The following is an 82,089-nucleotide window of genomic DNA, read 5'->3' as shown; positions in this document are numbered from 1 at the left end:
TTCGCCGTGATGTCCGCCGTCGTGGTCGCAGTCAAAGTATAGTTACCCGCATCTGTCCCGTTTAAATCACCGCTAGTCACGGTGACCGTCTTCCCTGTCCCGGCATTCTTCGTGTCAAAGGTGCCGCTGGTGAGTGTCACCGTATCGCCGCTGATCACGCCGTCCAGCGTCCCGCTCACCGCTGCGGCCGTTGTCCCGTCGTATACCCGGCTGTCCGCCGTCAGTCCGCTGACCGTTATGGTTTTCGCCGTGACATCCGCCGTTGTGTTCGCCGTAGTCAAAGTATAATTACCCGCGTCCGCACCGCTTAAGTTACCGCTAGCCACGGTAACCGTCTTCCCGGTTCCCACATTCTTCGTGTCGAAGGTGCCGCTGCTGAGTGTCACCGTATCGCTGCTGATCACGCCGTCCAGCGTCCCGCTCACCGCTGCGGCTGTTGTCCCGTCGTATACCCGGCTGCCCGCCGTTAGTCCGCCGACCGTTATGATTTTCGCCGTGACATCCGCCGTTGTGTTCGCCGTCAAAGTGTAGTTCCCCGCGTCTGTCCCGCTTAACGTCAGCCCACTAACTGTTACCGTCTTATCTGTCCCGACGTTCTTATCGTCAAACGTCCCGGTCGCACCGATTATGCTCAAGCTCACGCTTTCTCCCGCTACTGTATTAACTAACGCCGCCGCGCTTGTATCCACGGTCGCCGCCATACCTCCGTCATAGATTTTATCCGCCGCCGTCAATCCGCTGACCGTTAAGGTTCGCGGAGTGATCGTCACCGTGCCGCTGCTATAACTGATATCATAACCCTGCTGACTGGAATACAGGCCGTCAGGCGTCACGGTGTAGGTACCCACGTTTTTCCCGGCAGTGGCGCCTGTCACGGTGCCGAGCAGGAGACTGCTGTCCGGCGTGATGGAATAGGCGAATCCCAAAGCATCGGTCGTGCCGTCATACTCGCGCGAACCGCTGTTGGCGCTCACTGTCAGTGACGTCAGGAAATTGCGTAGCAGCGGACAGGTGTAGCCCTCGTAGATCCGCCAGACACTGCTGCTGCCGCCGGTGGTGGCGATGTCCCAGCCGGAGAAACTGCCTTTTTGCATCATCTGGGCGAGGGTCAGCCCCAAGCCGTCGTTACTGAGGCTGGTATTATTGTCGGTACTCCAATAGCAGCCTGTAACCGAGCCACCAGACCCCGACACACCGCCAATATTTACATTACCGGCGGCACCATCCAGCGAGCCAATATTGTAACACTCCGTTATCGAACCATCATTAACGCCAACCAGCCCGCCGAAATAATAATATCCGCTTCCGGTTCCGGATATCGCACCGGTGTTATAGGAGTAACGGAGCATACCTGAGTTATAGCCAATCAGGCCCCCAACCCAGGCCAGCCCTTTCACAGCCGCGGTGTTATAGGAATATTCGACAACGGTGCCGGAGTCGGTAGATCCCACCAAACCCCCGACGCCTACATAACTTCCGGTTATCGCGCCGGTAGTGTGATAACACTGCGAAACGGTGCCGCTATCGAGCCAGCCGACCAAACCGCCGACTATCCGCCCGGTAGTGCTGGTTACTGTGCCGGTGCTGTAACAGCTGGTGATATTCCCGCTTGCGTTGTCACCCACCAGCCCGCCGGCGCAGGCATAAAGATTGCTGGCGCCATACTTGGTGGACCCGTTACGAGAAACCACATCGCCTGTGGCGTAACAGTCCGTGATATTGCCTGTGTTATAGCCAATCAGACCGCCAACGGACCAAGTGTCTGCCGTTGCCGTCCCGGCCGCCATCGTCACGTCGCCGGTGCTGTAACAGCCGCTGATCGTACTTATTTCATTGCGCCCCACCAGCCCGCCGACATAACCTGCGCCGGTGACATCTCCAGTACTGTAGCAGTTGCTGATTGACCCGCTGGTATTTTTTTTGCTGTATCCGACCAGGCCGCCGACATAATAACCGCTGCCGGTAACATTACCTGTGGCATAACAATCGGTGATTGTGCCGACTGTATTTCCCATATAACCCACCAGACCGCCGACGTTCGCGGTCCCGGTTACGTTGCCCGTGCTATGGGAATCTTCAATCAGTCCTTTATTGCAGCCTACCAGTCCCCCGGTGGTGGAACCGGTGGAAACCGCCGTCACATCGCTGTAGCAATTGGTAATCGTCCCGTAATTATCCCCGGTCAGGCCGCCGACGTCGCCCGCGCCGGTAACCGTGGAAGTCCCGGCCACATAACAATTAGTGATCGTCCCTCCACCGGTGTAACCGACCAGGGCGCCGACGTACTTATTGCCAATAATCGTGGCGTCAATCAACCCGAGGTTACGGATGGTGCCGGTGGAGTAGCCAAACAGGCCGATGTGGGTGGTGGCCGAACGGCTGATGTACAAATTGCTGATGGTGTGGCCGCCGCCGTTGAAACCGCCCGTGAAGTTGTTGGCGTCGACCGTGTCGTTGCCGATGGGCACGAAGCCCGCGCCGCTGTTCCAGTCTTGCGTGCCGCCGGCGTCGATATCGTTGGCCAGGGTATAGTAGTTGCCGATCATGCCACTGGAGCCGGCCCCCTGCAGGCCGTACACGTCGGCGATCTGGTATGGACTGGTACTCGCGCCGGTGCCGCTGAGGGCACGGATGAAGGTGCCGCCGCTGCTGCGGAAGTCCTTGGCGTAAAAAGCCGATATACTGCCGGTGATTTCCCGCCAAGTGCCGCTCTGCAGATTGAATGTGCCTACACTGATGCTGCTGCCGGAAGCAGGTACGATGATGCCGGTGGTGGTGCCATTTCCGCTGCCGGAGGTATTGGCCGCAAGCATCAGACCGCCATTGGCGGCGCTGATGGAGGAATTGAGGTTGATGTTATTGTAGGCCGACAGTGTCAGGGTGCCGGTGCCGGTCCAATTCAGCGCCGAATTGACATAAATATTGCCGTCGGTTCCCGAAGTGCCGTCGCTGGACCTTACCGTTACATCGGTATTGCTATCCAGCGAAGTCACAAGACTGGCCGCCGCTGCGCTGTTGATTGTATAATCATAAGGATCCAAAAGCCAGCAGCCGTTATTACCGTTTGTGGCCCCGGCCAAAACAGTGCCACTTACCGTTAAAATGTGGCCCGACGTCTCCACATTGCCGCCGTTGCCGGATATGCTGCCGCCTTTCGCAGTGATCTTCCCGGCAAAATTAGTGGTATCGTTGGCCCAGACAACCACCTGGCCGCCGTTCCCTGTCGTTATCGCGTCGGCATTTATCAATGTTCCCGTTTCAACCGTGGTGCTAGTTGCCGCATATTCGTGGCTTCCGCCCTGATAGGCCCCGCCGATGAGGGCGGTGCCGCCGCCGGCATCGCCGGACACGTCAATGGTTGAGCCACTCGCCAGCGTCACCGTGTCACCCAGCACTTTGACAGCGCCGCCGGTCTGTCCCGAAGTCTTGCCGGAGACGTCAAGAGTGCCTCTGTTAATCACATTCCCGCCTTCCAAACAGATGACGCCGTTGACGTTAGCTATGCTTTGCGCCCGGATGACGCCGCTGTTGTTGACCACGGTGTTTAATAGAGCGTCCTTGGTGCCGGCAGTCATGACCACCAGCCCGCCAGTCGAGGTTATCGTGCCACTGTTCTTCGCGCTGCCACCGGCAGCGCCGGTGTCGACGGCGACATTGAGCAGTTGGTCGCCGGAAAAGTCGAGCGAGACCTTGTCCCCCGCCCCCAGGCCGACCACCTTGGCGGTGATGACGCCCTCGTTGGTCACCGTGGGCCCGATGAGCACCGCCTCATTGGTGGCGGTGATGCTGCCCGCATTTGTCACGCTGCCACCGCTGCCGTTCTTCTCAAAGGTATATTTGCCGCTCGTGAAGTCGCTGTCGGAAATATTGAGCGTTGACGCCACCAGGCCGCCGACGTTGACCTGGGCGGAGGAGGAAAATAATATGCCGTTGGGGTTGACGAGATAAACCTTTCCGTTGGCGTTCAAGCTGCCGTAGATGCTTGACACATTATTACCGACGACCCGGTTTAACGCCACCGCTGTGCTTGATGGCTGAACGAAATTCACAATCTCGCCTTTACCGATGGAAAAGCTCTGCCAGTTGATAACAGCTTTATTCGTGGCTTGGTTTATGATCATGGTGCTACCGCTGGTCGCGATACTCGCGCTGCCGTTGGCCACCGTGCCGCCCGTAGGGTTGGCTAGGGCTGGGCTGTAGGCCGACAGGAGCAACATACCCGCCGCCACCGGCAAGATTGCTTTAGCGATGACCCGCTGCCAGCGCCGTTTCCATTTCCTCTGCACGACGACTCCTCCTTATAAATCCTAAAAATATTTTACGCCCTGCAGCCAGATACGGTTGCTCGCGTCGGCATCGGCCGTCGCCTGCTCCCTACCGATCTTCCAGGCGCAGTCGAGGCGCAGCGCGAAATCCGGGGTCCGCGTCCACAAAAGCCCCACACCGGCGCCCGTCAGGCTGCGGCGGTTGCTGTCGCCTGCCCCCGCCCACGGAGTGTGATTAATGATGACGCTGCCGTAATCATAAAAGCCGGTGAGATATACGTTGTCCTGGGGCGTGGACATCCCGGGCAGCCGCCAGCGCAGCTCGCCGGTCAGCTTGCAGCCTTCATCCCCGGCCGCCTCCCCCTGCGGGAAAGCCCGCACGCCGTCGGCGCCGCCGAGGAAGAGTTTTTCCGACGAATCAAGGTTTTTGTCGGCCAACTGGCCGCTGAAGGTAAAGTGGAAATTAAGATTCTCAGCCACATATTGCTGGCGCTGGTAGGTGAGAAGGGTTTTGAAAAAGTGGCCGGCGGTGGCGGCAGTGGCGTTATCGTTGGCTGCCGTGGCGGCGTCCAGGATTCTGAGCCGGCCGCGGCTGTGGGTAAGACTGAAGGCGTTACTGCCGCCGCCCAGCCAGTTGTCGGCGAAGCTGCCAGCGAGGCCCAGGTTGACTAGGCGGCTCTTTTTCGGCGAATAGCTGTCGGTGGCGGTAACATCGTCGCGCAGGCGCTTGTCGTCGTAGCCTAAGGTGCCGTACAGGCTGAAGACACGTCTGCGGATAAGCGGGTAGGTGAGGTCGTAGCTGGTTACCTTCGCCTGGCCGGCGGCCCCAAGGCTGGCGAAGGTATCGCCTAACGTATAGTTAACCCGTGAGTGTTTGACGCTGAAGCGGGCGCCATCGTCTCCCGCCAGGAGGCTGTAGCCCAGATTATAGTTATTCAGGCGATTGTGGCTCGAGATTAGGCCGCCGAGGGACAAATCGTTGCCGTCACCGCCGATGTTGCCGGCGGTCACCTGGAAGCCTACACGGTTACGGCTGGTGTAGCGGTTGCCCCAGTTGTCGGCGTAGACGGCGCCGCGCACTCTGTCCGCATCGCTCACATCGAGAATGAGGTCGGCGGTACCGTTTGTCTCGCCGGGGGAAAGAGTAGCCTTAATGCTGATGCCGTTCAGGTCGCTCAACAGGAGCAATGCCCGCTCCAGCGGCTCCCTGGTGATGACGCTGCCGGGGGCGGTGGTGTGGAGCATGGCGCGCAACCGGTCGTGGTTGAAGCGGCCGTTACCGGTTATTTTCATCTGGCCGTATTTGCCGGGGATGACGGCGATCTCGACGACGCCGTCCTTGATATCCTGAGCCGGTATGTAAGCGAAGGCCACGATGTAGCCTTGCAGGCGGAGATACTGCGTAAGCTTGCCGGCCAACGCGTTAAGCTCGCCGAGGGTTAGCTCGCGGCCGCTCTCGCCTTTAATAAGGTTTAACAGCTCGTCGGCTGGCAGCGGTGACTCGCCGCTGATACGGAAGCCCCGTACGGGTATTTTCTGCTGGTCGCCGGTCTGGGCTGGCGGCTGCCCGCCCTCGATGGTGATTTCCGGGCTTTTAACCAGCGGTGGTTGCACCGCCGCCGGCGGCTTGGCCCCTTCAAGGATGGCGCCGGCAGTAGGCGGCGCGGCGTGGGCGCTTAAGACCGCGCAGGCCGCTAGGGCTATGCTTACGGCAAAAGTAATATATTTTTTTTCACGATTCGCCAGCTTATCAATCATTGTTGCTCCTCACTTTCCGTTCATACATGTTTTCACCGGCCGATCCGCACTCGCTCACCCGTGTCAGTTCCTCCACAGACAGTACCGGCTGCCAGCTGGCGGAAAAAACAATGATGCCATCGCCTTCGGGATTGAAGCCGATCAGTTTCGTCTCGGGGAGTTTGCGCAGGTTGGCGGCAATAACGGTCGGCCACCGGAGGCTTTCCGCGATCTCCTCCCAAATCGGGCCTATGCCGCATATTCCTACCTCCAAGCCTTTTTTCATCTTGTTCACCCGACTTCCAAATTAGTGCAAGGTTATCCCATTGAATTCCATAATAGCAAATTCTCCTTTTTCCCATACCTCCTTTTGTGGTAGTCGAAAAAAAGAAAAAGTGGTAGTCGTCCACTACCACTTTCGTTAGTCTATACGCCCCAAGGACGGTTTATCGGCCGGTGTCTTCCTCGTCTGGCGTAAGCCGCGAGATGTTCGCGATCAGTTGCACCCGGTTAGCCAGCTGCGTCTTGGCCAATATTTCCTTGATGTGATACCTCACCGTATCCACCGCCAACCCCAATTGACCGGCAATTTCCTTGTAGGTTAACCCCTGCGCCAGAAGCTGTAGCAGTTCGGTTTGCCGCTTGGTCAGCTTACGCGCCTCCCCGCTGTCCCCTTCCCTTGGACGGTGGTCGCTCAGCTTTTTCAGCAGCCGCCTGGCCAGCCCCGGCGCGAACGGCATCTCGCCGGTGGTGATTGCGGCGAGATGGCCGATAAAGCTATCCGGCTCCATGTCTTTGAGCAGATACCCTTCCGCGCCGGCCTGAATGGCCGCGATCAGGTTCCGATCGGTCTCGATGGCGGTGAGCATCACTATTTTGGCGTCAGGGTAGTCTCTTTTGATTATCCTTGTGGCCTCAATTCCGTTACAGCCTTCCATCTGGATATCCATCAGCACAAGCTCGGGTCTGAGCATTTCGAATTTGACCAATGCCTCTGCCCCATTTCGCGCCGTGCCTACCACCTCATAACCTTTGGCCAACAGGAAACTCCGCAGTCCTTCCAGCACCAGGGCCTGGTCATCGACCAGCAGTATCTTCATCGCTTTCCACCTTGCTTTCCGAGTTTTCCAGATTGAACTGGACTGTCACTTTCGTTCCCGCGCCCGGCTTTGATTGGATCTCCAGGTGTCCGCCGACTTCCGCTGCCCGTTCGGCCATAATCTTCAGCCCAAAGGAGCACGGCCGACGTCAGGAGATAAAACCAGACGTTGTGTATCAGCTGATAAACCATGACCTGAAGTGTTGCAACGCTCATTGGCGCTGAATATGCATCCACGTAGCTTAACCTTTCAGTTATAATGAACATTATATCCGGCTGTCTTAGGCCATTTTCCAAGCATAATCTATTGATTTGCTGAATACCTCGCCCCCATTATTCAATTAATTCACCTTCTTTAAATACACGAGCAATTACTTTATTACGAATTTCCGACCGTCCACTTAAAATCTCATCAAAATTGCTTTCGTTAAAAATTATATCCACTGATTCTGTCATAGCGGTCTTGGAGAAAAGCCTGCTTTAGGAATAAAGTATCTAAAAACGCTATATATAAAAAAAGTTCAACCTTAAGATAAGAGTTTTTTAATAAATTATAATTGATATCTTAAAACTAATTATACAAAACAATTAAGCATAAGCCTACCACTTTGGCAAACTTATGCTTAAAATATTTTACATTTATTTACTCAAATTCCAATTGATAGAGGCGATCCGTGACCTTGCAAATCCGCCCTTTTCGTCCTTACCACTTTTAACACCTCAAGGTAACCATAACATTTTATTCATGTACAGCAAGACACTTCCGCTGTCCTTCTGTCTTCCCGCAGATTGGTACATTTCCTTATCTCCGTCCGATAATAGGTAATTTTATCATCCAGGTTGCTAAGATGTTCCTCCAGCTTTCCTATCTCTTCCTTGAGAACAGCCCGGTGCCTTGCCAGCATTTCCATGCGATCAGCCATTGTCGTAACGCCTTGAGCCCGGAGCTTAGCATATTTTTGAATTTCCCTGATTGGCATACCGGTATCTTTCAATCGTTTGATAAACTGTATCCACGCAATATCACTTTCCGCATAACTGCGTCTGCCGTTTTCTTTTCGCGCCGGAATAATCAGGCTCTCCTTTTCATAGTACCGCAGCGTATAAATACTAATCCCAGTAATGGCCGAAAAATCGCCAATGGAATAATTCATTTCACACACCTCCGCAAAAGACTTGACCTAGAGTTTACTCTAGATTGTACAGTATAAGCATACCAAAGAACAGGAGGTTTTACAAATGAATAACACCCAAAACTATACGGTTATTACGGGCGCCAGTTCCGGTATCGGTTATGCAGCCGCTAAAGCGTTCTCCCGGCGAACTAAAAATGTAATTGTAGTCGCCCGCCGCAAAACCCAGCTGGAAAAACTACAACAAGAAATTTGGGAACAGTATCCGGCCGTGGATGTCATAGTAAAAGTCTGTGATTTATCCATTCCCGCAAATGTGTATCAACTCTATCAGGAGGTAACAGAGTATCCGATTGAAACCTGGATTAATAATGCGGGCTTTGGTAATTATGACAGTGTGGCTCAGCAGGATTTGAGCAAAATGGAAACCATGCTGCGCCTCAATGTGGAAGCCCTGACCCTTTTATCCTCGCTCTATGTCCGGGATTACAAGGATGTTCCCGGATCTCAGCTCATTAATATTTCCTCTCGGGGCGGCTATTGTATAGTCCCCAACGCCGTTACCTATTGTGCGGCCAAATTCTACGTAAGCGCCTTTACCGAAGGGCTGGCCCATGAATTAAGGGCGGAGCAAGCCGAACTAAAGGCAAAAGTACTGGCCCCTGCCGCGACGCAAACAGAGTTTGGTAAAATCGCCAACGATGTAGCGGAGTATGATTATGACAAGAGTTTTGCCCACTACCATACCAGTGAACAAATGGCAGATTTACTGCTGGCGCTTTACGACAGCAATGAGACTGTGGGCGCTGTTGACGGGGAAACATTTGCCTTTAGTTTGGGGGCACCGGTATTCAGTTATGCCGGAGGTTCCCTGCATAATCAAAAAGCAGTCAAAGGAGGAAGATAAATGCAACGATTACTGCCCCTTGCTATTGTGGCTCTTTTATCTGTTACAGGCTGCTCTTTCGGCATAGCCGGACAAGAGCCGGCCTCGACACCTAAATCAATAGCCAACCTTAGCCCGACCACCCAGGAAGTACGAAATCAACCCACAGCCAAAGACGCAGTAATGACGCTGAGGAAAACCTATAAAGGCTTTCAAGCTCCTACAGGGCTTGCCATAGACCATAGCGGCAATCTTTATGTATCAAATTGGAGTGGAGGCTCTGTTACCAGGGTAGATATAGCAGGTAACTACAGCACGTTTGCTGATGGTATGGGTTCTCCGGCAGGCTTGGCTTTCGACCAGGCGGACAATTTATACGTTGCCGACTATTCGCGGGATGTTATTTATAAAATCACGCCAGCGGGAGAAAAAAGTATATTTGCCCAAGGACTGCATACACCTACCGGTATAGTCTTTAATCACGCCGGCGACCTGTTAGTGAGTAATAGAAGCAGTAACGAGATTGTAATAATAACCGCCTCTGGAAAAATTGAATTGCTAGCAAAAGATATGCGTACTCCTGTCGGCGTCGCCGAAGACAGGGAGGGAAATCTCTATGTCACCAATTATGGCGGAGGCATTATCAAAGTGACACCGGAAAGGGCAATTAGCATCTTTTCAACTCAGTTTGGGCGTCCCGGTGTTGGCATTGACATCAGCCGTCAAAATGAAATTTTTGCTGTTGATAATGGCGATGACTGCGTACGTCGGATTGCACCGGACGGTTCAACAGAAATCGTAGCAAATAACATTGGCGGATGCGTGGCTCTCCTCGTCCACGAAGACACTCTTTACGTGGGCGGCTGGAATGAGGGAGCCGTGTATGTGTACTCTATTCATTAGTTTTTTATGCTCATCCCAATAGCCTCCTTTTAAAGTAAATCATAACTCTCGGTCCTCTAACACCTAACCCCCTCACCGTAGCAAAAAACCCGCGATAAATTCGCGGGTTTTACTAATTTCCAAATTGTGGTGGAGGCGAACCAACACCAGCCAGGCGCAAAACTTTTGTTATCAAAAATTTTTGGCTGAACGTTTTAGCGGATCAGGTAAAATGCCCCCAAAGATCATTCCAAAAAGCACTGATCATTCTATAATCTTTATTTCAGTATAATCATGTTTTCGTCTTCTGGGTAACTCCTATTCCTTGAAGAGATTTCAAAGACAAAGAAAAGAACCTGCATGTTATAGCCAATTTATTTCCAACAAAGTTAACTTGCAAAAAACCATCGATTTAACGAAATTGGCATCTCTTCTATTTTGCTAGTGCGAATCAAAAAAAGTTCTGAGATCGCAAGAATCCCCCCCAGCTTTAACGAACCAACATATCACGTGTGACACTAATTAGGCGTAGTACTTGCTTCCTCATCTAGTTGCCGTGCAAGAATATCAAGTTTATTTGCGTCAGTTGCACTCTGTTGTACTGCTGCAGCTATTTGGGCGATAGCGCCAGCCAAGTCTGACACAACCGCTTCTATCTGACCAATTTGTCGACTGATCATACTACTATCGGATTGTATATCCAGAAGAATTTGTCTGATCTTTTGAACTGACTCCGCACTGCTTGTCGCCAATTTCCGGATTTCTTCAGCAACTACACCAAACCCCCGTCCCTGCTCGCCTACCCGCGCTGCTTCAATAGCAGCATTTAGCCCCAGTAAATTCGTTTGACTAGAAATTTCTTGAATATAACCTACTACTTTGTCCGTTGCTTTAGCTCTTGCCATAGAGCCTTCAATCTGCGATGATAGGCTTTGACAAGTTGCTGCAATTTCTTGGGACTGTGCGGATATCTCTTCAGTTGTACTGGCAAGTATCGTAATACTATCTGTAAGAGAACTTGCCATTTGTTGCAAGGCTTCTTGCCTTTCTACAGTTTCTTGCACTGAAATGGCTCCCACGACTTCACCATATTCGTCAGTAATCGGCACTGCCAACGCAATAAAGGGCATCCCCCAAAGCGAAGCATCCATTCGTTTAACAACACGGCATCGTTTTTTCATTGCCTGACTTGTAATCATATCTTCGCTTAAAGGAGAGCCTAACACTACCTTGAGGTCAAGGTTTTGGCCAGGTTGATAGTAAACAATTTTTTCCTTATCGGTAATGCTAATCCCGGTATCAGCCATAAATAGACTTCTGATGACCGGCACTAAGCTAACAAGTTGGTCAAGGACAATCATCACCTTGCCTCCCGAATTTATTGAACTCTTATTTTGTGCAGAGATAAGTACCTACAAAAGGAGCTCCATACTCTCTACTAACGATTCTGAAACCAGCCTTTTCCAGCAAGCCTTCCAGTATCCAATCTAAGGTCAGGTACTCGTCACGGAAGGTTTTCTCTGTATCCCTGGCTACTTTTGAACCGCCCCCGCCCTCAACCTGCCTAACTACTTCAGAAAAATACGATTCATAGTCATTCTTTACCGGTAACACAGCATCTTGCAGGCAAAATATCCCACCTGGCTTCAAGGCGGAATGTATTTGTTGTAAACCCACGAACTTCCAGAAATCAGGTAAATGATGCAGGGCAAATTGAGATATTATTCGATCTATCGAATGCAGAGGTTGCATAAATGTTAAAAATCCAGCCTGCGCAAAAGTGATATTATTACACTGGCGTTTTATCGCTTTTTGCTTTGCACATTCGATCATAACGGCAGAAATATCAAAAGCCAGTACATGCTTACAGTGAGCAGCCAACCCAATAGCCATTTCTCCAGTACCTGCCCCAATATCTAAAACAATGTCATTAGTGCCCAGTTGAAGCACATCTTTCATTTTCTTTACTTCGGGCGATATGTCTCTAAGTTTCTGCATGTAAGAATCATAAACTTGCACTTCATTACTGTCGGAAAAATCAACCCCGGAATGCACCATCTCGTTATACCGCCATTTTTCGCTAAGCACGTCTCCCATCACCTCATTAATGATTAGTGTAAGCAGCCCCGTCACCGGGGCTGCATTGTAGTTTAGGCGCTAATTTCATTTGAGCTAATTTGCTCTTCGGAATCCTTTGAACGCCAATAACCAGCAAGTAAGGATCCAGTGAAATTATGCCATACACTAAAAATAGCACCTGGAATCGCAGCTACTGGGTCAAGATGCGCTATTGCCAGCGCCACTGCCAGCCCTGAGTTCTCCATTCCAATTTCAAAAGCCAATGCTTTTGACTTTTTGTGAGTCATTCCCAGTGTTCTGGAAGCGCCATACCCAAGCCCTAAACCCAATCCATTATGCAGAGCGACAGCGATAAAGCCGATGGCAGCGACAGTCGCCAGTTTGGCGGCACTTAAGGCAACAACTATCGTAATAATAGCGATGATAGATAACACTGAAACAAGTGGAATAATTTTCATAACTCGCTCAACAAAATCAGCAGCAAATATCCGAATCAAAATACCAAGAGCCACAGGGAATAATACAATTTTGAGAATGTCTGCAAGTAATGCCTCAGCATTAATCGGAATCAGCGTGCCGGCCAGCAGCAAGAAGATATAAGGAGTTAGAAAAGGTGCCAAAACCGTGTTAATACTGGAAACAGTTACCGATAGCGCGGTATCTCCCTTGGCGATAAACGTCATGACATTAGAGGCTGTGCCACTGGGACAAGCACCTACAAGAATTAGGCCGGCCGCCAAAGAGGGCGGCAAACCCATTAATTTGGCAACAACAAATGCAACACCAGGCATAATAACAAAACGTAAGATTACCCCATAGATTACATCTTTCGGTCTGGTAAAGACCAGTTTAAAATCATCTAGGCTCATGGTTAGCCCCATACCTAGCATAATCAATCCGAGCAAATACGGAATAAAGGTGCCAAAAGGCTTAAACGGATTGGGCGATAAAAAGGCAATAGCAGCAAAAACGATAACCCATACCGGAAATAACTTCGTAATAAATTGCGACGCTTTTTCTAATTTTTCCACAATAATTCCTCCCTACTTCAATACAGCGCCGGTTTTGGCTGATGTAACAAGTTTGGCGTAACGTGCAAGATACCCGGTTGTGACCCTCGGTGCCGGCTTTACCCAAGTTGCCTTACGCGCGGCAAGTTCGGCATCACTTAATTCAACATTGAGCATCCGTCCCGGGATGTCAATTGCAATCGTATCGCCATCTTTTATTAGTCCAATAGGCCCTTCTGCCATTGCTTCAGGTGCAATATGACCAATACAGGCGCCCCGGGTCGCACCACTAAACCGTCCATCGGTTAGTAATGCTACTTTCAGTCCCATTCCAGTAATAATCGCTGTGGGGTTAAGCATCTCACGCATCCCCGGCCCTCCTTGGGGGCCTTCATACCGGATAACGATCACATCACCATCTTTGATCTTTCTAGCAAGAATGGATTCAATAGCTTCATCTTCAGAATTAAAAACACGAGCAGTACCTTTAAATACAAGCATATCCTCAGCAACTGCGCTTTCCTTGACCACAGCACCATCAGGAGCTAAATTCCCCTTGAGAATCGCAATTCCGCCAGTCCGGCGATAAGGTTGTTCAACAGTCTTAATAACATCTGTTCGTTCAATATCTGCAGACCTTATCCGTTCGCTCAATCTACCAGTTACCGTGATTACATCGGTATGAATAAGTCCAAGTTTGTCAAGTTCCTTCATAACAGCAGATATACCACCGGCTTCATTAAGATCCTGAATATGGTGGGTACCGCCAGGACTAAGTTTGGTAATATACGGGGTTTTACCGCTTATTGTATCAAACAGTTCGAGTGGTAATTCAATTCCAGCCTCATAAGCAATTGCCGGTAAATGTAAAACAGTATTGGATGAACCGCCTATCCCCATATCTACTGCAATGGCATTGGCAAATGCTTTTTTGGTCATAATATCACGGGGTTTTATATCTTTTTCTATCAAATCAACAATCGTTTGTCCCGCTGTTTTGGCCAGCATGCGGCGGGCACCAAATTGAGCGGCCGGTATTGTGCCATTACCTGGCAAACCCATACCTAATGCCTCAGTAAGGCAGTTCATAGTATTGGCAGTAAATAGACCGGCGCAAGAACCACAACCTGGGCAAGCGGATTTTTCCATACTATCAAGTTCTTCAGTTGTTATTTTTCCGGCTTCATAAAGCCCAGCCGCCTCGAACATGGTACTAACACTCACATCACGTCCCTTGTAACGGCCTGCCATCATAGGACCACCGCTAACTACAATCGCAGGAATATTTACCCGTGCAGCGGCCATCAGCATACCAGGAACAATTTTATCGCAGTTAGGGATAAGCACCAGACCGTCAAACCCATGCCCTGTTGCCATAGCTTCGATGGAGTCGGCAATTAATTCCCGGCTGGGCAAAGGATACTTCATCCCGTCATGGCCCATAGCAATTCCATCGCAAATACCAATTGCCGGGAATTCTACCGGAGTGCCACCGGCCGCAGCCACTCCTAGTTTTACTGCATCGGCAATGTCACGCAAATGAAAATGTCCGGGGATTATTTCGTTAAAAGCGTTAACAATACCAATTAGCGGCTTCTTCAAATCACCAGGAGTATAACCCATTGCGTAAAACAAAGAACGATGAGCAGCCCGTGTTGATCCTTTTTTTACAATATCACTGCGCATTTATAAATCCTCTCCCTTTAAATAGATTTAATTTTATGATAAATAGTTTTATTAAATTAATCATTTAGTAAGTTGTCTAAAGTATTTAATATCATGCGAACAAAAAAAACAATACAGCCATTGTATCTGTATTGTTCATTTTATTGCTATTTATTTTTAATTTCTTGTATTTTCCGGTACTGCATTGGTGTAGTACCTATTTTATTTTTAAAACAGGTTGCAAAGTAGGCTGCATCATTAAAGCCTACCCGGCCAGCTACTTCCGTTATTGAAAAATCAGTTGTGGTTAGCAGCTCACTCGCCTTTACTAATCGTTGCTCCTGGATATAATCCACTATGGATTGTCCTGTTAAGTATTTGAATGTTCGGCTAAGATGGCAAGGACTTACAAAGACAGCCCGTGCAATATCTCGCAATTGCAGTTGTCTGCTTACATTCTCTTCAACATAATCAATTACTGCCTTAACAAGAGTCGGTGTTTTGATAGAAAGCTGATTGGTATCATTCCCACAAACCATTTCACATTTTTCAGCAGTTTTTTTGATTACTTCCATTACTTCTTCAGGTCTTATCGGTTTCAGAATGTAATCGTCGACCCCAGCCTTAAAGGCTGCTCTGGCATACTCAAACTCATTGTACGCCGATACAATAACAACATTTGCCTTAGATTCATCAGCTAATAGAATCTCAGCCACCTGGATTCCATCTAAGCCAGGCATTCGTATATCGAGAAAAACCAAGTCTGGCTTAAAATCACGAGCAATTCTTACGGCATCCACCCCGTTTTCAGCTTCTGCAAAAGCAGACACAGGCATTTTTTCTTTATTGATGACAGTTTGGATGAATGTTCTGACTGTGGACTCATCGTCTGCCACTAATACTCTAATATCATGCATTTTCATTACCACCTATCGGAAAAACGAGCTCAACAACAGTGCCTTTCCCCGGCTGACTTGTAAGAACAAACTCATATTCATCATTATAGTAATACTTCAAACGATTCTTAACACTGTTTATGCCGATACCTTGCTTTTTTCTCCCTATGGCTTGAGGATCAAAGCCAGTGCCGTTATCCTCGATACGGCAGCATAGTTTATCCCCTCGGCGTTTTATAGTTACCTTAATCAGCCCCGGTTGTGTATTTAACTCAATTCCATGAATGATAGCATTTTCAAGCAGCGGTTGAAATAACATTCCAGGAACAAACACCTTATCAAGACCTTGTTCAATGTCCATAATGATATTGAGATGTTTACCAAACCGTGCTTGCTGAATATCCAGGAAACTATTAAGCATCCTCATTTCCTCATGAAACGGAATTAGCTGTTCCGGTTTATGCAAAGTAAATCGCAGTAAATCAGCCAAGCTCCAAACAAGTTTGGCTACCTTCTCAGTTCCGTCAATATATGCAAGATGGGCAATCGTATTAAGTGTGTTGAATAAGAAATGCGGGTTAATTTGAGATTGCAGCAATTTTAAATCAGACTCTTGCAGCGCCTTTTCTAGCTTTGCAGTTGCCATCTGTTCCTTAATCAGCGAAAGCTGGCTATTGTCTAATTCTTTTTGTCGTAATGCCGTGCTTGTCATCTCGGCAATGCAGTTGGCTATGGCGAAAGTAGCCTCAGCCGCCGCATACAGCCGGCTTTTGGGCTCAGTTCTGATTGCTAAGGCACTATTCAAAACAATGTCGGACGGCAATTGATACATAGCCGCTACCTCACGGAGTGAACATAGCATGCGCTCACTGTCTGGTTTTGTTAAAAATACTTCCCCACATTTGATATATCCGTTAACCGACTTTCCGCTTAGAATTGGTATTATAATACTGGCAATATCGTTACAACATAAGAATAAATGTGTTTTTCCGATGTCCTCAATTTCCGCAAATACTTTTTGAATGCGTTGGCGGCAGTGGCTACCAAAACTGGCCTCATGGAGTAAACAGCAAAATTCAGGGTAGTTGTCGGTTTTAATAATAAACTCACCAGCGGTATCAAGAATAGCCAGACTAAGTCCTAATGCCTCGGATAATCTATTTAGCAACCCCGCGATTATTTCAAAATCAAGAAAAGTTCTAATATCGCTGCTATCAATAAAACTGGCTGATTCGATTGGCTGAGACAATAACCTTTGAAATTTGGAGGGAGTATAGACGATGAGTAATTTCAGTTCTTCTGTTGAATCATTAAACACCTTGTGCCGTGTATAGGGAGACATATGCCTGATATCCCCCGTCTTTAGTGTACAAGAATTTCCGTCAATAATCTGCTTACCATTGCCGGAAACAACATATATGACTTGCTCATCCCCGAAATGAAGATGCTCCTCTTGTATCGTGTTAGGCTTAAAAGTTACAAGGCCAACGCTCATTCGCTCAACATCCAGATTGCCGGGTTCAACAAACCAGAGAATAGAGCCCCATTCAAACAATTGCTGTTTTCCAAGTTGACTAATTTCTGTCATCTCCGGATACCACCCCCTTCTTGCTGATGGTTACAAAATCTTCGCCTATGTTCATCCATGCTGAACAGCTTTCGCTTTTGAGATCGTATTATCTATTTTTCAATATAAATTTTCACATTCCTTCAAAATTCGTACATTAAAATAAGTATTTTACATATATGCTAACTTATCCCACCAAAGAGATCCAAAACATCCTGAAAGTAAGTAGGGCACCAGTATAAATACCGATGCCCTACTAAGTATTCAGCTTTAGTCTGTTATAGTACTATATGTACTCCCGACATTCTTCATCCCCCCGTAACACCCGGAGTGCTCCTTCGGCCAGTGCTTTAAGTTCATCTTCACCTGGAAAAATCTTAACGGGTGCAATGAAGGAAATATACTCAGTCAGTTCTTTTATAATATATTCTGAATGGGCCATACCACCAGTAATAGCAATGTAATCGACACAGCCACTGACGGGAACAGCTGCAGCTGCAATAAAGCGTGCGATCTGATAAATCATGGCATCATATATAAGCTTTACCTCATCGTCACCAGCTGTTATGCGATTTTCAACCTCCCGCACATCGTTAGTTCCCAAGTGAGCCACAAGCCCCCCCTGCCCAGCAAGCAGCTTTGTTACCCGCTCTCTATCTAGGTTGAGTGTGAATAATAACTCGGCAAATTGCGCAGCCTGCACCGTTCCTGCCCGCTCCGGCGAAAACGGCCCCTCGCCATCTAATGAGTTATTAACTTCAATAACACGCCCCTTATTATGGCACCCAACAGAAATACCCCCACCTAAATGAGCCACAATCAAAGTAAGCTCTTCATACGGACGGTTAACCTGGTTTGCTAACCTATGCGCAATTGCTTTTTGATTGAGCGCATGAAAAATGCTGCGTTTTTTTATCTCCGGTCGGCCTGTAATACGAGCGACAGGCTTCAATTCATCTACCACGACTGGATCCACGATAAAAGCTGGCTTATGCATTTCCATAGCTAAACTCTGTGCCAATAACGCTCCCAGATTAGAGGCATGGGTGCCATACCTTGACTCCCTCAAATCAGCCAACATGCCCTCATTAATTGCATAGGTTCCACCCATTACCGGTTTTAATAAACCACCCCTAGCAACAAAAGCATCAAATTCGCTTAGCCCCACACCACTGTGCCGGAGTTTTTCCTTAATTTTATCCAGACGATGCTGGTATTGTGCGTTTACTGAGGCAAATCTACTTAGTTCACCTGTATCATGAATGATTTTTTCACTCCAGAACTCAACTGCATCGTTATAAACGCCGATTTTAGTTGAAGTAGATCCGGGGTTTATCGTTAAAATCGTATACGCCATCGCCATATTCCCCTTCTCACTAACCTTGGCACTTACTCTTTCGATCATTCTTACTCTTCACCACAAACTCATAGCCCCTGCTAAAGGCCTCAACATTTACAGATACAAGCTTGGGTTTAGATATAAACTTTTTAGCAAACGCTTGAATTAGCGATTCATTTGCCACGATACCTGTAGCAGCCAACAATGCCCCCAAAGCAACCATATTGATCATCTTAATGCTCCCTAGTTCATTGGCAATATCGTTTATCGGTACACAATAGTCCTGAATATCTTTGCGCTCCGCTGCTTTATCAACAAGAGAACTATTAATAATCATAATTCCATTGGACTTTAGTATCGGTTCAAATTTGTCCAGTGACGGTGAGTTCATTATTATTGCAGCCGATGGTTCACTCACAGTAGGTTCACCAACTTTTTCATCGGAAATGATTACAGAGCAATTGGCCGTTCCGCCTCGCATCTCTGGACCATAGGATGGCATCCATGATACATTTTTGTTTTCCATCATCCCAGCCTGAGTCAGAAGCTGACCCATAACCATAACCCCTTGCCCGCCAAATCCGGACATAATTATTTCATGTCTCATTATTGTTCCACCCCACTATTTTTATAGACTCCAAGCGGGAATTGCGGAAGCATGTTTTCTTTTAGCCACTGTTTGGCATCGACAGGCGATACCCCCCAATTAGTCGGGCACGTAGCCAAGACTTCTACCATGGCAAAACCATCACCACGAATTTGCGTCTTGAAAGCAGCTCTAATTGCATCCTTGGCTTTATTCATATTGACAGGGTCATTTACCGAAACGCGGGCAATGTATTTTGCGCCATCCAGGGTGGCTAGCATTTCCGCAAGCCGGATAGGGTAACCAGCTGTTTCTAACTGGCGACCAGTTGGTGATGTAGCCGTAACTTGATTTACCAGCGTCGTAGGTGCCATTTGTCCACCTGTCATCCCATATATAGCGTTATTGACAAATATCGTCGTTATCTGCTCACCGCGTGCGGCAGCATGTACAATTTCTGCCATGCCGATAGCTGCAATGTCACCATCCCCTTGATACGAGAATACCACACAATCAGGGTGTACTCGTTTAATCCCGGTTGCTACTGCAGGTGCCCGTCCGTGTGCAGCTTGCTGAACATCAACATTAAAATATTGATCAGCCATTACAGAACAGCCAACAGGTACTACACCAATTGTCTTTTTTTTAATAGATAATTCATCAATTACTTCTGCTACCAAACGATGAACCAAACCATGCTGGCAACCAGGACAGTAATGTGTTGCTGCATCTGTCAGAGCTTGTGGTCTCGTAAACACTTTACCTTCCACTTTACTCACCTCTCCCAGCTACAAGTATGTCTACTATTTTTTCATAGATATCCCGAGAGCTCATCATCATGCCACCGGTGCGGCCATGGAAATATACGGGTTTCGAGCACTTGATTGCAAGATTTACATCTTCCACCATCTGTCCGGCACTAAGTTCTACTGTTAAGACAGCCGATGCTTTTGCCACTATATCGGCTAACGCTTGTTTAGGAAACGGCCAAAGGGTAATCGGGCGAAACAAACCCACTTTATGTCCGGCAGCCCTAGCCATTTCTACTGCTGAAGTTGCAATACGCGAAGTAATTCCGTAAGCAACAAGTATTAAATCAGCATCGTCAGTATAGCTGGTTTCCCAACGTACTTCTTGCTGCTCTATGACTTGGTACTTGTGCTGCAATTTTGTATTAACCTGTTCTAGTGTTTCAGGCTCAAGATATAGTGTATTAATACTGTTTGGCTTATTGCGTTCTCCCATCCCGGTTGTAGCCCACGACTTATCAGCCGTAAATTGCGGAATATCAAGAAATGTGACCGGTTCTATCATTTGACCGAGAGCACCATCACCTAAAATCATAACTGGATTACGATATTGATCAGCTAAGTTAAACGCGTGTATAGTTAAATCTGTCATTTCCTGTACACTGCTTGGCGCAACTACGATACAGTGATAATCACCGTGCCCGCCGCCTTTGGTGGCCTGAAAATAATCGGCTTGTCCCGGCTGGATGCCACCTAGTCCAGGTCCACCCCGCATGATGTTGACAATCACACAAGGCAATTCACCTGCCGCTATATAGGAAATTCCCTCTTGTTTTAAACTTACGCCAGGACTTGATGAAGAAGTCATAACCCTGGCTCCAGCACCAGCAGCGCCATAGACCATATTAATAGCAGCAATCTCACTTTCCGCTTGAAGAAACGTACCCCCGACTGCCGGAAGACGCCTGGCCATATATTCAATTAACTCAGATTGAGGTGTGATAGGATAACCAAAATAATACCTGCACCCGGCAATTACTGCAGCTTCACCAATTGCTTCATTACCTTTCATCAATTGCTTTTCTAACAAATGTTCCACTTCCCTTACTCCATAATTTCGATAACTATATCAGGACATGCCTTTGCACAAATCGCGCACCCTACACATTTTTCCGCGTCAGAACAAACTGCCGGATGGTACCCCTTTTCATTAAACCGCTCCGCCATAACAATAATACCTTTAGGACATGCATCCTTGCATAATTCACACCCCTTACACCTTTCCTCTTGAAAAACCAGTCTTGCCATACTTCATCCCCCCATAAATAAATAAGGCCATCATTCCATAATCTTTAGTAAATCGCCGTTGGCAATCATAGCTGCATTTGCCTCATCTGTATCAATATGCATTTCTAAGACAAAGCTATCATGTACTCGGACCAGTACTTTTTCTAAAATAATCGGCCTAATTTCACCACCACATTGTACGCGAACAAAGTCGCGGTCTTTGACACTTAATTCAGATGCATCGACCAAATTCATATGAATATGACGCCAAGCAGCAATTACCCCTTTCTCTATAACTACCAAACCATTAGGACCAATCAAAGTAATTCCCGGTGATCCCTTAATGTCACCAGAGTCCCGCACAGGCACGTTAAGGCCGAGCTTGATTGCATCGGTGATAGAAATCTCAACTTGCGTCTGCTCCCGTTCCGGTCCCAATACTCTCACATTATTAAAAGTGGCTTTAGGCGTTACCAAATCGACGGTTTCTTCTGCAGCGTATTGACCAGGCTGATAAACATACTTGTATGGATGGAGCTGATAGCCAGGACCAAATAAGATATCCAGATGTATCCGTGACAAATGAACATGCCGTGCCGAAATACCGACGCTAACTGTCTTACTTATTTTTTGTCCCTCCTTTACTTCTTTTATATGACATGATACTGCTTTCTAAATTATCCTTCATTCACTTCATTGCAATTTATTTAGGGAATTTTGCTAATAAAAAAGCCAAAGCTTTTCAACTTTGGTTTTTTTGTCAATTATTATTGTTTTTTTGTTATCTTAATATAAAATTCTGATTTTTTTAGCTGCCATTATCGTTGACGCGCCCGCGCCTTCTGCTAAATTATGAGTGTGGAACATTGCCAGATAAATGCCTTCCTTTATTTCATCTTCAGACAACAAGATGAAATCCGCTAATTTATCCTTATCTCAAATGGAATTTCATATGCCGAGCCTATTGCAAAGCCTCCAGCAAAAGCACTACAAACCGTGCTAAGACAAAGAGATAGATAATTTTTTAATTTCTTCCCCCTCTAAGCCATTTATAGAATAGGAATAACTTGTTGAATAGTTGTCAGAATAACCATTTTGACAACTCGAATCCTTATTACTTTCCATAGCCTAAATACCATCTAATTAGAATGTAACCTCAAAAAGAGTGCGAACTAAGGCTGAGCTTTAATTTTTTACATTCTATTTATCTATATCCTGAAACACGCTGGTACAAACTTTTTATCGCTAAAACAATCAATTACACTTTTGTGACGTTCCACTCATTATTAAAATCATTGCCATACTACATCAATAATTACTTTTTCAACTGCATAAATGCATATAGATAAACTTAGGATACCGCTACTCCGCAAAAATTCCCAATTTATCTATTTAAAGAATTAGTTATTATCAGACTTAACGCAACAAACTAACTGATTTTTATACACAACAGATATTTAAGCATAAGTTTGTCACACAAAAAATTAAGCATAAGTTTGCCGTTTCGGCAAGCTTATGCTTAAAGTTACATATATATGTGACTTTAAGCATATCTTTGCCGCTTTTTAACCATAAGTTTGCCACCAGAAATGTCTACAAATCCGCGCAAATACTTGAATTAGCAATAATATCCACTCTTTATAGTTTAAGCATATATTTGCCGTAAGTACCTTTAATAAGCATAAGGTTGCCAAGAATCCTTAGATTCTATAGGGTTCAATACAATTCAAACGACAGCCCGCCAAATCAGCGGGCTTGAACTGTAACTATTGTTTTGGTGGAGGCGATCCGCGGCCTTGCAAATCCACTTTTTGTGAAGCTGTTGAAATATATTAATTCTTTACTACACACTCAACGTACATCGAGTTAACATAAGGTATGAAAAGAAAACACTTCTTCGACTCTACGAAAATGATACCCAGACATGCGAGATCTTGTCAAAAGTCATCGCTACTTTCTCAGGATAGATAAGCGTTTTCTACTAAATTAATAATAGAATCATACATTTCATGTAGCTTATTGATCAATACATCATATATTTGGATATAGTCTCTACAATCTTTATTCAATCCTAATCTTTCACATGAAAATGCAAATAATTTTTCTTGCGTTTCTTCCGATTGTAAATGTGCGAAAGAAACTCTAAGATCGTAAAGTATAAATAGAGGAGCTACAATTTTAGATGCATCTCCATCTATTCTTTTTTCAATCCAATATTGGAGTAATTTTATACTCCCAACTTTATCTAATTTTAAATCCTCAAATTCTTTTAAGTCTTGTTTAATTTGCTTATTATTAATAGATTCTACAAAAATTTTGTTCATTGGAATAATAACACTTGTAAAAGCGGTATTACTTGATACTATAGGTCTAAATATACTTGCAGCGGTTTTAATTGTTTCTGGCTCTAATTGAGTTAAATTAAAAGAAAACTTTTTTAATATTATTTCATGTAAAGTTGTTCTTTTTTGGAACAAACTTTTTTCCTTCGACGGCTCAGCCCAATTTGTTTCTATCTGCCCCTCATAAAATTCAGATGCAATATCGTGATCCGAATGTATATTCTCTGAACATAAATAATGTTGCTCATTAATATCTAGTTTTGCTATATCCCCAAGCCACATAAGTACTTTCCCATTGCGATTTATTCCAAAAGAGATTAGATGATCCGAACCTTTATAAATATTCCCATATGTATCGGCTCCTAATTCTAATGAATAACTTGGATGGTAACAATATTTTAACAAAACTTCTATATTAAAAAAAACCGGTGTTAAAAAGCCAATGTTCCATTCTCTCCGTAAACCTGGAATAAAATAATAATCATTTCTATCATATATAAATTCAACATCGGTAGTAACAAACTTATCTTTAAATAACATGGCTATAAACCTTCCAAAATCAAATCCACGTGCGTTTTTTTCCATACTTATCAATTTTTCACAAGCAAGTTTGGAAATTTGAGGTAAATATTGTGTTTTACACTTTGGACATTCTAAAACTTGAGTATTTTTAAATATATATTTTTTATAGTTATAATCAATCTGCTTTAATACCATATATGTATTACATTTGCATAATAATGATTGCATATTTTATCCTCTTATTAATTATTGTGAAACTCGCAAATTTTCTTTTATATATTTTACTATATTATAATAATTGATGAGTTCGTTCGTTATTTTTTGCTATACTCTCCCATGTGTGTACGATATCAAAGATAACGCTTAGTGGATAGAAAAATAAAAGAGGCTAATGCCCGTATATTTCTTTCCGGCGTTTAAAGGCAATATCTCCGCCCTCCAAGATTCTCATTACCTCGTTTCGTGTTTCAGATCGATCAATTGATCCTCTGTCGGTTACAATCCCTTTGTCATTCATACGATTCATTGGTAAGATTAACTCGGCATCACCTAAAACAGCAATGTTGGCGTTATGAGTTACCACTATAACCTGTCGTCGTTCTTTAATAGCCCTCAGTGTAGTGACAACACTTGCCGAAATAAATGCATTATCCAGATCATCCTCGGGTTGATCAATAATCAGTGGCAATTTAGAATCCGCAAGCATAGCAATTGTTAATAGAATCGTATGTTTCTGCCCATCTGACAACTGATTTACATGAATTTCTTTCGGTATAGCCCCTTTTGTTTTTAAGTTGATTATCGGACAAGACGGCTTCCAAATTAATTCCAGCTCAAATAGATCAGTCAATGAGCACATCCGATTACATATCTCAGTGGCCCATTGCTCAGAAATATCTGCCAACTCTGCTATTTGTCTCGCATTTTTCTGCTTAATGAAAACAGCAAGCTCCTCTGGTAATAATTTTTGACATACTTTTATTGCTACTTCCTCCTGGAAGTATGATCCTTTCATTGCCTTTAAAAAAAACTCTTTAAATTCATCAATAATACCGCTATCTTCGTAACAGAGAAAAACTGTATAGTCAGTAATCGTCCTTCCTAGGCCTTTATTAATTACTTTAAGTTGACTTTTTCTTTTCTTTATAATCTCATTTCGTATTTGTTTAAGTTCGCTATGTAGTTCAGTACGTTGAATGTGCAAAGTTTCAAGCGTGCTTTTTTGCCCATTTATTTTGCCAATCTCCGTCATTACAATATTCTTTCGAGTAATAAGCTGCTGCAACTCTTGAATGCTGCCGGAAAGACCTTGTTCCTTTAGCGGGGCCATCTGGCCATTTATTATTTGTTGCCTATTTACAATCACTTCATCGACTTTTTTCAACGACTCGCTAATTTTCATAGAAACAGTTTTAAAGTAAGAATTAATCTCAGATTGCTTGTGATTCAAATACTGATTTGTTTCGTCAATACTTTTTTCCACATCTTTGAAATAAGGTTCAGTAGACTCGCCTTGATAGTTCGCCTTTAATCCATTTGCAATATCGTGATAGTTCCTCAAAAAGTTAGTAACAGACATGCCTCTATCATAAAATTCAGCTATTGCCATCAATTCATTACGTAGCCCCTTCTCCGCACCTAATTCTATTTGCTGGGCGGCTATCTCTCTGAGTTTCCCTGTCTCGGCAATCTGAAGTTTCTTGTCAATCTCGGCGATAATTTGCGCTTTCCCTGGAATCTGGAAAAATAAATTTTCAATAGGAATTAGCTGTGCACTATTTTGCCTCAAAAGCCTCAGAATTTCCTTCTGTCTTTCTAGAAGGTCTTTGATATGTAGATGTTGGTCTAAAAACTGTTGCAACAATATTGGGTTAGCTAATGGATCTTTGGCTACTTCGGCTAAATCACCTTGACCATAATATTCAACTGGAAAAACGTCAACAGGCACATTTTGTATCTGCCCATCCTCCCGTGCCCTCACATTGGGGACACTCCCCCTAATACGCTCGTAACGATAAATGATGCCATTAGCATCTTCACAATAGACAACTATTTCATCGGGACAGTTATCACATTCAGCGAATTCACCTTTCATTCCTAATCCATATACTAAACTACGAATAGCGGTAGATTTACCAGCTCCTCTTCCGCCTATAAAGCAATTAAGATTATCACTAAAGTGATAATTTTCTTGATCCAGAAAACCACCATTTATATAAATTCCCCGAACTCTTGGAACGGCAATAGGAAGTGACGCAGTTGCTCTAATACGGGCTTCTGCATCAACCAATGACGTCCTAAATGCATTAAAATCTAACTCGTTCATCTTAATTCTGGTTAAATTACGTTTAGCGCAGTTTTCACTAAATTGTTTTATTGAATGAGCATCTGAACCTTGCACATGCGCTAATAATGGTCTTCCCGTTAGTACAGATGCCCGGTTATCGGCGAGTTTTCGTCTTTCCGCTCCATTTGCAGATTTTTCATCTTCTGGCGAATACCAGCCTAAGTTCTCCGAATTATCTACTTCTAATCCATATAATCCTGGACTCATAATAATATCTTTCTTCCAACTAGGATAGCCTGAATCTAATATCTCAAAGCCAGTTTTTACCCTGTCAATATGAGCTGCAATACATACGCCATCCATCATTTCCGCCTGTCGAATTACATCGGTCATTGATTTCGTCGTATGACTATCCCTGCTTCCCAATTTTCCAACAATTTCAATTCTCGCCAAAAACGTTCGTACATTTTCCCAGTTTTCAGGCGAAAAGTACACTAATAGATGTCCATGTGCCGTGCTTACTTCGACACCAGGAATAACCAGAATCCGCCCCAAATAATGTTGAGCGCACTTCATTGCAGCCTCTAAATTTTTATCTGTATTATGATCGGTTATTGCAATTATTGAAATGTTATGTGTTAAAGCTTGTTCGATAATAGTTTCTACTGTCATCCCCACATCGCCAACGCATTCAGATGCACCATAGGAATGAATATGGAGGTCTGCAGTAAAAAAACGTGCACCATTATCAACCCTTATCAGATCTTCGAAAGTAATAGCCATTTCTTTCGCCTCCAAAACAACATTAACTCGATCCTTTCACCATAACATAGCATAAACTATCCCTATGTAATCCATCGCATTTTTTCATTACGTAATTATATAGAAAATAACCAAGATAAAGTATGAGCGTTGAGACTCTAACTTTTCGTAACAGCGATTGTCTCATATAGCATTTTTATCTAACACATATCAGTCACAGAAAAGAAAAAAATTCCCAGTTTATGCGACCTTACGAACTATTGGCAATAAAATCAGCATAATTTATCTTCCTTCCAAAAACGAATTTTCCAAATTACACTGCATTGGTATCAGGAACATATATAACTTCGCCTGGAGTCAAATCATATAGACGAACTTATTTACTAAGTATTGTGAATCCCTCTATGAAATAACTTTAACTTCATCCTTATAGAATTAGATGTTTTCTCATATATCCACTATGGGCCAATTCTTTATATTGTTCTTCCAGCATTGGATTTCCATTCTTAAGAACAACATTTAAGGCTGTATGAAGGTCCATACCCATATAAAGCATGTTAACACGTAAAGCATGTAATAGCTGTTCGTATCTCTCGAATGTTGGGTTAGTTTCAAGTTCTCGAAAAGTAGACTTTGATACCAATGGATGGGGTTCCATCTTTGTTATACACTCAATCAATTCATAACTATTAGTCCTAACATTATTAGTTCCATATCTTGATCCTCTTCTTTTATTCCACTTCGGCTTACGCCCGTGTCTTCTTCTATATGCCTCAATCATTGTTCCTTCAACTACTTTGATATCTTCCCTATCTTCAGCAGCGCGCATATTTACTAAATCATACGATATATCCTCGTCAGTAATCTCACCTCTATTTTTTCTTGTAATTGGTTGAGATAAAGACGACTGCACAAAAATGGTATATCCCAGCTTTTCTTTATGAGAGAAATACTCATCTATATAAAGCTTTTTACATGAATTATCTCTTGCTGGGATTATTCCATTATGTTGTTTAAATCGATCTGCCAAGTCAACAGCTAGGCCAATATATAATACTTCGTGCGTGTAGTAATCCCAAAAACTGTAGACACCTGCAGAAGACCATTCACAACAAGTAGTAGCATCACAAGATTTTGATAATATGGTCGCAATCTCTTTAGATTCAGATTTTTTGTATGCATCAATTATAAATGTAGCTAACATTGATTTGGCCCTTTCTTGATGTCATTCCAGTCCTGTGGCTAATTACCCGAGGAATTTAATCCAAAGCAGGCAAAACAGCCCATCTTGCAAACAATAACGGCTTGGCGCGCAGCTTGAACACGTACCGGCTTTATTTTCGCCTTTATAAACCGTCTATTTAGGTTATCGTCCATGGCATTTTTTGAATTTCTTGCCTGAACCGCATGGACATTGAGCGTTTCGCCCTATTTTCGCGTTCCCTATCGAATTAATTTCTGGCGTGCTCGGGATTCGCCACTTTGGAGGACCATTCTGACGCATCTCCTCAATTGCCTTGCGTTGATTCCGCAGCTCCAATTTCCCAAGTTCATTAAGACCAGCCTCATACGGCTTCAATCGAGCCATTTCAGCATCTGCCGCGTCGAAATCGTCACAATATGCAAGAACAACCGCATATTGGCTTCGAACAGGAATAATCCTTGCACTCATCTTTAACTGTAGAACATTGGGCAAAAGATTCGTCTCAAGAACTTCCCTTGCTCCAATGAAATCATTTCGACGAATAAACTCATCGACAACTTCCTGTCCTACCCGGATGAGGGAATCTGGTGCACCTGCCATGGCGTAGAACTTCATAGCATGGAGGCGCCCAAGGGGAGAAATCCTTCCGACGCAATTCATTGCTGTAGCATTAAGATCAAGGCAATCTGCCAAATGCTTTAGGTTATCTGTAATATCCTTATCTTTCTTGAGAAGCGGCCAAATCTTGTCAGGATTCAACCCAAAGATATCCTCTGGGGTGATTCCGAGAAGATCGTAATATTCCCGTATCAAACTATGCGTTTCTTTGATGGCCGCTTCGTAATGCCCAAGGTCATAGAGCGCATGAGCGGTATTGTATCTAAATATCCTTTGATGAACTGGGTTCTCTGGGAGTAACTCTAAAATATCTGACATAGCGGCTTCGATCTGCTTAGCTTTGCCCTCGCGGGCCAAGACGTTCATCCGTTTCATTGCTAGAGCTAGGCGTTCATCGACTCCAAGATTATGTTCCTTGAGCAGTTGTCTCATCTCTTCAAGCCGTTCTAAAGCTATTTGAGAATTTCCTTGCTTCATGTCCGCAAACACGAGAGCATCTAGCACCCAGAAGTGATCTTTGGGTCCTGTCTCTTTAGAAGAAGCAGCTTTTTCAAGAAACATCATGATCTCTGGATTAACACCAAGTTCGTGAAAAAACTCATCCGTTGCCAATTGGATAAGAGGCTTTATATCTCCAGTTGCCATAAGCATGCGGAGGTAAAATGAAAACTTTGGCATTTCCAAGTGTCGTCGCAATGAAGCAAAGACGAGCCCCTTGAGAACGTCTTGTGCTTTGCGAACAAATTCCTTGCCAAGTGTGTCGAGGTGTGACTGCCCTAAAAGACGCATCGCATCGTGAACCTTAAACCGATTGCCGCCAAAAGTCTCAATTGAGCCCGTTGATCTAAGCTGCCGAAAGAGCGCGGCGACAACTCTGTCCTCAAGACCGAATATTTTCGCCAGCATTTCTGATGCTTCATTTCGTTCTAAAGGAATATCCGAAAGGCTAAGAACACCAATCACATCACGGATTACATCTGAAAAGCCATCATAAACGCGAGCAAGGATGATTTCCTGTGCCGTTTCCACCGCATGTGTCTTTGCCTCCAGTTCGGAACAAAAACGTGTAAGAGAGCCTTCATATTCTCTTGCCGTAATGGCTATAGCGTTTTGAACGTAGAGCGGTAATCCAGCCGTTAGCTCCAATAGACGCTGGCATGCCGCGAAATCGCCTCGACACCCTTGGAAAGCAACCTCTGAAGCAATAGTATCAGTTGCCCATCCGTGCAAGGGTTCCGCCATGATTGACAGGATTGTCTCAAGTTCAAAGACATTACGGCCGGGCTGACAGATAAGTATGAACTTTAGCAAACTACTTTGTTGGATGACAGCCCGAATGTCTGCTGGTGGCAAGTGGTGAGCATTATCTAGAACAACGGTGACTGCTTCTCCACTAGTCATTAAACGTATGTCGATCGCATGAAGCGTTTCCAAGCCTGAAGCTCCAGGCAGAAGCACTTCGCCAAGATGGCCACCTTTATTGCCAAAGAGACGTGCGGCAAGTTCGCGGGCCAGTGCAGACGCTAGAGCCGGTCCCGGCGTATCTTTGACATCCATGTATGTGATGGTACTCGTCGTAAACGTTGCTGCCTGAGAAACCCACGATGTCTTCCCAGAACCTGAGTAGCCGGTAATAATTCTAATCCTATCCTCGGTTACAAGTGGCGGCTCATCGGCCTGAGTCCGGTATACCGCCGGCGGATCTGGGAAATCCTGCAACTGGACAACCATCTGCTCAAAAATCTGGGAAAGTTCATTTATTTGAAAAGAATGGTCTTCACGCGGCGAATTCCCTGCCGCCGCTAGCATTACTAGCCACGCTAGTTTCCCTACAAGTGTTTCTGGAGCAAGCATACCATATGGAATCGTTGCAGCTAATTCAGCACACTTCGCAAAGGCATCTGAAATGTTTTTCCATGGCATAGGCAACCTATCATCGAGACTGTCGGAGATGCTATCCGGCCAGACTATCTGTACATCACCCGGCCAGGCCGGTTGGCTTATGCGCTCTAGCAATGCTTCACCGGGTTCAATATTGGAAACAACAACAAATTTAGCCGAACCTGATCTTACTCCGTTCTGGTGTTCAATGCGTAGCAGTTCAAAGCGCTGAATAGCGCCGTCGATATCGCTATATTTCAAGGGGCTTGAACGCGTCTTAACTTGAATGTAAATTCGCTGGTTGCTGAAAACCACTTCAACATCCTCGTCTCTCTCGACAACGATGGACGTAACACCTGAATTTGGGGCCAATAGAAGGCAAGCGGCGGCATACAAATGCTGATACAAAAAGCCCTTATGGACGGCTTCAATTCGAGCAAGTTGATTTTTGTCTAATATCGGCGTTGCTAAGTACTGATTGCTCACTATTAACACTCACTCCCATTACATTTCGGGGCATAAGATTATATAGCCATCTTTTCTTATCCGTATCCCCAAATCATTTTTTAGTTCATTTATAAAATTCGTCAATAGTTGCATCATTATATTGTCTTAAATATTCTGAAATTAGAGGACTTAATGCTGGCACAAAAATTTTTGAAGTATTAAGCCTCGAAACTAGTGGTGGTATTACTCCAGCAATATTAAAATCATCCTCTTCATAAAAAAAATGGGTTGCATCCGGGAAAGCGTCATTATCGAGTGGGTTGATGGCATTTGGATTGTGAAAAATGAATATTCCATCTGACAATAATTCAGGACTTTCTTCACTAACAATTTGCAGCTGATATCGCGGACCATTATCGAAGAGATTTTCCCTAATTATATAAACTTGGTTTAATGATGACCGCCCCTCAGAAATTGCAAGAGAAGTCAACTTACCAATAGTTGTTGTGCATGAAAAAATGATAGCAGATACCTGGTTAAATTCTAGGTTGGCAAAAAGATTTAATGCAATATCTGCTGTTGTACCAGGTTTCTTTATTGTAGCTTTTGGAAAATAGCTCCTTTCCTCAGGATTATAGTACAACCCGTATAACAATGCCATCATAGGATAAATATATTCTCTACCATAGTTAATTTGATCATATGAAGCCATTGCTATAACAAATGGGCAAAAAGGTTTCACCCAATCACATTTAGAGTATTCTTTTTTGTATTTCAAATATTTACTGCTAATGGCATTTGAATAGCGAACAATTGCCTCATCCACCATTTTAGTAAAATCTTGCTGAAGCCATGGCGGACTAAGCATAGACAACAGATCTTCAAGATTCCGCTGACTTTCAGAAATACCATTTAGTTTAATATTCGCAACGACAGCTTCAATACAAATCATATAAGGCTTTGTAATCAAAAAATCCGGTTTAATGTGTGTCCAATCAAGAACGTAGTTATGTTGGCGAAAATAGGCATTCAAATAAAACTCCCAAAAGCTTGAATGGAATGTGGTCTGAAATTCATTAATTATTTTTCCATCGCGATCTATAAAATCTTTAGTCCATTTAAGTAAAATACTGCGTTCATTAAACATCATAAAGTTCTGATTAATCAAATTCAAAAGCTTCGAATTACAATCTTCTTCTTTTAAGCCTTTAGCTAAAGTAAATATATCTAATGACAATATCATAACCTCCAAAACCCTTAGAGTTCTAAGGAACGTCAGCACCACTATCTTTCTACTGGTTTATTTCCCTTTTCAATTTGTCGAGTCCGATAACCTCGCATATGTAAAAATAACCATAATTTACTCTAATAGTAAACTATGGTTATTTTTCTGTATCTTTTCGACTTTATCCTGCCATATAAACCAAAATATCTGCTTCTTAATTTTTTTAAAAAATAAGCAGTACAAGACTAAGACCCATTACCAACACCCCGTGTCACCACATGGATACTTATTTATCTCCATACGGCCTAAATTCCTCACAGTTTTCAGGTTTATATAACATGCAAGTGTGGCCTAATATCTCATTCTCCAGCATGTATTGATAAAGCTTCCAGCACTTACAATTATCACTTTTAGGACATTTCTCACCACTGCCGCAGGCCATAAAAATTTCTTCTCCATGGGCTTGGTGATTTATGATTTTTTCAGCTAATATCTTAAATTCTTTTTTTCTTTTATACTCTTTTTGCCATTCGAGTTCGTTCCAGTTCAGCCCCGCCAATGGGTAGGTTATATGTCTACCTTCTCTATCCCATCGATCAATTAGCGCTCCAACTTCCTCATATGTCGGCTGTTTTATATTCGGGTAGGCTACCTTAAATTTACTCCTATATTTTTCTATTTTCCAATCTCGCGGCTCCGGGTCTTTTGACATGATTACTTCTTCTTGCAATACCACTAATCTATTATTCAACACTGTAAACTTACCTATGGTTTTGTTTGTATGAAAATGACCGAAAAACCAGTGTTTAAACCTAATGCTTTTCATAAAGTAGTTTAGCATTTCACTGGTAGAATCATTGATTCTATCTCCAAAAAAGCTATCAAGCTGACCTATTATATCTTTAGGCGCAGTATGTGTTATTACATAGTCCACGGTCATATCATGTTTTTCGAGGTTTTTAATACCTTCTTCAAATTCGTGCTGGTTAGGTACTTCCTCTCTCCACCACGAAATGAATTCCTTTCGGAATTGTTTATCTACTGATTCAGCGCCGCCAAATGTGAATATTTTTTTCCCTTCAATTGTAAACACCTGTCCTCGCATTAAATGAAAGATGAACGGTCTTATTTGGTGTGTTTTACCACCGTTCCATTCCGTGATAGGGAATTGATTCAAAAGATCAAAGTTTTCGTGGTTGCCGTCTACAAAAAGTGTTGTGAAATTCTTGCTTTCCAGCCAATCCAAAAGCCATTCATCCTGTTTGCCGCCTGACCAAATACAGCCAAAGTCGCCAGCAATTATGACATAATCATTCTTCGTTAATTCCCTTTGCACCGGGAAATATTTCGTAGTTAATTTGGCCTTGTCAATATCTCCATGCAAATCCCCGGTTATATAAATCATTACAATTCTCCCATTCAGAGCAAGTATGAAAATTCGCTTATTTACTCACTCCATAAATTTTTATCGAATGTATAAGAAAACTGGCGTTTTGCTTCTACGCTCATATTTGAAAATTCCTTTTCGGTAAGTTTAAGAATGAAATCATAACTATGCTTTAAAAAAACTCCTTTTACTACTAAAAAAGCCATAGAAGCATTGCCATCATCATCCATAATCCAATATTCTTCGTCATCCGATCCAAAAAAAGAGTCCGGCATTGCAAAGAGCTTGTAAGCCGTGTACTTTTTCACCCGGGCCTTTGCATTATTTTCTTTAGACAGCCAATGAGTTGCTTCTTCAATCCGTTCTACTTTACTCATTTTATGTTCTACCATACAACCACTTCGCAATTCCCGTACTTAGGTAACGCTCTGAATCGGCCCATGAGATATGTTACATCCTGCTCTTGATTATCTTTTAAAAGCGTCATGGCGCGAATAAACTGCGCATGAGTAAACATGACGATAAATCTTTCGTCCAGACGCTGTAAGCGGTCAATAGTCATTCTGGCCCGCGATAGCAGCATGGCAAAACTTTCTGCATCTTGGCCGTCTATATAGTCAGGGTCAAGCCGTTGCCAATACGCATTTACCCTCTCGCTACGTTCAGCAGCGGTAGTCCCTACGCAGGAAGCCGGTGCAAGGTAGGTAAATTCTTGGATGTCCCAAACCGTAACCGGTACATCCGGATACAGTTTTATCGTGTAAGCTGCCGTTTCTTGCGTGCGTAAAAAAGGGGAAGTTATGATCAGATCCGGTACCCAGGGTATGCTTTGACTTATTTCCCTGGCTTGCTTATGACCGTTCTCGGATAATGGTATCGTTACATGATTATCCGTAGCAGCCCCGGCATTTGCCACACTCTCGCCGTGACGAATTAACCAGATTTTCTTCATAGCTCACTCCGTATACCTAATTTTTTTCAAACTAGTATCACTAAACAAGACCTTTCAGGTTTGGGTTCAGATCAGCTATAAAAGTTCCTGGAAGTACCCTTAAGCATAAAATTCCTGGTAACTTGGCAATTCTAAAGCCGCCAGCCGTCCACCAAAACAACCGCCGCAGTCAATGCCTATTTTGTCCCGGTACTCTTGGTCAAACCAGATCCGGGCATTTGTTTTTTTGAATTTCTTATCGTATCGATAAAGATGCCAGGTGGGCAGATGGCCAAAAACAAGCACCTTTCCTTTGTACGCCGGACAATAAGGAAAGCGATCCTCCATCCAAACCAATTCATCTTCGGTGTTTTTTTCGATAGGCTTTCTCGTATTAGCTCCCGCGTGGGTAAACAGGAAATTACCTGTTGAAAAATATAACGGCAAACTTTTTACAAACTGCAGAATCTCTGCTAGTTTACTGGGTGCTAAGTTTTCTATTTCCTCAAACATAGTTACACCACCGTTATATTTCACCCAATTATATAAGTTCTCTGATGGCTTTGTCCGCCATGAATCGGATTCAAGCATTTCGATTACACTCTGCTCCAAGAATTGTTCATGGTTCCCCTTTAAAAGCACCGCGCCCTGCTCCTGAAGCATTAGGCAAGTTTTCAGCACATCCAGGTTTTCTGTTCCGCGGTCTATCATATCGCCACAGATAACCAGTAAATCCCTTGCCGGATCATATTGAGTTTGTTTTAACAGAGACTGCAATCTTTGGTTTTCGCCATGAATATCGGAAATTGCCAATATCCGGTCAACAATTCGCATACCACTACCTCAGCTTTGTTACTTTAACAACTACCATTTTGATTCTACAAATCCTTTATGCTGAACTACTTTCACAACTTCTAGATAACCGTGTAAAGTCCTCTTGCGACGATGAACTTAATGATAAAAATTTGAATTACAAAGAATACTTTTAAGCAGACAAGTAGCTAGTTACGCCGGTCGCCCAACCTTATCCCTCGTAGGCTTTCGCTGGCCCGGTTTAGCATTTCTCTGTGCCCCATTTTTACGGCTTTCATTTTTACTGGATGGACGTGGGGACGGGATGGACGCAGACCAGCTAAGTGAAGTCAAGTCCTAAAACTAAAAAAACTTGTACTAAAAAAGGGTATAGCAAACAAACCTTCAAAAAATGTGAACATTATTTAATAAGGACATGCTAATATTCAGTTTTTAGCCGAGTTTACGCTGCCTTTTTTCTGCTGGCTTGATACAGCGCAACTTGCTGTTCGGGAGTAATTAAACAAAAAGGCTGTTTGTTTTTTAGGACAGAAAAAATAATTCGTAGAAGCTTATTCATAACTGCACCTAGTGCTTGCTTTTTAGGTTTTGACTCAATTTTCTTTTTGTAATATTCGTAGATGACTGAATTTACGAGCGACCCGTTAGGACTTTTGCGAATAGCAGTTGTTGCGGCAACATATAATGCTCGTCGTAAGAAAGGAGAACCTCTTTTTGTCACCTTGTTTCTGGTACCAACAAACTTCCCGGACTGGCGCACAGATGGATCAATTCCACAATAAGCTACAAGCTGTTTGGCATTGGTAAATCGCATGATATCGCCTACTTCTCCCACAATAAGCGGTGCCAATGTTTCACCTATACCAGGTATGCTTTTAAGCAATGCGATTTCAGGAAGTTGTTCTGCCCATTTATTAATTTCACCATCAATGGCTTTAATTTGGGCATCCATGAATCGTATATTGCTAGCATAAATTTGTATAACACTAAAATTGGCTGACATCTGAATACCAGTAAATTCGGCATCTTTGGCACAATCCAATAAGGCTTCATATTTTTTATGGGCATAGTCTTTGCCGCGTCGCGGCAGGGTTTCTAACATTTCTATTATCGCTTTATGGTTGGAAGTCTTTGACCATTCCGCAGGAGCTGGAAACTGAGTTAGTAGAGTGAGAGCTGTTAAAGATGATGGCTCGAAGACTTTGGGGAACAAAGGTGCAACTTGCTCAATTGCGGCAATGAGTTGATTCAAAATACCAGCACGTTGTTCTACTAATTGAAATCTAGTTCTCGATAATGTTTTTAAATTTGCTAATACCTCGCTTGGCATATAGGTGTTGTGTAAATCTTGGGTAAAGAACAATTTGGCTAAATCAACTGCGTCAACTTGGTCGGTCTTTACTTTTCTTACAGATGAATTTTTGATAGAATGTGAAATAAGGGGATTGATGAGGAAGACATCAAGCTCCTGTTTCAAAAAAAAGTGGACAATGCGTTGAGAGAAGTGACCTGTCGATTCTAGGACAATTGCCGGTTTACTACCAAACGCGTCTTCCACTTTTTTTATTTCTCCTAAAGCGAAAGAAAGCCCCTTTTTAGTGTTTAGGGCTTTAAATGGATTCAATAAAATTGTACCGTTAGGAGAAACAGCAGCATAAACACAAAAGTCTTTAGCAACATCAATACCGATAGCAGGACGACTAATCAACATAGAGACCTCCTAAGAATTAGTCCGAAGGATTATCCATTCCATCGTCAAAGATCACAGCCTTGCACGTGAAGCGGGAATAGACTCCCAACCAGCTAAAACGTAAATGCTTTGGAAATGGATGAATTGTCAGCGTGATGGGTATAGAAAAATCTTCCCTGGGACAGTTACATTCATATCCTTCCATCCCATTATACACAAAACTGATTGTTCGGAGATTTTGTACTCCCAGATGGATAACCCTTCTGTACTATATCTTACAGGTCGAGTAGAAGCGCACCTCACGGCACGCAACCCTCACAGAACCGGACTTGCCCTATTAAGGCATCCGGCTCTTCATATCAGCATTCGCATCTAACCATAGATATTTACATAGGTTCTCGCTTTAGCCAAAGGGAACCGGTTTTCCAGCTTTATAAAACCTTCCCAAGTTAGACTCTTCTTCTGGCTTCTGCGATTAAGGACTTCAAACAGCTTACGCCGTATGCGATATCTATATGTATTAATTCCTTTACTGTTATCCGTCACTCCATAGTAGCGGAAATGCCCGACCAACTTAGCATTTACCTGCTTGATTAATTCTCCTACCTCAGTATGCATGTTATTGTGTAGCCACTTAGTAAAGTCCTTTAGTTTTGCTTTCATTTTCTTCCTACTGGTTTTTCTTTTAACACGAAATTTGCCAGTTTTACTCTTACTGCAGTAGTGAGTAAATCCTAGAAAGTCGAATGTATTCGGTTTGCTTTCTTCTCGCCTTGCGCGATTATCTGCGGAAAATCGCCCAAATTCTATTACTTTCGTTTTCTCTTTGGCTATCTCCAGATTGAATTTCTTCAGTCTGTCTATCAGTTTCCCATAGAAGCTTTCTGCATCTGTTTGATATTGAAAGAAGCACACAAAATCATCAGCATATCTGACCAGATATGCTTCACCCCTGCTCTCCTTTTTAATCTTCACCGTGAACCATAAATCCAACACATAGTGCAGATACACATTTGCTAATGTGGGGGAGATGATTCCTCCCTGCGGCGTTCCTTTATCGGTCTCGTACTCAATTCCAGCCTCTATCACCCCGGCTTTTAGAAATCTTTGTATCAGCCGAAGTAGATTACGATCTTCAATTCGCTCTTGCAGGAACTTCATCATCCAGCTATGACTGACGTTATCGAAAAATCCTTTGATATCTGCGTCCACTACATAGTTGACCTTTTTGGTTATCACTATGTTGGCGAGTTCTTTCAGTGCATCGTGACAACTCTTCCCTGGTCTAAAACCATAGGAGCACTCTAGGAATTCCTCCTCGTAAATTGCTGTCAGTATTTCATTTAGAACTTTCTGCACCAACTTGTCTTCGTATGCCGGTATTCCCAGCGGTCGCTTCTTACCATCGGCTTTCGGTATGCAGACTCTTTTTACGGGTTGCGGCTTGTACCCCTGCCGCTTCATTCTGTCCAGTAGGTCTGTTAGGTTTTCCTCTAACTTTTCACCATATTCTTCTTTTGTTATAGCGTCAATACCTGTTGCTTTATTCATTTGCATACAGCTATGAGCAACCTTCAGGCTTTCTTCGTCAATAACATGTATCAAGGTTTGTAATTTGATTCTCGGTCGTTGTTTGGCTAGTTCGGCTATCCTTGTTAGTTTAGTTCTCAATGGTTTCTCTGCCTCCAGTGCAGCATTGTTTCCCTTTTCAAGGGCACTGCTATGTTACGCCCTTCCTTCTGCGAGCATTACCCCGACTCATCAGTACTATGACGTAATCCGACTCCCTACCGACTATTTGACTTCCTCGTCTTCAACTTGTCCGCCATACTCCTTTGGAGGGCGGCAGGGTCTCCCAAGTTCACACGGAGTAACAATGTGTAGCATGCCAAGACCTTCGACCCCGGGGCGCCGCGTCTAACTCGCCTTCTTCGCTAGACTCAGTGTTGTCTTCTGCTCGTCCCATACATCAACCTTTCCCATTATCAACCATTTCGGGGTTCTACATCTTCAGCTTGTGCTTTCGGCCTACTACCTTTCTTGCCTACGCTTAGACCTGGCGTTACCGCTTCAGTCCCAAGGCTGGATACTGAGTGACTGGCTAGGCCTTCTCAGGCGGGATTCTCACCCGCTATACTCCGTGCGCTTCTTGGCGCACGGGACGGTGGTTGTGTCTGCATAAAGACAGCACCACCGTCCCCACGTCTTCCACGTCTTCCACGTCTTCCGCGGAGCTGAGTGAGCCAACAGCATGTTAAGATTCTGAGGTCAATTCAGTAATGCGCTGGCGGCGTTTCATGTCGTCCTCGTAGTTGAGCAATTTGCCGTTCCAGTAATTAGCGTACTCTTTGTATCCTTTGAAGATGAAGCCAACGTGATGCTCCATGGGGAGTATGTATGCCGGGAGATGCTCCACGCCATGCCGGTACGCTTTCTCAATGCGATGATGACCGTCAATAAGGTTGTAGCCCCGTGCTTTCCAATCCGTAGGGGTGATGTCAGGATAATATTCAAGCTTGTCAGGGGCAATCTCAGCAAGGCCGTTTCAAATCCGCTAGTTCGACGTACTCATCATCAGGGCTGTCGTCTTTATGCCAATCAGATACGACAACCGAGACTTGCAAAAACTCATTCTTGTGCTCAGCCACATAGGCAAGAAGTTGTTCAACGTTAAAGTGGAAATATCCATTCAGGAACGTCTCATCATAGTCATTAGGCAGGCGCGGCTCAAAGTCCTCTGGAATTATCAGTTTCCTTGCATGTCTCAGTTTCGACATTCTCGACTTTTTCATACTCGCTTCCTTCCTTATGTTGTCGTCAGTATCTTACCATATTCGGACAGTGTCAGGGACAGGGTTATTGACACTTTTATATTTTTAAAATAATACCACAACTAACACCTGTAAGTCTTTCAAGCTGCCAAATTGATAAGTTATGTTTCGCTTTAAGCATTCTTAAATTGCCCACCGATCCGCGACCTTACAAATCCACCTTATAAATTAACTGACACCCACTCCATTATCGCGTGGTTTCTCATCTAGTACACATATAACTCCATATCTTCCTTAACCCCATTCTTATAGTTGCTTACAAATGTCTTGGTTCCGGCCTCATAGTTGCACCGGGCATGACTAAAAGCAATATTATCCATATCATAAAAGAGCTGCGCAGGATCATCGCCCAGCAACCAGGACTCTTTATGATCGATGGTAAAATCGGTAATGTCGTCAATTTTTTCGCCGCAGCGATAACAGCTATCCATATTGCACTTTTTTGCCAGTTCAAACATCAAGAGTTTGTTCAGTTTTGATTTAGCTGTGCTTAATTTTTCTCCGAGCAATTGTTGAATTTTCTTGGTTCTGCGTTGGTGGGGTTTCAGTCCATCTTCAGGTGTGTTATGCCTAATTTTATTGGCATAAATACCAGTGCAACTACGGCTACAAAAAAAATACTCCCGGCCTTCTTTTTGCTGTCTTCTCACTTCTTTATCCGGTTTTTCAAATTCATTGCCACATAGGTGACATATGATTTTCATATAAAACAAAACCTCCACCATTGATATAATATATCTATATTATATCAATGGTGGAGGGGATATTCAACTGGTGGAGGCGAGGAGAATCGAACTCCTGTCCAAAAGCATTACTGCATAGGCTTCTCCGAGCGCAGTCGGTGATTTAAATTTTGCGCTTTTGCCGCCCACAGACAGGCTGCTCAAGCACTATCTCGATAAAGTTTTCCAGTCGGCTCTCCGAGAATTGAGCCTCAGGTATCCCACTAAGTGACGTCCTATCCTAGGCCGCGGGAGTGCGTAGGTAGAACGTTAGCATTAAGCTGCTAAAGCGTATTCGTTGTTTGCTTTTACTTTAGGTCCACCGTGTTGACGGGCTGATGGAACCCCGGCTCGCTACCCATACCATAACTACCCCTGTCGAAACCAGTACGCCCCCGTATAATGGGGATGGCATGTCTTAATTACACTGCAAACACTATATACACTTCAATATTAATTTATTATATCATAAAGATTGATTTCAGCCAAATTAAAGTTTTACCATTTTTATACGCTGCACAGGAGATACTTAAGCCATCGCCGAATATATTGGGGCTAAGGGAGTGATTGAATTGAAACAACAACACACCGGGGCGCTGCTGGTCGCAGCATCGGCTGCCGGATTTGCCACTTTAGCCATTTTTATTAAATTTGCCTACGCCGCCGGGGCCAATATTATTACTATTCTGGCTGGGCGGTTTGTCATCGCAGCAATTTGCCTGGCATTAATTCTGAGAATGCGCGGTATTTCACTGGCTATTGATAGAAACCTCATGAAGCAGTTGTTTTTCATGGGCGGCATCGGTTATGGCGCTATGTCACTGCTATTTGCCTCATCCCTAAAACATCTGCCTGCATCGTTGGCCGCTATGCTGCTCTACACCTATCCAGCACTTGTCAGTGTGCTGTCTTTTGGGCTAGGTGATGAGCAATATACCTGGCAAAAAGGCTTGGCACTGGCGATCTGCTTTTCCGGCTTGTTTCTTGTTCTTGGCGTATCCTTCGACAATCTGAGTATGCTGGGCCTTGTTTTTGGTCTGGGTGCGGCTTTCGTCTATTCGGTTTACATTGTCGTAGGCAACAGGTTTTTGAAAAATGTTAATCCTATGGTTACTACCACCTATGTCTGTGCCTCAGCCGCTGCCATCTTTATCCTGGTTGGGACAGTGACAGGCACGCTGATTTTGAACCTGTCATTACAAGGCTGGTTAGCTATTATTGGCATTGCACTACTGCCAACTATTATTGGTATTATGGGCTTTTTTGCAGGTATGATTCATATTGGTGCCACAAATGCTTCTATTATCAGTACTCTGGAACCAGTCATGACAGTGCTGCTCTCAGTTGCCCTGCTTAATGAAAAGATAACGCCGCTGCAAGTGGGCGGCGGCGTTCTAATACTTGGCGGTATATTGATTTTACAGCTCTGGGCGGGGAAAAGCGAGGTCGCTGAAGGTTAGAGTTTACTCCTTTTGCCTGTCGCGTAATGCCCGCTCCATATCCCTTTTGGCATCCTTATCGGCAAGATCCTGGCGTTTATCATAAGTATGCTTACCAGTAGCTAGTCCTAGTTCAACCTTGACTTTGCCTTTAGTAAAGTATAGTTTTAGCGGCACCAGAGTATACCCTTTTTCTTTGGTCTTGCCAATTAACTTGTTTATTTCATACCGATGCATCAAGAGCTTGCGGGTACGCAGCGGTTCGTGGTTAAATCGGTTGCCTTGCTCATAGGGACTGATATGCATGTTGTGCAGCATGAGTTCGGCATTATCAATCCTGGCATAGGAATCTTTTAGGTTTGCCTTACCGGCCCGGAGTGATTTTACTTCAGTGCCGGTAAGCGCAATTCCGGCCTCATAGGTCTCATGTATATGATAATCGTGGCGGGCCTTCCGGTTTTCCGCCGCTATTTTTATGCCTGTTTCCTTGCTCACTGCTTCTCACCTCTTAGAATCCTGCTTGATATGCATAACTATTGTATATGATCTGCCGTCATACGTCAATTGGTTTGCTTCCAAACAGGCGAGGTTAGATTGGTACGTTATATCTTCGGCACTCTGGGCTTCTTGGGCCTGGCGACAGTAGAAGGTTTCTTTTTGGCCTTAACTGCTGCTTTACCAGCACTTCGCCCTACTCCAGACTTGCTGCGCCTGTTGTCATCTGCTTGATCTGTAACAGACTTTAAAGGTTTACCTTCAATTGAGAGCACATAGTCAATGGTTCGTTCAGCCGGATTAACTTTGGCGACGATAATCTTGACATTGTCGCCCAGCCGGTAAACCTTGCTGGTACGCTCCCCGATCAAGGAATATTGTTCTTCCACATACTGATAATAATCATCATCCATACTCGATACACGGACTAAACCTTCAATGCCATTACTGATCTCAACAAAAAATCCAAAGGCTGTGACTCCGCTGATGATGCCGTCAAATTCCTGACCAACAAATTGGGCCATATACTCAACCTTTTTCAGATCAACGGTTGCCCGTTCGGCTTCAGCAGCCGCCCGCTCCCGCTCAGAAGAATGCAAGGCAATTTCAGGCAACATGACAGATAGTTTTTGGCTGCGCTTGGCTGATATATCGCCAGCAGAGAAGGTTTCACGAATAATTCGATGGACAATCAAGTCCGGATAACGCCTGATTGGCGAGGTAAAGTGAGTATAATAGGTGGCTGCCAGGCCAAAATGTCCGAGATTTTCGGCATCATAGCGGGCCTGTTTTAGTGAACGCAGCATTACGGTGCTAATAATGCGTTCTTCTGGTTGTCCGGCAATCTTACTTAATACTCGTTGCAACGCCATTGGCTGAATTTCTTGGGTCTTGGGTATGTGCTGACCGAAATTACTAAGCAATACGTTAAGCCTAGCCATTTTCTCTTCGTCAGGTTCTTCATGTACTCTGAACATGGACGGAACACCCAGCCAGTGCATATGCTCAGCAACTGTCTCATTGGCGACAAGCATAAATTCTTCAATGATGGATTCGGCAATACTGCGAATCCTTTTTTCTATGGCGATCGGCCGGCCTTGGTCATCCAGCTTGACTTTAATTTCCGGGAAATCAAAATCAATAGCTCCCCGGCGCATACGGCGATCACGCAAAATCCTGCATAGCCGCTCCATCTCTTCTAACGGCGCGACCAAATCAGCATACTTGTCCCTCAAGGCCTCATCATGATCAGCGACAATTTGCCGCACAATATTGTATGTCAGTCGGGTTTTGACCCTGATGACACTTGGGAATATTTCATGGTTTACTACTTGGCCACGCCCGTCAATCTCCATCTGTGCTGACAGCGCCAACCGGTCTTCACCTGCATTCAGGCTGCAAATGCCGTTTGACAATCGGGGCGGCAGCATCGGCAGTACCCGATCAACTAGGTAAACGCTAGTACCTCTAGCTCTGGCCTCGTTGTCTAGTGGCGTGTTCTCCCGCACATAGTGGCTGACATCAGCAATGCTTACATTCAGCAGATAGCGCCCGTTTTTGAGGCGTTCTACATACACAGCATCATCTAAGTCTTTGGCATCGTCACCGTCAATTGTGACAAGGTTAAGTTCCCTGAGGTCGCGTCGTCCTAATAAATCCTCATCACTGATTGTTGTCTTAACACGATCAGCAGCCTGTTCAACTTCTGGCGGGAATTCTGTAGGCAAGTTATGTTTTTTGATAATAGATAGTATCTCAATCCCCGGGTCGCCCCGACTACCCAGCACCTCGATAATCCGGCCTTCTGCGCTTTTTTGCTTTTGGGGCCACTCGATAATTTCCACAACAACCTTTGAGCCTGTTTTAGCCCCGTTAAACTCTTCTTTGGATATGAAGATATCCCGGCCAATCCTGCGATCATCAGGCAGAACAAAACCAAAATTACGGCTTGCTTCAAACGTTCCCACAACCTTGGTATTAGCCCGGCTAACTACCCGGATGATCTCACCCTCAACAGCTTTCCCAGACATATGCTTCCGGTGCATACGGGCCACAACTCTGTCACCATGCATGGCGCCGCCAATCGCGTCAGGCGGGATGAAAACATCTTCAAGTTCTTGATTCTCCGGTAGAATAAAGCCAAAACCCTTGGTTGTTGCGGAAAACTTGCCCACAACCAAGTTCATAAGGCCAGGCACCCCGTATTTTCCATAGCGGGTTTTTATGATAGCAGCAGTGGCCTCAAGCTTGTCCAATATCTGCCAAAAATCTTCTAACTCTTTACCGCGAATATTTAGCCCATCAGCCAGATCCTCAGCAGTGAGCGGTTTATAGGCTTCTTCCCTCATGAACTCAAGTATTCTTTCAGCCAAGTCCATATTACTCATCTCCTTTTATGGCAACTGTCGCCTTTCCTTCAGCCGTTACCGTTCCGTCCGGCAAAGTAATTTTACCGGCTAGTTCATACATTTTTCCCCGTTGGCCGGTAATCCATCCGCTGACCGTCAATTCTTGTCCAATTGGGGTGGGATGGCGGAATCGTACTTCCAGCTTGGCAGTGACAGCACTTAGCCCTTTGGCATACAGGTAACGGGCCATGATCTCATCTAACAGCGTACTTACCAGGCCGCCATGCACTATACCGTCATAGCCCTGATGTTCAGGACCAGGAATAAAGGTTGTGATATATGTATTATCTTCCTCGATAAAGGTGAGTTTAAGTCCAATTGGATTATGTGGGCCACAGGCAAAACACCATTGGTTGCTCTCGTTCATCAATGCACCTCATTCAATTTTCTAAGCCAGGAATTGGCCGATCTTCTCGAAAACAGCTTCACGTTCTATGTCAAGAGTGACAATATGCCCTGACTTATTAAGCCACATAAGTTGTTTCTCCGAGCTTCCCAGCTTATCATAGATATACTGGGCGCTTTCCGGTTCGACAGTGTGTTCTTTTCTTGATTGAATAACAAGTGTGGGCACTGTGACTGACGGCAGGAGTGCATCAACATGCTTAATCAGGTTAATCAGGCTGGACAAGCTGCTGAGCGGTGTGACCTCATAAGTAATCGAGTAGTCTTCGCCTCGATCTGGCAGGCGTTTGCGCGTTTTAGGAACAAAGTTGGTAAATATCCGGTACAGTGGCAGCAATTTTATTCGCTTATTCGCAATGTAAATGGGGGCACTAATTACAGCCAGCCGTCTGATTGGATATTCACTGGCCAGCTTAAGTGTTAAGAGGCCACCCATAGACAAACCTACCGCCGAGACAGTACTGCATACTCCGGTTAACAGGTGATAGCCGTCTTCGACGTTGCCATACCAGTGCGGCCATGCAGTTTTCGCCATTTCTTCCGGTGTCGTTCCGTGCCCTGGTAGTCGTGGAGCAAATACAGTATAGCCCAGATTATTTAAGTATTCCCCCGCAAGGCGCATCTCAGACGGTGCGCCGGTAAAACCATGTACTAAGAGTACACCGTTTTGACCGCCAGGCAGAAAAAAAGGCTCAGCTCCCGGCATTACAGCCAAGTAAAATTCCCCCAATGTTTAAGTAATATAATTATTATACCATTATCTGCCACCAATAACAAAACGCCAAGCTAAAATAGCTTGGCGTTTACTAAACGTTAATGATTTAGAAGAAAAGAAGCGGAGCAATGATGAGCGAGATAGTACCGGCAACTTTAATCAGCGGGTTCATGGCCGGACCTGAAGTGTCCTTGAACGGGTCGCCGACAGTATCGCCGATAACAGCGGCAGCATGGGTCGGGGTGCCTTTGCCGCCATATTTTCCAGTCTCAATCCATTTTTTAGCATTGTCCCAAGCGCCACCAGCGTTAGACATGAACAAGGCTAAGAGTACGCCGGCGGCAGTAGCACCAGCCAGGAAACCAGCAAGAGCTTTCGCGCCAAGCACAAAACCTACAAGGATAGGTGCACCTACGGCAAAGATACCAGGCAGCATCATTTCGCGGATAGCCGCCTTAGTACTAATATCAACACAACTAGCATAGTCAGGACGACCAGTGCCTTCCATAATGCCAGGGATTTCGCGGAACTGACGGCGAACCTCAGCGATCATTTCAAACGCAGCTTTACCTACAGCTTCCATAGTGAATGCGCAGACCAGGAACGGCAGGGTTGCACCAAGGAAAATACCGATAATTACACCTGGTTCGGTCAGATTGATCACCAGATGACCGTTAACGACTAGACCAGACAGCTTAGGGTTTTTTGCAATCTCTTCTCCGAAAGCGGTGAACAGAGCCAGTGCAGTAAGCGCAGCCGAACCAATAGCAAAACCTTTAGCAATGGCAGCAGTAGTATTACCGACAGCATCCAGTTTGTCCGTGGTTTTACGAACCTCAGGACCAAGATCAGCCATTTCGGCAATCCCGCCAGCGTTGTCGGCAACAGGACCAAAAGAGTCAACAGCAACAACCATACCGGCAGTGCACAGCATACCCATTGCAGCCATGGCAATACCATAAATGCCCGCCTGGCCATAGGCAACCCAGATGGCAACAGCAAATACCAGCATTGGCAGACCGGTACTTCTTAGACCAAGAGCGATACCGGCAATAACATTGGTAGCCGGACCAGTTTGCGAGGCATCAGCAATATGCTGAGTAGGCGGCTTATTATTAGCAGTGTAATATTCTGTAATCATACCAACAAGTACGTTAACAGCTAGACCCGAAATAACTGCAATCGTAATGCCTACAGCTTTTCCTGGAAGCATTACACTGGCGATAGCATAGGTAGAAATAGCGACAAGAATATTGGTTCCCCAAATACCTCTATTTAGAGCAGCCAAAGGATCGCCATCTTCACTGGTTCTAACCAAGAAAGTGCTAATAATAGAGGCAAAAATACCAGCTGCACCAATTACAAGCGGGAATAGTACACCATTGATATTCCCCGGGAAAACAGTTTGTCCGATAAGCATAGCAGCAATAGCAGTAGCTGCATATGATTCGAATAGGTCAGCACCCATGCCTGCAGTATCACCAACGTTGTCGCCAACATTGTCAGCAATAACAGCCGGATTACGGGGATCATCCTCAGGGATGCCTGCTTCAACTTTACCTACAAGGTCAGCACCGACGTCAGCAGCCTTGGTAAAAATACCGCCGCCAACACGGGCAAAAAATGCAATGGCACTAGCGCCAAAAGCAAAACTATTAATAACAACAGGATCGCCGAAGACTATGTATAATCCAGATACACCCAAGAGACCAAGACCAGCAACCGACATACCCATTACCGCGCCAGCGCGGAAAGAAACGCCGAGAGCTTTGTTAAGGCTGGTTCGGGCAGCTTCGGTAGTACGGGCGTTAGATTTAGTAGTGGCAGTCATGCCCACATACCCGGCAATTGCTGAGCTTATAGCGCCTACCAGGAAAGACACGGCCAACTTGTAACCATCAACAAAGAATAAAACAAAAAAGATAACAATAGTAAACGGAATGAGCGTTTTGTACTGGCGATTGAGGAAGGCCATAGCACCTTCAAAAATTGCCTGAGAAATTTCCTGCATTTTGGCGTTGCCAGGGCTTTCCTTTAAAACGCTAGACATCAGATAACCGGCAAATGCCAGCGCCACAAGACCTGCAACTGGCGCAATGTACAATAAATCCATTATTTACTTTCCTCCTTTGAGCTAGAAAACCTGAAAAATACCCCAATATGCTGGAGAACATCCAGCTATTGAGGTTAGTGCCCTACTGCATCAATTTGGCCAAAGCCAATGTTACGGCTCCGAACAATGCTGCAATGATAATTGTTGCCTTTGCCAGAATTTCATCAAGTCCTTTACGCTTGCCGCCGAAAATAGATTCGGCCCCTCCGGCAATTGAACCTGACAAACCGGCACTCTTACCTGACTGCAGCACTACAGCTACAATTAATGCAATTGAAAGTACTGCCTCCAAAATCATCAGCCCTGTTATCACTTTCCTTACACCCCCCACGACTGATACCATTATCCCTTGCTACAATAGTGTTTGCCAAGGCCTTACAATATTCTAACATACTTAAATGACTCTTGACAATTATTTAGTCAATATTTTCACATATTTACTATACATATTTTTCCCTTTTAGTAAAAAAAATAAACAGCCGAATGAAATCCGGCTGTTTTAAGTTTTCTTTTTTTACGCCTTCGGGGAGGTTTGAACCGGTTTGGGATGGTCAACATAGGATGCGGTATTAACAACATGTGTATTTAGGCGACTGGTACAGCCAAATCTGCCTTCATCTTGCTGGATTACTTCCATATCAGAACTGCCGCAGTGTTCACAGACATTCTTATTTAAGCATTCTATCAACTCATGCTCACATTGGTACAAATAACCACAGTCACTGCATCTAAGCAAATATCCCTTCGGCATTTAGTTCACCTCCTTCCGGCGCGAACTCTATCTCAGGTTATAAAAAACTTTGCGACCGCGGTATTGAGCCAAATCACCGAGTTGCTCTTCAATGCGGAGCAATTGGTTGTATTTAGCAACACGATCAGTCCGGGCAGGAGCACCGGTTTTAATCTGGCCAGCATTAACGGCTACAGCAATATCGGCAATTGTAGCGTCCTCAGTTTCGCCTGAACGGTGAGAGATAACGCAGGTATAGCCGGCACGTTTAGCCATTTCGATGGTGTCAAAGGTTTCAGTCAGTGTACCGATTTGGTTTACTTTGACCAAAATGGAGTTAGCGGTTCTGGTATCAATGCCTCGGCTTAAACGCTCAACATTGGTAACAAACAAGTCGTCACCTACCAGCTGGATTTTGCTGCTCAAACGCTCTGTCAAAAGTTTCCAGCCATCCCAATCATCTTCTGACATACCATCTTCAATCGAAATGATCGGATATTTATCAACTAACTGACTATAGTATTCCACCATTTCAGCCGGAGTTTTCACAACACCCTCGCCTTCGAGATGGTAATTTCCGTCTTTAAATAATTCAGTGGCTGCAACATCAAGGCCAAGCATTACTTGTTCGCCAGGTTTGTAGCCGGCTTTTTCAATGGCTTCAATGATAACTTTAAGCGCCTCTTCGTTTGATGCCAGGTTAGGAGCAAAACCGCCTTCGTCGCCGACAGCAGTAGCCAGCTTGCGGCCAGTAAGCACCTTTTTAAGGCTGTGATAAATCTCTGAGCCCATTCTCAAAGCTTCGCTGAAGCTTTCTGCACCTACCGGCAATACCATAAATTCCTGTACATCCACATTATTATCCGCATGTTTGCCGCCGTTTAAGATGTTCATCATCGGCACAGGCAGTTCTTTGGCATTGGCGCCGCCCAGATACTGGTACAGGGTAAGCCCAGATGAGGCAGCAGCAGCTTTGGCTACAGCCATCGACACACCCAGGATGGCGTTAGCACCTAATTTAGCTTTGTTAGGGGTACCATCAAGATCAATCATGGCTTGGTCAACGCCGATTTGATCAAGGGCATCCATACCAATAATTTCCGGGGTAATAATCTCGTTTACATTCTCAACCGCCTTGAGCACACCCTTGCCAAGATAGCGGTTTTTGTCACCATCTCGAAGCTCAACTGCTTCATACGCACCGGTGGATGCACCTGAGGGAACAGCGGCCCGGCCCATTGTGCCGTCTTCTAATAATACATCAACTTCCACCGTGGGGTTTCCCCGGGAATCCATAATTTCTCTGGCTAAAATATCAACGATTGTTGTCGACATGTATATTCCTCCTATTTTTCAATTAAACTTTTTCCAGTCATTTCAGCAGGCTGGGTAATACCGGCTATATCCAAAATAGTTGGCGCAATATCCGCTAAAATACCGTTATTCAGTTTAGCACCTCGGTGCGCTTCTGATACCAATACGAACGGCACTAAATTAGTAGTATGAGCAGTAAACGGAGCCCCTGTCTCAGGGTCACGCATAACTTCTGCATTGCCGTGGTCGGCAGTTATCATTGTAATGCCACCTCGACTACGCATGGTTTCAACAACGCGGCCAACACAAAGATCAACTGTTTTCACAGCACTCATAGCCGCCTCCAGTAAGCCTGTGTGGCCGACCATGTCACAGTTTGCATAGTTGAGGATAATCAGGTCATATTTGCCGGATTTAATGGCCTCAACAACTTTATCGGTAACCTCGAGTGCGCTCATCTCAGGTTTTAGATCATAAGTGGCTACCTTTGGTGAAGGAATCAAGAGACGCTCTTCACCTGGAAAGGGGTGCTCTTCGCCGCCATTAAAAAAGTAAGTAACATGAGCGTATTTTTCAGTTTCAGCGATGCGTAGTTGGGTAAAACCAGCTTTACTAACTACCTCACCTAGTGTGTTAACAGGATGAGTCGGCGGAAAAGCGACCGGCACTTTCAAAGCCTCGTCATATTGAGTCATTGTTGCAAAATGGAGCGGGAAGCAACCGTCTTTACGTTCAAATCCGTCAAACCCGATGTCAGTAAGTGCCCTTGTAAGCTGGCGAGCACGGTCAGGACGGAAGTTAAAGAAAATAACACCGTCATTCGGTTTTATACCACAATAACCACAATTACCAACAATGGTAGGCTCAACAAATTCATCGGTTTTTCCTTCTTTATATGAAGCCTCCACAGCTTCTACTGCGCTGGACGCGAGAGGACACTGACAATGAACAAGCGCCTCATACTCCTTGCTGATCCGTTCCCAGCGTTTATCTCGGTCCATTGCGTAGTAGCGTCCAGCAACTGTAGCAATCTGCCCTACACCGATTTCAGCCATTTTTTCTTCAAGTTCTTTAATGTAGGAAGTAGCACTTGATGGCGGAACATCCCGTCCGTCTAAAAAGGCGTGTACATAGACTTTCTCTATGCCATGCTGTTTGGCTAATTCCAGTAGAGCATATACATGGGTAATATGACTGTGTACGCCACCGTCAGACAATAAGCCCATAAGATGGAGTGCACTACCTGACGCTTTAGTTTGTTCACAAACTTGGCACAGTACCGGATTAGTGAAAAAATCTCCATCTTTAATTGATTTGCTAATACGGGTAAGCTCTTGGTAAATAACGCGGCCTGCGCCCATGTTAAGGTGGCCAACCTCCGAGTTTCCCATTTGTCCTTCCGGCAGTCCAACCTCTTCACCAGAACAGGCGAGCTTAGCCGTAGGATATAATTCTGTCAAGAGCTTGATATGCGTTGTATCAGCTCTTGCAATTGAGTTGAACTCGTCCTCTGCACGACCTATTCCCCAGCCGTCAAGGATAACAAGTGCAATTGGCGATAATAGTTTAGGCACAGTTTTATCTCCTTGTGGTTATTTAAACATTACCAACTTGCTAAAGGAATCGGCTTCCAGGCTGGCTCCCCCTACTAACGCACCGTCGATATCAGGTTTGGCCATTAGCTCAACAACATTGTCAGGCTTGACACTGCCGCCATATTGGATACGGACCTGATCTGCGGCGGTTTGCCCGAACATATTGGCTACCGTACTGCGGATGAAAGCGCAAACAGCGTTCGCATCCTCAGCCGAAGCCGTGCGCCCTGTTCCAATCGCCCAAACCGGCTCATAGGCAATAACCAGGCTGGCTACTTGCTCGGCAGTAAGACCATCCATACCGCCTTTCACCTGCACCCCGACAACCTTTTCTGTTGCATTGGCTTCGCGTTCAGCTAGGGTTTCGCCCACACACATGATAGGAGCGAGACCGGCTTTGAAGGCGGCTTTGACTTTATTATTAACCGTTTGGTCAGTTTCAGCAAAGTATTGACGACGCTCAGAATGGCCAATAATGACATGAGTGCAGCCAATGTCTTTCAACATGCCTGGGGCAATCTCACCGGTAAAAGCACCTTTATCTTCCCAGTGCATGTTTTGAGCGCCCAAACCAATATTGGTCCCGGCTACTGCGCCAGCTGTGGCAGCTAAAGCTGTGAAAGGCGGGCAAATAACAATTTCCACGCCTTCTACAGCATTGGTTAGCGCGTTTATTTCTTGCACAAGTGTAACGCCTTCTTTAGCTGTTTTATGCATCTTCCAGTTACCGGCAATAATGGGCTTGCGCATATTCTCCACTCCTTACTTTTGTTTATTTATCAGCCAGCGCCATAATGCCTGGCAGTTCTTTTCCTTCTAAAAACTCCAGCGACGCACCGCCACCTGTCGAGATGTGCGTAATCTGGCCAGCAAGTTTGAGTTTCTCCAGTGCGGCCACCGAGTCGCCGCCGCCGACAATACTCTTAGCACCTGATGCGGCTACTGCTTTGGCAACCGCTTCAGTGCCAACAGCAAAAGCGTCAAACTCGAATACACCCATCGGGCCATTCCATACCACTGTTTTTGCGTCGTTTAATGCCTGTGCAAATTTCGCAGCACTGACCGGACCAATATCAAGGGCCATCCACTCAGCCGGGATTTCTTCAGCGGCAACTGTTTTCCGGTCTGCATCGGCAGCAAATTTGTCAGCCACAACCACATCTTCTGGTAACAGCAGGTTGACACCCTTGGTTTTAGCTGCTGCCATAAGTTCTTTTGCTAATTCTAATTTGTCAGCTTCCACCAACGATTTACCAGTTTGATAGCCTTGAGCAGCAAGGAAGGTATTGGCCATTCCGCCGCCAATGATGAGGGTATCCACTTTATTTAACAAGTTTTCAATAACTCCGATTTTGTCAGAAACTTTAGCGCCACCGATAATAGCAACAAACGGACGCGTTGGGTCGGTAACAGCCTGGCCTAAGAACAGCAGTTCTTTATCCATAAGGAAACCGGATACGGCCGGTATGTATTTGGTTATGCCATGCACTGAGGCATGGGCCCGGTGAGAGACACCAAAGGCGTCGTTAACCATAAGATCGGCCAGCCCAGCAAGCTGCTTGGCAAATTCAGGATCATTTTTTTCTTCTTCAGCATGAAAGCGCAGATTTTCCAGCATGAGAATCTGGCCAGCGCCAAGTACAGCCGCCATCTTCCTGGCTTCAGGCCCCACGCAGTCAGACGCAAACTGAATTTCACGCCCATACAGGAGTTGGGATAGTCTTTGGGCAACAGGCTTGAGCGAAAACTCAGGCGCTACTTTGCCCTTGGGACGACCCAGATGGCTGACCAAAATAACAGCAGCATTCTTGGCCAGTAAAAACTCCAGTGTAGGGATGGTAGCCCGGATCCGGGTATCATCGGTGATGTTGCCCTCTTTATCCATAGGTACGTTATAGTCTACCCGTACCAAAACCTTTTTGTTTGACACCCAGATATCATTTAAACTTTTTTTATTCACGCACAATACCTCCAGCTCTTAGAGATTAGAGAGAGGAAGCAACCTCAAACACTGTCTGAGATTGCTTCGCATGGTTAAGAATTACAGGCCTTTGCCGATAATGAAGCCGATAAGGTCAACAACGCGGTTAGAATAGCCCCACTCGTTGTCATACCAGGAGACAACCTTCACCAGATTGTCACCTACCATCATGGTCGACAGACCGTCAACGATGGAAGAGTGTGCATTGCCATTATAGTCTTTGGAAACAAGTTCCTCTTCAGAAAAAGCCATGATGCCTTTGAGTTCGCCATTAGCGGCTTCTTTGAGAGCAGCATTGACAGCTTCTGCAGTGGCTGGTTTTTCCAGTTGGGCTACCAGATCGGTAATCGACACATTAGGAGTAGGTACACGCAGGGCAAAACCGTTCAGTTTGCCTTTAAGTTCAGGCAGCACCAGGGCAACAGCCTTGGCAGCACCAGTGGTTGTCGGGATGATAGACATGCCAGCAGCACGGGCGCGGCGGAGATCCTTGTGCGGCAGGTCAAGAATGTTTTGATCATTGGTGTAGGCGTGAACTGTTGTCATTAAGCCGGATTTAATGCCGAATTTCTCGTGCAATACTTTGGCAAACGGCGCCAGGCAGTTAGTGGTGCAGGACGCGTTAGAAATGACATGATGATTGGCTGCATCGTATTTGTCCTGGTTTACGCCCATAACAATGGTGATGTCTTCGTTTTTAGCCGGAGCTGAGATAATAACTTTTTTAGCGCCTGCATTTATATGAGCAATGGCTTTGTTTTTATCAGTGAAAAGACCGGTCGACTCAACCACAATGTCAACACCCATGGCTTTCCAAGGGAGGTTAGCCGGATCTCTTTCAGCAAGTACTTTAACCAGTTTGCCGTTAACTTCGATGCCGCCCTCAACTGCTTTCACTTCTGCATTCATAGTGCCGTGAACTGAATCATATTTTAAAAGATGGGCCAGTGTTTTAGCATCTGTGAGGTCGTTTACAGCTACAATCTCGAAGCCAGGATTATTCACAGCTACCCGAAAAACATTCCGGCCGATGCGGCCAAAACCGTTAATACCAACTTTAATAGTCATAATGAAATTCCCCCTAAATATAATTTGTGTTTATAAGTAACTGAATGGCCTTGGCCGCTGCTTCATCAGTGACGAGCACATCCTGCCCACCAGTGCCGGCTACCGCCAAAATCGCCTTAGCTTTGGCGCTGCCGCCAGCTACGGCAATGACTGTGCCGATTCCGGCCAAGTCATCCAGTCGTAAACCAATACTACTAGTAACATACACAATTTCTCCAGGCAGCGCGCAATACTGTCCCAGCGCTTCGCCAACTGCTCCCCGGCGTTCAATTGCTGCGATAGTAGCAGGCGGCATACCACGCCGCTGTGCCATCTCAACCGCTTCACCAATGCCATGAACTAATATATTAGCCTGTTTAATAACGTCTGCCACAGCCCGCAGGTTGGCGTCACCGGCTAATATAGCCTCTAACGTTTCCTCACTTACTCCATCAGGAATATGTAACAGGCGATAGCGCCCGCCGAGCCTGCCAGCCATAACGGCTGCTATGGTATTAGCCTGATACTCTACGACCTCGCCAAGCCCGCCCCGGGCTGGTACGATAGCCGTCGATGGTACACTGAAGTTAATAGCTTCAGCCACTTTGGCCATGGTAGAACCACCACTTACAGCAACAACCATATTATCTCCCAGATGTTGACTAAGTACACCTGCTGCCGCCCGGCCAAGCTCACGCCGTACAGCACTGTCAGCCTCACTGTCGCCAGGGATGATGATTACTTTTTTCAGGTTTAACCGCTCGGCCAGCTCGGCTTCAAGCCCAACCAGATTATGCAAGAGACGGATATACTCAGCCAAATCGGCCAGCATAGCCTGACCTTCGACAGTTACACTCATTCCCACCTGGGAAAACTCAACCAGTCCGGCAGCCTTTAGCCAGTCTACCTGAGCCCGGACGACTCGCTCACCCATATCCAGCATAATTGCCACCGCACGGCGGCCAACTGGCTGAGCATGCTGAATATGCCGGAGGAGATTATATCTTGCTTCGATAATTTGTGTTAATTCAGGCGCAATTTTGCGCTGTAGCTGAATAATCTTTTCCACTGTAAATCCCCTTCGGGCTTTAATGTGTCCCACCTGAACATATTATGTCCCGTTATGGTAATAATAAACCTTTTTCATTTTATAGTGTTCGCTGGTCATCATGAAAATCCTGCCTGTTTAACAAATATCAACCAACTTTATTATCTCGCGTTTATCTCGCCGCTAAATATAATGCCTCGCGCTGCGTCGACCGTAACCACAGTCCCCTCTGTCAGGCGCTCGGTAGCGCCATCAGCGCCGACGATGACAGGGATACCGGAACAGATGCCGACAATGGCTGCCTGGGAAGTAAGCCCGCCTTCTTCAGCCACAATGGCTGCCGCCTTGGCCGCATAAACTGCCGTTTCCTCATCAACCGCTTTTACTACTAAAACATCACCAGGTTGAAATTTTGTTGTTACATCTTTTAACGACTTGGCTACGCAGACTTTACCAGTTGCCGCCGTCTGACCAATGCCTGATCCCCGCAGCAGAATATCGCCCACAACATGAACCCTGATTAAGTTAGTCGTTCCTGACGCGCCCAAAGGAACGCCAGCGGTAATAACAACCAGATCGCCTTCCTTGACTATACCTGTAGATAGGGCACCGCCTACGGCGTTAGCAACCATTTCATCAGTATTTTGCGAATATGGGCCAAGCACAGGATAAACACCCCAATACAGCAGCGAGCGACGCAGTGTTTTTTCACTGGGGGTAACTGCCAGTATCGTTGATTTTGGCCGATACTTAGAAACCATTCTGGCAGAATAACCTGTCTGGGTAGAGGTAAGAATGGCAGACGCGCCTAACACATGAGCTACCTGAGCGCTGGCATGACAAATGGCCTCAGTAGTTGTTTTATTCTGCCCAACCCCTTTGGCTAGCAGTAATTGATCATACTGCAGCGACTGCTCGGTACGCAGGGCCAGCCTTGCCATAGTCTGCACAGCCTCAAGCGGATACTGACCTGAAGCCGTTTCGCCGCTCAACATAATCGCGTCAGAACCATCCAGAATCGCATTGGCAATGTCACTGGCCTCAGCGCGGGTAGGACGTGGATTTGTCAGCATGGACTCTAGCATTTGGGTTGCCGTTATTACTGGTTTACCTGCCTTGTTACATTTCTCAATCATCTGCTTTTGTACCAAGGGGACATCCTCTACCGGAATTTCCACACCGAGATCGCCTCTGGCTACCATAACACCGTCTGTCACCTTGATTATCTCATCAAGACGCATAACCCCTTCGGCATTTTCAATCTTGGCGATAATCTCTATATCACCCTGCACCCCGGCGTCTTCCAGCAGCTTGCGAATCGATAGTATATCACTGGCCCGCTGAACAAAGGAAGCGGCGATAAAATCGATTCCCTGCGTGATCCCAAACCGAATGTCTGCCACATCCTGCTCTGATAATAAAGGCAGTTTCACATACACACCAGGTACAGCCACCCGTTTCCGGTCAGAAATGGGGCCGCTGTTTTGAACAGTTGTTACAATATCTTGGCCGGAAACAGTTTCAACAACCAAACTAATTAGCCCGTCAGAGAGCAAAATAACATCACCGGGAGATATTTCGGTGTGCAGTAGTTTATGATTTACCGAAGCTAAATGAGCATTTCCTAATATCTCCCGGGTCGTCAGCGTGAAGGCTTGGCCTTTTGCTAAAAACACCTTACCCTCTTCAAATAGCCCTAGCCGCATTTCCGGTCCTTTATTATCCAGCATGATAGCCACTGGTATGCCTACTGCCCGGGAAGCCTCCCGCACCATGGCAATACGCCTGGCATGTTCCTCATGTGAACCGTGAGAAAAGTTAAATCTGGCGACATTCATGCCAGCCTGAATCATTTGTTCCAATACACCTGGTTTATCGGTACTTGGGCCAACAGTGCAAATAATTTTAGTCTTTTTTTGCATATAATTCCTCCGTTCCTAATTGCGAGCTACTTTTCGGACGACCTCGTAAGCTTCGTCATGCGCGATTGTGAACCCGTTAATATTTGTTCTGGCAAGCAGCGTTCTATATTGTATGTTTTTATCTGTAATAGTTATGAATGACTGCATTAACTTTTCCGGTAGTCCGGGTGCCAGCCCAGGTCGACCGGCGATAGCATCTTTGGGGATAGGTTCTGTTTGTGCCAGTATCGTCAATCGTTCAACCTGAAGACCTCTGCTTCTGCCTATCTCAAGGGCTTCAGAGTAAGTTGCACCACCGTCAGCAATACCATCCAGAACACCCTCGATGACCCGGTTATGACTACCTAAAAATACCGTTTCTTGGAAAAACTTCTCCGGTGTCTTGCCGTTTTGGACAAGAAGTGCGCGAGGGTATACATATCCGGATGCTGACTGCCGGTCAACAAAGGCAAATTTTTTCCCCTTTAGCGCATCAATACTTGTATATCCTCTGTCTTTTGACGCAACGATCAACCCAGTATAGGATGAACTGTTATTGACAATAGGAGTGACTATTGGAATCAAGTTGCCTGCTTTCTTGGCAGAAACGTAAGCAAATGGTGAAAACCAGCCAACATCTACCGTGCCATTAAGCATAGCCCGGCCAAGGGCATCATAGTCAGACACAATGATAACCCGCGCCTTCAGGCCTATATTTTGCGCCACATGTTCGAGAATCGGCACATACGTATCCCGAATGATTTGCGGTACAGTAAACGGATTTACACCAAATACTATTTCCTGCGATGACTTAAATAAAACAGCCACTTCTTGGAGTTTATCAGACATTATCGTCATGGCTCTGGCGTGGCCGAAAACCTGTTCCAGGTTTTCCTGCTGCGCATTCACGCTGGTCTGCATTGACTGGGCATTTGCCGCAATTTCTACAGTAGCCGCACCAATTACGTCAACTGCAGTCGCTATTTGCTCGGTTGTTTGGTTTTGGCTTTCGGATAATTGGCACAATCGTTCTACTGTTTTTCTAATACCGGTAATATTTTCTACAATGGCCTGCATCGATTGAGTAGAATTTCGGGCCATCCCCTCAATTCCTGCCAGTTTATCCCGCCCTGCCAACATTGTTAAGGTTACCTGTTTAGTCTGACTGGTAATATCAACAATAACTGAATCTACTTCCTGTGTGATTTGCGCGCTTTCACTGGCAAGCTTTCCTACCTCCTGCGCCACAACTGCGAAACCTCGCCCATGTTCACCAGCCCGTGCAGCCTCGATTGTCGCATTGAGCGCAAGGAGATTGGTCTGGCTGGCAATTCCCTGAATCTTACCTGTAAACTCACTAATCCGCAGTGAGGCGGCGTTCAGGTCTTCCACAGAACGCGCCGCCCCCTCAACGGCTTGAGCAACTTCCATCATACTATTGGTGACCTTAAGAAATTCTTCTTGGCTTTTGACAGCTAGCTTCAGAGAATCCATACATTGAATAAGAACATCTCGCGACGAATTGGATACAACCCCAGCAGCAGCTGCGACTTCCTCTATCCCTGCAGCCGTTTCTTGAGTATTACTAGCATTGCTCTCGGTTTCTCTGGTTACTGCCCCAGACAACTCTCCCAGTTTTTTTAATGCCGCTCTACTTTGTTCCATCTCCCATACCAACTGCTGTGATATGAAGGCTAGATCGCCTGCCATCCCAAACATATCAATGGAATCAGCGCCTACACATGCTTCAGGCTTTAGTTTAGGCGGGATTACTCCGCCCTCTCGGCTTCGTTCTGCCGAGTTCCCTGATTGAGGAAAAATACCAGCTGCAAGCCGGGCAATCCAATTTCGCCGCTTCTCCATACGTTCTCTCCCATTCACTTACACATGTATTTTATTAAATTCCATATGCTTTACGCACTATCGTAATAGGGTGAGCAGTCTTGACCTTGGCCCCATGTGCGATTTGCAGCCGGCAGGTACCGCATTCTGATAACACCGAAGTCACACCGCTGGCTTTAATGGTTTCAAAAAGATTACTGCCAACCGACATAGCAATATCATATTTGTCATCTTTAAAGCCATAGTTACCTGAAATGCCGCAGCATCCGGCGTCAGCGTCTGTTACCTCAATACCAGGAAGCATCTTAACAAGCTCCAGACCGGGTCTGCCAATCCCCTGAACCCTGAGGTGACAAGGCGCATGATACAAGTAACGGCCTGCTTGCTTGACAAAATTGGTATTCAGCCGTCCTTCGTCATAGAGTTCCAGCAAAAATTCCGAGATATCATAAATCCGGGCAGCAACACGCTCTTGCTCGTTGATCTCGAATAATTCCTGATATTCTTGCTTAAGCATCAGTCCACAGCTGGTACAGGCTGTAATCACGGAATATCCCAGTTCAACATATTTCTTTAAAATAGCCACATTCTTACGGGCATTGGCTTCTGCCTCATCCATAAAACCGTTGACTACCAGCGGCGAACCACAGCACACGGCCTCCTCCGGAACAATGACCTCAAACTGATTGGCCTGAAGGACAGCTACAACATCAAGTCCAACCTCAGGTTGATTAAAGCTAATAAAACAGCCTGGATAAAAAACCACTTTATTGGCAAACGACTGCTGCTTGATTTTTTTGAACTGCTTTATGAAGGGTTCAGAAGCATAGGCAGGCAGCGGTGCTTTGTCTGAAATTCCAACTCTTTTCATGATTGCCCGGCTCAGAAAATTGTTCATACCCATATTGGCTAGGCCTGGTGTCATACTGGCCATCTTGGCCATTTGTTCGCCATGGGACAAAATCCAGTCCCGGAGCGACTGTTTATGTGTTTTATAATACTTAGCTTTCGCCTTCATATTGAGCGTAGAGATCGGCACCCTTGATGGACAGCTAATGTCGCAGTTTTTACAGTTGGAGCAGTATTCCAGCGCAGCATCATAGTCATCTTCTGATAGCCGGAAACGTTCACCAGCCGGACCGGCAAGCTTAGGGCCCCTGAACTCCCGTACGGCTTGAGTAACTGGACAATGCACAACACAGGCAGTGCAAGTCGTGCAACTATCTGGGTTATAATGATGTTTTTTCATATGTTTTCTCTCCATATATAATTAAAGTAAGACTGTTTACTAACAGGTTAAACCAGCTTTGTAACCTGTCACCAACGCAACCCCATTGCCTGACTTTTCCAGGCAATAGTCGTACCCTGCCAGGTTTCGGCCAGCAATATATACATTCTCTAACAGCACCTTGCCTTGCGCGTCTACTGGCCGCAGGCTGGAATCTACTTTAATACCAATTTTAGCAAAGGGTTGGGCGGCGCCACTAAACAACTTAAGCGTGCCCCACTCTTCCCTGTCAGTTGGAGCCTCTACCGGCAGCTGCAAAACAGCCTCATGTACAGTGTCAGGATCTGCTACAATACCGCCGCCGAAAAAACCGCCTGTGGCCAAAATTACCGCCTGCGTACTGTAGGCACGTTCACGGTCGATATTGCTTGTGACAACAGACATGACACGGCTGCCGTCCTTTACAGCCCAGGCAGCATGTGCCTGCTCCATAATCTTAACGCCTAATTTCTTGGCCCGGTTTAAGAGCATGGCGCGCAGTCTGAGACCGGTAATAGCGGTCGGCATAATGACGGTTTCAACAAACTTACAGCTAAGCGCTTGTTCCAGCTTATTCCTCACATCATAATTGGGACGAGAGCCCAAGACAGGTGGAATAATTACAACACTTCCAGGTTTAATATGTTTACCCAGTTGCTCATAGCATGCCTGCTGGCCTGCTGCCGTATCTAACCATCTGGCAATGTCAAGGGTTGTTACATCCCGCCCACCGGTAAAACCAGTCTCAATTACGACTTTTTCATACTCTTTCTGATAGCCGGGAAGCTTGCTTAACCCCTTGATAACAAGCTCAGGAAAGTAGTCTTTAAGCCTGGAGAAACCAGCTACTACCACATGGTTGGCCGCTTTGAGCAGACTAATATCCATGGTCAGCGGCACCAGGCAGCTAGGTTTTAAGGTCCCTACCGCCGTAGGCAGCCATTGGGTGCTGTCCATGCTGCCGGTATAAGCAAAACCTTCTTCTTTACACATCGTAAGAAAAAACTGCACTGCGTCTTCCATTACCTGACTGCCGACCTTGCTATAGGGGTGATCTTCAGCCAATCGGCCAAGGCCGTCACGGGGGCTGTACACGGTTGTATTGTCCTCAAGATATCCCAGCATATCAATTGTACCGCCGCCAATGGCCAGTGTGCCAGCGCCGGAGGTCATAAGCGTTACCTCTTTACCCCGCCCGGCAGCGACAATCGCCGCTGTCAAACCGGCCAGGCCACCACCAATAACAATAACATCACTTGTTCTCATGATTAACCGCTCCATCTATATTTAATGCGGCTGCGTAGATACCGCGCATGAGCTCGGCCTCTCGCAGCTGATTGCCCCAAAGCACCGGACGAATACCGTTCCAGCGTGCTTCTAGAAAATCTTCCACAAGCTTAGGCGCATCCTTGCCTGTAATCAAATCATTGGCTGCCACCACGCCTACCGTGCGGAAGCCACAGAAGGCACCCTGGCAGGTTCCCATCCCCATGCGCGTTTTGCGTCGTACATCCTCAAGGCTGTAGCTTGTATCGTCTGCTGCCATGGCTTCGACCTCAGCCAGTGTAACCATTTCACACTCACAGAGTAGCTGACGTTTAGCCGGATTGGCTTCCATTGATTTAACAACTTCAGCCAGCTTGGGACCAAGCCGTGAAGCAGCCCGGTTGACAGTATAGGCTGGAAAAAACTGCTTTGCCGCTTGGATATCTGCTGCCGGTGCATCGTCAATCATAGGCTCAATTGCAGTCCGGCATTCAGCTTTGACGTCAAGCTTGGCACAGACTTTATCTGCCATCTTTTCGGCCATGAGACGATAGGTTGTCAGTTTGCCGCCGACAATTGTCGCCATGCCCTTCAGTCCGTCTTTTTCGTGGTCAATAATAGTAAAGTTACGGGATGCCGCTCTGCCGGCCGCACCAGGATCAGCACTATAGAGTGGACGCGTTCCGGCAAAGGTCCGAAGAATACGGTAGTTATAGATATCCTCAAATAACGGCTGGCCGATTTTTAAGAGTTCTGCTACCTCAGCCGTACGGGGGATGGTATCATCTGGTCGGGATGCAGGCGATGAAGTTGTGCCCAAAATGGTAATTGAGCCATGTGGCACAAAGATATCGCCATCTGACGGTGGCCGCAGACGATTGACTATCCGGCTGGTAAACCGGTGATTAAAGGCAATCAGCACACCCCTGTCAGGTTTAACATTAACCTCAATCCCAGCTAAATGAGCCACTTGACCCACCCACGAGCCTGCAGCATTTACAATATAATCGCAGGCAATTGAGTCGGTCTGACCTGTTAACGTGTTTTTGACCTTAACTCCTACTACCTGATTATTTACATGGTCAATAGCGGTTACTTCAGTATATGTCAAAGCCTGACCCCCGTATTTCCGGGCAGATATGACATTTTGCCATACCAATCTGAAACCATCGACAGCCGAGTCAGGCACACGATAGGCTGAGACCGCCCTGCTGGTAAGCTGTGGCTCGAGGCGCTTGGCTTCAGCTGGGGTTATAGGAATGGCGGGAATGTTCACTTTGGCACAGGCTGCTACCCAGGAAGCTTCAAAAGCCTCATCATCTTCAGGCAATCTAACAAAGAACCCCTCAGTCTCTTCGACAGAATGCCGGGCGATTTTACGTAAAATCATGTTTTCTTCAATACATTCTTGTGCCGATTCGGCATCTTTGACCGCATACCGGCCGCCACTATGCAAAAGCCCATGAAACCGCGAGCTTGTGCCATAAGCTAAGTCCTTTTGTTCAACTAATATGGTTTTTATCCCGCGCATGGACAAGTCCCGAAGAATGCCGACCCCGGTTGCCCCGCCGCCGATGACCACTACAGTAGCTTGCATATTTATATACTCCTTTGGGGAAAGCTGGCTGTCCACCGCCGACATGACAATTCTAGCCAGTCTCCGAAAATTAAGGGTAAAAAAAGGATAGAGAAGTCCCCTTGGGCCGCTAACTGGCGCAAGAAGGACTTCTCTTCATCTCTAAGTCCAATATATCAACATTGTCTAGTAGTTTCGCAGCGTTTTAACAGTTTGGTTTTTACTCTTCCCAATCCATCGAACGCTTAACTGCTTTTTGCCAGCCCTTATAGAGTTTGGCGCTTTGCTCTGCTGCCATCGAAGGCTCAAAGCGGCTGTCAAGTTTCCAGTTTTTAACCAGGTCTTCTTTATTGCTCCATACACCAACAGCAAGACCGGCAAGATAGGCTGCGCCCAGAGCGGTAGTCTCGGTAACCTGCGGACGGTCAACCGGTACACCCAGGATATCTGCCTGGAACTGCATGAGAATGTTATTGACTACAGCGCCGCCGTCAACCTTGAGCGCTTGCAGTTTAATCTCAGAGTCAGCTTCCATAGCACTCAATACGTCTTTTGTCTGATAAGCCATGGAATCAAGAGTGGCACGAACAACATGCGCCTTAGTAGTACCGCGGGTCAAGCCAAGGATAGCGCCGCGAGCTGTCATGTTCCAGTAGGGAGCGCCCAAACCAACAAAGGCCGGAACCACATACACGCCTTCAGCATCACTAACTTTCTTAGCAAAGTATTCAGAATCTGGAGCAGCATCAATCAGTTTAAGTCCGTCACGCAGCCACTGAACAGCTGAGCCAGCTACAAAGATACTGCCTTCCAGAGCATATTCTACTTTGCCGTCAAGGCCCCAGGCGATTGTTGTTAACAAACCATTCTTTGACTCATATACCTTGTCACCAGTGTTCATGAGCATGAAGCAACCAGTGCCATAGGTATTTTTAGCCATACCAGGTTTGAAGCAGGTTTGACCAAACAGGGCAGCCTGTTGGTCGCCAGCAGCGCCAGCAAGTGGCACAGCCGCACCAAAGAATACATTTGCATCAGTAGTGCCATATACATGGCTGGACGGGCAAACCTCAGGCAGCATGGAAGCGGGAACAGTCAGCGCAGCCAACAGCTCTTCGTCCCATTTCAATTCGCGGATATTGTACATTAATGTCCGTGAAGCATTGGAGTAGTCAGTTACATGGACTTTGCCACCTGACAGTTTCCACATAAGCCAGGTATCAATGGTTCCGAACAGGAGATCCCCTTTTTCGGCTTTAGCACGGGCGCCCTCAACATTGTCAAGAATCCATTTAACTTTGGTGCCTGAGAAATAAGCGTCAACTACCAGACCAGTCTTTTGGCGGAAGGTATCTTCCAGACCCTTGGCTTTCAAATCATTGCAGATATCCATCGTTTGACGGGATTGCCAGACAATCGCATTATATACCGGTTTGCCTGTTGTTTTGTCCCAAACTACAGTTGTTTCGCGTTGGTTGGTAATACCAATGGCAGCTACATCGGCTGCGCTGATGCCAGCTTTGGCGATGGCTTCAGCTGCAACACTAATTTGCGAGCTCCAAATTTCGTCAGCATTGTGCTCTACCCAACCTGGCTTAGGGAAGATTTGGGTAAACTCTTTTTGGGCAACTGCAACAATACTAGACTCTGAATCAAACAAAATGGCTCGCGAACTGGTAGTTCCCTGGTCTAGTGCAAGTACATACTTCTTGGTCATAATAGCAACTCCCTCATCTTTATATATTTTTTTTGATTGCGTAGAAATTGATAGCTGGCTATAACTAGTCTCTATTATAGCATTCCAGTAGCTTTAGCCACTGCAACTGCTACACCGGCCCCAATCATTGGACCGACAACCGGAACCCAGGCATAACCCCAGTCTGAATCGCCTTTACCAGCGATAGGCAGAATGGCGTGGGCAATACGGGGGCCAAGGTCACGGGCAGGATTAAGAGCATAACCGGTAGGACCACCAAGGCTGAGGCCAAGTGCCCAGACCAGCATACCAACAAGGTAAGGTCCAAAGCCAGGAGCCAGGTTGCCGACAGGTTTAGAGAAGATTGCAAAAATCATGGTAATTAGAACGGTAGTAGCGATTATCTCGCAAAGCAGATTAGCAAAAGTATTGCGGATTGCCGGACCAGTGGAGAAAACAGCAAGTTTGAGGCCTTTGTCTTCAGTAACTTCCCAGTGCGGCAGGAAGGCTAACCAGACTACGACTCCACCAGCGAAGCCGCCTGCTAATTCAGCCAACATTGTCATTACAGCATGCCCAGGCGCGTATACGCCTAAAAACGTTTTTGCAAGGGTTACTGCTGGATTAAGATCGGCCTGAGGTGCGCCTGTAGCGATTGCACTAAATACCCCAAGCATAACACCCATAGCCCAGCCTGTAACAATAGTTAACCAGCCAGCACCCTCAGCTTTTGACTTGCTTAAGAGGCAGTTGGCAACAACACCGCCACCGAAGATAATAAGAACCATCGTGCCGAAAAATTCACCAAACAAATTAGTCATAAATAATACCCTCCTCTTTTTCTCTAAATATGCAGAATTTTCTAATAACAACCCCCGGTATTCAACCTTTTGCGATTGTCAGCTATCCCCCTCCTTAGGAACACATAAAAATAAAAGCCCAAATTAAACGCCCATAGACTACTACTACAATAGCTCCGGCGAAAAATTCGGACTTCTCTTTTATCTCTGTCCCTATATTCTTATAGTAATACATATTCTACCCTACATGAATAATTCCTGCTAATTTTTCAATTGTTTGAAAATTATTATTTTCACATACAATTCTCATTATAATAACACTACCATAGTTCGCGTTTACTGGCACTTACTGCAGTAAGTCCGCTGTTAATGGCCTGTTGTACCTCTTCTTTGGTGTGCATCAGTCCGCCGCCTAGGATCGGTAACCCCGTTAGATCGGCTAATTCAGTAATTACACTAGATGGAACAGAGGCCGGCAGTAGTTCAAGTGCATCAGGCTTGTAGCCCTTGAGAAGGTTTACACCTGTTTTAATAGCTTCCGAATCCATCATAAACAGCCGATGGATAACAATCATTCCTGCCTCCCTGGCAATTTTACCTAGTTGCGGCTTGGTGGTGATAATAGCCGCAACACCCATTCGTACCAAGAATAGAATACCGGCTTTATCTTTGCCAACACCTCCCAATAAATCGAGGTGAACCAAAACCCGCTTTTTATGTTCACGCGCTTGTGCTAAAAGTTCAGGTAGAATGTTGATATCACCAAACAGCAAGCTGACGCTGGGGCTTGAAGAATGGGAAAGGGCATATTTAAAATCCTCATAATTACGAGGCGCCGGTATGATATGACCATCACTTAACAACCTGATAATATTGTTTTGTGCCATTCAATCACTACCTTCAAATAGTCTTTAATTCCTTATTCGCCATACGTTCCAATATACCTTTCCCCAATTTATTTAATTACTTCCATTTAACGGTAATATATTGCTCATAATAAAGATCTCTAAAAGAGCCTAGGCTCCTTCAGAGATCTCAAGTATAGTACTAGATTAATGCCTTTTCCGCCTACTTGATGCAGGAATTCCCAGTTCTTCGCGATATTTTGCCACTGTCCGGCGTGAAACCATGATTCCCTTGCCATTAAGCAGATCACTTAACGCCTGGTCGCTTAAAGGCTGTGTCTGATTTTCGGCAGTAACAAGCTCTTTTATCTCTTGTTTTACCCGACTGGCTGATACATCTTCGCCACCAGTACTCTGGAGGCCTGCGGTAAAAAAGGTATGCAAGCCAAATACTCCATGCGGAGTGGACGCATACTTATTTGCAGTAGCCCGACTGACTGTTGATTCATGAACCCCAATTTGCTCGGCGACTTTTTTCAACGTCAACGGCCGCAGAAACTTGGGGCCATGGTCGAAGAACCCGCGCTGCAGACCAACAATAGCCTCCGTCACATTGTATAACGTGCGGCGTCGCTGTTCAATACTTTTTATCAGCCAGACAGCAGCATTTATCCGGCCTTCAACATATTTGCGGGCATCACTGTCAGCATCCCGAATAATCTGGCGGTAATAAGGATTAATTGATAATTGTGGAACATGGTTGTCATTTATATGGATAACATACGCATCGTTCAGCCGCTCAATCGTAACGTCAGGCGTGATATATCCAGGCTGACCGCCCCCGAAGGCCTGACCTGGTTTAGGGTCAAGCGTGCGGATTAGATCAACAGCCTGCTGGACCTCATGGGCCGTACAATGCAGCTTTTCTGCAATCTGTTTGTAGCGGGCGCAGGCCACTTGGTCAAGGTATCCATTAATAATAGCCTCAGCCAGGCCAATTTCCGGGCTAAGCTCTGGCGTTTTTTGCTTTAGTTGAATAAGGAGGCATTCCTGCAGGCTGCAGGCGCCCACCCCGATCGGATCAAAGGTTTGAATAATTCCGAGGACATCGTTCACAACGGCCTCAGCTACCCCAAGCTGGGCGGCTGCTTCATTGATTGTGCCACATAAATAGCCATTATCGTCAATACAGCCAATTAGATATCTGCCAACATTCAAGTGACCAGCCTCAAATACAGCAAAATGCAGCTGCATTTCAAGATAATCTTGCAGCGATACAGCCTGAGCATCAGCCACTTCCCGCCCTGGTGCTGTTTCAGACGTCCCCGTTTGATTTGCGCCAGACATCTGGGTACCGCTGCCAAGCAAATATTCAATCCAGCCATCAGCTTCAGGCGGATTGTCGTACTCTATGGTTGCCGACTCTGTCAAAGAACCCGCCTCATCACTATTATCCTTTTCGTTCCCGCTCTCGTCGGCGTCAGCCTCAAGCACAGGATTCTCTAGCAGTTCTTTTTCCACCAGCGACGCCAATTCCATCGATGGAAGCTGCAGAATGGCAATTGCCTGGCGCAGCTGGGGGGTCATAATCAATTTCTGTGTTGTTTCCAATTTAAGTCCGTATTCTAATTGCACACCCATTAACCTCCCCCTAGCTTTTATCCGATGACCATCTTACATAATCCTATGACAAGCTGTTAGAAAATATGTTAGCAGATGCGTGGTAATTGCTCACCTGACAGCATATCTAACAAGCGAAGTCCACCCACGGTAGTCCTTAGTGCTACCTGGCCAGCTGCCTGATTTGTCACTGTACCAATAATCCGGGCAGCGGCAGAAAACTCATGTTGCTTCATTATAGTCAGAACTTTTTCACTATATTCTTTTTCGACAATGGCAATGACTTTTCCTTCATTCGCAAGGTACAAAGGATCAAATCCCAGTATTTCACAGACAGCCAGTACTTCCGGGCGTACAGGCATGAGGCTTTCTTCTAAAATCATGCCTACCCCGGCATCAGCCGCAATCTCATTCAAAGTAGTCGCTAGCCCCCCTCGCGTAGGGTCACGCAGCATGGCGATTTGCGGTACTTCTGCCAACATAGCCTCGATTAGCTTATTGAGGGGGGCGCAGTCGCTAATAACCCTTTCAGGCAGTGTCAAACCGTGACGCTCACTCATGACGGCAACGGCATGATCGCCGAGAGGTCCACTGACAATGATATCCTGACCTGGTTTAACCCGCTTAGCCGTAATATCGACCCGGGGCAGCATTATGCCAATCCCGGCTGTGTTGATATAGATGCCGTCAACAGCCCCTTTTTCCACCACTTTGGTATCGCCGGTGACAATGTCTACCCCGGCTGCTAAGGCTGTTTCCCGCATGGATGCGACTATGTGCTTGAGTTCAGCAACAGGCAGCCCCTCTTCCAGGATAAACCCAGCACTTAAGTATAACGGTCGGGCGCCACACATGGCTAAATCGTTGACTGTGCCGCACACGGCTAACTTACCGATGTCACCGCCAGGAAAAAAACGGGGTTTAACGACATAACTGTCAGTTGTAAATGCCAGTTGAGTACCACCGATAGCCAAACGCGCCCCATCATGAAGCTCAGCCAGCGCTGAATTAGCAAAGGCAGGCAGCATAATGTTTTTAATCAAGTCATGACTAAGACGCCCGCCACTGCCATGGCCAAGCAATATACGCTCTTCCCGGTTATGCATAACTCCACCGTCCTTGCCCATATTTATACCAGGCGGCACAGGCTCCCTCTACCGAGACCATGCACGCCCCTACGGGCTGCTCAGGCGTGCAGCTTAGTCCGAAATGCGGGCAGTCAGCCGGCATAATAAGGCCGCGCAGTACTTCACCACAACGGCAGCCTGCCGGTTCCCGTGACTCTACCTTCCCCAGCGGCAGCGCCGCTTTGGCATCAAAACGCTGGTAGACTGCCGTTAAGGCAAGGCCAGAACCGGCAATAACGCCAAACCCACGCCACACTGCGTTATCAGGCTGATACACCTTGTCGAGAATTCTCCTGGCTGCTGGGTTACCCTCTGGTTTTACTACCCGCCGGTACTGGTTAACAAGCTCAGCCTTACCGGTACTAATCTGTTCTAAGAGCAAGTAGACCCCCTGCAAAATATCAAGTGCCTCAAATCCAGTAACAACGGCAGGGATGGCGTGTTCTTGGGTAACAAAGTAATAGGGCTCCAGGCCACTGATCGTCACCGTGTGTCCTGGCAGCAAAAAACCATCAACCTTTGTTTTCGGTTCGGCTAAGATGGCCTTGAGCGCCGGCGGCACCAGTTTGTGGGCTGACAAAACAAAAAAGTTGGTGATCCCCTGCTGCTCAGCCTGTAGTACAGTGGCAGCTGCCGTCGGTGCTGTTGTTTCAAAGCCAACTGCTAAAAAAACTATTTTTTTATTAGGGTTTTCCCGGGCAATTGTTAAACTCTCGAGTGGCGAGTAAACAATGCGGATATCAGCGCCCTTGGCTTTTTCAGCCATTAAACTTGAGTCAGACCCTGGCACTTTGAGCATATCACCAAAGGTAGTAATAATGATATCAGAACAACGGCTATAGGCAATGGCCGTGTCCAGGTATTCATTAGGCGTAACACACACCGGACACCCCGGGCCGCTGACCAGCTCGACGGTTGGCGGCAATAGCTGGCGGATACCGGCACGGAAGATGGATACTGTGTGGGTGCCGCATACCTCCATCAGACGTACAGGGCGGCTGGCCAGCCGGTGTATGCCCTCAGCGAAAAAGCGGGCTGCGCGGGCCGTCTCCTCAGTTGTCAGCCGCATATTGCTCAAGCTCCTTAAACAGTGCCAGCGTCTGCTGGGCTTCTTCTTCATCAATGGCCTGAATGGCAAACCCGGCATGGATGAGCACATAATCACCCACCGCGGCCTCAGGCAACAGCATCATGCTGACCTGGCGGGTTACGCCTCCGATATCGACAGTGGCCATAAACTCTGTGCGTTCAATAATTTTGGCAGGAACAGCCAAACACATAATTACCGGCTCCTTTCCCCAGCAATAATGGCCTGGCCGAGCGCCAGGCCGCCGTCATTAGGCGGCGTCTGCCGGTGAAGATATATTTCGAGGTTGTTTTGTTTGAGCATTCCGACAACTTTGGTTAGCAAGGTAATGTTTTGGAAAACACCACCACTCAAAACTACCTGCTTGAGGCCGCTGACTTTGCTGATTTTAAACACAATTTCGCAGGCAGCAACCGCCAAGGTGGTATGAAAATCGGCAGCAAGCTGTGGTACAGCCGTGCTCTTGATCATTGACTGGCACATGGCGGCAAATACCGGCTTAAAGTCAAGAATCCATGCACCATCCGTCTCGGTGATCACATAAGGCAGCACCTGGCCTTGAGCCCCCTGAGCAGCCAGCTCAAGTTCGACAGCTGCCTGGCCTTCGTAATGGATACTCTGCCGGATCCCCAGTAGCGCAGCAGCGGTGTCAAACAGCCTGCCTGCCCCGGATGACAGCGGTGTGTTGATGCCTTTTTCAGCAGCAGCAAGCACAAGCTCCCAGCCTTTAGGCAGTTGGTGCACAACCGGTATATTCATATTGATAAACTCCTGTCCGTACAGCTCCTTCAGCAGCCAAGCGGCCAGCCGCCATGGCTCTTTAATGGCTTTCGCCCCGCCTGGCAGCGGCATATAGGCCAGATGCCCAAACCGCCGGAAGCCGGATAAGTCAGCCACTAGAAATTCACCGCCCCAGAGGGTACCGTCCGTTCCGTAGCCTGTACCGTCAAAGGCTATGCCGATCACGGGTTCAGTCAGATGATGCTCAGCCATAACAGCAGCAATATGGGCATGATGATGCTGAACAGCCACTCGCGGCAAGGGCAATGACGCAGCATACTTGGTAGATAGATACTCTGGATGCAGATCACAGGCGACAACCTGGGGCGTGACATGGAGGAGTTTTTTGAAATGCTCAATCGCCGCAAGGTAGGACTCATAGGTGGCTAAATTTTCGAGATCACCGGTGTGTGCGCTCATAAAAGCCTGCTTGCCTCTTGTCAGGCAAAAGGTGTTTTTTAGTTCACCGCCCACGGCCAGTACTGGCGGCAATCCCTGCCGCAAATTGATCGGCACCGGAACATAGCCGCGGCTGCGGCGGATAAAATACGGCAAATCAAAAACTGTTCTTACCACTGAGTCATCGGCCTGGCAGTAAATCTCCCGGTTGTGTACAAGATAATAGTCAGCAATACCCTTAAGCCTTATGGCAGCATCGTCGTCCTGGTAAGCAATAGGCTCATCACTACTATTGCCACTGGTCATAACCCAGATATCCTCTTCGCCAAGCAGTAGGTAGTGCAGAGGGGTATAGGGCAGCATGACACCGACATATGGATTACCTGGCGCTATGCCATCAGCCAGACTGTATTCTGCGCCTTTCGCCAACAGCACAATGGGTTGGGCCGCGCTGTCAAGCAGCTGTTCTTCAGCAGCTGACACCCTGCACTGAGCTTTGATCGCCTGCAGACTGCCGGCCATGAGAGCAAACGGTTTATCTTCCCGGACTTTTCGGCCTCTTAGCTGCTCTACTGCCCTAGTATCTCTGGCGTTAACTGCCAGGTGATAGCCGCCAATGCCTTTGATGGCAAGGATCGCGCCGCTTGCTATCAGCTTTCTTGCTGTATCAAACACATCCTGCTCTTGGTTGTCTACCGGCTGCCCTGTCATATCCGTTAGGCGGTAAGATGGGCCGCATACCGGGCAGGCGTTGGGCTGGGCATGAAAACGCCGGTTAGCAGGATGGTCATATTCGCTTTGGCAGGACGGACACATAACAAACTCTCGCATGGTTGTGGCCTTCCGGTCATAGGGAACATCCTCAATAATGGTATAACGCGGCCCGCAGTCCGTACAGTTGATAAAAGGGTAACGGTAACGCCGGTCGCTTGGCTGTAAGAGTTCTTTCCTGCAGTTCACGCAGGTGGCAACATCAGGCGAAATAAGCGCTGTCTTATGCTCACCTTCAACACTCGGCTTGATGCGAAAGCCATCATACCCAGAGGGCTCACAGTGAGTGATAGTGAGGGCCTCAATAACAGCCAAAGGCGGCGGCTGGCTTTTGAGCGCTGCCACAAAGCCAGCAATACTAGTTTGAGCGCCCTCAACCTCAATATCAACACCACTGGCATTATTAGACACCCAGCCGCTTACCCCATACCGCTCTGCCAGGTTATAGACAAAGGGGCGGAAACCCACCCCTTGGACGATACCGGTTATATGAATATGGATTGCTGTACAAGTCATAAAGCGACTCCTTAACGTGAGTCAAGGAACGGTTCCGCGACTCACTTTCCCTGATTTGCAATAGCCAGCTTGGCCTGGATCATGATGGCACACTCCAGACGCTTTTTCTGCAGTTCACAGCCTAGCTCATACGGCTGATGCAGGTCATTGTGAAACAAATCGGCATTAGCGTGGCAGCCGCCGCTGCAGTAAAACCTAGCCCAGCATTCACGGCAAGCCGGTTTATTCAGTACATGGGCCTCACGGAATTTTATTGGCAGCTCCTTGTTTTTAACACCTTCATAGATATTCCCCAGGTTGTATTCATCCCGTCCGACAAACTGATGGCAGGGGTACAAATCGCCCTCAGGCGTTACGGCAAAATATTCATGTCCGGCACCACAGCCACTCAGGCGCTTGGCGACACAGGGACCATTGCTCAAATCCAGGTTGAAGTGGAAAAAATCAAATCCTTTGCCAGCCAGCTTACGCTGCAGATATTCCTCAGCCAACAACTCATATTGGCGGTATAACTCTGGCAGGTGGTCTTCGGTTAAAGCGTAATCCGCGTCTTTCGCCACAACCGGCTCAACTGACAGCTGGCTAAAACCCTGGTCAGCCATTGACAGCACATCGGCGGCAAAATCAAGATTATAAGCCGTAAAGGTGCCGCGCAGGTAGTAATTCTGATCGCTACGGGATTCAGATACCTGTTTACACCGCGCAACCGCCTGATCATAGCTGCCACTGCCATTAACACAAGGGCGCATACGGTCATGCGTCTCTGGCCGGCCATCCAGACTAAGTACCAGACTGATGTTATTAGCATTTAAATACTCAATAGTGTGGTTAGAAAGTAATACCGCATTAGTAGTCAGTGTCAGCTTAAACACTTTTCCTGTTTCGGTCTCGCGTTTTCTGACATAGCTGACAACATGACGGACAGTATCCATATTTAACAGCGGCTCGCCGCCGAAAAAGTCTAATTCGCAGTTACGGCGCTGCCCACTGTTTTCAATAATAAAGTCAACAGCCTTCTCACCAATCTCCTTAGGCATAAGGCCGCGGGTCTGACCGAAATCGCCTGTTCCGGCAAAGCAGTAGCCACAGCGCAGATTACAGTCATGGGCAACATGCAGACAAAGCGATTTAACCAGTGGTTTATCGCTAAAGGTTATCGGCACAGTCAATTCAGGTGCAAACAACTGTCCAGCCTTCATCAGCTCTTTAAGCTCAGTCAATGCCTCACTGACGGCTGCTTGATCATGTTTATCTTTAAGCGAGGCAATAACCTCGTCATCGTTAGCGCCGTTAAAAATATCCAATATATCATACACCAAATTGTCAACAATATGCACGGCACCGCTATTAATATCCAGAACAATATATAAACCGTTTAAATAAAATTTATGAACTTGCATTAAGTATTTCCTTTCTGACCAGCGACTGCGTAGAAACGTTCAGCTGCGACGTTCTGATTGCAATATTACCTACAACGCTCCATGCTTATCGTAGATAAGTATACGCAAACTGTACGGGCCGCCCGAGAAAAACGTGCAGCGCCGCGTACAAGTCGTACGCAAGCAAACGTTTTGAGGAGCAACGAAGCAGATGGGCGTTTCTACGTAGTCGCCTTTCGAAAAAATTAAGCCCCTTGTTGAGCAAGGGGCTGAGCAACCGTGGCCTACTTCTGGCAGACCTGATTGCCGACAGTGCAGGAAGTCTTGCAGGCCGACTGACAGGATGCCTGGCACTCCCCACAACCGCCAGTATGTACAGTTTGAGCCAGCGAAGCTTTATTAATCGTCACAACATGCTTTTTCATATTCAATTCCCTCCTTGCATACACAATATGTAGTTAAACTGTTACTATACTATTTTAGCCTTTTTGGCGGCAGGAAGCAATAGAAAAACAAGATTGCCTCACTGTGTCAAGGGGACGGTTCTTCTGACATTAATGTCAAAAGAACCGTCCCCTTGGCAATGTCAAAAGAACCGTCCCCTTGGCATTTTACCTTACTTTGCTGCAGGGGCCAAAATAATTTTAACTGGCAGGTTGGACGCACCAGGCGGTGAAAAGGTCAGCCACAGTGATTGACCACCCGCATAGTCACCGATATGGGCCACATCTTTGACAGTCTTGCTGCCGAAAAACAGCTTATCTGCCGGGGTGCCAATTGTCGTTTCCTGCTGGTGGCGGTATTTCACTTTTAGTGCGCCAGCATATTCCCCGCCACGGGGATTAAGGTAGACAGCGTATTTTTGTTCAAATGCTGTCGGGAGAAACACCTTGTACATAACACCATAGTTACCATAGTTAAGCGTTGCCGAGCCATCGGTGGCATCAATACCAGAAACATAGGTGTCAAGCTTGTGGTCGGCCAGCGTAATGGCAACTACGCCTTGATTAACCGAATGATACGCCTCGTTTGGTACAATCAGGCGATCCCTGCCAGGAAAAGTTCCCCTCAGCCGCTGACTGTCGGCAGGCAGCACCCTGGCCAGCTTAACAAATTCAGCTGGGTCGGCCTCAACCGGCAGCATCATTGTAACAACTCTTACCGGGGTTTTAGTGTGGAAATCATAAATGCCATTAACCAGTGCATCTGGCGCAATAACAGTTTGATTAAGCACCGGTTCAAGGAGCGCGGTACCGCCGGCTGGCACCTCAATTAGTTCTACTTCTTCTTGGTTCAGGTAATTTAACTGAGCCAATTTCCCAACAGCCAGATAATCCAAGCTAGGTCCACCCAAGCCATACTGATTGACAACAACATCAGCTGCAGTGTCTGATTCGTTTACAAGCAGCACTACAATCTTTTTTAGCTCCTTAGTCGCGTTGACATGGTGGAAAAACAGCCGGACATCCCCGCTTACGGTGTCTTGATACATAATACCGTCATCTGGTACCATCTCAGGGCTGTCGGAAAGCAGCAACTTACCAGCCTGCTCGGTTTTAGTAACAGGCAGTTCGGCGATACTGTAAATATTGGTATTTGCCGGAAAACCGGGCTTGGCAAGCGCAATCTGAGGGTCTGAAACAATACTAACAGCAACTGTGACCGCGACGGCCACACTTGCCTGACGAAACCAATCTAACAAAAAGCATACCTCCTAACAGGCGTAACGCCTCCAGGCAATTATAACAAACTATAGCCTATCCATCAACCTTTAGGGAAGTTTTACAAGTAGGTGGACAGAAAAGTTACTTGTCCTGTAAGAAAGTATAACTTTCCGTCTGGATAAGGGCAACATCGGCTTCCGCTTTCGCTAAGGCTCGGCGCAAGCCGTGTTTTCTTTATTAAAGTACATTGTTGACGGCCCTTCCCAACGGCGCGCGCCAGCTAGGATGTTATCAACAAGGCTTTTCGCACCTTGCTTGACAACATTATAGACAGGTGCCTGAATATTTTTCTGCACCAGCAGTTGCAATCGCATGAAGTCAACGAAGGCTGGTTGATAGGTCTTGGAGTCAAAGCGATATTCGGGATAGAAGGGATTTAGGGTTACAGCCAGAAGTGGCACGCGTTTAACGACCCCGACATAACCTCCTGCTGCAAAAATCTTATCCAGGAGTGTGTAATACGCGACCGGGTTGCTTGAAACTAATAGTTTGATCGGATCAGCAAATGTGAGAAATATTGGCCAGTTGTATTGTTGAAAATAAGCGCATAGCACTAAGAGTGCCTGCTCACTGATAATGCCTGGAATGTAGAGATAACTGTCAGGCGGTACCACTATGGCAGCCAAGCCGTCTGCCAGTTCTTGCGCCTCAAATTCACCAATCAGCGACGCGGCTGGCCAGCTTTTTAGCTCAGTTAGCTCTTTATCAATTAGGGTAATCACTACTGGTGGATATTTGGCAATTCGCGCCGCCTTGGGCACTGTGGGTAAACTGGCGATACGCCAGACTAGCTCGGTCTCCTCGGCCAAACGCGGGATATCAGGGGTGCGGGCCGCCCCAGTGGCCAAAACAAAACCATCAGTCTCGACCATAGGTGCAATGCGGTTTAACGCACCGTCAAAAATCATAACACCTGGCCCTGTTTCCCGGAAGAGCTGAGCTAACGCCCTGACTTCAGAGCTCTTGTTAGGCCCAGCTGTGACTGCAAGGCCAGATTTAGTCACCTGTACTAACGAAATTTTACCCAGTGGAGTCCTGATATTTGTTGGGGTCAAGACTTTGTAGCCGGCAGTACTGACCTCAAGGCACTTTTCGGCTGTCGCTACCAAGTCTCCAGGTTCAACTCGCAGCTTAGGCTTAGGCAAACCAGTAATATTATCGATATTTTCACCGTCATAGCCAATGCTTGTCAGAAAAAAAGGGATATTGCGATCCCTCAGTTCATCAATAATTGCTGCTGTTGTCGTTGTTTTACCAGTATTTTTCGCCGTACCGGCAATACCTAACCGAATTTCCAAGGAAATAGCCATCACCTGCCGCATCGCTTCTAAGTCTCAGCTTAGTTTACCGCAACAGGCTGTTAACTATTTAAAGAATACCGGTGACAGCATTGCGTAGATCTGTGCCCGTAAAAGTCTAAGGCGGAACTCCCATAGACCGTACTTTGGTCTGGGAATATTAACCCGTTTAAGCTGATAGGCATCGTCCTTGGTTGTTCCCAATCCTGGCAGCCCAGTACAGGCTCCGACATAACCTGCCTGTTTTACACCGGTAATAGTATTTGCGTTGTATTGACCAAAGGGGTAGGCTAAAAAATCGACTGGCTTGCCCAGATTAGTTTCAATTACCTGTTTGGACCGTGTTAGTTCATCCATAAGCTTAGGCTGATCAAGATCGCTTAACGCAATATGGCTATAGGTATGGGACCCGATCTCTATTCCTTTCGCCTGCATGAATCTAATCTGATCCCAGGTCAAATATTCAGGCTGACCAACTTGGCCGGCAATGACAAACACAGTAGCTTTCATGCCGTATTTCTCCATAATCGGCAAGGCTGTAAGGCAATTGTCAGCATATCCGTCATCAAAAGTAATAATGACCGGGTTAGGTGGCAGCGGCTGAACGCCGTTTTTGGAAGCAAACAGTTCAGCCAGCGAGATAGCCGTATAACCATGACTAGAAAGGTACCGCATATGTTCTTCAAATTGATCTGGATCAATGCTATATACTTCAGGCACACTGCTGACTTGGTGGTAGGCTAATAGGGGAACGCCGGCGCCTGGCGCTAACAGCCAGAAAACAAATAATAGCATCAGCGCAGCAGCCGCCTTGATTATCCTAATCATTTTTATTAGGCTCATCTGGGGTCAGACAGCTCCCCAGCGACTCCGCAATTTCTCCCAGCTTGCGCAGGCGGTGGTTAATTCCTGATTTACCCACCCGCCCTTCCAGGGCCTCCACCAACTCGGACAAGGTAGCCTCCGGATATGCAAGCCGTGCCTCAGCCACTTCTCTAAGAGGCGGCGACAGCTTGTCAAGCCCCATATTCTGGGCAATAACCTTAATGCTTTCGACTTGGCGAACGGCTGCGTTAACCGTTTTCTGCAGGTTTGCGGTTTCGCAGTTAACAAGGCGGTTAACCTGATTGCGCATGTCTTTGACCACCCGCACATTCTCAAACATCAACAGAGCATTGTGAGCGCCAATGATTTGGAGAAAAGCCGTAATAGCGTTACCGTCTTTTAGGTAGACAATATAGTCATCTTTCCGGTCAGTCAAACGGCCTGGCAGGCTAAGCGACTTCATGATTTTGACTAGCGATTTAGCCAGATCAGCATTGCCTGTAACCAATTCCAGGTGGTAGGAGCCTTCCGGACGATTGACTGAGCCACCGCCCAAAAACGCGCCTCTGAGATACGAGCGGCGACAGCATATTTTCCGGAGAATGGCACTGTCAGACAGGACATTAAGACCATCGAAACGCATGATCCCGAGTGAGGCCAATAATTCGTTAACCCCTGGCGAGGGCACGACCCGTACATGATATGTATTATTTTTTTTCAGACGCCGGCCCCTGGTAACCACCACTTCGGTTTTTACATTGGAGTAGCGTTTGATGAGACCTAGTACTTTGCGGGTGACAGCAGCATTCTCACTGCTAAAGTTAATGCCAAGGTTGGCATTACCACCAATTGACATAGCTCCACCCATCCGGATTAGCGCCGCCAGTTCAGCGGCACAGCAGCAGTTTTGCTCGCCAATTATACGAGCTAGCTCATTTTTTACTTCAGCTGAAAACGACAAGGGCGTCAGTCCTTTGATTAGTCTTTTAATTTTTTGATGCTCTCGGCCATAATATAATAATCTAACAGCCGCATTCGGTCAGAGTTAATTTTAAGGTCATAAACCATTGACATAATTGTCCGCGAAAGCCGCCCTGGGTCATGGCGCACCAGGTTGGTTTCACTGATCAGGTTGGCCTTAATTACCTTGACCCCGAGTGCTTCAATGGCATCAATATCAGGTACAACCGGATATGCACCCTGCTGCGCATAAGTCTCCCGAAGTTCGGGCAATACTTCCTGGACATTGACAACAGCCATGTCAATACACCCTGGACCGGCATGATCAATAATGGCTTTAATGTGGTCAGCAGCACTGTAGCCGTCTGTTTCACCAGGTTGGGTCATCACATTACAAATATAGATTTTAACAGCATCACTTTCGCGCAGCGTCTCGGCAACATCTTTTACTAATAAATTAGGAATTACACTGGTATATAAACTTCCTGGCCCTAAAATGCAGGCGTCAGCGTCACGGATGGCCTCAATCGCCCCCTTGACAGGCATAGCATTTTCGGGCTTGATATATACCTGCTTAATCTTCTTACCTGAGAGTGGAATCTGGGATTCGCCTTGTACTTGGGTGCCATCTGTCATTTCAGCCACCAGCAGTACCCGCTCGGTGGAGGAGGGCAGCACCTGCCCCCGCACAGCCAGTACCTTACTAGACTCTTTGAGTGCCAGTTCTACATCGCCAACAATCTCGGTCATTGCGGCAATAAACAGGTTGCCGAAGCTATGTCCTGCCAACTCGCCGCTGCCGCCAAAACGGTGCTGAAACAGCTTTTCCATAAGCGGCTCGGTATCAGCCAGCGCCACCAGACAATTGCGTAGGTCCCCAGGTGGAATAATGCCAAGATCCTCACGGAGCCGCCCAGATGACCCGCCATCATCTGCCACAGTAACAATAGCTGTTATATTACTGGTAATGCTTTTGATCCCTCTGAGCAGTACCGACAAGCCCGTGCCGCCACCGATAACGGCGATGGCCGGTCCGCGATTTAGTTTGCGCTTTTCAAAAATAATCTCGACAAGTTTATCAGAGCCTTCTGGCACCAGTACGCTGATGACCGACTTAATGATCTGCCGCGTAGCAGCCAGCATAATGCTCATACCTAGAACAATAACAGCAATCCCAGCAACTGTCGTGACAGCATAATAATAATTACCTGTCGTCAGATAAAACAGCCGGAAGATAGCCTCTTCCACTACACCTATATATTTATAGTTAAAAACAATGGCCAGGCCCATGCTGACTAAAATAACGCCTGCCGAAAACAGCAGCAGCCAGCGTTTGAACTTCATACCAGGGTAGAGCCACTTTAAAAAATGCATTTAATCACCCGCATCTATTCAATCTCGAAATAGCTTGCGGCTGGTTATAAATGTCCAGATGCTAGGCGCGATGAGGACGTGACCGGAGTCGTACTGGGAAGTACGTCGGAGGGAACGCCCGCAAGAGCAACAACGCAGATGGGCGTTTAGAACCTGCCGCCCTCATTATTCGATTACGTTATGTTTTATATCCCGATGTTCAACGTTGACCTTGAAGCCCTTGCCTTTGAGATACTCAAAGATCTTCTCGGCGACAAATACTGAGCGGTGAAGACCACCAGTACAGCCAATTGCAATGATCAGCTGGCTTTTACCTTCTTTAACATAGTGCGGAACAAGGAAATCAACCAGCCCTGACAGCTTTTCCATAAACTGCTGGGTTACCGGCCACTTCCAGATGTACTCACCGACCAAAGCCTCTTGGCCGCTTTTACGCCGCAGTGATTCAACATAAAAAGGGTTAGGGAGAAAGCGGACATCCATCACCATATCAGCATCGAGCGGCATGCCATATTTAAAACCAAAGGACACAACTGTCACCGTCATTCGCTCATGTTCACGCTCTTCAGCAAATAGTGCCGTTATCTTGCCTTTAAGCTCGGCGGTTGCCAAGCCGGATGTGTCGATAATATGGTTAGCCCGTCCCCTGATTTGCTCCAAACGGTCACGCTCCCGGCTAATGCCTTCGCTGATACGACCATGCGGTGCCATGGGATGGCGGCGGCGGGTCTCCTTGTAACGGCGGATAATGGTGGAATCAGAGGCTTCCAGAAACAGTATTTCATATAAGAGCCCCTGCTTTTCCATACCTTCAAGCACCTGCAGCAGTGTGTCAAAGAACTCACCACCGCGAATATCAACAACAAGCGCAATTTTGGAAACCTTACCCCCAGACTGGGCGCAT

Annotated in this window: 69 protein-coding genes and 1 other RNA gene (1 of these 70 only partly in view); 3 read left to right on the top strand and 67 right to left on the bottom strand. The window is 46.3% G+C overall.

Annotated features, from left to right (window positions below; all coding sequences use genetic code 11):
• From B9A22_RS03640 to B9A22_RS03615, 7 genes are all read right to left on the bottom strand, one after another.
• The coding region (locus B9A22_RS03640; protein WP_139796148.1) for a beta strand repeat-containing protein at nucleotides 1-4,286 on the bottom strand (4,286 nt) is incomplete at its 3' end.
• A 21-nt stretch (nucleotides 4,287-4,307) separates the two neighbouring features.
• On the bottom strand, nucleotides 4,308-6,023 hold the full coding sequence (locus B9A22_RS03635) for a ShlB/FhaC/HecB family hemolysin secretion/activation protein (RefSeq protein WP_084574338.1): 1,716 nt from the start codon (nucleotides 6,021-6,023) through the stop codon (nucleotides 4,308-4,310).
• Nucleotides 6,016-6,288, bottom strand: coding sequence for a hypothetical protein (locus tag B9A22_RS03630; RefSeq protein WP_084574336.1), 273 nt, complete (start codon nucleotides 6,286-6,288; stop codon nucleotides 6,016-6,018). The genes B9A22_RS03635 and B9A22_RS03630 overlap by 8 nt, the downstream gene beginning before the upstream one ends.
• A 160-nt stretch (nucleotides 6,289-6,448) precedes the next feature.
• Nucleotides 6,449-7,102: a response regulator gene (locus tag B9A22_RS03625; RefSeq protein WP_084574334.1), complete on the bottom strand. Its 654-nt coding sequence runs from the start codon at nucleotides 7,100-7,102 to the stop codon at nucleotides 6,449-6,451.
• A complete protein-coding gene (locus B9A22_RS25220; RefSeq protein WP_176215370.1) occupies nucleotides 7,080-7,220 on the bottom strand; it encodes a hypothetical protein in 141 nt (46 codons plus the stop codon). The genes B9A22_RS03625 and B9A22_RS25220 overlap by 23 nt, the downstream gene beginning before the upstream one ends.
• 214 nt (nucleotides 7,221-7,434) lie before the next feature.
• Complete coding sequence (locus tag B9A22_RS26220; RefSeq protein WP_281252340.1) at nucleotides 7,435-7,557, bottom strand: hypothetical protein; 123 nt, start codon at nucleotides 7,555-7,557, stop codon at nucleotides 7,435-7,437.
• A 287-nt stretch (nucleotides 7,558-7,844) separates the two neighbouring features.
• A complete protein-coding gene (locus B9A22_RS03615) occupies nucleotides 7,845-8,255 on the bottom strand; it encodes a MerR family transcriptional regulator (RefSeq protein WP_084574330.1) in 411 nt (136 codons plus the stop codon).
• An 85-nt stretch (nucleotides 8,256-8,340) separates the two neighbouring features.
• Between B9A22_RS03615 and B9A22_RS03610 the strand changes: the two genes are divergently transcribed.
• Nucleotides 8,341-9,141, top strand: coding sequence for an SDR family NAD(P)-dependent oxidoreductase (locus tag B9A22_RS03610; RefSeq protein WP_084574328.1), 801 nt, complete (start codon nucleotides 8,341-8,343; stop codon nucleotides 9,139-9,141).
• Nucleotides 9,142-10,023 carry an NHL repeat-containing protein gene (locus tag B9A22_RS03605; protein WP_084574326.1) on the top strand — a complete coding sequence of 294 codons (882 nt, stop codon included), beginning with the start codon at nucleotides 9,142-9,144 and terminating at the stop codon, nucleotides 10,021-10,023. It abuts the gene before it with no gap.
• A 497-nt stretch (nucleotides 10,024-10,520) separates the two neighbouring features.
• Here the strand turns inward: B9A22_RS03605 and B9A22_RS03600 are convergent, their stop codons facing one another.
• The 26 genes from B9A22_RS03600 to ssrA form a co-directional block, all read right to left on the bottom strand.
• Nucleotides 10,521-11,363 (bottom strand): methyl-accepting chemotaxis protein, encoded by an 843-nt coding sequence (locus B9A22_RS03600; RefSeq protein WP_084574324.1) that lies wholly within the window; start codon nucleotides 11,361-11,363, stop codon nucleotides 10,521-10,523.
• 28 nt (nucleotides 11,364-11,391) lie between these two features.
• Nucleotides 11,392-12,090 carry a class I SAM-dependent methyltransferase gene (locus tag B9A22_RS03595; RefSeq protein WP_176215368.1) on the bottom strand — a complete coding sequence of 233 codons (699 nt, stop codon included), beginning with the start codon at nucleotides 12,088-12,090 and terminating at the stop codon, nucleotides 11,392-11,394.
• Nucleotides 12,091-12,152: 62 nt separating this feature from the next.
• On the bottom strand, nucleotides 12,153-13,112 hold the full coding sequence (locus B9A22_RS03590) for a bile acid:sodium symporter family protein (protein ID WP_139796146.1): 960 nt from the start codon (nucleotides 13,110-13,112) through the stop codon (nucleotides 12,153-12,155).
• A gap of 12 nt (nucleotides 13,113-13,124) precedes the next feature.
• Entirely contained in the window at nucleotides 13,125-14,777 is a 1,653-nt protein-coding gene (ilvD, locus tag B9A22_RS03585) for a dihydroxy-acid dehydratase (RefSeq protein WP_084574318.1), read from the bottom strand.
• Between the two features lie 146 nt (nucleotides 14,778-14,923).
• The gene (locus tag B9A22_RS03580) at nucleotides 14,924-15,673 is read right to left on the bottom strand and encodes a response regulator transcription factor (protein WP_176215367.1); all 750 of its coding nucleotides are present in this window, start codon (nucleotides 15,671-15,673) and stop codon (nucleotides 14,924-14,926) included.
• Nucleotides 15,666-17,240, bottom strand: a complete 1,575-nt coding sequence (locus tag B9A22_RS03575) for a histidine kinase (protein WP_084574314.1) — start codon at nucleotides 17,238-17,240, stop codon at nucleotides 15,666-15,668. The genes B9A22_RS03580 and B9A22_RS03575 overlap by 8 nt, the downstream gene beginning before the upstream one ends.
• Before the next feature lie 265 nt (nucleotides 17,241-17,505).
• Entirely contained in the window at nucleotides 17,506-18,624 is a 1,119-nt protein-coding gene (gene buk / locus B9A22_RS03570) for a butyrate kinase (RefSeq protein WP_245823770.1), read from the bottom strand.
• The gene (locus B9A22_RS03565; protein WP_084574310.1) at nucleotides 18,596-19,165 is read right to left on the bottom strand and encodes a 2-oxoacid:ferredoxin oxidoreductase subunit gamma family protein; all 570 of its coding nucleotides are present in this window, start codon (nucleotides 19,163-19,165) and stop codon (nucleotides 18,596-18,598) included. The genes buk and B9A22_RS03565 overlap by 29 nt, the downstream gene beginning before the upstream one ends.
• Entirely contained in the window at nucleotides 19,165-19,914 is a 750-nt protein-coding gene (locus tag B9A22_RS03560) for a thiamine pyrophosphate-dependent enzyme (RefSeq protein ID WP_084574308.1), read from the bottom strand. The genes B9A22_RS03565 and B9A22_RS03560 overlap by 1 nt, the downstream gene beginning before the upstream one ends.
• A gap of 1 nt (nucleotide 19,915) precedes the next feature.
• Nucleotides 19,916-20,983 carry a 3-methyl-2-oxobutanoate dehydrogenase subunit VorB gene (locus B9A22_RS03555; protein WP_084574362.1) on the bottom strand — a complete coding sequence of 356 codons (1,068 nt, stop codon included), beginning with the start codon at nucleotides 20,981-20,983 and terminating at the stop codon, nucleotides 19,916-19,918.
• Between the two features lie 14 nt (nucleotides 20,984-20,997).
• A complete protein-coding gene (locus B9A22_RS03550) occupies nucleotides 20,998-21,201 on the bottom strand; it encodes a 4Fe-4S dicluster domain-containing protein (protein ID WP_084574306.1) in 204 nt (67 codons plus the stop codon).
• 30 nt (nucleotides 21,202-21,231) lie between these two features.
• Nucleotides 21,232-21,783 (bottom strand): phosphate propanoyltransferase, encoded by a 552-nt coding sequence (gene pduL, locus B9A22_RS03545; protein ID WP_281252342.1) that lies wholly within the window; start codon nucleotides 21,781-21,783, stop codon nucleotides 21,232-21,234.
• A 1,355-nt stretch (nucleotides 21,784-23,138) separates the two neighbouring features.
• Nucleotides 23,139-24,272, bottom strand: a complete 1,134-nt coding sequence (locus B9A22_RS03540; protein WP_084574302.1) for a hypothetical protein — start codon at nucleotides 24,270-24,272, stop codon at nucleotides 23,139-23,141.
• A 160-nt stretch (nucleotides 24,273-24,432) separates the two neighbouring features.
• Complete coding sequence (locus B9A22_RS03535; protein WP_084574300.1) at nucleotides 24,433-27,114, bottom strand: TrlF family AAA-like ATPase; 2,682 nt, start codon at nucleotides 27,112-27,114, stop codon at nucleotides 24,433-24,435.
• 406 nt (nucleotides 27,115-27,520) lie between these two features.
• Nucleotides 27,521-28,297, bottom strand: a complete 777-nt coding sequence (locus B9A22_RS03530) for a hypothetical protein (protein ID WP_084574298.1) — start codon at nucleotides 28,295-28,297, stop codon at nucleotides 27,521-27,523.
• A 162-nt stretch (nucleotides 28,298-28,459) separates the two neighbouring features.
• Nucleotides 28,460-31,282 (bottom strand): dsDNA nuclease domain-containing protein, encoded by a 2,823-nt coding sequence (locus tag B9A22_RS25215; protein WP_176215366.1) that lies wholly within the window; start codon nucleotides 31,280-31,282, stop codon nucleotides 28,460-28,462.
• A gap of 85 nt (nucleotides 31,283-31,367) precedes the next feature.
• Nucleotides 31,368-32,480: a hypothetical protein gene (locus tag B9A22_RS03515; RefSeq protein ID WP_084574296.1), complete on the bottom strand. Its 1,113-nt coding sequence runs from the start codon at nucleotides 32,478-32,480 to the stop codon at nucleotides 31,368-31,370.
• Nucleotides 32,481-32,754: 274 nt separating this feature from the next.
• Nucleotides 32,755-33,873, bottom strand: coding sequence for a metallophosphoesterase family protein (locus B9A22_RS03510; RefSeq protein ID WP_084574294.1), 1,119 nt, complete (start codon nucleotides 33,871-33,873; stop codon nucleotides 32,755-32,757).
• Nucleotides 33,874-33,914: 41 nt separating this feature from the next.
• Entirely contained in the window at nucleotides 33,915-34,232 is a 318-nt protein-coding gene (locus B9A22_RS03505) for a hypothetical protein (RefSeq protein ID WP_139796145.1), read from the bottom strand.
• Nucleotides 34,233-34,240: 8 nt separating this feature from the next.
• Nucleotides 34,241-34,807, bottom strand: a complete 567-nt coding sequence (locus tag B9A22_RS03500; RefSeq protein WP_084574290.1) for a histidine phosphatase family protein — start codon at nucleotides 34,805-34,807, stop codon at nucleotides 34,241-34,243.
• Nucleotides 34,808-34,906: 99 nt separating this feature from the next.
• The gene (locus B9A22_RS03495; protein ID WP_084574288.1) at nucleotides 34,907-35,620 is read right to left on the bottom strand and encodes a metallophosphoesterase; all 714 of its coding nucleotides are present in this window, start codon (nucleotides 35,618-35,620) and stop codon (nucleotides 34,907-34,909) included.
• A 421-nt stretch (nucleotides 35,621-36,041) separates the two neighbouring features.
• Complete coding sequence (locus tag B9A22_RS03490) at nucleotides 36,042-37,310, bottom strand: IS110 family RNA-guided transposase (RefSeq protein WP_084574286.1); 1,269 nt, start codon at nucleotides 37,308-37,310, stop codon at nucleotides 36,042-36,044.
• Between the two features lie 351 nt (nucleotides 37,311-37,661).
• Entirely contained in the window at nucleotides 37,662-38,960 is a 1,299-nt protein-coding gene (gene ltrA, locus B9A22_RS03485; RefSeq protein ID WP_084574284.1) for a group II intron reverse transcriptase/maturase, read from the bottom strand.
• Nucleotides 38,961-39,820: 860 nt separating this feature from the next.
• Nucleotides 39,821-40,081: a hypothetical protein gene (locus B9A22_RS03480; RefSeq protein ID WP_084574282.1), complete on the bottom strand. Its 261-nt coding sequence runs from the start codon at nucleotides 40,079-40,081 to the stop codon at nucleotides 39,821-39,823.
• Between the two features lie 245 nt (nucleotides 40,082-40,326).
• A complete protein-coding gene (locus B9A22_RS03475; protein WP_084574280.1) occupies nucleotides 40,327-40,824 on the bottom strand; it encodes an HNH endonuclease in 498 nt (165 codons plus the stop codon).
• A gap of 68 nt (nucleotides 40,825-40,892) precedes the next feature.
• Nucleotides 40,893-41,239: a transfer-messenger RNA gene (ssrA, locus tag B9A22_RS03470) on the bottom strand.
• A 166-nt stretch (nucleotides 41,240-41,405) separates the two neighbouring features.
• On the opposite strand from ssrA, the gene B9A22_RS03465 reads away from it, so the two are divergent.
• Nucleotides 41,406-42,302, top strand: coding sequence for a DMT family transporter (locus tag B9A22_RS03465; RefSeq protein ID WP_084574278.1), 897 nt, complete (start codon nucleotides 41,406-41,408; stop codon nucleotides 42,300-42,302).
• A gap of 3 nt (nucleotides 42,303-42,305) precedes the next feature.
• Here the strand turns inward: B9A22_RS03465 and smpB are convergent, their stop codons facing one another.
• The 34 genes from smpB to rapZ all read right to left on the bottom strand — a co-directional run.
• Nucleotides 42,306-42,776: an SsrA-binding protein SmpB gene (gene smpB, locus B9A22_RS03460; RefSeq protein WP_084574277.1), complete on the bottom strand. Its 471-nt coding sequence runs from the start codon at nucleotides 42,774-42,776 to the stop codon at nucleotides 42,306-42,308.
• A 107-nt stretch (nucleotides 42,777-42,883) separates the two neighbouring features.
• On the bottom strand, nucleotides 42,884-45,163 hold the full coding sequence (gene rnr, locus B9A22_RS03455) for a ribonuclease R (RefSeq protein WP_245823768.1): 2,280 nt from the start codon (nucleotides 45,161-45,163) through the stop codon (nucleotides 42,884-42,886).
• Nucleotides 45,156-45,551 carry a PaaI family thioesterase gene (locus B9A22_RS03450; protein ID WP_084574273.1) on the bottom strand — a complete coding sequence of 132 codons (396 nt, stop codon included), beginning with the start codon at nucleotides 45,549-45,551 and terminating at the stop codon, nucleotides 45,156-45,158. Before B9A22_RS03450 ends, rnr begins: the two co-directional genes overlap by 8 nt.
• Nucleotides 45,552-45,572: 21 nt before the next feature.
• Nucleotides 45,573-46,304, bottom strand: a complete 732-nt coding sequence (locus tag B9A22_RS03445; protein WP_084574271.1) for an alpha/beta hydrolase — start codon at nucleotides 46,302-46,304, stop codon at nucleotides 45,573-45,575.
• 106 nt (nucleotides 46,305-46,410) lie between these two features.
• A complete protein-coding gene (locus B9A22_RS03440) occupies nucleotides 46,411-48,417 on the bottom strand; it encodes a sodium-translocating pyrophosphatase (RefSeq protein ID WP_084574269.1) in 2,007 nt (668 codons plus the stop codon).
• Between the two features lie 82 nt (nucleotides 48,418-48,499).
• Nucleotides 48,500-48,730 carry a preprotein translocase subunit SecG gene (gene secG, locus B9A22_RS03435; protein WP_084574267.1) on the bottom strand — a complete coding sequence of 77 codons (231 nt, stop codon included), beginning with the start codon at nucleotides 48,728-48,730 and terminating at the stop codon, nucleotides 48,500-48,502.
• Between the two features lie 201 nt (nucleotides 48,731-48,931).
• A complete protein-coding gene (locus B9A22_RS03430; protein WP_084574265.1) occupies nucleotides 48,932-49,168 on the bottom strand; it encodes a hypothetical protein in 237 nt (78 codons plus the stop codon).
• A 27-nt stretch (nucleotides 49,169-49,195) separates the two neighbouring features.
• Nucleotides 49,196-50,482 (bottom strand): phosphopyruvate hydratase, encoded by a 1,287-nt coding sequence (gene eno, locus B9A22_RS03425; RefSeq protein WP_084574263.1) that lies wholly within the window; start codon nucleotides 50,480-50,482, stop codon nucleotides 49,196-49,198.
• 11 nt (nucleotides 50,483-50,493) lie between these two features.
• Nucleotides 50,494-52,035 carry a 2,3-bisphosphoglycerate-independent phosphoglycerate mutase gene (gene gpmI, locus B9A22_RS03420; protein WP_084574262.1) on the bottom strand — a complete coding sequence of 514 codons (1,542 nt, stop codon included), beginning with the start codon at nucleotides 52,033-52,035 and terminating at the stop codon, nucleotides 50,494-50,496.
• Nucleotides 52,036-52,053: 18 nt separating this feature from the next.
• Nucleotides 52,054-52,806 carry a triose-phosphate isomerase gene (gene tpiA / locus B9A22_RS03415; RefSeq protein ID WP_084574260.1) on the bottom strand — a complete coding sequence of 251 codons (753 nt, stop codon included), beginning with the start codon at nucleotides 52,804-52,806 and terminating at the stop codon, nucleotides 52,054-52,056.
• A gap of 22 nt (nucleotides 52,807-52,828) precedes the next feature.
• Entirely contained in the window at nucleotides 52,829-54,016 is a 1,188-nt protein-coding gene (locus B9A22_RS03410; protein WP_084574258.1) for a phosphoglycerate kinase, read from the bottom strand.
• Nucleotides 54,017-54,097: 81 nt separating this feature from the next.
• The gene (gene gap / locus B9A22_RS03405; protein WP_084574256.1) at nucleotides 54,098-55,105 is read right to left on the bottom strand and encodes a type I glyceraldehyde-3-phosphate dehydrogenase; all 1,008 of its coding nucleotides are present in this window, start codon (nucleotides 55,103-55,105) and stop codon (nucleotides 54,098-54,100) included.
• Nucleotides 55,106-55,118: 13 nt separating this feature from the next.
• Nucleotides 55,119-56,153: a sugar-binding transcriptional regulator gene (locus B9A22_RS03400; protein ID WP_084574254.1), complete on the bottom strand. Its 1,035-nt coding sequence runs from the start codon at nucleotides 56,151-56,153 to the stop codon at nucleotides 55,119-55,121.
• A 140-nt stretch (nucleotides 56,154-56,293) separates the two neighbouring features.
• The gene (gene pyk, locus B9A22_RS03395; protein ID WP_084574252.1) at nucleotides 56,294-58,054 is read right to left on the bottom strand and encodes a pyruvate kinase; all 1,761 of its coding nucleotides are present in this window, start codon (nucleotides 58,052-58,054) and stop codon (nucleotides 56,294-56,296) included.
• Nucleotides 58,055-58,069: 15 nt separating this feature from the next.
• Complete coding sequence (gene phnD / locus B9A22_RS03390; protein ID WP_084574250.1) at nucleotides 58,070-59,896, bottom strand: phosphate/phosphite/phosphonate ABC transporter substrate-binding protein; 1,827 nt, start codon at nucleotides 59,894-59,896, stop codon at nucleotides 58,070-58,072.
• Nucleotides 59,897-59,930: 34 nt separating this feature from the next.
• Nucleotides 59,931-61,124 (bottom strand): anaerobic glycerol-3-phosphate dehydrogenase subunit C, encoded by a 1,194-nt coding sequence (locus B9A22_RS03385; protein ID WP_084574248.1) that lies wholly within the window; start codon nucleotides 61,122-61,124, stop codon nucleotides 59,931-59,933.
• Between the two features lie 39 nt (nucleotides 61,125-61,163).
• Nucleotides 61,164-62,408, bottom strand: a complete 1,245-nt coding sequence (gene glpB, locus B9A22_RS03380; protein ID WP_084574246.1) for an anaerobic glycerol-3-phosphate dehydrogenase subunit GlpB — start codon at nucleotides 62,406-62,408, stop codon at nucleotides 61,164-61,166.
• On the bottom strand, nucleotides 62,395-64,005 hold the full coding sequence (glpA, locus tag B9A22_RS03375; protein ID WP_084574244.1) for an anaerobic glycerol-3-phosphate dehydrogenase subunit GlpA: 1,611 nt from the start codon (nucleotides 64,003-64,005) through the stop codon (nucleotides 62,395-62,397). The genes glpB and glpA overlap by 14 nt, the downstream gene beginning before the upstream one ends.
• A gap of 199 nt (nucleotides 64,006-64,204) precedes the next feature.
• Entirely contained in the window at nucleotides 64,205-65,701 is a 1,497-nt protein-coding gene (glpK, locus tag B9A22_RS03370) for a glycerol kinase GlpK (protein ID WP_084574242.1), read from the bottom strand.
• Between the two features lie 74 nt (nucleotides 65,702-65,775).
• Complete coding sequence (locus tag B9A22_RS03365) at nucleotides 65,776-66,552, bottom strand: MIP/aquaporin family protein (protein ID WP_281252339.1); 777 nt, start codon at nucleotides 66,550-66,552, stop codon at nucleotides 65,776-65,778.
• Between the two features lie 248 nt (nucleotides 66,553-66,800).
• Nucleotides 66,801-67,367, bottom strand: a complete 567-nt coding sequence (locus B9A22_RS03360; RefSeq protein WP_084574238.1) for a glycerol-3-phosphate responsive antiterminator — start codon at nucleotides 67,365-67,367, stop codon at nucleotides 66,801-66,803.
• A 165-nt stretch (nucleotides 67,368-67,532) separates the two neighbouring features.
• Nucleotides 67,533-68,966 (bottom strand): RNA polymerase factor sigma-54, encoded by a 1,434-nt coding sequence (gene rpoN, locus B9A22_RS03355; RefSeq protein WP_084574236.1) that lies wholly within the window; start codon nucleotides 68,964-68,966, stop codon nucleotides 67,533-67,535.
• 68 nt (nucleotides 68,967-69,034) lie between these two features.
• Nucleotides 69,035-70,051 carry a hydrogenase expression/formation protein HypE gene (gene hypE / locus B9A22_RS03350; protein ID WP_084574234.1) on the bottom strand — a complete coding sequence of 339 codons (1,017 nt, stop codon included), beginning with the start codon at nucleotides 70,049-70,051 and terminating at the stop codon, nucleotides 69,035-69,037.
• Nucleotides 70,044-71,141 carry a hydrogenase formation protein HypD gene (gene hypD, locus B9A22_RS03345; RefSeq protein ID WP_084574232.1) on the bottom strand — a complete coding sequence of 366 codons (1,098 nt, stop codon included), beginning with the start codon at nucleotides 71,139-71,141 and terminating at the stop codon, nucleotides 70,044-70,046. Before hypD ends, hypE begins: the two co-directional genes overlap by 8 nt.
• Nucleotides 71,125-71,352 carry a HypC/HybG/HupF family hydrogenase formation chaperone gene (locus tag B9A22_RS03340; RefSeq protein WP_084574230.1) on the bottom strand — a complete coding sequence of 76 codons (228 nt, stop codon included), beginning with the start codon at nucleotides 71,350-71,352 and terminating at the stop codon, nucleotides 71,125-71,127. Before B9A22_RS03340 ends, hypD begins: the two co-directional genes overlap by 17 nt.
• A gap of 2 nt (nucleotides 71,353-71,354) precedes the next feature.
• On the bottom strand, nucleotides 71,355-73,625 hold the full coding sequence (hypF, locus tag B9A22_RS03335) for a carbamoyltransferase HypF (protein WP_084574228.1): 2,271 nt from the start codon (nucleotides 73,623-73,625) through the stop codon (nucleotides 71,355-71,357).
• Nucleotides 73,626-73,666: 41 nt separating this feature from the next.
• Nucleotides 73,667-75,025, bottom strand: coding sequence for a thioether cross-link-forming SCIFF peptide maturase (gene scfB / locus B9A22_RS03330; RefSeq protein ID WP_084574226.1), 1,359 nt, complete (start codon nucleotides 75,023-75,025; stop codon nucleotides 73,667-73,669).
• 263 nt (nucleotides 75,026-75,288) lie between these two features.
• On the bottom strand, nucleotides 75,289-75,429 hold the full coding sequence (gene scfA, locus B9A22_RS03325; RefSeq protein WP_075757400.1) for a six-cysteine ranthipeptide SCIFF: 141 nt from the start codon (nucleotides 75,427-75,429) through the stop codon (nucleotides 75,289-75,291).
• A gap of 191 nt (nucleotides 75,430-75,620) precedes the next feature.
• A complete protein-coding gene (locus B9A22_RS03320) occupies nucleotides 75,621-76,706 on the bottom strand; it encodes a copper amine oxidase (protein WP_084574224.1) in 1,086 nt (361 codons plus the stop codon).
• A gap of 168 nt (nucleotides 76,707-76,874) precedes the next feature.
• Entirely contained in the window at nucleotides 76,875-78,050 is a 1,176-nt protein-coding gene (locus B9A22_RS03315) for a hypothetical protein (protein ID WP_084574222.1), read from the bottom strand.
• Nucleotides 78,051-78,092: 42 nt separating this feature from the next.
• Entirely contained in the window at nucleotides 78,093-78,854 is a 762-nt protein-coding gene (locus tag B9A22_RS03310) for a polysaccharide deacetylase family protein (RefSeq protein ID WP_084574220.1), read from the bottom strand.
• Nucleotides 78,847-79,812, bottom strand: coding sequence for a DNA-binding protein WhiA (whiA, locus tag B9A22_RS03305; protein ID WP_084574218.1), 966 nt, complete (start codon nucleotides 79,810-79,812; stop codon nucleotides 78,847-78,849). Before whiA ends, B9A22_RS03310 begins: the two co-directional genes overlap by 8 nt.
• A 17-nt stretch (nucleotides 79,813-79,829) precedes the next feature.
• Nucleotides 79,830-81,185, bottom strand: a complete 1,356-nt coding sequence (locus B9A22_RS03300) for a gluconeogenesis factor YvcK family protein (RefSeq protein ID WP_084574217.1) — start codon at nucleotides 81,183-81,185, stop codon at nucleotides 79,830-79,832.
• Between the two features lie 165 nt (nucleotides 81,186-81,350).
• On the bottom strand, nucleotides 81,351-82,089 hold the 3' portion of the coding sequence (gene rapZ / locus B9A22_RS03295) for an RNase adapter RapZ (protein WP_084574361.1). Its footprint extends 137 nt past the window's final position; 739 of the gene's 876 nt are visible here — the last part of the coding sequence; its start codon lies off the right edge, out of view; it ends in the stop codon at nucleotides 81,351-81,353.

This window comes from Sporomusa malonica (assembly GCF_900176355.1).
Taxonomy (GTDB): Bacteria; Bacillota; Negativicutes; order Sporomusales; family Sporomusaceae; genus Sporomusa; species Sporomusa malonica.
This window is presented reverse-complemented; position numbering and strand designations above follow the sequence as displayed.

Coding starts and splice junctions, on each gene's coding strand:
- B9A22_RS03430 (WP_084574265.1), bottom strand. CDS start 49,168: ATGCCGAAGGGATATTTGCTTAGATGCAGTGACTGTGGTTATTTGTAC.
- B9A22_RS03580 (WP_176215367.1), bottom strand. CDS start 15,673: ATGCATGATATTAGAGTATTAGTGGCAGACGATGAGTCCACAGTCAGA.
- rnr (WP_245823768.1), bottom strand. CDS start 45,163: ATGAGTAATATGGACTTGGCTGAAAGAATACTTGAGTTCATGAGGGAA.
- scfB (WP_084574226.1), bottom strand. CDS start 75,025: ATGCAAGTTCATAAATTTTATTTAAACGGTTTATATATTGTTCTGGAT.
- B9A22_RS03495 (WP_084574288.1), bottom strand. CDS start 35,620: ATGCGAATTGTTGACCGGATATTGGCAATTTCCGATATTCATGGCGAA.
- B9A22_RS03540 (WP_084574302.1), bottom strand. CDS start 24,272: ATGCAATCATTATTATGCAAATGTAATACATATATGGTATTAAAGCAG.
- hypF (WP_084574228.1), bottom strand. CDS start 73,625: ATGACTTGTACAGCAATCCATATTCATATAACCGGTATCGTCCAAGGG.
- scfA (WP_075757400.1), bottom strand. CDS start 75,429: ATGAAAAAGCATGTTGTGACGATTAATAAAGCTTCGCTGGCTCAAACT.
- B9A22_RS03360 (WP_084574238.1), bottom strand. CDS start 67,367: ATGGCACAAAACAATATTATCAGGTTGTTAAGTGATGGTCATATCATA.
- hypE (WP_084574234.1), bottom strand. CDS start 70,051: ATGCATAACCGGGAAGAGCGTATATTGCTTGGCCATGGCAGTGGCGGG.
- B9A22_RS03450 (WP_084574273.1), bottom strand. CDS start 45,551: ATGAACGAGAGCAACCAATGGTGTTTTGCCTGTGGCCCACATAATCCA.
- B9A22_RS03610 (WP_084574328.1), top strand. CDS start 8,341: ATGAATAACACCCAAAACTATACGGTTATTACGGGCGCCAGTTCCGGT.
- B9A22_RS03440 (WP_084574269.1), bottom strand. CDS start 48,417: ATGGATTTATTGTACATTGCGCCAGTTGCAGGTCTTGTGGCGCTGGCA.
- B9A22_RS03315 (WP_084574222.1), bottom strand. CDS start 78,050: ATGCGGCAGGTGATGGCTATTTCCTTGGAAATTCGGTTAGGTATTGCC.
- rpoN (WP_084574236.1), bottom strand. CDS start 68,966: ATGGGTGTGCAATTAGAATACGGACTTAAATTGGAAACAACACAGAAA.
- B9A22_RS03605 (WP_084574326.1), top strand. CDS start 9,142: ATGCAACGATTACTGCCCCTTGCTATTGTGGCTCTTTTATCTGTTACA.
- B9A22_RS03480 (WP_084574282.1), bottom strand. CDS start 40,081: ATGAAAAAGTCGAGAATGTCGAAACTGAGACATGCAAGGAAACTGATA.
- gap (WP_084574256.1), bottom strand. CDS start 55,105: ATGACTATTAAAGTTGGTATTAACGGTTTTGGCCGCATCGGCCGGAAT.
- B9A22_RS03565 (WP_084574310.1), bottom strand. CDS start 19,165: ATGAGACATGAAATAATTATGTCCGGATTTGGCGGGCAAGGGGTTATG.
- hypD (WP_084574232.1), bottom strand. CDS start 71,141: ATGCGGCTGACAACTGAGGAGACGGCCCGCGCAGCCCGCTTTTTCGCT.
- B9A22_RS03490 (WP_084574286.1), bottom strand. CDS start 37,310: ATGTTGATTAGTCGTCCTGCTATCGGTATTGATGTTGCTAAAGACTTT.
- glpB (WP_084574246.1), bottom strand. CDS start 62,408: ATGAGAACAAGTGATGTTATTGTTATTGGTGGTGGCCTGGCCGGTTTG.
- eno (WP_084574263.1), bottom strand. CDS start 50,482: ATGTCGACAACAATCGTTGATATTTTAGCCAGAGAAATTATGGATTCC.
- glpK (WP_084574242.1), bottom strand. CDS start 65,701: ATGACCAAGAAGTATGTACTTGCACTAGACCAGGGAACTACCAGTTCG.
- B9A22_RS03600 (WP_084574324.1), bottom strand. CDS start 11,363: ATGATTGTCCTTGACCAACTTGTTAGCTTAGTGCCGGTCATCAGAAGT.
- phnD (WP_084574250.1), bottom strand. CDS start 59,896: ATGGAGAAGCGGCGAAATTGGATTGCCCGGCTTGCAGCTGGTATTTTT.
- B9A22_RS03475 (WP_084574280.1), bottom strand. CDS start 40,824: ATGAAAATCATATGTCACCTATGTGGCAATGAATTTGAAAAACCGGAT.
- buk (WP_245823770.1), bottom strand. CDS start 18,624: ATGATCGAAAGAGTAAGTGCCAAGGTTAGTGAGAAGGGGAATATGGCG.
- B9A22_RS03535 (WP_084574300.1), bottom strand. CDS start 27,114: ATGGCTATTACTTTCGAAGATCTGATAAGGGTTGATAATGGTGCACGT.
- pyk (WP_084574252.1), bottom strand. CDS start 58,054: ATGCAAAAAAAGACTAAAATTATTTGCACTGTTGGCCCAAGTACCGAT.
- B9A22_RS26220 (WP_281252340.1), bottom strand. CDS start 7,557: ATGACAGAATCAGTGGATATAATTTTTAACGAAAGCAATTTTGATGAG.
- B9A22_RS25220 (WP_176215370.1), bottom strand. CDS start 7,220: ATGGCCGAACGGGCAGCGGAAGTCGGCGGACACCTGGAGATCCAATCA.
- B9A22_RS03635 (WP_084574338.1), bottom strand. CDS start 6,023: ATGATTGATAAGCTGGCGAATCGTGAAAAAAAATATATTACTTTTGCC.
- B9A22_RS03530 (WP_084574298.1), bottom strand. CDS start 28,297: ATGTTAGCTACATTTATAATTGATGCATACAAAAAATCTGAATCTAAA.
- B9A22_RS03300 (WP_084574217.1), bottom strand. CDS start 81,185: ATGCATTTTTTAAAGTGGCTCTACCCTGGTATGAAGTTCAAACGCTGG.
- B9A22_RS03505 (WP_139796145.1), bottom strand. CDS start 34,232: ATGAGTAAAGTAGAACGGATTGAAGAAGCAACTCATTGGCTGTCTAAA.
- B9A22_RS03615 (WP_084574330.1), bottom strand. CDS start 8,255: ATGAATTATTCCATTGGCGATTTTTCGGCCATTACTGGGATTAGTATT.
- B9A22_RS03625 (WP_084574334.1), bottom strand. CDS start 7,102: ATGAAGATACTGCTGGTCGATGACCAGGCCCTGGTGCTGGAAGGACTG.
- B9A22_RS03500 (WP_084574290.1), bottom strand. CDS start 34,807: ATGAAGAAAATCTGGTTAATTCGTCACGGCGAGAGTGTGGCAAATGCC.
- B9A22_RS03385 (WP_084574248.1), bottom strand. CDS start 61,124: ATGAAAAAACATCATTATAACCCAGATAGTTGCACGACTTGCACTGCC.
- B9A22_RS03310 (WP_084574220.1), bottom strand. CDS start 78,854: ATGATTAGGATAATCAAGGCGGCTGCTGCGCTGATGCTATTATTTGTT.
- B9A22_RS03630 (WP_084574336.1), bottom strand. CDS start 6,288: ATGAAAAAAGGCTTGGAGGTAGGAATATGCGGCATAGGCCCGATTTGG.
- B9A22_RS03550 (WP_084574306.1), bottom strand. CDS start 21,201: ATGGCAAGACTGGTTTTTCAAGAGGAAAGGTGTAAGGGGTGTGAATTA.
- B9A22_RS03340 (WP_084574230.1), bottom strand. CDS start 71,352: ATGTGTTTGGCTGTTCCTGCCAAAATTATTGAACGCACAGAGTTTATG.
- tpiA (WP_084574260.1), bottom strand. CDS start 52,806: ATGCGCAAGCCCATTATTGCCGGTAACTGGAAGATGCATAAAACAGCT.
- B9A22_RS03575 (WP_084574314.1), bottom strand. CDS start 17,240: ATGACAGAAATTAGTCAACTTGGAAAACAGCAATTGTTTGAATGGGGC.
- glpA (WP_084574244.1), bottom strand. CDS start 64,005: ATGCAAGCTACTGTAGTGGTCATCGGCGGCGGGGCAACCGGGGTCGGC.
- B9A22_RS03510 (WP_084574294.1), bottom strand. CDS start 33,873: ATGATTTATATAACCGGGGATTTGCATGGAGATATTGACAAGGCCAAA.
- ilvD (WP_084574318.1), bottom strand. CDS start 14,777: ATGCGCAGTGATATTGTAAAAAAAGGATCAACACGGGCTGCTCATCGT.